Here is a 113327-nt window from a genome sequence, read left to right as displayed (position 1 = left end):
AAGTCAACTTTGTCATGCTCAATGTGGATAATCCCAAGTGGCTGCCGGAGCTGAGCCGCTACCGGGTGAACGGCATCCCTCATTTTCTGTTTTTGGATCGGCAGGGAGAAGTGCTGGGATCGGCGATTGGCGAACAGCCGCCGTCGATTCTGCGGGCCAATGTGTTGGCTCTGGCAACTGGACAGCCCCTGCAGTTGACCAACATCGGGCCGGTGTCTGAGCTGGAGCGGGGCAGGCGCGCCCTCCCCAGTCAGCCGGATCCCCGCAGTCATGGTTAGGAGTTTGGTCCAGGGTTTTGTTGTCTTGGACACAGGCGGAAAGGTCTGGCCTCGGTTTGATATTGGATAACTTCTATCCATTCTCGTAGCTCACAAGAACAGGCCATGGCTGTCGAGACAACACCGATTTTGCCGGATCCGCAACGGTTGATCCCGAGCGAGCGCCTCAGACAACTGAATGTCCGCTCCAATTCAGCCGGGCTCCGGCAGCTTTTGGGACATTTGGCGGTGATGGCGGTGAGTGGCAGCCTGTGGGTGACCCAGAAAGGTGTCAATGGCTGGATTGCCCTGCCGGCGCTGGTGGTTTACGGGGCCAGTTTGGCGACGATGTTTGCTGCTTTGCACGAATGTGTACACCGCACCGCTTTTGCCAGCCCAAAACTGAATGACGGGGTGGCCTGGGTGGCGGGCTTGCTCTCATTTTACAACAGCACTTTTTATCGCCGATACCACAAATGGCACCACCGCTATACCCAGATTCCGGGCAAGGATCCGGAGCTGGAGGATCCCAAACCCCAGAGCTGGCCGGAGTATTTGCTCGAGCTGAGCGGCTTGACTTGGTGGATCGGCAAGGTGAAGACCTACATCCGCATAGCCAGCGGCCAGTTGCAAGGCTATCCCTACATTCCTGAATCGGCCCGCCAAGAGGTCATTCGTTCGGTGCGGTTGCAGCTAGGGATCTACGGCCTTGGGAGCTTGCTCTCCCTTCTGCTGGGGGATCCCTGGATAGTGTGGCTGTGGCTGTTGCCTTTGGCGGTAGGGCAGCCGATCTTGCGCTTCATTTTGCTGGCAGAGCACACAGGCTGTAGCCAAACCGAGGATCCCTTCTCCAATACCCGTACCACCCTTACCCTTTGGCCAATCCGCTTTTTGATGTGGAATATGCCTTACCATGCTGAGCATCACCTTTACCCCTCCATTCCATTTCATGCTTTGGCCGATGCCCATCAATACCTCAAGCCCCATCTGGCTCATCTAGGGCAGGGGTATGTGCGGGTTCATCGTCAGGTGATTGAACAATTTCAGGCATGACTCACTACACCTGGAGCCTGAACGATTTTCAGCTACAGTGCGGGATCCAACTGCCCCAAATCACGCTCGCCTACGCCACCTACGGGACTCTTTCCCCCCGAAAAGACAACCTGATCCTCTACCCCACCTCCTATGGGGCTCAGCATCCCGACCTGGAGTGGCTGATCCGTCCCGACGGCATCCTCAACCCGCAGCGGTGGTTTATCCTCATTCCCAATATGCTGGGCAATGGCCTTTCCACTTCCCCCAGCAACGATCCAGCCTGTGGCTTGCGGGAAGATGGCTTCTGGTTTAGCCACTGGGACAATGTGCGCCTGCAGGAGAGCCTGATTCGCCAACACTTTGGGATCGAACGCATCCGCCTGATCTACGGCTGGTCGATGGGGGCTCAGCAAGCCTATCACTGGGGATCCCTGTTTCCTGAGCGGGTGGAACGGATCGTAGCCCTCTGTGGCACCGCCAAGACCACAGTTCACAATCGGGTTTTTCTGGAGAGTTTGCGCTCAGCCCTAACTGCCGATCCCGCCTGGAACGGTCGTCGATTTACGGGTGTCCCAGAGCGGGGTCTGCGAGCTTTTGCCCACATCTACGCCAGTTGGGCTGTTTCCCAACCTTTTTTCAACCAAAAATGCTATGAATCCTTGGGGTATGCCTCTCTCGAAGATTATCTAGAGCGAGGCTGGGAGGCCAATTACCGCCGCCGGGATCCCCAGAATCTGCTATCGATGATCGAAACTTGGATCCGCTGCGATATCAGCGACAACCCCATTCACCGGGGAGATTATCGGGCTGCTTTGAGGGCAATTCAGGCCCAAACATTGGTGATGCCCGCCCAGACGGATTTGTATTTCACCCCAGAAGATTGTCGGGCTGAGGCAGAATGGATCCCGAACGCGGTTTACAAGATCATCCCCTCCATTTGGGGGCACCGGGCCGGTAATCCTCATCAAAACCCCGAGGATGAAGCTTTTATTCGCACAGCCGTGCAGGAGTTCCTGGAGAGCTGAGGGCACCTACACAGATTGCAGGCGCAGGTGTTGCACCAGAGCCTGTAGCCCCAACAGGTAGCTTTGCGCCCCAAAACCACTGATTTGCCCAACCGCTACGGCGGCGATGTAGGAGTGCTGGCGGAAGGGCTCGCGGCGATGGATGTTGCTTAGGTGGACTTCCACAGTGGGCAATCCTACGGCTGCAATGGCATCTCGGAGAGCAATGCTGGTGTGGGTATAGGCCCCAGGGTTGATCAGAATGCCGACATGCTGCTGGCGGGCACGGTGAATGGCATCGATGAGCACCCCCTCATGGTTGGACTGGAGAATCTCCAGCTTCGCCCCTAGCATTTCTGCCTGCCGATGCAGAGCCTGATCGATCTGCTCTAGGGATACTGAGCCGTAGATGCCCACCTCTCGCACCCCCAGCAGGTTGAGGTTGGGGCCATGCAGTACCAAGAGGCTGAGAGGCTCGCCGCCGGGGGCAATGGCAGTCGGATTAACGACGACGATGGGATCCATCTTCTACCGGAATGGGAGCAGGTTGAGGCTGGGGGTTCCCCAGCAGGGTGTCGATCACACGTTCCACCCATTCCCGGATCTTTTCCAGCACCTTTTCTACCCAATCCATCCGATCTGCCTCGCGAGGTTTTACGAAGGGAGTTTATTCGACGGACTTCTATGATAGCGCTTCTTTCCGAGGGGTGTAGAGGTAAACTACCCGGCTCCGACCGCTAAGCGGTACGGAGCGGGCTTTCAGTAGCCCTGAGCCTGCTCTGCTCTACCAGAGAACAAAACAAGCCCGGACCTCCAGGCTGGTTTACGGCAGCCCCCAAGAGCGCAATTACGTTTGCACCATTCAAGTCCGCATCCCCTTCCCATCCACAGTGCCCACACTTGAACGACTTACCACTGCGGTAGGATTGCGCAGGGTCGGGATGAATGTGCAAACACCGGTGGCAGGTCTGCGACGTGTAGGCGGGCGGCACAAGAATCAGAGAAACCCCTGCAACCCTCGCCTTGTACTCCAGAAATTGACGTAGTTGGTAGAACGCCCAACTGTTGGTTCTGCGCCTTTCGGTTTTGCTGCGTGGCTGTTGATTGACCCTTTCCCGGATCCCTGTCAGGTCTTCCAGAGCGATAGCGCTGTTGGTAGCTTTTGCCCTAGAGACAATAGCTTTGGAGATGCGATGATTGACCCACACTTGAAAGCGTCTCTCCTTGCCAGACAGCCGTTGCAACAGTTCTCTGCATCTGCGCCGCGAACTGCGTGTGCCCTTACTGGCTTTGCGTTGGAGTACCGCCCTCAACCGGGAGTAGTGGTCTCGGACTCTGTTCAACTGCTGTCCATTCCAGTTCTTCCCCTCTGAGGTATGAGCGATATCTATCCTTCCCAAATCCACCCCGATCACCTTGTCGGTATCTTGTTGCTTGGGTGGTTTTTTCTCTACGCAAATCTGGATGTAGTAGGAGCCGTCCTTCCGCTGGACTAGGGTGGCCGATTTGGGGTTGGAACCAGCCAGCATCCCACGCTGGTAGTTGCCAATGGCTAGCTCAAAGCGTTCTCTCCCTTCAACCGTGGTGAGCGACACCGTCCAGTCTTTTTGACGGAACGAAAAGATGCGAGCGTCGTAGGTAACAAAGCCGCTCTTAAACTCCTTGACGGGACGCTTTTTCTGCTTAGCCACTTTGCGGGAACCCGCTACCCGTCTGCACACCTGTTGGTCGCGTAAGCGGGACGTAGTCCTTGCCAAGTTACTGGACAAGCCAAACCGGGCTCGAATCTCGTAGTAGCAAAGGGATTGGAGTTTGACTGCGTTGACTACTTTTTCTGGTGTGTTTTGGTTGACCCAGTTCAATGCCTGTACAAAGGCATCCATCGTCGCGTCCAATTTGGCGGCTTGCGACGGGGACGCCTTGAGCTTACAGGAGACGGTCAGGACTTGGCTCATAAGTTCATTGTACTTCATCAAAGCGCATTCCTCCCGGCACTGACCCTACGGGTACAGTGCGGGGCTCCTGCGATTTCTAGCTGACTGGCTGGCCGGCCTTTTTCCCCAGCAGGGATCCCTTGTTTTGCCTACCCTTTTACAAGAATCTGAAGAAAATCCAAAACCCCTCAGCCAGACCAGTTCTTCAGCATCTGGCTAATGGTTCTGCAGATGATCCGCAGGGTCATGGAGCGCAGCAGGATCCCCATCTGAAGGTCTGTCCCCGGCAATTCAAATCGCTCCGCCTGGCCCGCCACCGTCAAAGTTAGGGTGGATCCCCGCTGCAGGAAGAGGGCGCCGCCGGGGTTGAGATCCCGTTTCAGGGTTTGCAGCTCTTGATCGGAGGGATCCCGCAGCACCACCAGATCGCTGCCTTCGTAGGCCAAGCCCTCCCGCTCCAGGGTCTCTTCGTCGGCTTCCGCCAAAAGCAGATCCAGTTGGGGATGGCGCAGCAGGGTTTTCACCTGGCGAAAGAGGCTGCCCTGCAGGGGTCTAGAGCTGTGGTTCAGCAGCACGCCCTCCCGACAGACGGATCCCACACATGCGTTGGGGCGGTGGGACAAAATATGCTCCACCAAGGTGTGCGCCTCCGCCAGGGTAAGGCGGTTGAAGGTCAAAATCGGGATGCGGGCCGTCTTGGGAAACAGATGGTCGAGGATTGCCCCCGGCACATCCACTCCCGCGCCAATGGCAGGTTTTTGGTGCATGAGCACACCTGGCGCAGCATTGATCTCGATGATCCCCAGGGATCCCTCCTTCCAGGAGCGCTCCAGGCTGGGGGCAATGACATCGATGCCCAAGCACACCAGCGAGAACTGCTGGGCAATGGTTTGGGCCAAAACCACGTTGTCGGGATGGACGGTGGCCGTGACATCGCGGCTCACTCCTCCCGCCGAGAGATTGGATACCTTGCGCAGATAGACCGTCCGCCCCGGTTCCAGCACACTGTCCACTGTCAAGCCCTGCTCCGCCAGAAAGCGCTCCATTGTCTCATCCCATTGGATCGGCCCTAGGGGAGAAGTGGGGGTATCCCAACGGGCGGGATCCCGGTTGGCCTGCTCGATGAGCTGCCCGATGGTGCTTCGGCCATCTCCCGTCACCGAGGCGGGGCGTCGTTCCGTGGCCGCCACAAAGCGGCCTCCCACACACAACAGGCGAAAATCGGTGCCCTGCAGATGCTTTTCCAGGATCAGTCGGATGGGCTCCTCAGGGGGAAGGGCTGCCACGGCTACCTCGTAGGCAAAGGCCAGTTCTTCTGGGGTTTGAATGCCTGCTGTTACCCCTATCCCCTTGTGGCCGGCCACCGGCTTGAGCACCACCGGATAGCCGATTTCTTGCGCTTGCTGCAAAGCTTCTGCCAAAGAGGCGACCACCTCTCCCTGGGGCACGGGGAACCCTTGCGCCGCCAGAAAGGCTTTGCAATCGTCTTTGCGGGTGGTGAAGTCAGAGTCGAGATGGCTGTCGCAGTGAAAGGTGGTGGCCACCCCTCGCACCTGGTTGCGACCATAGCCATACTGCATCACCCCTTCATCCCATAGGTAGTAGGTAGGGATCCCGCGTTCGTGAGCAGCCCGCAAGAGGGCATAGACCGTCGGCCCGCCGTACACCGAGTCGCGAAACAATTGCTGCAGGCGGCGCATCTCCCCTTCAAAATCGAAGGGCTGTCCTTGGGTGATGGCTTCCAGCCAATCCCAAGCAAAATAGACCGCAGCACGAGTGGTACGGCCATGTAAGGTCTGCACCGCGATGCGCACATACTCTGAAAACGGATGACAGCTCCACCGCTGCAAGTGGAGATCCATCTGCAACCGGTTCACCTCCGTCACCAGCCGGGCAAACAAGTGGGCGTAGGAAGGATAAGATCCCTCCTGCAACTGGGGAAAGTAGAAGCAGACCTTGGACAGGTAGACATCGATGGGCAGTGGCTGTGGGCACTGGGTAAGGGCAAAGTCGAAGGTGAAAGCGGCTGTACTGAGATAGGGGTTAGGGCCGAGATAATGCTTCAGGTTGAAAATGTCGAAAACATCCGACTCGCGCGCGTTGATGCGGGGCACGCCCGCCGCCTCCTGCAAAACCATAGCCGGCCTCAAGAGAAGGAAGACAACGACCTCAGCTCGGAGAAAACCCAACTCCCCCGGCTTGGGCCGCTTCCATTATTCCCGATCCGGCCCCCATCCCCGGCGGCTTGCCCTCGCAGCACAAGGGATCCCAGCTAGCCTTTTGCTGGTCAATTAACAGTTGCCTGACAGGCAACTTGGTAACTTGGAAAACCCTTCCCACCCTCTGATCGGGTTGGGGTTATTTCGAGTTGCAGTGCAACTGTTTGCCAATTCTGGGATCCCCTCTCCTCATAATGGGCAAGGGGCTGGGAGTGCTTGCCTGTAGCAGTGCTAGAGGAATGCCTCAGACTTAGACTTGTTCGGAATCACCTAACGATGGGCTTGCCAAGTTGGACTAGCGAAGGGCGCTCAGAAGCACAACATCCATAACCAGCAGCGCCCCAGCAAAGGCCAGCAGGCTGCGCACGATCTGGCGCTCTTGCTTAGAACGATGGGATCCACCCACACGAAGCCATTTCAGAGATTGGGGAAGGCGGTACAGCATAGGAGATTCGGCGGAACCCTAGGGTGATCATGCCCTATTTTGTGGGGTTTGGATTCCCCACGCTGGGGGGGAGAAACGGCTAGCCCTGAGGGGCAATTCCCTCTAGAGTGAGGGTTAGTCCATTGCCCCTGTCTATGACCACTCCCTTGACCCAAGCCGAAACCGTTTTGCAAAGGTGCTGGGATCATTGGCAATCTCTGGCCAGCCGTCGGGATTTACAACCGGAGTTCAGGGCTCTATCCACTTTGCGCAAGCGCCTCACCGCGCGGCTGTTTTCCATTGCGGTGTTTGGGCTGGTCAACCGTGGCAAGTCGGCCGTCCTGAACGCCCTAACCGGCGAGGAGCGATTGAAGGTGGGCCCCCTCAATGGGGTCACTCAGCAGCCCCAATCCCTGCTGTGGCAGCCGGGGCCGGGGATCCCTTGGCGGGTGAGGCTGGTGGATACTCCGGGTTTGAACGAAGTGGAAGGAGAAGCCCGCGAACAGTTGGCCTGGGATGTGGCCCGCTCGGCGGATTTGATCGTGTTTGTCATCGCCACCGACCTGACCCAGTTGGAATACCAAGCTCTCTCGGAGCTGCGCACCCTGCACAAACCCATCCTGCTGGTGTTGAACAAATGCGATCTCTACTCCGAAGCGGAGTTGCAGGCCATTTGTGCCCAGATCAGCCGCCACCTAGGCTGGGTATCGCCGCAAGAGATTTTGACCGTGGCCGCTTGCCCAAAACCTCTGAAAGTCCGCACCCACTGGCCGGATGGCCGCATTACTTTGGAATGGGAACGGCCTGCACCCCAAATTGAAGCCTTGCGGGGGCGAATTCTGCAGATTTTGCAAACCGAGGCGGGATCCCTCCTGGCTTTGAATGTGTTGAAGCGGCTGGACCGGGTTCAGGCCCAGATTCTGGAAAAACAGTGGCAGCACCATGCCCCCTTTGTGGAGCAATGGGGCAGGATTTTCGCCCTTGGCAAGGGGATGGGGGTGGGCTTAGCTCCGCTGGGGTTGGATTTGCTGTTGGCCCCGCTGCTGGATGGTCTTTGGCTGCTGGGCTTGGAGATCCGGCTGCACCTGCCCCGGAGGGTCTTGTGGAAGGGGCTGTGGCGACCGCTGCTGCTCAATGGGGCTTTGCTGCTGCTAGCAGAAGGAGTAAGTTCCTGGCTGTGGGGAGGCTGGGGCAACGGCCTCTTGCCGGGTCTGGTGGCGGGGGTCAGCCTGTATCGCCTGGGATCCCTGGCGCCACAGGTGCTCAGCCGGTTTGCAGCCCGAGCGTTCGGCCTGGAAGCGGGCCTTCGTGCCTTGATCGGACGGGAAAGGTTGGCTATGACAGACTGCACAGCCTCTCTGCCAAGCTCCCTGGCCTAGTTCTCAACCATTTCGGCAGCGTGGTAGGAGCTGCGCACCAATGGCCCTGAGCGCACCTGGCGAAACCCCATCTGGCGGGCTATCTGGCCCAGCTCGGCAAACTCCTCCGGAGTCCAGTAGCGTTCCACAGGGCGATGGGCCAAGGAAGGCTGCAGGTATTGCCCCAGAGTCAGACGATCGCATCCCACCGCCAGCAGATCCCGGAAAGTTTCCAGCACTTCTGCGCGGGTCTCCCCATGCCCCAGCATCAGCCCAGACTTGGTGGGTAATCCAGGATTCAGCTCCTTGACCGTTCGCAAAACCCGCAAGGACAGGTCATAGCCGGAGCTGCGCCGTACTGCCTGGGAGAGGCGTCGCACCGTTTCGATGTTGTGGTTGTAGCAGACAGGCTGGGCAGCCACCACACGGGCAATGCACTCGCGATCCCCGCGAAAGTCGGGGGTGAGCACCTCGATCTGGGTGCCGGGGCAGCGCCGCCGAATTGCCTCCATGACCTCCACAAAGCGACCGGATCCCTGGTCGGGCAGATCGTCGCGGGCCACCGAGGTGAGTACCACATAGCTGAGCCCCAGCAGCTCAACCGCCTCGGCCACTTTCTCCGGCTCTGTGGGATCCAACGGTGCGGGCCGTCCACTGGCCACCTGGCAAAAAGAGCAGGCGCGGGTACAGATCCCTCCCATCAACAGAAATGTAGCGGTTTTTTGGCTGTAGCACTCGGCTCGGTTTGGGCAGCGCCCCTCTTCGCAAATGGTGTGCAGGCCCCGCTGCTTGATCACCTGCTGCACCGCTGAAGTCTCGCTGGCTTTGCCGATGGAACGCTTGACCCAACTGGGAAGAGGGCTAACCGACATAGGGAGAACCGTTGCGTTAACTGGGTATCGGCAACAAGACTGCGCCCCTCTACAGCCGAAGGATGCAGCGCCTGCTCTGCCATTCTGACATGATGAAGCTCTGGGTTCCGAAAAGGGGAGGCCGAAGTCTTTGGGTCGACGGACTTCTCGGCTCGCACCAGCGGGACAAAGTCCTCCCAAAGCTCAGCCCTGTTCAGGGTTGCATGGGTCTTTCGGGGAGATTAAGCCACCTGGGGTGTGGTCAGCATTTGGTCGACGATGCGCTGCACAATCTGAAAGCCGGTCACCGCCTGCCAACCCAAGATCGCCAGGATCACCACGTTTAATAGGACATGCACATTACGCGCCCAGACCTTTTGCCCGTCTTTCATCAGCGGTGCTAGAGCCGCAGAGCTGGCCACCAAGGCCACAATGCCCAACCCAGCCAGCAGGTGAGGCCCAACAAACAGCTTGCCATTGTTCAGGTAGGTAACCCCCATGCCGCCCAGCGCCCCGAACACCATCAACACCAAGAACAGGGATCCGGCGAGGAAATGCCGCTGACCAAACTTCCCTTTGATCAGCTCCTTGCGTTCTTCTGCCGAGGCAGTGCGCACCCGTCGCGCTTGCAGACCCAGGTAAAGGGCATACAGGGCCAGCGCAAACGCCAAAATCATCAGCACAGGATGAAAGAAAGGCAAGGCCAGTTCTAGCCAGCGAGGAAGTTGAATGCTCATAGAGATCGCAGGATGGAAGAGGAAGACGCCCCCAAATTAACATGAGTTAACCTGATGCGCGGCAGTCTCCAGTCTCAGCGCAGCGGACTGGCACCCTATGGCAGGGTAACCCCCTGCCTCACTTTGTGGCTACGCAACGCTGCCGCGGCCCAGCTTTATCCCAGTCGCCAGCAAGAAAAACTCTTGCACCACTGGGGGCGGATGTGCTGAGCCCTCTACAGCGCGGCGGTGGCAGATCGCAAAACCAGCTACCAAAAGCTGGGCAGGTCTGTCAGCTACTTCGACACCGCTGACGGGAATAAGCAACTGAGCTCGCTGAAGCGTCAGAAGCGGCTAGCCGCGGTTCAGGCTATCGCGAAAGTCCGCCGGCCAGTTGAAGGCTCGCTTCTGCAGAAAGCTGCCAGCTCCCAAAGGTTCTAAAGGTCGGCAAACCCATCCAGCTGGCTCGGAGGAGAGATGGGCGTGTCAGGACAGGGATCCCACCGGCGCGAGATATTTTCCGTCTATGAGAAAGATGCCATTGGCAAACTGCACACTGTAGGTGCCCAACAGCCGCCGCTGCAGGATCACCCCTTGTTCGTGCAAGCGGATCAAATGGGCCGGGCGCAACATCGGCATTGGGTCAGCCGTTTTTAGGTAAGGAGGCATCTCCACCACTTGAACCGTTGCCCCCACTGGCAGTAAACCCTGGGCTTCAGACATAACGGGAGTCCATGTGGCAAGTGTCTCTAGCTTAGCTGAACGTAGGACGATGTATGCCCAAAACCGAACCCGAGCAGGATGACAGCATTAGGGCAGATCCCAGAGGAGCCGAACAGATTGGATCCCCGAAGAATTGTTGTAAGATTTTTATCAAGCACGAGGACTCAACGAGATAAAAAGGTAACATCTTGCAAGGTGAGTTGGTTTTTCCCACAAAGAAAAAGCAGTCGGCCTTTCGGGGTGCTGCCAACTGATCGCCAATTTGCTACCATACCATGAACTCTTGGTACCCATTTTTTGTGTCCTTGGATACGGAAACCTCATTTGCCGAGGCAATTTAGGGGTTCTCTTGTCCTGGAGCTGTGGGCGCAGGGCTTAGCAAGCTCGCCTTCGGCCTACGCACCAGCCAGATCTTTGCCGAAATTCTGTAGAAGTGTTAAGAATAGTTACATTGGTTTGCTATCTTCTCAGTTTTCATACTCGTCCTTACTTCAGCGCTGCGAAACGACCATGCTAGATCCCATTCCCCCCCCAGCCCTTGAGGAATATCTATTGGAAACGGGCATTATCGACCGTTCTCAACTGAGCCTGGCCAAGAAGCTGCAGCATCGCCAGCAAGGGCCGTTGCTGATGATCCTTTTGGAGTTGAGTTTCATCGATCTGGAGCAGCTCAGCCGCCTTTTGGATTTGGGCCGCGCCTACCCTTTTGATCATGCTGCAAACGCTGGATAGTCTTCAGCCCAACTGGCAACAGGCTCTGGCTCGGTGGTTCGCTGCTGAGCAGGGATCCCTGCTGCTGAAAAGCTGTGGGGGCCAGGATCTGGCGAAGCTGCGCAGTGTTTTGCAACAGATCTGTTCTCCTGTCCAGTCTGTTACGTTGCTAACAGAAGACTTGGAGGTGGTGGCCGGCCCATTGACGCTGCAAAGCTGGGATCCTCAAGCGACGGGCCATTTTGCCCACCTTTATCTGGAGCGTTCCGCCTCTAGCTCACACATGAGTCGTTTGGCGGCTATTGTTGCTCGGTTGCGCGCTCCCGACGGGTGTCCTTGGGATCGGGCCCAAACTCCAGAGTCTCTTACCCCCTACATTCTTGAAGAAGCGTATGAGACGGTAGCTGCCATTCGAGCCGGGGATCCGGCAGCAATTGCCGAAGAGCTGGGGGATTTGTTGTTGCAGGTGGTGTTGCAGTCTCAGATCTTTGCCGAGCAGAACCACTTTGATCTGGAAGCTGTGGCTGCGGGAATTGCCGATAAGCTCATCCGCCGTCACCCCCATGTGTTTGGGGATGCTGTGATGGCAGATCTTCCGGAGTTGCACCGCTCTTGGGAACAGATCAAGCAAGGGGAGCGACCGGATCAAAGCCTTGGCCAAAAACTGCTACACTATGCCCAAGGTTTGCCCCCCCTGATGGCTGCCCTGAAAATTTCCTGCAAAGTGGTGGGGGCAGGGTTTGAGTGGCCAACGGTGGAGGGGATCTGGGCCAAGATCCGCGAGGAAGAAGCCGAGCTGCGTCGAGAATTGGAGAGGGATCCCCCCGATCCAACTCGGCAGGAAGCCGAACTGGGGGATCTGCTTTTTGCCCTGGTCAACTTGGGCCGTTGGTATGGTTTGGATGCTGCCCAAGCTCTAACCCAAACCAACCTGCGCTTTGCTCGCCGTTTTTTGCGCATGGAAGAGCTGGCTCAGGAACCAGCGGGATCCCTGCCCGGCGATGGCATAAGCTCCCTTCTGAAAGGACGCAGTTTCCAGGAGCTGGAAGTCCTCTGGCAACAGGCCAAGCAAGAATATCCCTAGTTTGGATATGGGGTTGAGCTGGCGCTGGCTTTGAGGGGGTATCCGCCCACACAGTCTTGGGGCAAGTTCTCTTTGTAGGGTAGGAGCTGTTCTGAGCACCTGTCTCTATGTCGGCTATGTCTCCAGTTTCTTTCCTTGAGCAGGCTGGGGCTTGGATTGAATGCCTGCCCACATGCCAGAATGCAGCAAACCCCCCTCGCTATGCTCCTGTACGGGCCGGGGAGTATATTCGCTCTAAGCTGAAGGTTTCGATGATTGGGGAGGTAGGGCAGAGCTCTCGGAGATCTCAAACTCAGATAAAGTTTCAAAGCTCCCCGGCAGAGGATACAGCTACCTCCTGGCTTTGATTCGAGAGCAGTTTGGGTTACCTGATCTCAAGGCTCGGCTGCCTGTGATAAAACTCCTTGCCCGTCATTTGGCCAACCTGTGCAAATTCAGATCCGCCATCTCATCGAATATCGCTACAGTCGTCCAGTCCAACTGGAGCCCCACACGGTGCGATTGCGACCGCGCTGCGACGGGATCCAGACTCTCCTGGCTTTTGAGTTGCAGGTGGATCCGCAGCCGGTGGGCCAATCGGCGCTGGTGGACCTGGAGGGCAACGCGGCGGTTCGGCTCTGGTTTGGGGATCCCACCGAGCATTTGCGCATTCAAACTCAGGCCACGGTGCTCACCCTGCGGCAGAATCCCTTCGACTACCTGCTCTGCGATTGGGCCACCCATCTCCCCATCGACTATCCCAGCACGCTGGCAGCCCAATTACAGCCTTATCTGACGGCTCAGGCGGATCCCGGCATCCAGGCCTTGGCCTGGGAGCTATGGGATCACGTGCAGGGGGAAACGACGGCTTTTCTGCCGGCGCTGAACCAGCGCATCTATTCAGAATGCCGCCACATCTTGCGGGAAAAGGGGGATCCCTGGCCTGCCGGCTTGACCTGGCATCGCAAAACCGGAGCCTGCCGCGATTTGGCCCTGGTGTTCATGGAGGTCTGCCGTACGGTAGGCTTGGCCGCGCGCTTTGTCAGTGGCTACCAGGTCAGCCCCTCGCAGCCTTCGGGGGAGAGCAGGGGTGGAGAACCCCCAGAGCCTGTGCGCCGTCATTTGCACGCTTGGGCGGAGGTGTACTTGCCAGGGGCCGGTTGGCGGGGCTTTGATCCCACCCAGGGGTTGGCCGTGGCCGATGGTCATGTGGCTTTGGCGGCCAGCGCTTACCCCAGAGATGCCGCTCCCATTTACGGCCATTGGCTGGGCAAGGGCGTTCACAGCAGCATGAGCTACACCATCCACATTCAGGCGGGATCTTCTGCGCAAAGCCAAGCCCAGCTTGCTGCAGACAGCCTGAGCACTCCACCAAAAGTTTGGGGCTGAAGCCGTAGAGCTTCAACTTGGCCGGATCCCAAAGCGGAAATTTGAGATAGCATAGCCTAGCCCAGATCTTGAGAATTTGCCGAGGGATCCCGTTGACCCAGTCTATTGATGTCCCCACCAGCGTTGATACGTTTTTGCAGGAGTTGGCCGCCATTCAGCAAGTTGGGCCGAAGCGAGTGGCCATCCTGGGCAGCCGTCATGTGCCCATTACCCATCAGTATTTGATCGAGACCCTCAGTTATGCCCTGGCCCTTACCGGCAATCAGATCCTCACCTCTGGGGCCATTGGCACCAACTTGGCCGTCATTCGGGGGGCGATGCGGGCGGACATGAAGTCCTTGACGGTGATCTTGCCGCAGAGTTTGGAGCGACAGCCGGCAGAGTCGCGGGCCAGCCTGGAGCAGGTGCTGCATCTGGTGGAGCATCCGGAAAACGACCATCTTCCCTTGGCGGAGGCCAGCCGCCTGTGCAACCTGGAGATCATCAGCAAGTGCCAGCAGTTGATCTGCTTTGTCTTCCACGACAGCGTCACGCTGCTGGATGCCTGCAAGCATGCTGAGGAACAACACAAGTTGGTCACTCTCTTCTATTTCGACTGATTTGCCCTTCTACTTTCTTCCTCGGTATTGAGCTTGCGGCAGGGGGAAGTGTTCTTGTAGCCAGGCTTCAGCTTCTGCCGGGGTGGTGAGTTCGCCGTTCAGGGTGAGGCAACGCAGTTGCTCCAAAATGGCTTGGAAGGGGCGACCTGGCTTGTAACCCAGACGACGCAGATCGTGGCCGTTGAGGAGCGGCTTCACCCAGTACCACTCCTGCAAGTAGCGCCAGATCAACCGCCGGGCCGGCTTGGGGGCGATCCCAGCCAACAAAATCACCGCCGGGATCCGCAGCCCCTGCAGCAGTTGCACCACCTGGGCCGGAGAGAGGGTGCCGGGGTCCAATTGGGCCAACAGGGTTTGGTAATAGGAGGAATGGCTGAGGCGTTCGATGCCTGCTTGGGTAAGGTGGAGTTGGCTGGCCACCTGGGGGGCTTGGGGCAGCGTGAGGAGGAGAGCCTCTAGGCGCAGTTGCCAGATCTCCTGGGATCCCAGCTCAGGATAGCGGCGGCGAAAGTGATAGGCCCAGCGGCCCACCCGTTGCAACCGCCGGCACAGGGAGGGATCCCACTCCAGGTCGGGGTGAATACAGCGCAAAGCCCCCCATTCTGCCAGCTGCTCAAAGGCTTGGGGCCAATCGCGGGATCCGAGAATGTAGGCCAGCTCCTGCTTGAGGCGATCCCCGCCGACGGCATCGTGCAGACCACTGGCCACAGCAGCGCGGATCCATTTTTCTGTGGTCGAGTCCAGGGCGAAGCCCAAGCGCACCGCAAAGCGCACCGCCCGATAAATGCGGGTGGGATCCTCGATGAAGCTGTTGGGGTGTAATGCCCGGATGATCCCCTGTTGCAGATCCGCTTGTCCGCCGAAAAAATCCAGCACCTGTCCTCGCTGGGGGCCGTTGAGGCGCAAGGCCAAGGCGTTGATGGAAAAATCCCGCCGATAGAGGTCTTGCTGAATGGATCCCATGGCCACTTCGGGGGGAGAGGCCGGGTAGGGATAAAACTCCGTGCGGGCGCTGGCGATATCCACACAAAAGCCGCCTGGCCAGATCAAGGCCGCCGTTTGGAATTTGCCGTGGATCTCCAGCCGCGCTTCTGGGAAGTGCTGTTTGAGCGCTTGTCCCAAAATCAAGCCCCAGCCCGGGGGATCGATCCCATCCAGGGCCGGAGAGTAGGGCCCATCCACCACCAAGTCCAGATCCAGCCGCTCCAGGTTGGGTGAGGGCTGCCGTCCCCACCGGTGCAGCAGCAGATCCCGCACCGTTCCCCCCACCAGATACAACCTCAGGCCCTTCTCATCGGCGATGTGGGCGGCCTGCTCCAGCAACTGTCGATGCCGCTCCGACAGGGCCGCGAAGGCGAGATCCAAAGGGCAGGAAAGGGTGGGCAAAGCCAACTGCGGTGAGAGGGCCGGCAACTCGTGTAGGTGCCGCAACACATCGGTGCGAGTTACAATGCCCACCAACTGTCCATCCTGGAGAACCGGCAGGCGGCCAATATCCCACTGCACCATCAACCGCTGAATCTCCGCCAAGGGGGTGTCGGGGGAGAGGGTTTTCACGTCGGTGGTCATGTAGCCCTTGACGGGGGCATGGCCAAACCCGTGATGCAGGGCGATATCGATATCCCGCCGCGAGATCACCCCCACCAGGCGACCTTGAGCGTCCACCACCACCAGGCCGGAATGGCCGTAGCGCAGCAGCACCCGCTGGGCCTCGTCGATGGTGATCTCCGGTCGGATGGTGCGCACCGGAGCCGACATCAAATCTTTGGCCGTCACCGGGGGCGGGATCCGCTCTTGGACAGCCTGCCTGAGGGCCGCCATGACTTGGGCCGGGTTGGGCAAAGGCTGCTCTGGGCTGGCTTTTAACGTGGCTGCTGCAGCACAATCGTGTCCACCGCCGCCGTAGAGGGCCATCACCCTGCCCAACTGGGCAAACTCCTGCCGCGCCCGCCCGATCAGGCTGAGCCGCTCCCCCTGCCGCGCCACCAAGAGCAGCACATCCACTCCCGTCAGATCCATCAGCCGCATCACCAGGCCGGCTAGGCCGGGCACAAACTCCGGCAGCTCCAGCAGCCACTCTCCCAGGCGATACTCTCCCACCTGCTGCACCTGCATCTGGGCCAGCCCCTGGCTGAGCAGTTCGCGCATCTCTGGGGTGAGGCCATCCCCCAAAAAGCGCCGCAACAAGACCAGGTTCACCCCCTGATCCAACAGCCAGCTCAGGGCAGCAGCATCGCGGGCGGTGGTCTCCGGGAAGGTCAGGGATCCCGTATCCATGTGAATGCCCAAAGCCAGCGCCAGCCGCTCAAAAGGGCTGAGAGGGATCCCAGCAGCCTGCAGCCGCTCCACCAGCAAGGTACAGGTGGCCCCCACGGCCTCGATATGACAGTTCACCTGCTGCTGCGGCCAAAAGCCATCCGGTGGGGTTTCCGGATCCCTGAGGTGATGGTCGAAAATCTCGATTTGGGTGCCGGGGACGCTCAACCAAGCGGCAGCTTTGCCCAAGCGATCCGGATCGTGACAGTCCACCACAATCCACCGCTGCACCTGTCCCGGATCCACAGAGCGCAGCTCGATGAGGGGAAATTCATCTCGGTACAAGGCCAAAAACTCCTGCACCCCCGGCAGGGATCCCCCGGCCAAGGCAATGCGGGCACCCGGATACAGGCGCGCCGCTCCCACCGCCGCCCCTAGGGTGTCGAAATCCGCCGATTGATGGCACAGGATCAGATCCATTGCGGCAAGAGTTGTCGTTTTCCCCCCTTCCATCCTGGCCTAAGCCAGGATCCCTCTTGTTGGAGTCGGACAAGAAGAAATGAAGGGCTGCTCAACTCCGAGGGGCAAGTGAAAACCTCGAAGCTAAGTTTCAGGACGGGTGTCCGGGTTTTTATCAAAAAATTGGGTCATAACCCCGTCCTACGGCTATGCAGAAGCAGGCCAGTAGCGTGGGGAGTTATGTCCACAAGGAGCTTTTACAGCGTCGTCAGCTCCTTTTCTTTTTCTGCCAGCAGCTCATCGATCTTTTTGATATAGCGGTCGGTCAGCTTCTGGATGTCATCCTGCAAGCTTTTGGACTCATCTTCAGACAGCTCGCCGTTTTTCTCCCGCTTGCGCACCGAGTCGATGCCATCCCGCCGGATGTTGCGGATTGAGACTCGCCCCTCTTCGGCTAGCTTGGCCACCTGTTTGCTCAGCTCTTTGCGGCGCTCTTCCGTCAGGGGGGGAATGGTGAGCCGCACCACCTTGCCGTCGTTGCTGGGGGTTAGACCTAGGTCAGAGGCAACAATGGCCCGCTCAATGGCCGCCAAGGTCGAGGGATCAAAAGGCTGGATCAAGAGAGTGCTGGAGTCTGGCGTGGTGAGGCTGGCCAGGGCCTTGAGGGGAGTGGGCACGCCGTAGTACTCCACCTGAATGCGATCCAGCAGGCTGGAATTGGCCCGCCCGGTGCGCACCGTATTAAAGGAGCGCTGTGTGGCTTGCACAGCTTTGTTCATCAACTCCTCAATCTCAGCTAGCTCCACGGGGTTTTCCTCGCTTTCAAAACAGTTTCCAGACAGTCAGGCTTGGGCAGCCAACCTGGCCCCTCTACGGTGAGCCTGACCTCAATTCTACCGCCTTGTCTTAGGATCCCGTTCCTCAAAGCTGCACCTGCAGTCGGCGAATTTCTCGCCAGATGCCCCCCAGTGGGATGGTACGAGCTCAAAGCTTCCCCTAAACTGCTCTGCAGTTTACTGCACAACACAGGCACAACAAAGTTTTATGCTCTCTCGCCAAATTGGTTCTTCAACGGCCCTAGCCTGGCTGATCGGCAGCTTGAGTCTCTTGGGTTTTGGAGCGGCTGCGGCAGCCTTAGAGCTGCAGATTGTGTCCCCCAATGCTTATAAAGTGCCCTACCTGGGAATTGATGGTGTTTTCACTCTGGATACGTCCCTGGAACAATCGGCCAACGATCCGCGCAATCCAAAGCGGGTGAAGTTTGAGAAGATGGAGTTCTTCTCCTTCTACGCCGATCTGGAGGGGAAAAAGCCCCTGGCGGAAAATTGTCGCTACGCCTATCGGGGGGCTGCGCCGGATCCCTTCTACTACCCTGAGCGCTCCTTAAGTTCCATCTGGGATTTGTTTCAGTTGCGGCCTGGAGCAGACGCCAGTTGCGAGACCTTCACCTATGTGATTCTGCGGGCACCCCACGGGGATCCGGTGCACATGCACCTGCGCTACGGAGGCCGCAACAGCAGCTTCCAGGAACTTCTGAACATCAGCACTCTGCCGGAGGATCCTGCCAACTTCAACCCCTGGTGGAGCACCTACTGCGCGGAGGGGGTAACCGGCTGCGATTGATGGGCTGAGCGGCTCACAACTCCTGCCGCGCTTCCAAGGCACGGGCCAGGGTAACCTCGTCGGCATATTCCAGCTCGGATCCCATGGGCAGGCCGAAGGCCAGGCGGGTCATGCGCAAGGTGGGGGCAACCGGCTTCAGGTAATCCTTGACCACGTGCATGGTTACTTCCCCCTCTACGCTGGGGCTGATGGCAAAGATCAGCTCCTGCGGTTTTTCCCGTGCCACCCGAGCCACCAGCTCGCGGATGTGCAGTTGATCGACCCCGATCCCGTTCATGGGGGAGATGAGGCCACCCAAAACGTGGTAAAGCCCCTTGAACTCGCGGGTGCGTTCCATCGCAATCAAATCTTTGACATCGGCCACCACGCACCACAGCGAGGGATCCCGCTGCGGCGAACGGCAAATCTCACAGGGATCCTCCGCCGACCAGTTGAAGCAGATGGAACAGTGCCGAACGGTTTGCTTGGCTTCCAGCAGGGCTTTGGCCAGGGCCTCGATCTCGCCGGCAGGCCGGTTGATCAAGTGGAGAGCTAGGCGCTGAGCGGTTTTGGAGCCAATGCCGGGCAGCCGTTGCAGCTCTTCGATGAGGCGAGCCAAGGGGCGAGTGTACATACAGAGTTAAGCAAGCGGGGTTAAGCAAGTGGGGCTCAACCCAGTCCCAACCCCGGCAGACTGATGTTTCCGGTCAGCTCTTCCATGCGTTTGCGCATCGTCTCAGCAGATTGGGTGTAGGCGTTCACCATCGCCGTCAGGAGCAAGTCTTCTACCACATCCACCGACTCCTGGAGCACTTGGGGATCCAGAGAGACCTTAAGGGGTTCTTGGTTGCCGTTTACCGTCACTTTCACCAGCCCATTGCCGGCTTCGCCGACGATCTCCATCTCTTCCAGCTCTTTTTGCAGCCTTTGAGCGCCATCGCGCACCTCTTGGGCTTTCTTGAGCGCTTCTTGGATTTTGCCGAAGGGGCCAAAGCCTCGAGTCATGGGATCCTCTCTTGGGTTATCCAGATACTGCTGTTCTACTCTACCCGTTTCCCCATCGCCGGTGAAAGCACTCGCAAGTCTGGGCAGAGGTGCTCCGCACCGCTAAGGCGACCGGCCTTCCTTAGGTTGCCCTTAACTCTGGCAGATTATCCTCACAAGAGAAGCCGAAGATCGACTCAAAAGCCCATCTGCTCATCGGTGTTCGCCGTCTGGAGGTGCCATGGCCCAACTGTTGCAGGATCCCCGATCTCAAGTAGCCCAGCCCAATTCAACTTGGGTAGAGCCTTCTCCCTGGCGTTGGCGGCGCTGGATCCCGGAGCGTTGGTATGTGCATTTGGGCCTGGTGCTGGCCTGCTTGGTTCTGGGATTTCCGGTGTTGTATGCCCTGATCGTGAGCACCCAGAACAATGCCGAGGTGTTCCGCTATCAATTGACCTTTGGCTCCTCTTTTGCCTTCAACTGGCATCAGGTGATGGTGGCGCGGCACTTGGGCCACTACATGGTCAACAGCACCATCGTGGCGGTGGCGATCACCGTGGGCAAGACGGTTTTGTCGCTGCTAGCCGGGCTGGCCTTTGTGTACTTCCGCTTTCCCGGCAAAGGGCTGGCCTTTGGCTTTGTGCTGATCACGCTGATGATGCCCACAGAAATCTTGATCATTGCCCTGCTGCGGTTGGTCACCAACTTGGGCTGGGGATCCACCTACTACGCTTTAATCGTGCCCTTTCTGGCCAGCGCCACGGCCACGTTTTTGTTTCGCCAGCATTTTTCCAACATTCCCCGCGAGCTGGCGGAGGCGGCCCAACTGGACGGGGCCAACCCGCTGCAATTTCTCACCCAGGTGCTGATCCCCTTGAGCTGGAACGCCATCGGGGCGCAGGCGGTGATTCACTTCGTTTACGCTTGGAATATGTACCTGTGGCCCCGCTTGATCGTGCAAGGCCGAGAGCGACAAGTGGTGCAGGTGGGGCTGCAATCCCTGCTTAATCTGGATAGCTCGGCCTCCTATGGCCCCATGATGCTGGGAGCGATCATCGCCAGTATCCCGCCGCTGCTGGTGTTTATTGCGCTGCAGAAGCCCTTCATGAGCGGGTTAGCCCTCAATCGCGACAAGTAAGCCCTTAGGTTCCCTTTCATGCCCAGAGATCTGCGTCGTTTTGTTGCTCTGCTGGAATCCCGTGGCCAGCTCCGCCGCATTTCCGCGGAAGTGGATCCGGATCTGGAAATTGCCGAGATCGCCGATCGCCTCTTGGCCTGCGGGGGGCCGGCGCTGCTGTTTGAGCGGGTGAAGGGATCCCGTATGCCGCTGTTGATCAATGTTTTGGGCACGGTGGAGCGCATCTGCTGGGCGATGGGGATGGAGCAGCCGCAGGAGCTGGAGACCTTGGGGAAAAAATTGGCCTTGCTCTACCAGCCACGGCCCCCCAAAACCTTTGCCCAGGCGGTGGAGTTGGGACAAGCTCTGTTTAGCGTACTCAAAGCTAAACCCAGCCGGGATCTGCTTCCTCCCTGTCAGCAGGTGGTGCTGCGGGGAGAGGAAGTGGATCTCACCCAATTGCCCCTGTTGCGGGTCTATCCCGGCGATGCCGGACGGGTGCTGACCTTGGGCCTGATGGTCACCAAAGACCCGGAAAATGGGATCCCCAACGTGGGGGTGTACCGCCTGCAGTTGCAAAGCCGCAACACCATGACGGTGCAATGGCTGTCGGTGCGGGGGGCGACTCGGCATCTGCGCAAAGCGGCGGCCCTGGGCCAAAAGTTGGAGGTGGCGGTGGCGGTGGGGGTGGATCCGGTGGTGATTCTGGCGGCGGCCACACCCCTGCCGGTGGATCTGTCGGAGTGGCTGTTTGCCGGTCTCTATGCCGGAGAAGGGTTGCACCTGGCCCAGTGCAAAACGGTGGATCTGCAGGTGCCGGCCCATGCTGAGATCGTTCTGGAAGGCAGCATCACCCCTGGGGAAGTGGCCCCCGATGGGCCTGCCGGAGATCACATCGGCTACTACGGCCCCCGCAACGAGCAGGCTCCTCTGATTCGCTTCCACTGCCTGACCCACCGCCGGGATCCCATCTATCTCACCACCTTCAGCGGCAAGCCCCCCAAAGAAAACGACATGATGGCGCTGGCCCTGAACCGCATCTACACCCCCATCCTCAGGCAGCAGGTGCCGGAGATTGTAGATTTCTTTTTGCCGATGGAGGCGCTGGGCTACAAAGCAGCCATCCTCTCCATCGACAAGGCCTACCCTGGCCAGGCGCGGCGGGCGGCTTTGGCTTTTTGGAGCGCCCTGCCCCAATTTAGCTACACCAAGTTTGTGATCGTGGTGGACAAGGATATCAATGTGCGGGATCCACGGCAGGTGCTCTGGTGTCTGTGTTCGCGGGTGGATCCGCAGCGGGATGTGTTTATTCTGGCGGACAACCCCTTTGACACCTTGGACTTTGCCACCGAAAAACGGGGTCTGGGGGGCAAGATGGGCATTGATGCCACCACCAAAATTCCCCCAGAAACCGATGCTCCCTGGCGGGAGCCCCTTGCTCCAGATCCGGAGGTGGCCCGCTTGGTGGATCGCCGCTGGGCAGAATATGGCCTGGCGGATCTCAATTGGCAGCCGGCGGATCCCCGCCTGTTTGGATACGATCTCTAGGCCCGCAGGGCCTCAATGGGATCCAGTTGCGCCGCTTTGCGGGCCGGGAAAATGCCAAAGACTAGCCCAATCCCAGTGGACAGGGAGAACGCCACTCCCACTGCCACCCCATCGACTTGGGTGGCCAAGGGGGTGAACACCTGCACCGCCACCAGCAGGCCGCTGCTGAGGAGGATCCCGAGCACCCCCCCGGTCACGGCAATGAAAATCGCTTCGGCGGCAAACTGCTGCAAAATCTGCCGGCTATCCGCCCCAATCGCCTTGCGCAGCCCGATTTCATGGGTGCGTTCCGCAACTGAGATAAGCATCACATTCATGATCCCCACCCCTCCCACCAGCAGGGAGAGGGCCGCCGTGCCCGTCAGCAGCACCCGCAACAGGCTCAAAATCCTGGCCGACCCATCCAGGAGCACTTTCTGGTTGCGGATGATGAAGTCATCTTCTCCCACCAATTGGTGCCGCTGGCGCAGCAGGTTGCGGATTTGGAACTCGGCAGCAGGCAGATCGGCTTCAGAGCGGGCCGAGACGAAAATCGCCGTCAGCTCTGTGCCGTAGGGGGAACGCCGCCCGACCAACTGATTGGCCACCACATCCACCGGCAGAAACACTCCGGCATCGCTGTTGCCAAACACCGTCGGCTTCGAGCGCAAAGTGCCGATTACCTCGAAGGGCAAGTTGTTCAGCAGGACGGTCTCCCCAATGGCAGCGGCGGGATCCAGGCCGAACAACTGGCTGGCGGCATCGCTGCCCAGCACCACCACCGGGCGCTGTTCCTCGATATCCGAGGGCAAGAGGAAGCGGCCTGCCTCGATCTCTAAGTTCAACACCGACAAATACTCCGGCCAAGTGCCGGTGGCCTCGTAGCGGCGATCCACTCCACCTCGCACCGCGCGCACATTGGTGCCCAGGCTGGGGACGGCTGCTGACACGGCAGGCACTTCCGCAGCAATGGCTCGCACATCCTCCAAAGTGAGGGGGCGGATGTTGCCGGCATCGACCAGGCCCAAGTTGGCCGAAAAGACGATCAGCAAGTTGGTGCCCAGAGAGCGAAATTGATCCACCGCCATCTCTTGGGCAGCATAGCCAAATCCGGCAATGGCCACCACCGCCGCATTGCCGATGAGGATCCCGAGCATGCTCAGCCCGGTGCGCAGGCGATGTCGTCGCACCATTTGCCAGGCCATTTTGGCCGCCGTTGCCAGGCTCATGGCTGTTGCTCCGCTCTTTTAATCAAAGTCTCTAGGTTCACCCCAGGAGGCAGGGCAGTAAAGACCCGATCCCCTGCCTGCAGACCGGAGAGGATCTGGGTAACTCCACCCTGAGTGATGCCCGTTTCCACGCGGCGATAGACAGGTCGCCGGGTTTGGGGATCCAGCAGGAGCACGCCTTCCTGGCTTTCCTCCCGGAGGATAGCCACTGAGGGCACCGTCAGAGCCTGAGGCTGGGGATCCCCAATGAAATCCACCGAAACAGTCATGCCGGTGCGCAAAAAGTCGGCCCCAGGCTCCGGTTCAACGAAGACCCGAAAGACGGTTACCTCTCGCACCACCACCGTAGCGGGTGCAATCCGCTTCACCCGCCCCTGCACCAGGCGGTCGGGGTAGGCCAGGGAGCGGATCTCCACCGGCTGACCCACCCGCACCTGGGCAATCTGGGCTTCTGGCACTTCTGCCCGCACCTCAATTCCCTGAGCCAGCGCCAAAATGGAACTGGAAGAAGCTGCGGTGGCATCGGAAGCTGCTGTTGTGGGAGCTACAAAGGATCCCACCTCGGCAAAGCGCTGCACCACCACACCGGAAAAGGGGGCGCGGACTTCGGTGTCAGCCAACCGGGATTGCCGTTGGGCCAGCTCGGCTTGTGCCTGGGCAATTTGGGCTTGAATTTGCTGTAGGGTTTCCGGGCGGCTCCCCAGTTGCAATCGCTCCAACTCCTGTTGAGCAGCTCGCAAATCCGCTTGCGCTTGTTCCAGGCGGGCCGAGCGTTGATCCAGCTCGCTGCGGGCTACCACCCCCGCCTGCACCAGGGCCTGGATGCGCTCTAACTCCCTCTGAGCCAAGTCCACCTGCGACCGGGCAGCATCCACCCTGGCCTGGGCCGCCGCGATCACCTGGGGGCGCTCTCCGGCCTGTTGCTCCGCTAGACGGGCTTGCAGCTCTTGAATGCGGGCTTGGGCTTGGCGAATGCCACTGGCGAGATCGCCGTAGTCCATCCGGGCCAATAACTGCCCTGCCACCACTTCATCTCCCTGATCCACCAACAGTTCCGCCAGGCGACCCGACTCGCGAGGGCTGACATTCACCTGGCGGAGCGGCTGCACCTGGCCGCTCACCCGCAGGCGTTGGGTCAGATCCACCACTTGAACCGGTACCGTCAATCTTTCCAGCCGTTCTGCCCTCTGCTGCTGCAGCTGACGCTGGATCAGGAGACCGCTGCCCCCTAGGCCGGCCAACAGCAAGCCCAAGAGCATCCAACCGAAGGGAAATCTCTTGGGGCGGGGTTTGCTCTGGGGCAGAGGCTGATCTGCAGGCCTGGGAGTAGACAGGGATCCCGTCTTGGGCTCATCGGTGTGCAGGATCACAAAAGTCTCCCGTTTGTAACAAAAGCTTTATCTTTGTCTAGCCTATTGGAAAAATGGGGGAAGCGTAAACACAGTCTCCCACCTCTTGAGCTCTATGTCGGCCAGCTCTGTACAAAAAACAGCGACGATTGTTACCATGGTTAACTGCCGGTAGCGCGGGAAGGCCATGAACGTTCGCATCAACGCTGAGGAGATCATCCGCTCCATTGAAGCTGCCCAGATGAAGCCGGATCTGCCGGAGATTCGGGTTGGGGATCAGGTACGGGTGGGAGTTCGCATTCAAGAGGGGGGCAAGGAGCGGGTACAAGCCTTTGAGGGCACGGTCATTGCCATGCGCCACTCCGGCATTAACCGCACCATCACGGTGCGCAAGGTTTTCCAGGGAATCGGCGTGGAGCGGGTTTTCCTCATTCACTCCCCGCGCATCGAGTCGATTCAGGTGCTGCGGCGGGGTAAAGTGCGTCGGGCCAAGCTGTTCTATTTGCGGGATCGGGTGGGCAAAGCCACTCGCATCAAGGCTAAGGCAGAGAGCCCAGATAGTTGAGGAACAGCTCCTCTGAAAATTAGGTGTACCTGCTACACTGGGTAAGCGGGTGTAACCTTTGGCCAATGCGTCCTTAGTTCAGTTGGTAGAACGTCGGTCTCCAAAACCGGATGTCGGGGGTTCGAGTCCTCCAGGGCGCGCTAACCATCAGACCCCCTGCGGCGATGGCTTCAGGTGGGGACACCCCATCCAAGGTGGTTTTTGCAGCCATGAAGTCCGTCAGTGTACCCAACCTACTCCCTGCGCTGCTGCTGGGGCTGCTGTTTTGGCTAGGGATCCCTATCTGGCCTGGATCGGGTGTGGTGGCAACGGCAGCGAGCAACAGGGTAGATCACGAGATCGATCGACTGTTTGAGGAGGCCTTTGCGGCTACTCAGAGGGGAGATTTTGCCCGGGCGGAAGCCCTGTGGACTCAACTGTTGCAGATCCAGCCTGATAATCCAGCCCTGTGGAGCAACCGGGGCAATGCCCGTGTCAGCCAGCACCAACTGCAGGCAGCTCTGGAGGATTACGCTGAGGCCATTCGTTTGGCCCCTGAGGCGCCGGATCCCTATCTAAATCGAGGAACTGCTCTGGAGGGGCTGGGGCGGTGGCAGGAGGCGATTGCAGACTACGAACGAGTGTTGCAGTTGGATCCCAACGATGCGGCGGCCTACAACAACCGCGGCAATGCGGAAGCAGGGCTGGGCCAATGGCAACAGGCTTTGGCCGACTACCGCCGCGCCACAGAATTGGCTCCCGACTACGCCTTCGCTCAGGCCAACTATGCTCTGAGCCTCTACCAGGTGGGTGAAACAGAAGCTGCCCTGCGCTTGATGCGGGCTCTGGTGCGCAAGTACCCGAAGTTTCCAGATATGCGGGCTGCTCTCAGCGCCATTCTTTGGGCGCAGGGTCGCCAGGGAGAGGCTGAAAGTCACTGGGTGGCTGTGCAAGGACTGGATCCCCGCTACGCCGACCTGGAATGGGTGAAAACCGTCCGCCGTTGGCCACCGGCAATGGTGGCAGCTCTGGAGCGTTTCCTTTCTCTCAAGTAGTGAGGCTTACGATTGCGGCGGAGGCACTCTGGGTCTTGACTCTGCGCATTGACGAAACAGTTGCTGGGGATCCCCGCAGCCAGAGTCTCAGGTTACATCCTGTCTGGGGGGATGGAGATTGCTAGATTGGGATCAAGCCGAGGGCGGATTCCAGCAGCAGGCTTAACCCAGAGCCAAGAGAGCGCAGAGGGATCCCAAAGGCTTTCAGCGAGCTGTGAAAAAAACTGTGTAAGGGATTGCTTCCTGCGACACCTTTTCGCCTTTTTCTTCGTCTGTTTTAGACCTATCGCGGCGCGTGGTATCAACGTGAGTGCAATGGCTTGTTTCTCTCGCTCTTCTTCCTTCCTCCCCGATTGGAGAGGGGGGCTGCGAAGTCACTGGAGCTGGGCAGGGCTGTTGCTCGTGGTTCTGCAGATTGGGCAACCCGCCGTGGCTCAGACGGAAACCCGAGTTTGGAGCGGAACCGGCCAAATTTTGAGCGGCCAGGGGCAGGGGGCGACGGTGCAATTGATCTTGGAAACGGGTGGCGGGCGTATCTGGAGCCAATCGGGGCCGGCTTTGGATGCACCCTTTTCCGGCGGCCATATTTCGGTAACCAGCGGTGATGGCACCTGGCAAATCCAATCGCAAGGGGATCAGTTGTTGGTTACCTTTTACCGCGGCGAGCAGATCATCCGCTGGCAACTGCGGCCCATGGGCGAGATCCCCAGCTCTTCCCCTTCTGCGCCATCCAGCTCCCTGAGCAGTGACTCCGCCCAGCCCGTAGCGCTGCCCGTCCAAGAGCTGGTGATTCCAGTACTGAAGAATTTGCCCGGTACCCCCTGAGGGATCCCTGCCCCGCCGGTTCTCGACCCATGAAACCTGGTGCGTTGGCCGCTGGGGCTATCAAACCTGTGGCCACTGGAATGGGCTGGGATGATTTTGGGGGCGGTGGGCCTGGGGATCCTATCCCATCGGCAGTTAGCCCGCCTGTTGTTTAGCTGAGCAGCGGGACACAGGGCAGGGGCAGTTGAGCTGCTGCCGCCGCATCCAGCAACCACAGCAGCCGTCCTCTGGGGTTTACGCGCTGGCAGGGTAGGTGGGCCTCGGTGGTCAGCGCCTCTTTCACGATGGGGGCTTTGTTCGCTCCGGTTACCAGGAACACCACCTGGGCTGCTTGGTTCAGAACAGGATAGGTCAAGGTTAGACGCGGCTCCTGCCCTTTTTGCCCCACCGTCACCCAGCGGTGCTGCACCTGCAGAGCGGCGGTGTCGGGAAATAGAGAAGCTGTGTGGCCGTCTTCCCCCACCCCCAGCCATACCAGGTCGAGAGAAGGGCACTCTGCACCGAAAATCTGCCGTAGGGTGGCCTCGTATTCGGCAGCATCGCGAAGGGGATCCCCCGCTTGGGTAGGCATGGGGAAAACTTGAGCTGCCGGGATCCCGATCTGCTGCAGCAGGGTTTCTCGTACCATGCGGTAGTTGCTTTCAGGGTGATCCGGGGGAACATAGCGCTCATCCCCCCAGAACAGCCAGGTTTGTTGCCAAGGGATCCCTGGGGTTTGGGCCAGGGCAGCATACAGCTTCTTGGGGGTGCTCCCTCCCGCCAAGGCCACCGTAAAGCGTCCCCGCTCGCGAATGGCAGCGGCTGACCGAGCTTGCCAAATCTCGATGGCCCGTTGGATTAAGACGGGGCCCTCCGGAAAGATCTCCAACTGGAATCCCTGCATACACCGAAGCCCTACTGCCGACCTATGCTGGGTCAGCCGACCTGCACCAACACTTTACCGAAGGGATCCCCTAAGCGGGGCAAACACTAGGAAGCCACCGCCAGCTCTTTGGCTTCTGCCCGAATTTGCTCGTAGAGGGCGCGCAGCTTCAGGCCCACGATGATCTGAATCAGACCAGAGCCATTGCGGGATCCCGGGTATTCCGGGTGCTTGCGCAACAGTTCCGTCAGCTCGCCATAGTAGCGGGTGGACAAGTTGCTCAGGTGGTTCTCGATGTAGATGACCTCTTCCAGCTTGTCGAAGGTGCCGTCGATCTCCAGAATCGAAACCGGGTGCTCGAAGTAGGTGGAAGGGCCATAGTGGAGGCGGATCCCTGGATAGGAACAAGTCAGCTTTTTGCCGCAGGGGATCCAATCAATGGTGGAGCCTTCGTCAAAGAGATAGACATGGTCGAAGTACTTCACCCCTTCCCGCTGGATCAGCCGCACCCGCAGTACTTTGTGCTCTGGATCCAGCTCCGGCAACAACTGGGTAGGCAAAACCTCAATGACGGCATCGGCGTACTGCTTCTGCACATCGACATAGGCTTCAAAGTCCGGGCGGCGAGCCTCGATTGAGCGCAACACATCTTCGTAGGTGTGGCCCCGCTCGGCCATGTCCCGCTTCACCTTCCAAGCAATCTTGATCTCCGGCGCCAGATCCAAGTACACCTTAAAGTCCAGCAGCTCGCGCACCCGCTCGTCATACATGGGATGCAGCCCCTCTAGGACGATGATGCGGTTGGGCTCCACCAGCTCCGGCGGGTCAATCATCCCCGTCTCGTGGTTGTAGATGGGCTTCATCACGCTTTGGCCGTTCTTGAGCGCCTTGGCCTGCTCGTACATCAGGTCGAAGTTGTTGGCGCGGGGATCCAGCGCCGTGATGCCCTTCTCTTTGCGCTGGTAGCGATCCAAGGAGTGATAGTCATCCAGACAGATGGTGGTAATCAGATCCCGGCCAAATAGATCCCCCAGCCGGCGTAAAAAGGTGGACTTGCCACAGCCAGAATCTCCGGCGACACCAATCATCACAACACGATCAGGACTGCTTGCCATGGGAACTCCTTGGGGACGGGCAGGGCAAAACTGAGAAAAAGGCTCTAGAAAGTTACCAACTGTTACGGCCTTGCATGATACCAAATAAAGCCGTTACATCACAAGCCGCTGGCAGGCCAGAGCTGTGGGCACCACAAGCAACAATTTAACAAAAAATCCATATTTTTGGCCGATGAGCTTGGCCGGGATTATTTTTCCGGGGTTGCCGCTCTCAGGACGGCCTGGGGGGCTGGCGAAGGTCGTCTGCTTCTCCTCTGACAAGTTCCATTTGAGCAGCCGGGCTGCTGTGGTGTTTGCTATTTTGCTATATGTAAACTCATTTCCTCCCAGTGCCAGGAGCAGATCGCAGGTATGGTTGCCAGCGCAGAAAAGCGAGAGGTTGTCGTCAATCTGTATCGTCCCAACGCACCGTTGATCGGCCACTGCGTGGAGACCTACTCCATTGTCGGTGAAGGAGCACCCGGACTGACTAAGCACATTGTGCTCAGCTTGCCGGATCCCAACTACCGCTACCTAGAAGGGCAAAGCGTTGGCATTATCCCTCCTGGCGAAGATGCCAAGGGCAAGCCCCACAAGCCCCGCCTCTACTCGATTGCTTCCACCCGCTTTGGCGATGATGGCGAGGGGCGCACCGTCTCTTTGAGCGTGAAGCGGGCCGAATATGTCGATAGAGAGACAGGCCAGCCGGGGGTGGGGGTCTGCTCCGGCTTCCTCACCGATTTGAAGGCAGGCGACGAGGTGATGATCACGGGGCCATCGGGGAAAACCTTCCTACTGCCCGAAGATGAGAATGCCAACCTGATCTTGATCGCCACCGGCACCGGCATTGCCCCTTTTCGCGCTTTCATCAAGCACCTGTTTGAGGAGGATCCCAACTATCAGGGCAAGATCTGGCTGTTCTTTGGGGTGCCCACCACCTCCACCTTGCTCTACCACGGGGATCTGGAGGCCTGGAAAGCCCAGTACGGGGATCGCTTCCGCGTCGATTACGCCATCAGCCGCGAGCAACAAACCCCCGATGGCAAGAAAATGTACGTGCAAAACCGCATGGCCGAGTACGGCGCCGAGCTGTGGGAGATGCTGCAACAGCCCAACACCTACACCTACATCTGCGGCCTCAAGGGGATGGAGGACGGGATCAACAACGTCATGGGGCCTTTGGCGGAACAAGCCGGTCAGGATTGGAGCAAGTTCCAGAAGGAACTGAAGAAAGCAGACAGGTGGCACGAAGAAACCTACTGATCCCTGCTTGTGATCCCTGCTTGTCGGTTTGTCAGCGCCAATAGGGATCCCGTTCCTTGCTTGAGAGCACTGGCGTGGGGAGTATGTCAAAATGCTTCTATCTCCCAGCGTATGCGCTTTTTTCCCAGGAGCATCGAACCGTGGACGCGCGCTACAATCCCCAGGCCATCGAGAGCAAGTGGCAAGCCCACTGGCGTGAAATCGGGCTGGATCGCACCCCAGAGCTGAAGGACGGGAGCCGCAAATTTTATGCTCTGTCCATGTTCCCCTATCCCAGCGGCAACCTGCACATGGGGCATGTGCGCAATTACACCATCACCGATGTAATTGCCCGCCACAAACGAATGCAGGGATACGCGGTGTTGCACCCGATGGGCTGGGATGCCTTTGGCCTGCCGGCGGAGAATGCCGCCATCGACCGGGGGATCCCACCGGCCAAGTGGACCTACCAAAACATTGCCCAGATGCGGGAGCAACTGCAGCGGCTGGGGCTCTCCTACGACTGGGAGCGGGAGATCACCACCTGCGCCCCCGACTACTACAAGTGGACGCAGTGGCTCTTCCTGCAATTTTTCAAGGCCGGCCTGGCCTACCAGAAGGAAGCGCCAGTGAACTGGGATCCGGTGGATCAGACGGTGTTGGCCAACGAGCAGGTGGATGCGGAGGGGCGTTCCTGGAGATCCGGCGCCCTGGTGGAAAAGCGCATGCTCAAGCAGTGGTTTTTCAAAATCACCGCCTATGCCGACCAACTGCTGGCGGATCTGGAAAAGCTCTCCGGCTGGCCGGAGCGGGTGCGCACCATGCAGGAGAATTGGATTGGCCAATCGGTGGGGGCTAAGGTGATTTTCAAAACCGAGGCGGGGGACGAGCTGGCAGTGTTCACCACCCGGCCCGATACCCTCTGGGGGGCCACCTTCATGGTGATGTCGCCGGAGCACCCCTTGGTGGACAAGCTCACCACTGCCGAGCAACTGCAGGCCGTCAGAGCCTATCAAGCCCAGGCCGCTGCCCGCAGCGAGATCGAGCGCAGCGCTGAAGACCGGGAAAAGACAGGGGTTTGGACGGGATCCTACGCCATCAACCCCGTCAACCAAGAGCGAATCCCCATCTGGATTGCCGACTATGTGCTGATGGGCTACGGTACGGGGGCCATTATGGCCGTGCCTGCCCACGACCAGCGGGATTTCGAGTTTGCCCGCAAGTTCGGCCTGCCCATCAAGCGGGTGGTGCAGCCGCCGGAGGGTTCCTTATCCTCGACGGATCGCGCCAGCGGGACGGAGTCCTCAGAACTGCAGGCTGCCTGGACGGGGGAAGGGGTGATGATCAACTCTGGCCCCCTAGACGGGATCCCGGTGGGCAAAGGCCCAGGGCAAAGCGTGGAAAGAGCCATCGCCTGGCTGGAAGCCCAGGGGCTGGGGGAAAAGCAGATCAACTACCGCCTGCGGGATTGGCTGATCTCGCGGCAGCGCTACTGGGGTTGTCCCATCCCGGTGATCCATTGTCCCCACTGTGGCATTGTGCCGGTGCCGGAGAAGGATCTGCCGGTGCTCTTGCCGGAGGATGTGGAGCTGACGGGGCGAGGGGGATCCCCGTTGGCCCAGTTGGAGGACTGGGTGAAGGTGAAGTGCCCCACCTGTGGCGCGGAGGCTCGCCGGGAAACCGATACCATGGACACCTTCATCTGCTCGTCGTGGTACTTCCTGCGCTTTAGCGATGCCCGCAACGACCGAGAGATCTTCCGCAAAGACCGGGTGAACGCCTGGCTGCCGGTGGATCAGTACGTGGGCGGCATCGAGCACGCCATCCTGCACCTGCTCTATTCCCGCTTTTTTACCAAGGTGTTGCGGGATCGGGGGCTGCTGGATTTTGACGAGCCGTTCCTGCGTCTGCTCACCCAGGGGATGGTGCAAGGGCGCACTTACTACAACCCCAACAAGTCCGGCAAGGATCGCTGGATCCCGGCAGCTCTGGTGAAGGATCCCGACAACCCCACAGATCCGGAGACCGGCGAACCCCTGGAAGTGATCTATGCCACCATGTCCAAATCCAAGGGCAACGGCGTGGATCCCGAGGAGGTGCTGGCCCACTACGGGGCGGATACGGCCCGCATGTTTATCCTCTTCAAGGCCCCGCCGGAGAAGGATCTGGAGTGGGACGATGCCGATGTGGAGGGGCAATTTCGCTTTCTCAACCGCGTCTGGCGGCAGGTGTACGAGTTTGTCGTTCGCGGTGGCGGGACGGAGTCCTGGCGGGGCAGGGTCTCAGAGCTGTTGCCGGCCAAGGTCGAGGTGGGATCCCTGACCAAGGCGGAAAAAGATCTGCGCCGGGCCATCCACACCGCCATCAAGGAAGTCAGCGAAGATCTGGAAAACGATTATCAATTCAACACCGCCATTGCCGAGCTGATGAAGCTGAGCAATGCTCTGGGGGAGGCCGGGATCCCGGATTCGCCGGTCTATGCAGAGGGGATCCGCACGCTGGTGTTGCTGATGGCGCCTTTTGCCCCCCATATTGCGGAGGAGCTGTGGCAGGCGCTGGGGGGCGCAGACTCGGTGCATCGGCAGTCTTGGCCCAGCTATGACCCGGCAGCGCTGGTGGCCGACACGGTGACCATTGTGATTCAGGTGAACGGCAAATTGCGCGGCTCGTTTGAGGCCCCTGCCGAGGTAACGCCGGAGGAGCAGGAACAGTTGGCCCTTCGGTCAGAAGCAGCGCAGAAATACCTGGAGGGGGCAACACCCAAAAAAGTGGTGGTGGTGCCGAAAAAGCTGGTTAACTTTGTCCTCTAACGGCGGGCCTGGCCAAAATGTTCCGCACTGCTGACACGAACGGGATCGGGGCTTTCACTCGGCGTGGCAGCTCATCGACTTTCCAGGATCGGGCTATGCTGGACTGAGGACTACACCCATCTCCCTGTTGCTATGCGAGACCTTCTGCGCGACATCCTTCGGGACTGCTCTGGCTTTGTGGAACTGCGCTACCACGGCAAGGTGTTTCGCAGCATCACTGCCGAGAAGGGCCGCCTTGAGCGCACCGCGGTTCGTCGCCGTTCCGGAGTGGGGGTGCGGGTGTTGGAGGCCGGCACTTGGGGCTTTGCTGCCACCGGGGATCCCTCGCCGGCTGCCATTCGGGAGGCCATCGCTGAAGCTCGCCGTGCCGCCCAAGCCAGCGCCGACTACCGCAAGCAAAAGCTGGGATCCCTGCCCAGTGTGCGGCTGGCCCAAGGGGAGTTCTGCGAGCCCGGTGTGGAGGAGGTGTTGAACAAACCGCTGGAGGCGAAGATCCAGTTGGCTTTGGAAACCGAGGCGCAGGCCCGGCAGGCCTCTCGCCAAATTAGCTCCGCCAGTTGCACCTACAACGAGATCTACGAGGAAAAAGCCATTGTCACCACCGATGGGGCGGATGTGGCCTTTCGTCTGGTGCGCCCCGAGCTGCGAGTTCAGGCGGTGGCCGAAGCTGCCGGCCAGCTCAGCAGTGGCTCCGAGGCCATTGGGGTAACGGGGGGATGGGATTGCCTGTTCCGCTCGGATCCCTTGCAGATGGCGGAAAAGGCGGCTGCTACCGCTGTTGACTTGTTGTCCGCAGGCTACGCGGAAGGGGGATGGGCCACGGTTATTCTGTCGCCTTCCATCGTGGGGCTATTGGTGCACGAGGCCATTGGCCACACTGTCGAAGCGGATTTTGTCCTGGCGGGTTCTGTGGCTGCCGGCAAGCTGGGGCAGCGGGTGGCCAGCGACTTGGTTACTCTCAAAGACTCCGGCCATTCGGAGTTTATGCCAGGGGCAGGGGGAACCCTTCCTGTGGACGACGAGGGCGTTCCTACCCAAAGCACCACCATCATCCAAAACGGCATTCTGGTCAGCTATCTCCACAACCGCGAAACTGCCGCCCACTTTGGGGTGGAGCCCACCGGCAATGCCCGCGCCTGGGAATACGCCGATGAGCCTTTGATCCGCATGCGCAACACCTTCATCGAGCCCGGATCCCAAACGCTAGAGGAAATCATCGCCAGCACTCCCGATGGCTACTTCCTGGATGGGGCCAGGAACGGGCAGGCGGACTCCACCGGCGAGTTTATGTTTGGGGTAGAGCGGGCCTACCGCATTCGCGATGGCAAGCTGGCGGAGTTGCTGCGCGGTGTCACCATCACCGGCAATGCTTTTGAGGTGCTGCAATCGGTGGATGCCGTCTCGCGGGACTTCCTGTGGGACTTGGGATCCGGCCATTGTGGCAAGGGTCAACCGGCCAAGGTGGATGCAGGCGGCCCCTACATTCGCTGTCGGGCCATTGTGGGCGGACAGCAACCTGTGTAGTTATTCCCTTGGCGCTCCACAGCTAGCCCAGAGGTGAAGCCTACAGCTCGCTCTGTAAAGGGGACTGGCAGGCCAGCTCCAGGACTACCGAAAGCTGCTGGCCAGGAGCTACACAGAAACTCTGTCCTGCCGGCCCGACTGACCGTGGGGGAGTTCACAGAACAGCCAATCCGTCCGCAAAAATTAGGGATCCCCTCACCTGCGGGGATCCCAGATGGGGTACTGGATCAAACCTTAGCGAGGGAAAACCACCTGGGCTCGCAACTCGCCCGGCGGGTTGGCCTGCGTGTGAATGTTGATGTAGTAAGCTCCGGCCAAAAAGCTGGAGACTTGCTCAGGGGTGAGGTTGGCTTCCAGTCGGAAATTCCCCGACTGATTGCCTGGATTCGGCAACATGTTCAAGACAAAGACCACCGGCCCTGTGGCCTGGGCGAAAGATTGTCCTGGCTGCGGCTGAGCAATGTGAATGTGCCCAGGGCCAAAATCAGCAATGGGTAGAAGTGGGGTTGTGAGATTTGTAAAGCTTCCTTAACCGCTGAGAAACAAGACAGCAACCAGGCAAAAGCCGCAAAAAGCCTCGAAAATTGAACGAGGCCGAAGGGCAAAACCGATCAACAACATGGAAAAAGCTCCTCGGTCAGAGAACAGGCCAAATAAGTTACGTATCAGGCCAAGCTTCGGATTCATCTCTGGGTTTAAAAGATGGCAAAATCCCCGCTACCAAGAGACAAAAGCCCCTACCCTGTGGGGGTTGGGGGATGGTGTAGACTGCACGCGGAGCAGAAATCTCTGACCGTACCCATTGGAAGGCATAGCCGGGGAGAGTGTTCACCAAGGCACTTTCCCCAACCTCCGTTCAGGATGGATCCGTTTATCCTCTGGCCGAGGCGGCCAAAGCAGAGTTCATGATCGGCCAGAACCAGTGGGGCCGCATCAGGATGACGGTGTCAATGACGTGGATGATGCCGTTATCGGCTTCGATGTCCGCTTGGATAACGGTGGCGTTATTGACCTCGAAAACGTCCCCTTCGATCAACAAGTCGATGGGGGATCCCTCTACCGAGCCCACACTTTGGTACTTGGCCAAATCTGCCTTTTTCAAGCGGCCGGGCACCACGTGGTAACACAGGATGCGAGTCAGTTGGGGGATATTTTGCACCAGGGTGGTGATGGTGCCAGGAGGCAGCTTGGCAAAAGCCCCATCGGTGGGGGCAAAAACGGTAAAGGGGCCAGGGCTTTTGAGAGTGTCTACCAGGTTTGCCGCTTTAACGGCAGTTACCAAGGTGGAAAAACCCTCAGCAGAGACCGCAATATCGACAATATCGGGCATGGCCGGGATCCTTTTGCTGTGAAGTTGTTGCTAACTGGATTGCTGCTCGAAAGGCTTTGAGATCATTAAAGTTGCCACGGGCTAGCGATAATTCTGATCCTGAATGTAGGCGAGGCGGGCTGCTTCCCGGATCCCATATTCCGGTCGGGTGAAGCGATTGAGTTGTCCCTCAAAATAACGGCGGTTCATCATCAAGTGCCGTGGATTTGGATCATCAAGGGGATACAAGAAAGCGGCCCTTCCCGCCTGAATCACGGCTGAGGTGACGTTGTACATGGAGCGCTGGAAGCTAACCCCCAATTGAATCAGCATGTCCTCTTCGCCGCGGCAATGCTTGCGATAATACTCCACCAAATACTGGGGCAAAAAGTGGTACATATCCTGGTGCAAGAGCGTGGGCGGGATCCCGGCGGTGCCCACCGGAAACTTATCGGCGTAGAGGATCCCGTAGTGAAAGTCCAACTGGTTGGTGGGAACTTCGTTGGCCTGAGCGTTGTAGGACTTGGTGCCGCGGAAAGGAGAGGTGCGATAAAACACGGCCTCTACATAGGGGAAAGCGGCCTCATATAGCCAGGTAAATCCCTTGGATTTGGGCACAATATCGTACCATTCTCCCCGAATGCGCACGCGATGGTAGATGGGTCGTCCGGCAATGGCGAAGATCCCGTTGACCAGAAAGTTCATCGCCTCCGGCACGCTGGTAATTTTGCCTTCATCGTAGAGATCGCTCATCTCAAAAAAGACCGGAGCCATCACCTCCCAAAACAGGCCCAACACCGAGTACATGGTGGCCTGGCGGCACAGCTCCAAAAACATATCGGGGAAGAGCTTGTATAGCCCCATCAACAAGGGGTTGCCCTGGCAATAGGCGCGGATGGCGCGGTCGGCATTTTGCTTGTATTCTTCGGAATCCATGTAGGGATCCAGCAAGCCCCCCATATCCCGGTGCCAGAGCATGGCCCGCATACATTCTTCGGCAAATTCCATGTTGATGCGGTCATGCCAAAGGTGATGCAAAATCCGCGGCAGCTTGCGCTTGAGCTCCCCTTTTTCCATGAACTCCAGCAGTTCCGGGTGGGCCGTAGCGGGGCCGCGCCAAATGCGCAAATCGGCATTATCCCCCGCGTAGTGGTTGGCCAGCTTCAAATATTCTTCGGGAATGATGAACTTAAAAAAGGGCAAGGGATCCACAAACACCTGCTCGGCAATGTAGAGCAGATCGCGCCAGTAAAAGTCCATCGGCACCGCATAGGCTTTGTAGAGGCCGATAATTTGCATCAGGTTTTCCGGCGTATCCGGCAGCATCGATCCCCCAGCCTCCAAGCGGTGGACTACATCCGCAAAAGGGTGGGTAGAAGGGGGAAGCTTGCGGGTTGTAAGGGTTGTCGTCATGGAAGAAGTCTCCAACTCTTCAAAAGTCCTGGCTCCATAGGGGGCATCTGCTGGGATCTCAATTCCTGGGAGTTTCCCGCTTGCCTGGATCGGCTCCAGAGAGGGTGATGGGGGCAAGGTCACCGGCTGATGCCAGGATAAGCGTTTGCGCTTGAGCCACCTGGGTGGATAGGGTAAACGCCAAGGGTTGTGGCCATTTCACCAGGCTCATGGGCTGGATCCCAAACCAAACGATCAAGGCCGTCAAAATAAGCCCCGGGATCCGCTCCCAGCCATGCACGCGCGGGTAGTAGGCGGTGCGGTTGTCCAACCTGCCAAAGCAGGTGCGGTTCAGCAAAATCACAAAGTACACCGCCGTCAAGCCGGTGCCACAGATGCTGATCAAAGTGGGCAGAGGAAAATCTTGGTAGCTGCCCTGGAAGATCAAAAACTCCGCCACAAAGCCCACCAGGCCAGGGATCCCGGCGCTGGCCATCCCCCCCAAGATGAGCAGAGCACTCACCGTGGGCAAGCCCCGCAAGGGGTTGAGCAGGCCGTTGAGCACATCCAGATCGCGGGTTCCCACTTTGCGCTCCACCAAGCCCACCAAATCGAACAGCAGCGCCAAGATGAGACCATGGGAGACCATCTGCACCATCGCCCCGGTCAGGCTAATGGGGGTGGCTGCCGCCATGCCCAGCAAGATGTAGCCCATGTGGCCAATGGAGCTGTAGGCCACCATGCGCTTGATGTCTTTTTGGGCGATGGCTGCCAAAGCCCCGGACAACACGGCAATGGCTCCCCACCAGGCTAGGATCCCGCCCAGGTCGGCCCAAGCTTGGGGAAACAACTGCAGCCCAAAGCGAAACAGACCGTACGTGCCTAACTTGGAGAGGATCCCTCCCAGGAGGATGGCCACTGGCGGCGACGACTCCCCGTATGCATCAGGCAACCAGGTGTGGAAGGGGATCAGCGGCATCTTAATGCCGAAAGCCACGATCAAGGCCAACAGCGTCAAGGTCTGGGCAACAGGGCTGAGAGAGGTGATGCGGATCTCCAGCAGCTCAAAGCTATGGGGATCCCCCAGCCAGTAGATGGCCAAAAAGGCCCCCAACAGAAAGATGGCGGAAACGGCGGTGTAAATCAAAAACTTGATGGCAGCATAATCCCGCTTGGGGCTGCCCCAAATGGAGATGAGCAGGTAGATCGGGATCAGCACCAGCTCGTAAAACAAGAAGAACAAAAGCAGGTTCTGGGCAACAAAAGCCCCGTTGACCGACCCGCTCATGAACAAAATGCAGCCGTATAAGAGGTTGGGCCGCTTCACCTCTGGCTCAGCTGTCAGCACCGCAATCAGCGTGAGCAGCCCATTCAAAGCCACCATCAGCAGGGAAAACCCGTCCAGGCCCAGGGAGTAGCTCAGCCCAATTGCCGGGATCCAATCCCACCGCTGCACCCACTGCAGCCCTTCCGCTTGCAGGTCAAAGTTGGCAAACAGCAGCAGCGAGATCCCCAGCAGGATCCCGGCCAAGGCCACCGCCAGCTTTCGCCCCCCCAAGCCTAAGAACAGGAGCAGGGATCCCAAGATCGGCAACACAATCAAGGCACTCAGCATGGTCTTTTCCCTCTTTATCTAAGGACTCCGTCCCGCTACCTTGCCCAAGCCTAGAGAATCAGCCAGCCCAGCAGGGCCACCCCCACCACAATCGTCAGCACGTAGGCTTGCAACTGGCCAGAGGTGGTGTATTTCAAAACCTGTCCACCCGCCAATACCGCCAAGCTGGTCAAATTTACCAAGCCGTCTACCACATAGCGGTCGAACAAGGCTGTAACCTCAGAGATGATGCGTACCGCAAACACCACACTGGCCCGGTAGAGCTTGGGGGTGTAGAAGTCGTTGGCCAACAAATCCTGCCAGTCGGCCAAGAAGGCCCAGTCCACCGGCTGCCGCTGCGGACGCAGATACAGCCAGGCTCCCAAGGCAATGCCTGTCAAGCTGGAGCCCGTCATTACCCCAACAGGGATCCCTTCCAGAGCGGGAATCAGACCTAGTGCCGATAGGATCATGGGCATGTGCAGCGTTACCCCCATCATGGCGGTGCTGGGCAACATCATCGGCCAATGCACCTCTGGCGAGCGCTCGCTCATCTGCTGCGGTTTGCCCCCCCAAACAAGGCCAAATACCCGCGTTAGCCCCAGCGCCGTCACCGCATTGGTAACCAGCACAACTGCCGCCCACAACCCCTGCCCCGGTTGCACCAACTGCTGCCAGAGATCCGTCAGCACCCAAAAGGAGCCGAAGGGAGGCAAAGCGATGATTCCAGCCATCCCGGTCAAGAAGCACAGCCCCGAGATAGGGCGCCGCGACCACAAGCCTCCTAGATAGCGCAGATCCTGGGTAATGCTGTTCCAGATCACCATGCCCAGCGCCATCACCAACAGGGCCATCGCGGGCGCATAGGTCAGCAGCAACCCATAGGCTTGCTGGGGATGACCGGTGCCCACCGCCACAAAGATCAAGCCCATGTAGGCGCTCACCAGATAAGACAGGGCCCGCTTGGCATCGATCTGGGCCAAGGCCACTAGGGATCCCCCCACCGCCGTCAAGCTGCCGATAGTCAGCATCACCTTCAGCACCGTTGGGGAAAGCTCGTAGAGGGGTTGCAGGCGAATCAACACCCAGGCCCCTGTGCCCACCACCACCGCATTGCGCAAGATCGTCGAGGGGATCGGCCCTTCCATCGCCTCATCCAGCCACAGGTGCAGAGGAAATTGGGCACACTTGCCTACGGGGCCGGCCAGCAACCCCAGCCCTACCAGGGCCAGCAGGGTGGGATCCACAGTGACAGATCCTGCCTGCACCGCCTCAGCCCAAGCCGCCAAATCCTCAAACTCCCAGGAGCCGGTCAGGGGATAGATGGCGATTACCCCCATCAAGAGCAACAGGTCGCCGATGCGCTTGGTTAAAAAAGCATCCCGCGCTCCCGTCACCACCAGCGATTGGTTGAACCAAAAGCCCACCAACAGGTAAGTGCCCAGGGTCAAAATCTCCAGGATCACGTAGCTGAAAAAGAGGGAGTCGCACAAAGCCAAGGCACACATCCCCCCCTCAAACAGGCCCAGCAGGGAGAAAAACCGCGCCCAGCCCCAGTCCATTTCCATGTAGCCAAAGCCGTAGATCTGGGCCACCAGGTTCAGACCCGTCACCACAGCGCAGGCCCCCAGAGTTACCGATGACACCTGCAGCGGCAGCTCTAACATTAGATCCCCCACCTGCAGCCAAGGCAACCGAATGACCTGCGCCGGCTGATCCCAAATCGCCACCAGCGCTCCCACACTGTGAAGGAAAGCCACTAAGGTCAGCAGGGCATTCAAATAACCTGCCGGACGTGGTCCCGTGCGCCGGGTGATTCCTGGGGACCAGATCAGCGCTCCCGCCCACGCCACCAAAGCGTAGAGGGGAATCAGCCATGCAGTTGTGACCAGCCCGTTCAAGCTCATAATCCTCCTTCGGCCAGGGATCTTGGCCAAACTGGAACACTTGCTGAGATCCTGTAAAAAATCTTAAGCAGCATCTTAGCTGCAAATTAGGATAGATAAAAATTGAACTTCTCGATGAGATCTATAGACAAAAGTCTATACCTTAGCAAGGGGCAACAGAGGTTACTCTCTTGTTGTCACCACCTCACTCTCTAAAGCGTAGATGGGAATAAACTCCTTGGGAACTCAGGATCCCCGGCTGCGCAGATACCGTGAATGGCTCTAGGACATCCCCGAAGTTCTGCTGCCCTACTTCCGGTCTTCGATAGGCTAACGCAAGCAGGATCCCATTCACCTCTTCATCCCAAGGCTACCATCGTAAGTCCCTGTGAAATTGCCAAGAAGATGAAGATTGAGAACAACGACCTAGAAGGGCGTTTTGACTTTAGGTTGCTTGACCTTCAGCTCGCGAATCCGTTTCAACATCTTCTGGAAATACTCCGCCAGGTAGTCCTCAAGAGAGGTCAGAGAGGCCAGTTCAATCCCCAGGGTTTCGCATACAGGCGTCATATCGGCGTGCATGGGTTCTTTGGCCGCGATCACCTCCACAAACGCCAGCCGGTCGGCAATGTTCCAGCTCCACTGAAAAAACTGCGCCACCTTGCGCGCCCCTCTCAGCAGTCCCAGCGGCATGGTGCTGACTTTGGCCTTTTTGCCGGAGAGCTGCTCGCACAAGGCAATGACTTCTCGAGCCGTCCAAGCCTTGGGCCCCACCAAGGGAAAGATTTGCTGCTTGGCAGCTTCTACAGTGAGAGCTCGCACCGCAAACCGGGCTGCATCTAGGGTGTCTAGGTAGGCCGTTGGCATGCCCTCGCCGGTTACCCAGACGATTTGTTCTTCCAAGATGGGGATGGCGTACTGGCCAATCAACCCCTGCATAAAGCCCGCTGGCCGGAAAATGGTGTAGGGCATCTGGGATCCGATCAAATACTTCTCAATGTGATGCTTGAAATTCATCAGGGGCACATTGGGATACTCGTGGTGGGCGCCCATGATGGAGAAAAAGATAAAATGCCCTACCTGGGCAGCCCGTGCCGCATTGATCAGGGCAACCTTGCCATCCCAGTCCACCTGACGGGCGCTGAGGGTGTCGGTCACCCGCACCGTAGCACAGTCGAGCACCGCCTCGATGTCTTCCATCGCGGAGTTGAGGGTGCTGGGCTGAAGCAGGTTTCCCACCTTCAGGTGAGCGCCCCATTCACTTAAGAAAGCAGCCTTTGCCGGATTTCGCACCAGACAGGTAACTTGGTGTCCCTCTTCGATGGCTCGGCGTACCACTTGACGGCCCAGCGTTCCCGTCGCCCCCACAACCAGCACGTTCATAAAATTATCATTTCTTAACCTTAGGCTTAGTCTATCAGACCAGCGCAACTCCCGACACAACCTTAGAGGCAGCAACAAACCAATGGGGATCCTCTGCCAAGCCGGCTTTGAGGGATCCCCAAAGTTGGGTACTGAAGCGTCTAGCTGGCCAGCTCGTTCATGCGTTGCGCCAGGGTAAAGTCCAGTTCTGTAATGCCCCCGGCATCGTGGGTGGTGAGATCCACCCGCACGCGGTTGTAGACATTGCTCCATTCGGGGTGGTGCCCCATGCTTTCGGCCACCAAGGCCACACTGCTCATCCAGCCAAAGGCTTCGACAAAGGAACCAAACTGAAATTGGCGATGCAGCTTTCCCTCCCGCAAAGACCAGCCCGGCAGTTTCTCCAGCTTGGCCTGGATCTCGGCTTCACTTAGCTTGACGGGTCTGGACATGGGCGTTCCCTCCGGTCGATGCCATCGTTTTCATCACGCTTTCATCAAAGGAGCAACTGAGAGCGGATCCCGGCTTATTCACAAAACTTCATGACCTTTGTATTCATGCTCTTCTACATGCGCGTCTATGGGCGCGGGGCTGAGCGGCTTGTACAACCAGTAGCCTTGTACAGCAAAGTGAGCCTGCTGATAGAAATGGAGGGCGGCTTGGTTGTGATGGTAAACCTGCAGGGTAATGGCCGCCAGCTGCTGCTGAGATCCCCAGCGTTCCACCTGTTGCATCAAAGCTCTGCCCAGGCCCTGCCGGCGATGGGCGGGATCCACCCAGAGCAGAAAAATGTAGGCTACCCGCCGATGGGTGGCTTGATCGGTGGAGATGCCGGCCCAAACACAGCCCACCGGCTCTGCAGTTTCTTCTTTCAAGATCCACCAGCAGGGGGTGCGGGGTGGGTCGAAGAGGCGATCCAGCGTCTCTTCTAGGTGATCCCAGTTGCTTTGCTCTGGAAAAGATTCCTGCAACGTGGCCTGCAATCCTCGTCGCACCCAGGGCCGATCCCAGGCTGAACCGATGCGCCAACGATAACCCACAGGCAGAGGGATCCCTTGTTCAGCCATCCTCAGGCATTTGCAGAAAGGGCCACAGGCGTCGCTTCTTCTAGAGGGGCAGGCTGGGCCATATCCTCCGGCAGAAACGAGCGAATGCTCACCACCACCAGGGTAAACAGAAACACCAGCAGGATGAGAGCGGGAAAGATATATTGCCGCAGGATGCTCATGCTTCTACATAATCATTTCAAGTTTCTACAGCATAGCGTGCAGGGAGGGATCCCTGGGTACCCTTTCGGATCATCCTCATCTCAATCCCTATCAACTGACCCTGGGGGATCCCATGCGTTAATAAGGTGAGAAAGTGTAGCCTATGATTCCAAAGTCAGGTCAGCTGTGCATTAAGGTCGAGCGTAGTTGTGGGTCATCACTCAACTGCCCAACCTGATCCCACTGCTGCGCGACGCGAGCGGAGAATCCATGAGCACCCCCAATCGCCCCTTGAAGACCCTTGGGATCCCTCCCAATGCCTGGGCTGTGAATGCCGAAATGGCCGACCTCACCCGTCCGCCCTTGGATCCCCGGCCCATCCTGCTACCCACCTCCAGCAAAACCCTGCGCTTGGATCTGGCCAAAGCGGCGTTGTTGGTGATCGACATGCAAAACGACTTTTGTCATCCCGACGGTTGGCTGGCCAGCATTGGCGTCGATGTTACACCTGCACGGGCTCCCATCGGCCCTCTAAAAGCCCTGCTGCCCCGCCTGCGACAAGCTCAAGTGCCGATTGTGTGGGTGAACTGGGGCAATCGCCCTGACTTGCTCAACATCAGCGCCGGCTTGCGACATGTGTACAACCCCACCGGAGAGGGAGTAGGGCTGGGGGATCCCTTGCCTAAGAACGGGTCTTTGGTCCTCACGCGGGGCAGTTGGGGCGCTGCTGTGGTGGAGGAACTGGAGGTCAAGCCCGAGGATATCTGGGTGGATAAGTTCCGCATGAGCGGCTTTTGGGATACCCCTCTCGATAGCATTCTCAGAAACCTGGGGCGCACCACCCTCTTTTTTGCCGGCGTGAACATCGACCAGTGCGTCATGACCACGCTGCAAGATGCCAATTTCCTCGGCTACGACTGCATTTTGCTGGAAGACTGCGCCGCCACCACCTCTCCTGAATACTGTTTGCTAGCTACCCTCTACAACGTCAAGCAGTGCTTTGGCTTTGTCGCCTCCTCCTCAGATTTGCTCGCGGCTCTCCCCTGTTAGCACTTGCCCACTATTCACCCCTCATCTCTTGAGCGGAGGATCCGGATGCAAACGCTTTCCCGCTGCGTGATTCCAATTGTTAAAACCCCTGCCGATTATCAGGCTTTTCGCATCAGCCCCCACGATACCAATCGCCTGGCCATCGTGTTCGATCCTTCTCATGCTCAGATTTCTCTAACCTTTTGTGTGGAGATCTTCGATGAGGGAGGCAAAACCCCTCCAAATCGCCATCAAATGGCTGTGGAAATGTTTTTTGTTCTCAAGGGGGAAGGCCTGGCCATTTGCGATGGAAAAGCGGCCCCCATCAAAACTGGAGATAGCATTCTGGTACCGCCGACCGGTGTACATGAAATCCACAATACCGGCCCAGGCCGCCTCTACGCCCTCTGCTTCATGGTGCCCAACGAAGATTTTGCCGAGCTCATCCGCTCCGGCACTCCTGCGGACTTGGATGAGGAGGATTTGCAGGTGCTGTCGGGGGGCTGGAGAAGGGCATTTGCTGAGGCTTAGGCCTCAATGGCTCTGGGAGCTGTAGAGGTTGGAAGTCAGGGGTACTGATACATTCACGCTGAACTCTCCTGAACATGGTTCAGGAAAGAAGCGATCGCATCCTGCCTATCTCTGAGCAGGAAGGCGGTATCCCGCAAAGCCCTGAGGAATACCCCCCGAGCGCTTTCCCCCTTCACTTCCCGGCAACCGTTGCGGTGGACTCAAGGATCAGGGGGAAACTTGGTCTACTATATCCCTCTCAATGACTTTTGCCAAACCGCCTAAAGCTCAGTAAATTCAGCAAAGTTCAGGGTTTTGGGGGTTAGAGGCATGCTCCGACAAATCTTTTCCCAGGGTCTCTGTTTCCATAAATCCATAAAAGCCATAAAAGAGGGGTCTGGAGGGGGCTGCGTTTGCGCCAGCAGGCCGGAGATCAAGGGCAATACCAGGGAAGGGGCTCAAACTCTGGTGGGAGTTTCTCCCTCTCATAAGGGCTTCTGTTTTATCTTAGGAAGAATCCACCCAGGGATCCCTTAGGTTGTCCTTGGTTGGTATCCCTTTGGCAAGATCCGCTAGCCCAACCCAGGCCATGTTGCCCGTTCGCCCCCGCGAAACTGTTTCCATGTTCACCCGCGACGGGATCCAACTGGACGCGGATGTCTATCGCCCGCAAGGGGAGGGGAGCTACCCGGTTTTGCTGATGCGGCAGCCCTATGGGCGGGCCATTGCCTCGACGGTGGTGTATGCCCATCCCAGGTGGTATGCGGCCCAGGGGTACATTGTGGTCATCCAGGATGTGCGCGGACGGGGAACTTCCAAGGGATCCTTCTACCCTTTCCGCCATGAGGTGGAAGACGGGTTTGACGCCGTCAATTGGGCGGCTGCCTTGCCGGGGAGCAACGGCGTAGTGGGCATGTACGGCTTCTCTTATCAGGGCATGACCCAGCTGTATGCGGCTTCTACCCGTCCCAGCGCCTTGAAGGCCATCTGCCCGGCGATGCTGCCTTACGATCTCTATGCCGATGCCGCTTACCCAGGGGGGGCCTTTGCCTTCTACAACAACCTCAGTTGGGCCTTGCAACTGGAGACCGAAGGGGCGCGTCTCAGGGGGGATGCCAATGCCTACCAAGCGCTTTTGAAAGCTGCCCGCAATCTCCCCCTCTACGACCCTATCCCCCTCAAGCCGGGGGTGTTGCAGCAGTATGCCCCCCAATCCTATTACTTCGACTGGCTGGAGCACAGCGAGCCGGATGAATACTGGCGCAAGCTCTCTCCCCGTCTAGAGGTGGTGGATCTGCCGATGCTACACATTGCCGGCTGGTTTGACAGCTACCTGAGTGGTAGCCTGCGCCTCTACAAGGAAATGAGCGCCCGCAGCCAGAACCCTCAATACCTGATCATCGGCCCTTGGATCCATCTCCCTTGGGGGCGCAAAGTGGGGGCGTTGGACTTTGGCCCAGAGGCTGTCAGCCCCATCGATCGGCTGCAGGTGCGCTGGTTTGACCAGTTCCTCAAAGGCAAAGATACAGGGATCCTCCAGGAGCCGCCGGTACGCCTGTTCGAGATGGGATCCAACCGCTGGCGCGGCTTTGATGCTTGGCCTACCCCTGAGCCAAAAGCTTTTTACCTACACAGCACCGGCTTGGCTGCCCTTTCAGAAGCAGAGGGATCCCTTCGCCCTGAACCCTCGCCGACGCAACAATCGGATACCTTTGTTCACGATCCCTGGCGACCGGTGCCGGCCTTGGGGGGCCACCTAGTTCAGCCTGCCGGGCCGCAAGAGCGCTCCGCCCTCGACTGCCGCACCGATGTCCTGACCTATACCACTCCGCCGCTGCAAGCCGAGCTGGTTCTGGTCGGGGACATTGCTGTGGAGGTGTACGCGGAGGCCGACAGCCCCAGTTTCGATCTTTGCGCTGTGCTCTCGGTGGTAAGGCCCGATGGGCAGGTGTATAACTTTTCCCAAGGCTATTGTCGCCTACGGGATCCCCAGCCTGGTACCCCCATTCTGATTCCCTGTCAGCCCACCTGTATTCGCATTCCTTGCGGTCATGCTCTGCGCCTCAGCCTTAGCGCGGCTTGTTTTCCGGCCTATCCTGTCAACACAGGCACGGGAATGCGGGAAGAGCGGCTGATTGAGGCCCGCATTCTCACCATCACTCTCCACAGCGGCGGCGAGACGTCTTCGCGGCTGCACCTGCCCATGGCTTGAAGCCAAGAAGAGACCAAGCTTCGGGATCCCGTTCGCAATCCCCGCTTACAAAGAGACACCAAACGTTAGGATAGAAACAGGCAGGGCAAGGGAACACCATGTTGCAAGACCCAAAGTTGATCCGGCACTATCAGGCTTTGACCGATGCTCTGGTGGATACCTGGCAGCGGGGCTACCGGCGCACCGATGAGCTACGTCTGCTGGTGGATGGCTACCTGCTGGCCTTGCGAACTGGCAAACAATTGGAGCCCTTCGAGATCTATCGCATTGAGGACGAGGTCAACCGCTTCCTCTACGATCCGTCCAACTTCATAGATCCGGAATTGGAGCCAGAGGCGGAGCCGATGCGGGGTTATTGATTTTGTGAATCCCTGTTGGCGATCCCTAGAACAGGTGGGGCAAAGTTTTGATTCCAACCTTTTCTGATCTCTCCTCGCCCCTTGGGAGAAAGACTAGGGGGGAGGGCGCTGACTGAGTTCTGGTTTTGTCGAGCATCTTGCGCCTGGTAGGCTGAGAGGGATCGATTCGTTCCTGATTCCAGTCGTATCGGTTCTATGGCGGTTTGGGATAGGGTGATGACCTCCCGGCATCTGCCCCTGCTGGGATCCGGCTTGGGCTTGGGGGTAGCCCTGATCCTCTGGTACGGGGTGTTTGGCTACCACGTGCTGCAGATTGGCCTCTGGCTGCTGAGCATCCTGCTGGTGGGGTTGTATTGGGCGCAGTTTTCCCCGGCTCAACCCCCTTGGGATCCGACGCGGCTGCGCTGGCAACAGGAGCTGTTGCACCTGGGGCTGTTGGTGTTGGTCTTTGCCCCGATCTACCTCTGCGACCTGCCCAACATCCCTTTTCAGATCAATACTGACGAGATTGTGATCACCTCCATGGCCCGTCGCGCCTCAGGGGTGCGCTATCCCGATATCTTTGGGCTGATGCCGGAGTATTTCTATTTCCCCCGCTTCATGTTCAGCCTCTTCGGCGGCCTGACGCGGCTGATGGGGGGAGTCACGCTGCTCAATGTGCGCACGGTACATGCCGCCTTCGGGGTCGTCACCATTCTGGTGGCCTACGGGTTTTTTCGGGCATTTTGGGGATCCCGGCTGGCTTTGGCGGGGGCAGCCCTCTTGGGATCCAACCACGCCTTGCTGGGCATCAGCCGCATGGCCATGCGGGAAAACCTGATTGTGCTGGTAGAGTGTGCGGCCCTGGCCTTGCTCCTCAAGGGCGTGCGGGAAAAAAATCCCCTGTTGCTCTATCTGGGGGGAGGAGCGGCGGCTTTCTCCCTCTACGGCTATTTGCCGGGGCGGGTGGTGATCCTGCTGGGGTTGCTGTTTGGAGTTCTGTACCTGCTCCTGGGCCGGGAGGATCTCCGAGGAGAAAACAAGCAAGCTAATCCCCTCTGGGTCCTGGCTAAGCTGACGGTGCCCGCGGCGCTGGGCTTTTTTCTGGTGGCTGGGCCCATTCTGGTGGCCACGGTCACAGCACCTGCGGTGAGCGCCGAGTACTCTCGCCAACAATTTCTCTTTTTCCCGGAAGGGCGGGCGTTACAACAGATGTGGGTGAATGCGGCTACGCCAGAGGAGGCGGTCTGGCGCAACATCTTCAACGGCCTCAGCATGTTCAACGACCCCGGCCAGCACGACCGCGGCTACATCTATCCCAACTACGGCCATGCTTTTGTGGATCCCTTGACGGGGGCTTTGATCTGGCTGGGGCTGGGATCCGGCCTCTACCGCCTTTTCAAGAAGCGCAGCCAACCCCACGACTGGCTGTGTATCGGCAGTTTCCTGTTTCTTTACCTGCTGTTTAGCTTGGCCATCACCAAAGCCCCCAACTACACCCGCCTGCTGGTCATTCTGCCCTTTGTAGCCTATCTAACCTTGGAAGGGATCCAAGTGCTGGCAGGTCTCCTGGAACGCTGGGGATCCCGGGCCGGGAGTTGGCTGCCGGCGGCGGCGATGGCGGGGGCAATCCTGCTGATTGGGGGGTGGAACCTGGCCATTTTTGGAGACTTTGTCCACAAAGGCTGGACGCAGGGCAACGATGTGGGGGCTACCGGGCGCTATGTGGCAGCTCGCCAAGGGGATCCCGACTACCGCTTCTATCTGGCCGCCAGCACTGCCTACCCCTATTTCGGCTGGGGGGAACCCCACTATTGGCAAAGCTGGATCCAATTTTTTGCCGGACGGGAACAAAAGGTAGCGGTGTTTTCCCCTGAGGTGTTGCCCATCCAGGCGCTGGAGCCACCGTTTACCCTGTTCATGAACGAGTGGGTATGGGATCAGCAGGGGGCAGAGCTGCAACGGCGCTTTCCCAAGGGGCAGTTGCATCGGATCCCTGCCGAGCGGGGGCTATGGGCCTTTGAGGTGGTGGATCCCTAGAGCTCCCCCCTGGTTTGGCCAACCCACTGTTCGCGGGACGGAGTCCTTTCGCGTCAGCGGGACGGAGTCCTTTCTTTTTACCAGGCTAAAAGTAGCTGAAAGCACACTATGCAGATCCAGAGCCGCCAACAGTAGAAGAAGTAGAAGAAGATGATAGCGTTCCAGGGATCCCAGACGTGCGTTTTGATGCCTACGACCCGGGCGAGGGGTTTTACGACGAGCTGTTTTTGGGGCGTAACCAGCCCCGTCCTGAGGCGATCCCGCTGATTGAGCGCATTCATTCTCTGGAAGAAGGGGAACTGCAGCAGCGGCAAGCGGCAGCACAGGCGGCCCTCTTTCAGATGGGGGTGACCTTCAACGTCTATGGCGATAGCCAGGGCACGGAGCGAATTTTCCCCTTTGACATCATTCCCCGCATCGTCTCGGCTTCCGAGTGGCAGCGGCTGGAGAAGGGTCTCAAGCAGCGCATCCACGCCCTCAACCTGTTCATCGACGATGTCTATCACGACCAGAAGATCCTTAAGGATGGGGTGATCCCTGCCGAGCTGATCGAAACGGCCAAGGGATTTCTGCGGCCCTGTGTGGGGCTCAACCCGCCGGGGAGAATTTGGTGCCACGTCACCGGCACCGACCTGGTGCGGGATCGGGACGGGACTTGGTACGTGTTGGAAGATAACCTGCGCTGTCCGTCGGGAATCTCTTATGTGCTGGAAAATCGGCGGGTGATGAAAAGCACCTTTCCCTCCCTGTTCAACACCATGGGGATCCGCCCGGTGGACGACTACCCTAGCCATTTGTTGGATACTCTGCTTAACCTGGTGCCGCACCTAGCCAACCCAACGGTGGTGGTGCTCACCCCCGGCATCTACAACTCCGCCTACTTCGAGCATTCTTTCCTCGCCCAGCAGATGGGGGTGGAGCTGGTGGAAGGGCGGGATCTGGTGGTGGCCGATGGCTATTTGCAAATGCGCACCACCAAAGGGCTGCAGCGGGTGGATGTGATCTACCGCCGCATCGACGATGACTTCATCGATCCCCTTGCTTTTCGCCCTGATTCCCTCTTGGGGGTACCCGGCCTGTTTGAGGTCTACCGGTCGGGGCGGCTGGCGATTGCCAACGCTTTGGGAACAGGGGTGGCGGACGACAAGGTGATCTACGCCTATGTGCCCCAGATGATCCGCTACTATCTGGGAGAGGAAGCCATTTTGCCCAACGTGCCCACCTACCTCTGCTGGGATCCCAAGGATCAGGCGTATGTGCTGGAGAACCTCGACAAGCTGGTGGTGAAGGCAGCCAACGAGTCAGGCGGCTATGGCATGCTGATGGGATCCCAGGCCACACCGGAAGAGCGGTCTGCTTTTGCCGAGAAAATCCGCGCCCAGCCGCGCAACTACATCGCCCAACCCACCCTGTGCCTTTCTCGCGTGCCCACCTTGGTGGATCGGGGAGAAGGCCCCTGTCTGGAGCCCTGTCATGTGGACTTGCGGCCCTACATCCTCTATGGCAAGGACATTTATGTTCACCCAGGGGGGCTGACCCGCGTCGCCCTCAAGAAGGGATCTCTGGTGGTGAACTCCTCCCAGGGGGGCGGCAGCAAAGATACCTGGGTGCTCTGCGCGGATCCCGGCTGTTGAGAGACGGCTTGCAAAATAGGTTCAGAGCCGCTCGCCCGAACCTCTGCTCCACCGGCCAAAGCGGCTGGCATGCTGAAGCGCCAAATCCACGTAGTGCTGGGCGTGAAGGCGCAGTTGCTTGACCTCTTCCTCGGTGAGGGTGCGGATAACCTTGGCCGGGATCCCCGCCGCCAAAGAGTGGGGTGGCACAGACCGGGTGACCACCGCTCCAGCTCCCACCATGCTGCCTGCCCCGATGGTGACCCCGTTCAAGATAATGGCCCCAATCCCGATCAGACATCCCCCCTCGATGTGGGCACTGTGGATGACCGCTCGATGGCCTACGGTCACTTCCTCGCCAACCAGGGTCGGCTGTCCGGGATCCCCGTGCAGGATGGCTCCATCTTGGATGTTGCTGCGGCGGCCAATCACAATGGGCGAGAGATCCCCGCGCAGGATAGCCCCGTACCAGATGCTCACCGCTTCCGAAAGATGGACATCGCCGATCAGTATGGCATTGGCGGCAATAAAGGCTGCCTCATCTACTCCCGTCGGCTGCCGATCCAGCCCAATTGGCCAGGTGTCCTGTTTTTCTCGTTGCATTCAGAGTCGAGGCCGTTCATGTCAGTTGGGCTTGACGTTGAGAGAGTAGAGAGGATTCAGACGGTTGCAAGGGGCGAGTGGCAAAGAAAGTTTCGTAGATGCAATCGCCAACGTGGTTCATTTGTAGCTGCAATTTGTCGAGAAACTCATGTAAGCCCTGCTCCATAATGTCGTCGATGGTCAGGTAGTCCAGCTCAGAACGCAGGCGGCCCAAAGCTCGCTCGCTGGGATCCCGCCAGGTATCGGCTGGGGTGCCGGTGATCTGGTGCAGGGATCGATCCGCATGAATAAGACAAAACTGAATGGAGCGGGGAAATTGCCGATCCAAAATCAGGAAAGAGGCCACCTCCCTGGGATTGATGCGGTGCTGGCGGCTGTATTTCCGGTACATTTCATAAGCACTGGCCGACTTCAGCAAGGCGATCCACTGCAGCTCATCCAAAGCCGTACCCACATACTGCAGAGAGGGCAGCAAGATAAAATACTTAACGTCCAAAATGCGCGCCGTTTTGTCTGCCCGCTCCAAAAGACGGCCAATCTGGCCAAAATGCCATCCTTCCCCATGGGTCATGGTGGCATCCATCACCCCGGCGAATAGGTGACTGGCCAGCTTCACTTCCGTGAAAAAATCGTGGAGCTGACTCAGGTGGGGGCCTTGCTGAGCCGCTTCTTTGACCATCAAATAAAAGCGGTTGACCCGCTCCCACATTTCTGAAGAAATGACCTCCCGCACAGAACGGGCATTTTCCCGCGCCAGCCGCAAACAGGAAAGGATGGAGTTGGGGTAATCCCTATCAAAAGCCAGGAACTGGATGACCGTTTCTTGGGTTGCCTGGCCATAGCGTTGGTAAAACAGCTCCTGATCCCCGGTGGTGTAGACGATGGGATCCCACTGCTGAGCGGGACCGCTGGGCAAGTCTAGGATGAGGTTGAGATTGACATCGATGAAGCGGGCGATGTTCTCGGCGCGCTCCACGTAGCGGTTGAGCCAGTAGATGGAATCGGCCACGCGACTCAGCATGCTGTTACCTCCTCTGGAGTTTCTTGTCTCCGCGCTCCGTTCAAATTCAATAAACGAAGCAGCCGCCGCAGCTTCACCAGCAGCACCCCCGTCAGGCCGGTCAAGATCCACCCCATCCACTCGGCTGCAGTACCCAGATAGCGCACCTGCACGCGATGATCCCCCGGTGGGATCCGCACCTGCAACAGCCCCACTCCGCTGTGCTCAGCAGACGTGAGGCGACCATCCACCTGTACCCACCAAGCAGGGTAGTAAAAAGTGCGCAGGACTACCCATTGATCCTGATCGGTGGGGTTAACGGCCCGAAAACGACGGTAGCCATAGCGCCACTGCTCCACTTCCAACAGTGGCTCCAGATCGCTTTGTTCTCGTCCAAAGTTCACCATGTCGCCTTGCCACCGCAGCAGCGGATCCACCTCTGGGGGCGGCATGGGCAGCGTTGCCTGGCGAGGTCGGTACTCCAGCACATCCACCAGCGCCAGCCCGTCGGGAAAGCGCCAGTGCATGTGGAGAAAAGCAATGCCCGGTCGCTCCTGGGGCTCGTTGGGAAATGGCTTGGCGGCAGACAGCTCTTGAAAAGTCTGGATGGTTTGCGGGTCAAACCAGGCTCTGGACAAGACCTGCCAGCCCTGCCAGCTTTGTATCCCCATTGCCAGACCTATCCCCACAATCAAGAGGATCCTCCAGCCCTTTTGCCCCCACCCCCAGGCGGCCAGGGATCCCAACAGCCAGGGCACCGTTACTGATGTCACCGCCATCCAGCGCCAAGAAAACTGAATGCGGCGCAGGGGCAAAACCCACTCGTAGAGCCAACCCAGCAGATCCGTCATCATCAGCAAGGCCACCAAGCTGGCCCCCAAGCTGTAGAGCAGGATGGCTTTGGCCAGGGGAGCATGGGATCCCAAGGCATCAAAGGACTCCGTCTCGCCAGCACGAACGGAATGGATCGGGGTCATCCCCCTTGTCCTGCGGGCCAGCCATTCCCAGAAAACCAGGATCCCAGCACCCAAGACAACGGCCACCATCCAGATCCAGTACCCCACCAGGCCGCTTTCAAACCAGTGCTGCGTCAGTTGCGGCTGGAGCCGGGTTAGCCCACTCAGCATCAGGCGATGTTGGGGCATGTACTCTTCGACAAAATTCACCAACTCCACCTGGATGAGGCGCTGATCCCAAAAGGCTGGCAGCAGATAAAACGCCGTCCACCCCAGCCCCAGCCCAAACCCCAAGTAGCAGCGCCCCACCCTGGGCCAGAGGGGATCCCGACGGCTCAGCACCCACAGCAGGGGCAGCCAAGTTAGCGTAAAGACCAGCAAAGTGGGCAAGTGAGATAGGGCCAACAGGCCGTAGCTAATGGCTAAGGCCACAATCGGCCAAAGGGACTGGGGCCGGCAGATCACCTGGACTGAGGCCCAGAAAATCCAGGGAGAGACAGCAATGGCCCACACTTCCCCCATTGCCCCCCGTTGGTAAATATCCACCAGCCAATAGGGGCCGGCCATACCCGCCAGAGCCAAAACCAGAGCCCAAGCCCAGGGGATGAGTTGCCGGAGAAGGGCATACAGCCCTGCGCCAAAGACTGCCATCGCCAAGCCCATGCTGGCCACCAAAGAGGTGGGCATGTCCAGCTCCAGCAGGCGAAACGGCAGAGGGGCCACCATGCACAGAGGGGGGTAAAAGGCAAAGGTGGGATTGCCGTAGCCGAAGTTGGAATACTCCAGCCAGCGGGGGTAAAACTGCCCGCCGAAAAACTGTCGTTGATACTGAAAGGCCCAACTGAGGTTGAAGTGAGTGGAGTGAGTCATGGGATAGCCCTGGCGCAGCATGGGCCAGAGCAGCACCCCAATGCCCACCAACAACCCTAGCCCAACACCCCTCTCTGGTTGTTGCAAAGCTTTCAGCATTTCTCGGCGTTATCCCGATCCTCTGCCTCGAAAGGCCCAGACTTCCCCCCATACTTGCGCAGCAGCCGGATGTGTTCGATCACCATCGTCTTCTCCAAGGCCTTGGCCATGTCGTATAGGGTGAGGGCAGCCACGGAAACAGCCGTCAGAGCCTCCATCTCCACCCCTGTTTGGGCGTTGGTTTTTACTGTAGCGGTGATCAGAAAGCCGGGCAGATGGGGATCCGGATTCAGATCCACGGTGACGCTGCTCAAGGGGAGAGGATGACACAGCGGGATCAGATCGGCGGTGCGCTTGGCAGCCATGATCCCGGCCAGCCGGGCTGTTTCCACCACATTCCCTTTGGGCCCTTGACCGGCCAGAATAGCCTGCAAAGTCGTTTCTGACATGCGTACCTGTCCTTGGGCAGTGGCCAAGCGGGCAACCATGGGCTTGTGTCCCACTTCCACCATTTGTGCTCGGCCAGAGGCGTCCAGGTGGGTGAGGGCTTGCCCAACAAAGGACTCTGTCCTGCTGGCGCGACTAGAACTCGAATCCGATGGCACCCCGGCCTCCCACAATCCTTGAGAGCTGAAGAGTTGGCTTAGGCTCCGATGAGGTCGGCAAATCGGCAACCAGACCCGCAGGGACTTGACAACTAGTAGCGAATCCAGGCATAGGCGGCATCGGAGAGCACCGGCACCTCGGCGTAGTGGCCGCGAATGTTTTGCACCCAGGCGTAGACGGTGATGGCAATCACCCCCAAGAGAGCCGTGGTGGCCAAAATGCTGACCATCGCTGCCAGGCCAAGGCTGCCAAAGAGCATGCCGAACACCTGCATCAGCACCTGCACCAAGAACAAGGCAATGTTGAGCAACAGCGCCTGGATGGTGTTGAAGCGAACAAAATGGGCTACGCGGGTGTTGCGGATCACCAGGAACAGCAGAGCCAAAAACACCCCCATTCCCAGCCAGCCCGTGGCCAGGGGCACCAGACGAAATAGGGGCGCAAAAATGGGGATCAGCCCTGGCAAAGATTGAAACAGCCCAGAGGGCAAAAAGCCCAAGGGCAGAGCCGATACCAAAGGCAGAAGGTAGGGAAGGGATCCCCACAGCCGATTGATGGGAGTGATGTCGCCGCGCCAGGTCATAATCCGTCGATCCCTATTAGGTGCAGTGGTCATTGAAGTGAAGTTTGCTTGTCGGTGCGCTTCCAGGATCCTCACCAGCTAAAGATTCAGAGAGAGAAAGCAACACCCAAGCCTTGGGCTTATTGTAGTCGATGGATTTGGGTGGCTCAACGCGCTTGGCCGCAAGCTGGCTTCTGCTTTCCAGTGAGCAGAAAAACTCGAGGCCAAAACGTTCAGAGTGAGCGCTCCGATGAATCCAGGCTGATATAATCAACGGCAAATTCTGGCTGCATCACCGGTTTTTCAGGTTCTCTACATTTTTCAGCTTCCACCATGAAGATTTCATTGTCTCCCGCTGCTGGCGTTGTCGGAGCTTTCCTCTGGCAAGTTTGGTCTGGGCTCATTGGTTTTCTCAACGACCGTCTGTTGCCGGAGCGCTATCACATTCGGCCCGAAGCTTTGCCGGAGTGGATTGCCCAGGTGTGGGCAGGCTATCTGCGCTATCGGGAAGCCTCTCGTCCGGGGGCAATCCAGTTTCGCGGCTTGACGGTGGATCCCAGCCGAGATCTGCGCTCAGCTCACCTCGGATCCCGTCCGCTCCGCTACCGCGGCTGCCCCATGGAGACGGTTGCCCGCTCTGGGGATCCCTCTCCTGCCGTCCAACCCATCCCTGAAAAGGCTTTTGTGCCCCCCTACTGGAAACTCCTCAATACGCTGCGCTTGAAGTTGAGCCTGGCCGATATTGATCGCTACCCCGTCACTCCGGCCCTGCAGCGGGTTTACCGAGGTCGAGAGTTTTAACACCGCTCTGCTGCTCTGCACGACAGTGGAGTTTTAAGGCTGGGGATCCCTGCAGTGGGCGGGGATCCCTTTTTGGACTTTGTTCGCGACAGCGGGACGGAGTCCCCAGATCGGACTTGTGGGTTTGGGTGAGATTGCGATCGGGTGGTTTCTCCTGGGGTGAGGGGAAAGCTGAGAAAGACTGCAAAAAAACTTAAGGTCACTTTCCCGCTGTGGGATAGTGGATAAAGAAGAACATGGTGCTCCGCACCGCCAACGCGATGAGCCTTGTTATGTCCAAAAGCGGCGTGCTCCTACTGAACTTGGGGGGGCCAGAGACCCAGGCCGATGTGCAGCCCTTTCTTTACAATCTGTTTGCCGATCCCGAGCTGATCCGGCTGCCGTTTCCCTTCTTGCAGCGGGCCTTCGCCTGGGCCATCTCCACACTGCGGGCCGAAAAATCCCGCCGCAACTACGCGGCCATTGGGGGGGGATCCCCCTTGCGGCGCATTACTGCTGAGCAAGCGCGAGAACTGCAGGCCCACCTGGTGGCTGAGGGCTATGACGTGCCGGTGTATGTTGCCATGCGCTACTGGCATCCGTTGATCGAGTCGGTGGTGCAGCAGATCAAGTCGGATGGGATCACCCGCTTGGTGGTGCTGCCGCTCTACCCGCAGTATTCCATCAGCACGACGGGATCCAGCTTTAAGCTGCTGGATCGGCTCTGGGCTGAAGATCCGGAGCTGGCATGCATCGAGCGCCGCCAGATCTGCTCCTGGTACGATCAGCCTCAGTACGTGCAGGCGATGGCCAGAGCAATTCGGGAACAGTTGGATGGATTTGCCGAGCCCGAAGGGGTGCATGTGCTGTTCAGCGCCCACGGCATTCCCGAAAGCTATGTCACCGAGGCCGGGGATCCCTACCAACGGGAAATGGAAGCCTGCGTGCGGCTGATCTGGAAGCAGGTGGGACGCCCCAATGACCACACCCTCTCCTATCAAAGCCGGGTGGGTTCGGTGCGGTGGCTGCAACCCTATACCGAACGGGTCATCCTGGAGTTGGGATCCCGAGGTGTGAAGCAGTTGCTGGTGGTGCCGATTAGCTTTGTGTCGGAGCACATCGAGACCCTGCAGGAGATCGACATCGAGTATCGGGAGCTGGCCCATCGAGCTGGGATTGCCGATTTTCGCCGTGTGCCCGCCTTGAATGCCGACCCTCTGTTCATTGCCGGCTTGGCGGCGCTGGTGCGGCCTCATCTGCTCACTCCGGGCTTGGCAGCTCCTGCCTTTGTCCCTGCTGCTGTGGGCAGCTCGCTGCTGGAGCGGTAGGGAAGAACGCCAGGCATTTCATTGTTGCTCTGCTCATTGTTGCTCTGCAACGCTGACGCGACCAGACGAGGACGCTGACTTCATACCCCCAGAAGCGTTCTCCTACCACCCCAGGTGTCTCATCTTCATGGAGTTTTGACTGGGAATGACCCTAAGCCCGAGCGAAGCCTTGCTGACGAAGTGGCTGCTGACCTATTTTTACCAACGGCTGCCTTTCCCCCAAGAGTGGCTGCCGCAGAAAAGCTATTGGGTAGGGGGATCCCTGCGGGATGCTTACCTGGCTTGGCTGCAGGGCCGTGCTGCTGGGGATCCCGCTCGCGACGGTGGGATGGAGTCCTCAGCGTCGGTGGATTTGGACCTGATGTGCGCTGTGGATCCCGTGGGCTGGGCAGCGGCAGTGGCACGGCGGTTGGGGGCGGGCTTTGTGGTGTTGGATCCCGAACGGCAGATTGCCCGCATTGTGTTGGCAAAGTTGACCGTGGACGTGGGGCTGCAGGCGGGATCCACCCCTGAGGAGGATCTGAGGCAGCGGGACTTCACCTGCAATGCCCTGGCCTTGGATCTGCAAAGGGAGCAACTGCTGGATCCCACAGGCGGACAAGCCGATATTCGCCAGAGCCGGATGCGCATGGTACACCCCGACAACCTCAGTGCTGATCCGGTGCGGCTGTTGCGGGGTTATCGACAGGCGGCTCAGCTGGGGTTTGGGCTGGATCCAGCTACGCAAGAGGCGATCCGGGAGCGGGCTCCCCTTTTGGCGAATGTGGCGGCAGAACGGGTGCGGGCAGAGATAGTGGCCCTGTTGGAGGCAGGGATCCCAGGGCTGGCTCACCTACAGGCGGCGGTGGCGGCGGGGTTGCTGCAGGCTTGGCTGCCCCACCTGAAGCCGGAAAGTCCGGGCTTCCCTCAAGCTCAGGCCGTGTGGGAGTGGGCCGGGCGCTGGCGACCGCTCTATCCCCGCACGCTGGCAGAGCTGGCCCAGCCCTTGACATCCTCACGCGAAGGGCGCGGCAGGCTGTTGGCAGTGGTGCTGGCGGCCTTGTTGTGGGATCCAGCGGGAACTGAGGACTCTGTCTTGCTGACGCGAACGGCAGAAAGGGTGGAAACCGAGCTGGAGCGGCTGCGCTTCAGCCGAGCGGAAATGCGGGCCATCCAAAAGCTACACCATCTTCTGCCTCAGCTTCAGCTTCTCCTGACGGACTCCCCCACCCCTGCGCAACAGTGGCGGCTTTATCAACAGGCGGGATCCCTGTTCGGTGGCCTGGCGCTGTTGGCGGTGGCTACGGGCGGCGACCCTCAAAAGCTGGAGTCTTGGCTCAAACGCTACGAAGACCCCCAGGATCCCCTGGCCCATCTGGTGCCCCTGCTGGATGGCCGCGATCTGCTGCACAGCTTGGGGGCCAAACCCGGCCCCTGGGTAGGCCAGTTGCTGCAAGACCTCCAGGAGGCGCAGGCTTGGGGGCAGATTCAAACTCGTGCCGAGGCGCTCTCTTTTGCCCGCCGGTGGCGTGGCCAGCAAAAAGACTAGCCGAAGCGATAGCCGAAGCCGCGCACCGTCACCAAATACTCTGGGTTACTGGGATCCAGCTCCAATTTTTCCCGCAGCCAGCGGATATGTACATCGACGGTCTTGCTGTCGCCCATGAAGTCGGATCCCCAGATGCGCTCCAGAAGCTGTTCCCGCGTCCAAACGCGGCGGGGATTGGACATAAACAGCTCCAACAGGCGAAATTCCTTGGGGGAAAAACTCACCTCAACGCCCCGCACCAACACGCGGCACTCCTGGGTAAACATACACAGATCCCCGTAACGGAGCACCGTGGCATCGCTGGCTTGGGCCAGTTGTTGCCGGCGCAACACCGAGCGACAGCGGGCGATCAGCTCCCGCATGCCGAAGGGCTTGGTCAGATAATCGTCGGCCCCCAGTTCCAAGCCCACCACGCGGTCGGTTTCGCTACTTTTGGCCGTCAACATCAAGATGGGAATCGTGTTGCCCTCCCTGCGCAGCAGCCTGCACAGATCCAGACCGTTCAAGCTGGGCAACATCAAATCCAAGATCATCAAATCCAGCCGCTCAACCGTATGCACCATCTCAAGGGCTTGCCGACCATCAGCGGCTTGTAAAACCTGATACCCCTGCTCTTCTAAAGCCAGGGCAACCGTTTCCCGAATGGCATCCTCGTCATCCACCACCAGCAGGGTCTCCAGATGGGGAGCAGCTTCCTTGGCTTGAGGAAGTGAACCAGTCATGGAGAGGGTTGCTTCCATACAGAACTCCGTTGCGCCTGCACGCAAGTGCTCCGCACCGCCGTCACGAACGCGGAAGCGTCACGTAGCGATAACAGCCTCACAGGGTGAGAAGGGCAAGTGCCGCCACCTTCAACAGCAGCCCCCCGATAGGATATCAAACTTCCAGGGCAGGCCAATAAAGAGAACAGGGGCGGACTGACTTGCACAGGGCCTTGAGACGGCGAATGGAACCGAAAGGATTCCAAAAACCTGCAATTCAGGATGATTGATTTAAGATCTCTAATGTGGAGCCGCCCCTACCCACGCCTCATGGTGCTCTGCACCCCTCCCGCGAACGGCAACTCACGCTTTAAGGACTCCGTCCCGCTGTCGCGATTGGCCGGAAACCGGTTATGTCTGCTTCCCCTTCTGCACTCTGGGCCACTGGCGGAGCCATTCTGCGGCTGTTGCGCTGGCATAAGCCGGCAGGGCGATTGATTTTGATGATCCCGGCGCTGTGGGGAGCTTTTTTGGCCGGACGGGGAACGCCCCCTTGGCCGTTGGTCGGGATCATCATTTTGGGCAGCCTGGCTGCCAGTGGGGCAGGCTGTGTCATCAACGATCTTTGGGATCGAGATTTGGATCCGCTGGTGGAGCGCACCCGCCATCGCCCGTTGGCCAGCCGGGAGTTGACCGTTGGCGTCGGGATCCTGATGGCGGTGGTGAGTTTGGCCTGTGCGGCAGGGCTGGCGCTGTTTCTCAACCCGGTTAGCTTTGCCCTCTGTGTGGCGGCGGTGCCGGTAATTCTGCTCTATCCAGGGGCCAAGCGGGTGTTTCCGGTGCCGCAGTTGGTGCTGGCTCTGGCGTGGGGATTTGCCGTGCTCATCAGTTGGACGGCGGTGAGCGGCCAAGATGCCAACACCCCCCTGTGGGAAGAGGGGCTGGGCTGGCTGTGGCTGGCCACGGTGTTGTGGACACTGGGATTTGATACCGTCTATGCTCTTGCGGATCGGGAGGACGATGAGCGGGCCGGGATCCATTCCAGCGCCCGTTTTTTCGGGCAGCGGACGCCGACGGCAGTAGGGCTATTTTTTTTGGGCACTGCCATCGCGCTGTTGGGGGTAGGCCTCAGCCTACGGTTGCATGGAGTTTATTTTGTCAGCTTGGCCATCGTCACTGTCCTCTGGGGCCGGCAAACCTGGCAGCTCCACCAAAGGAATGCCTCTCCCACCTTGTACCTGGCCATCTTCGGCCAAAATGTGGTGCAAGGGTTTATTCTGCTGGCGGGGATGATCGGCGGGTCCCTGCTGGCCTGAGGGATCCCCTGGCCTCTCGCATGGCCAGATGCCTCTCTGAAGAACGCCTTGCCCCTCAACCGACGCTGGGGCTGCCTCTTTGGGAAGGGATCCCGACAAATCTCCGGACTGGCAGGAATCGACCCAGGGCCATGGGCAAACGGTAGAATGAGACGATTAATTGCAGGATCCCAGCCTCCGATGGCCCCACTGAGCAGCGGTGAGCCTCCCTATGACATTCTTATTCTCTCAAACGGCCCTGGAGAGCTGACCACCTGGGTGCGTCCGGTGGTGATGGAATTGCGCCAGCAACTGCCTCAGGCACGCCTCTCCCTGGTGCTGTCCCCCTGCCCCCATGCTTCCGGGCAAGAGATGAAGATAGCGCAAGCGTTCGTCGACGTGGATCGGGTGCAGGATCCCGATTTTTTTCTGGCTTTTTTGCTTACCGGCCAAACCGAAGAAGCCTGGGATTGGGCCAAGCGAGGGGTGGTGCTGTTTCTGGGGGGGGATCAGTTTTTTGCCGTCTGGATTGCTCGCCGCTTGCGCTATCGGCTGGTGGTCTATGCTGAGCATCAACCCCGTTGGCGGCCTTGGGTACATGCTTTCGCCGTGCGAACCGAGGCAATCAAACGCCGCTACGATGGCGGACGGCTGCTGGGCCACCCTTGGGCCCACAAAATGCACGTTGTCGGGGATTTGATGGCGGATGGCGTAGCCAGCGCTGTCTATTTGCCGGGGGTGCCCCTTTCCGGCTGGCTTGGCAGCAGATCTCCTGCCGCTGCCTCCAAACCCACGGCAGGCTTTTCTTCCCCAACCCAAGCCTTTGGCCTGCTCCAAGATGCATCTCCCAGCTCCATCGGCGAGGGGGAGCCTGTAAGAACTGCGCCAGAGAGAGTGGGGAACCGCTTCACCGATCGCGTAAGCGGGCCGGAGGCCTTTGAAGAATTGCTACCGCGCGGCTGGCAGCGTCTGAGCGATGAGAACCGCACCCACTATCAGGTGGGGCTGCTCCCAGGCTCCAAGCCAGCCAAGCTCTCCTTGGGGGTGCCATTGGTGTTGGCTGTGGCCGATGAGCTGCGACAGATGCTGCCGAATGTCCGCTTTGTGATCCCGGTGGCCCCAGGACAAACCCCCCAGTCGTTGGCAGCCTATGCCCATCCCAAGCTCAATCCCGATATGGCTTTGATCTATGGCACCTCAGCCATTCTGGAGCAGACCAATCTGGGATCCCAGTTTGTTACCCCCTTTGGCAGCACGGTGCAATTGTGGACAAGCTTCCCTGCCTATTCTGTGCTGGCCAACTGTGATCTCTGTCTGACCACCATTGGCGCCAACACCGCCGAGCTGGCCTATTTGGGGGTGCCGATGGTTGTGGTGATCCCTACCAACAAGCTGGAGGCAATGCGCGCCTGGGATGGGATTCTTGGCCTGTTGACCCGCCTTCCAGGCTTGGGCACTTGGCTGGCCCGCGCCGTCAACAGAATTGCTCTGCGTTGGCTAGGTCACTTGGCTTGGCCGAACATCTGGGCAGGGCGAGAGGTGGTACCGGAGTTGCGGGGCCACTTGCGCCCGGTGGCCGTGGCCGCACAAATGCGAGTTCTGTTGGAAGATCCCCAGCGCCGTCAGCAAATGCAGACAGAACTGCAGTGGCTGGGGGGAAGGCCGGGAGCCGCGCAAGCCATTGGAGAACTGGTGGCTCAGCAGTTGAGTAAAGGCTAGGGCAGAAGGCAATTTGCTTGAGCTCGACCCAGTGGAGAGTTGCGCGAGGAGCTCCCTTGGCGCGATTGGAGATCTCTCCTTGCTGCCGGCAAAAAGTGCTAAAAGGGGAGTGGAGGTTCCTAAACGGAGACCATTCATGCTGACGGAGGCCGAGCAGTCGGCGGTGGAAAGCCCCAAAACGGGGATTCCTCCTAGCGATCCGGAGCCAAAACTGGGGTTCTGGCAGCAATTTTGGGAGGATGTTGATTGTGTCTTCGATCGGGATCCGGCAGCACGCAATCGCTGGGAGGTCATCTTCACTTATCCCGGTGTGCATGCTCTGTTTTTGCACCGCATCGCCCACTGGCTGTGGAAACGGCGCTGGTTTTTCCTAGCGCGGCTGCTCAGCTTCTTGGCTCGTTCTTTCACATTGATTGAAATCCACCCGGCAGCCAAGATTGGGCGGCGCTTTTTCATTGACCACGGCTGTGGGGTGGTGATCGGTGAGACGGCAGAAATTGGCGATGATGTTACCCTCTACCACGGGGTCACCTTGGGGGGTACTTCCTGGAGCAAGGGCAAACGTCATCCCACCCTGGAAAACGGGGTGATTGTCGGCACGGGGGCAAAGATTCTGGGGCCGGTTCGCATTGGGGAAAAAGCTCGTATCGGAGCCAACGCGGTCGTGATTCAGGATGTAGCTCCCGGCATGACGGTGGTTGGGATCCCAGGCCGTGCGGTCATCCCGCCCCATCAGCGCCGCATCCCCGCCCATGGCATTGACCTGGATCACCATCTCATGCCTGACCCAGTGGGACGGGCTATCGAACAGTTGCTGCACCGTATCCAAGATCTGGAAGCCCAGGTGGCCCGCCTTAACCGGGAGCGGGAACAGGTCCGGCAGGATCAGGTGAGAGGCGAAGCAGAATATTCCTGATCCGTCCTGCTGATGCGAACGATCTGAAGATTTGTCTGAACCAGGTGGCTGGACAAGAGGGTCCAGCTTTCGGGGTATGCTGTGAGAGCGCTGGGCTGGGTATCCCGGCCAGCTTTTTCCTCTGGGCCCTTCTCTACTGGATAACGCCTCCAATGCCCCTTGCTACTGCGCAACGCTGTCGCGAACAGGATTCTGTACCGTTGGCTTTGTTGAGTGTATCCGACAAAACCGGACTGATCCCGCTGGCCCAGTCCCTCGTGCAAGAGCATGGCTTTCAACTGCTCAGCAGTGGGGGAACCGCCAAGGCGCTCTCAGAAGCTGGGATCCCGGTCACCCCTGTCTCTGCCCACACTGGCGCGCCGGAAATCTTGGGGGGAAGGGTGAAGACGCTGCACCCCCGCATCCACGGCGGCATTTTGGCCCGCCTGGAATGCAGCGAAGACCGGGCAGACCTAGAGGCGCTGGGGATCCCTCCCATCCAACTGGTGGTGGTCAACTTCTACCCTTTTGAACAGACAGTGGCCCAGGCAGGAGTGTCTCTGGAGGAAGCTTTTGAGCAGATCGATATCGGCGGGCCCACTTTGGCGCGGGCGGCAGCCAAAAATTATCCCTACGTTACGGTGCTGACGGATCCCAGCCAATACCCTCGGTATTTGCAACTGCTCTCCGGGGCCTATGGGGAAACAGAGCGGCTGGCGTTTCGCTTCCAGTGTGCTCGTCGGGCCTTTGAGCAGGTGCTGGCCTACGACCGCGCCATCGTCACCTACCTGGCTCGCCTGGAGCTAGCAGGTCCCTCCCAGTCCTCCGCAGCTGCCGCTGAAGACAGGTTTCAACTGCAAGGGATCCTGTGGCAACGCCTGCGCTACGGGGAAAATCCCCATCAAGCTGCCACTTGGTATGTGACGGATCCGGCTGCCCCCGGCTGGCACCGGGCTAAGCAGTTGCAGGGGAAGGAGCTGAGCTACAACAACCTGCTGGATCTGGAGGCGGCCCGTGCCCTGGCGGCAGAGTTAACCTTGTTACTCCGCAATGCTGATGCGACGCGGCCCACTGACGGGAAGGGCTCTGTGTCTTCTGGCTCTGCTCGGAGGGAGTTCTTGCAACCTGAACAAGCGGTGGCGGTGGTGGTTAAGCACAACAACCCCTGCGGGGTGGCCATTCGCCCATCGCCGGCTGCCGCCCTCGAGGCTGCCCTGGCTGCTGATCCAGTTTCGGCCTTTGGGGGCATCGTCGCCCTCAACCAACCCTTGGACGCAGAGACCGCCCGACGGCTGGTGGAGCCTTTTTTGGAGTGTGTGGTGGCTCCCGATTGCACTCCAGAAGCGGCTGAGCTACTGTCAGTCAAAAAGAACTTGCGGGTCTTGATCTTGCCGGACTTGTGTGTGGGGCCTGCCCAAACAATCCGCACCCTGGCCGGGGGCTTTCTGGTGCAAGACGCCGATTCACCTGTTGCTCTGCAACGCTGTCGCGACCAGGAACCGACGCAAACCGACAGCCCCCCTTCTTGGCAAGTGGTCACCCAGCGCCAGCCCACACCGGAGGAGTGGGCGGATCTGGAATTTGCCTGGATAGTCTGCAAACATGTGAAATCCAACGCCATTGTCGTCGCCAAGCAGAGGCAGACGCTCGGCGTCGGAGCCGGACAAATGAATCGGGTGGGAGCAGCGGAGATCGCTCTCCAGCAGGCGGGATCCCAAGCAGCAGGAGCTGTTTTGGCCAGCGATGGCTTCTTCCCCTTTGCCGACAGCGTGGAGATGGCTGCCCAAGCAGGGATCCGCGCCATCATCCAGCCGGGGGGGAGCATCCGCGATGCCGATTCCATTGCTGCTGCCAACGCTGCCGGTATTGCCATGGTTTGCACCGGCATACGTCACTTTCTGCACTGAGCCCGCCTTTCTGCTCAAGAGAGAAATCTTCCCAAGAGCATGACTCTAGTCAATAATAAGCTCAACTATACTGAAAATAATGTATAGTATGTTCAGTACGGATTACTACCAGTTGATCTTTCTGTTTACTTTCGAGTCTGCCAACATGGTAGCCAAAGCAAAGCAGAAAATTGGTAGTAAGACGACACGGAAACTGCGCTTTGGGTATTCTACTCAAAGCTTTGCGGGATACCGCCATTCTGGTTGGAAACAAACAGAATGCTATCGCTGCATAGTTGAACAGTGATGTTCAGCAGTGTTCAGCGTAAATGTATCAGAGACAAAGAGTAGCAAGTATCCTCAACTTTAGGGCAACCCCCAGGCTCTGGCCCGCTCTGCCAGCCAGCCCTCAGCCCGCAAATTCTCCAGTTCTCGGCGCACCCGCAGCCGCAATTCGGCGTGCTGCAGCCCCTTGGGCATGGCAATGCCCAGCCCCACCGTTGCCAAGGGGGATCCCAGAAATTGAAACTGTTGCTCCGCAGCGCTTTCGCGACGGGGATGCTCTGCTAGCCACCCTGCCAGCACCGAGCGATCTGCTGCCCACCCCTGCACCGCCCCTTTCAGGAGCAGTTCCGCCCCTTCTCGGTAGGAATCGACAGGCACCAACTCCACCCCTGGCAGGTATCGATTCAGCAGGGGAATGGCGCTGGAACCGCGCAAGACTGCAACGCGACCGCCCCGCAAGTCCGACCAGCTTTCCCAGTTGTGGGAACGAGCCACAACCAAGCTGGGGCCATCCTGATAGTAAGCAGAAGTGAACTCCACCTGGCGCGCCCGATCCGGGGTAATGCCGATCTGAGCAATGGCCAAATCCACCTGGCCGTCAGCCAGCACCTGCAGCCGCTCTACATTCGAGACCGGCACCAACTCCACAGCCTCTGCCGAGCCCAACAGCCGGGATCCCAGCTCACAAGCCAGCTCGATCTCAAACCCCTGCAGATCCCCTTGGGGAGTGCGAAACCCCAGCGGCCTCAAGTTGTCTTTTACGGCAACGCGCAGCCGTCCAGAATCCACAATCTCCGGCCAAGGACGAGCCACAGTAGGGATCCCTCTCCCCAGGCAGGCGAGGGCCAGAATGGCTGCCAGGAAGGACTTCTGGATAGCCGTCGGAACCTCCTCAGGAGGCGCGAGACTGGCGCGCTGCCTCCACCACCTGGGTAAAGGCCTCTGGATCCAGGAAAGCCAAGCGGGCCAACATTTTGCGGTTGAGCTGGATATTGGCTTTTTTGAGACCATCGATGAACTCGTGGTAACGCAGGCCCTGGGCACGGGTGGCCGCGTTGATGCGGGTAATCCATAGGCGACGAAAATCCCGCTTCTTGCGGCGGCGATCCCGGTAGGCGCTGCGCAAAGCCTTCATCACCTGCTGGTTGGCGGTGCGGAACAGCTTTGAACCAGCTCCCCGAAAGCCTTTGGCCAGCTTGAGGATCTTTTTGCGGCGCTTGCGGGCGACATTGCCCCGTTTGACTCTCATGGCAGTAACTCAATAGGAACTTGAACAAACTCAAACTGAAGGGTAGAAGCACTCCGTCCTGCTAACGGGATCGGAACTGCTGTCGCCAATGCCAGCCCCTGAAATCTTCTTGCCGGCGCGAGCGGGATCCCGGCTAGTGGGTGTTGGGCAACATCAGGCGCACATTGACCACATCCCGCTTGTCCACCAGGGCCACACCGGCCAATTTGCGTTTGCGCTTGCTGGTTTTGTGCTCCAGCAAGTGGTTGTGCCCGGCCCTGCGACGCATAAACTTGCCGCTGCCGGTCAGGCGGAAGCGCTTGGCTGCTGCCTTGCGGGTTTTGATTTTGGGCATGATGACAACCCCAGAATATGCGGGGCCAGAGCTAAAGGTCACAGCTTTCTAGGATAAGCCATAGAAGAACAAGAGGGCAAATGCCAAGGTTCGTCCCGCTGAGGCAAGGGAAAGGGGTCGAGAAACTCTCAGGAGACTGAGTTTTGAGGCTCCAGCAGCAGCACTTGCCAGCGCAGCAAGCGTTGCAGTTGCTCAAAGCTCAGGGGGCACTCTAGGCCAGCCTGGATCTCTTGGACGGTGCGGATCCCGTCCACCTGTTGGAGAAAGGCGAAGGCTTCTTCGCTCAGGGAGATGGCTTCGTAAGCATAGTTGAAAATGCTCCGCCCCGGCCACAGGCCCAGACAGGGGCTGAGGTGGGCAATGGTTGATGCTACACTTTCCGGGCTTGTCCATTCCCAGCAGCGGATGGGGGGCTTGCCGAGAAACAGCTCGTAGTGGGCTACCACCGGATCCAGCAGCTCGATCAGGCGATAGCGTTCCGGTTCCGGCAGCTGAGCCGCCTGAGCCAGCAGGGCCTCGTCCTGGCCCAACACCCGTTCCAGCCGCCAAAACTCCGGGTTGGAAAAGCGCAGAAACTGCAGTCCGGAAGCCCGGATTAATTCAAACAGAGTCTCGATGGTGTAGTCCACTTCCTGGGGGTGCAGGTACATATCGGCGAAGCATTCGTCGTCCACGTTCTCGATGGCCCAGCGGGCCCGTTCTTGCTGCTGGATGCGGTTGGTTTCCGGCAAGATCTCGAAAAGGCGGCGGCCCACCTGGAGACCCCTCTGCAATTGCTCCGCCGAGGCAAGGGTCTGGTGTTCAGAACCCGTTACCAGCAGGCGGATGGCCTTTTGCATGAGGCGGATTTCGTGGCGGCCCAGCTCACCATACACAAACAGGTGCAAGAGCCCGCCGGGAGCCAATTTGCCGGCCAAAGCCTGCAGCCCCGCTAGCGGATCGGGCAGGTGGTGGAGCACGCCCACGCAGTTGATGAAGTCAAACTGCCCCGGCAGCTGGTCGATGTCGTAGACGTTGAGCTGGCGAAACTGCACCGGCGGTGCCTGGGAAGCCCGACAACGGGCCTCGGCGATTTCCAGGGCGCGGCTGCTCAGATCAAAGGCCCAGATTTCTGCGTTGGGGTTTTGGTGGGCAATGTATTCCGTTCCCACTCCCGAGCCACAGCCGGCATCCAGAATGCGCACCTTGCGCCGACCCGGATGGGATCCCGTACAAAAGGCATGGGCCTGGGGCCAGCTCCAGCGCCAATTCCACCCTGGCGGGGGAACAGTGCCGACGGGCTGCGGGGGGAAGGGGTAGAGCTCGTAGAGCTGCCGCACTTGGTTGAGGACTTGTTCGGCGCTGGGGGAGTTGGGCTGCATGGGCTATCTGTTGGCTGGCTCGGTTACCAGCAAGACTATAGTGACAATATCCCTCCTAAAGCTCCTGCTGGGCCCACTGTCATGAAAGTGCTCCGCACTGCCAGCGCAAAAACTTCTTCTCATCCTCTGCAAACTGGCCTCACCTTCGACTGGATCAGGCTGACGGCTGAGCTCAAAAAGATTCTGGATCCCCAGCGGGTGATCAGCAAGCCGGAGGAGCTGCTGGTTTACGAATGCGATGGGCTGGTCAGCTACCGGCAAAGGCCGGCGCTGGTGGTGCTGCCCCGCACAACAGAAGAGGTGGCGCAGGTGGTGAAGCTGTGCAGCCGCTACGGGGTGCCCTTCGTGGCGCGGGGATCCGGTACGGGCCTCTCAGGGGGAGCCCTGCCGGTGGAAAATAGCGTCGTCATCGCCACCACCCTGATGAAGCAGATCCTGGAAATCGACCTGGACAACCGCTGCATGGTGGTGCAGCCGGGGGTTATTAACACTTGGATTACCCAGGCCGTGGCCGCCCAAGGCTACTTTTATGCGCCGGATCCCTCTAGCCAGTCGGTTTGCTCCATCGGAGGTAATGTGGCGGAGAACTCCGGCGGTGTCCACTGCCTCAAGTACGGCGTAACAGCCAACCACATTCTCGGCCTGACGGTGGTGCTGCCGGATGGGGAGGTGGTGTGCTGGGGAGGCAAGATCTCGGAGATGCCCGGCTACGACTGGGTGGGGCTGTTTGTGGGATCCGAGGGCACCCTGGGCATTGCCACCGAGATTACCCTGCGCTTGCTCAAGGCCCCGGCTCAAGTGCAGGTTTTGCTGGCAGACTTTGACAGTGTGGAAGCGGCGGGATCCACCGTCTCCGACATCATTGCTGCCGGGATCATCCCCGCCGGCCTGGAGATTATGGACAACTTCAGCATCAATGCCGTGGAGGATGTGGTGCAGTTGGGCTACTATCCGCGGGATGCGGCGGCCATTTTGTTGGTGGAGGTGGATGGGCTGGAACTGGAGGTGGAAGAAGCCAGCCAACAGGTGAGGGCGCTGTGCTTCAAAAATGGGGCGCGACAGGTGCAAGTCGCATCCGACCCGGAAGAGCGGGCGCGGGTGTGGAAAGGACGTAAGGCAGCATTTGCCGCCATGGGCAAGCTCAGCCCCAACTACTATGTTCAGGATGGGGTGATCCCCCGCAGCCAGCTAGCCTTTGTCTTGAAGGAAATCGAGCGCCTCAGCCGTGAGTACGGTTATCCGGTGGCCAATGTGTTTCACGCTGGCGACGGCAATCTGCACCCCTTGATCCTCTACGACGAGTCGGTGCCGGGATCCCTGGAGCAGGTGGAGAAACTGGGGGGCGAGATCCTTAAGCTCTGCGTGCGCTTGGGGGGCAGCATCTCCGGCGAACATGGCATCGGAGCAGACAAACGCTGCTACATGCCGGAAATGTTTACGCCTGCGGATCTGGAGAGCATGCAATGGGTGCGGCAGGTGTTCGACCCCCAGCACATCGCCAACCCCGGCAAGATCTTTCCCACCCCCCGCACCTGCGGTGAGTCAGCCCACGCCCACAGCCAACCAGAATGGCAAGGGATCCCAGTCTTTTGATTTTGAAAGTTTGAAGGTGCTCCGAACCGCTGGCGTGATGGGAATAGCCCTCAGGCTGGGATCAGCCGGCTTGGCGTTGCTGCTGCAGCTCGGCAAAGGCTCGACAGAAGTCTTCCTGTTGGATGACCAGGGTTTTGGCATCCACCGTCTCGGAAGTGGCGCGGTGGCGGCGGATGGCGGCAATGGCGGCGCGGTTGCTGAGCAGGGCCAGGTCGGCACCACTCCAACCTTCGGTCTGCTCGGCCCACCCCTGTAAGTCCACATCAGGCCCCAGGGGACGCTTGCGGTTGTGAACGGCCAAAATTTCCCGTCGCCCGCTGCGATCCGGCAGCTCCACGCTCAGGTGCAGCTCCAACCTGCCGGCCCGGGTGAGGGCGGGATCCAAACTGGCCTTGCGGTTGGTGGCGGCCACCACCAATACCCCTTGGCTGGGGCGGATCCCATCCAGCTCTGCCAGCAGCTGCCCCAGAACGCGGTCGCTGACCCCACTATCCCCGGAGTAGCTTCCCCGCGCCGGGGCAAGGGTGTCGATCTCGTCGATGAAGATGACACAGGGGGCGCATTGGCGGGCGCGGGCAAAAAGTTCCCGTACCGCCTGCTCGGAGGATCCCACCCATTTGCTCAAGAGCTCCGGGCCGGAGACGGCAATGAAGTTAGCCTTGGCCTGGGAAGCGATGGCTTTGGCCAACAGGGTTTTGCCAGTGCCAGGGGGGCCGCTGAGGAGGATGCCCTTGGGCGCTTGGGCCTGAGCCTGCTCGTACAACTCAGGGTGCAGCAGGGATCCCTCGATGGCCTCTTGCAAAATCTGCTTGGCGTGCTCCAGGCCGCCAATTTGATCCCAGCTCACCTGCGGGGATTCAATCTCCACCGAGCGCAGCACCGCCGGCTTCACCTGTTGCAGAGCCTGTTGAAAATCCGCTGCGGTTACCGTCAGGGACTCGGGGATGGGGGATCCCAAATCGGGCACCTGCCGCCGCAAAGCCGCATAGGCTGCTGCCTGGCACAGGCCCCGCAGATCTGCCCCCACAAAGCCCAGCGTCTGATCCGCCAGGCTGTCCAGATCCACATCCTCCGCCAAGGGCATGCCGCGGGTGTGGATGGCCAGGATCTCCCGCCGCCCCTCCCGGTCCGGCACCTTGAAGATCACCTCCCGATCAAAGCGCCCCGGTCGCCGCAGAGCCGGATCCAGAGCCTCGGGCCGGTTGGTGGCTGCCAGCACCACGATCCCCTTTTGGGCCACAAACCCGTCCATCAGCCCCAGCATCTGGGCCACCAGGCGTTTTTCCACCTCCCCCTCGACGGTGGCGCGGTTGGGCACTAGGGCATCGATTTCGTCAATAAACACCAGACAGGGAGCCGATTTGGCTGCCTTTTCAAACAGTTGCCGCAGGCGCGCCTCCGCCTCGCCGTAGTACTTGCCGATCAGCTCCGGGCCGACAATGGCGATGTAGTTCACCCCCAGGCTCTCGGCCAGGGCGCGGGCCGTCAGGGTTTTGCCGGTGCCGGGGGGGCCTACCAACAACACGCCGCGGGGCGGATCCAACCCCAGCTTGGCCAGCAGATCGGGCCGCTTGAGGGGGATCTCCACCATCTCCCGCAGCGCTTGGAGCTGTTCCCTCAGTCCCCCCACATCCTTGAGGCGTGGCCCAGCCCAAGACTCTGGGCGGTCGGCAGAAGTTGCTGGCGGGTCGGGCACAGCGGCCTTGGACGGTTCCTGGAAGCGAACCGCAGACATCACTTGGGGCTCGCTGCTCCAGGGGGGATCCCCCGTTTGGGCAGGGCTGCGGCGGCGGGGGATGGAGCCGGAAGGGGGAATAGAACTGCCCAGAGGACGGGCCTGGATGCGGACTTCGGTTCGCAGCTCTCCACTTTGCTTTTTCTCGTCCAGCTTCTGAGCCAGCTCGATCAACTGCTCAATGCCCTGTACAAAGTCACTTAAATTGGCCATAGCCGGGATTTTCCATCCACACAAGTTATCTGCAAATTGACCCGCCAGAGGTGCTAACTCATCCCCTGCCTGGCCAGCTCAGGTGAGGAGAGTTCCACGGCTAGATGCTCAGTATGATACCCTTCACTGCGGCTGCCGTCGGTGTTGGGCAAGGAGAATCTGCTCTCGGATCCAGCCCAGCCAGGGCTCCAGCCCGTCACCCGTCTTGGCAGAAAGACAAAAAATCGGCACAGAAGGGTTGATCTCGCGGATATTGGCCTGGATCCGATCCAAATCCACCTCCAACACAGGAACCAGATCCACTTTGGTGATCAGCAGACAATCCGCCTCTCGAAACATGATTGGGTACTTGAGAGGCTTGTCTTCCCCTTCTGTGACGCTGAGTAGTGCTACCTTGGCGTGTTCCCCCACCTCAAACTCCGCCGGGCAGACCAAGTTGCCGACATTTTCCACCAGCAGCAAATCCAGTTGTTGGGGATCCAGCAGTGCTTCCAATTGCTGCAAGCCCCCGGCCACCATGGCCGCATCCAAATGACAGGCCCGCCCCGTGTTGATGGCAATCACCGGGATCCCGTAGCGACGCAACCGCTCCGCGTCCAGTTGGGTCGTCATGTCTCCCTCGATCACCGCCAGGCGCAGCGAGCCGGCAAGAGCGACCACGGTTTTCTCCAGCAAAGACGTCTTACCCGCCCCCGGCGCGCTCATGAGGTTCAGACAGGTTACTGATACATTTACGCTGAACACTGCTGAACATCACTGTTCAACTATGCAGCGATAGCATTCTGTTTGTTTCCAAACAGAATGGCGGTATCCCGCAAAGCTTTGAGTAGAATACCCAAAGCGCAGTTTCCGTGTCGTCTTACTACCAATTTTCTGCTTTGCTTTGGCTACCATGTTGGCAGACTCGAAAGTAAACAGAAAGATCAACTGGTAGTAATCCGTACTGAACATATTATACATTATTTTCAGTATAGTTGAGCTTATTATTGACTAGAGTCATGCTCCCCAGGCATCAAAATGCTCCCGGTTGTGGTCGGCCTGGTGTTGATTGGCGTGGAGCAGGTTAATCCCCAGATCCAAGACTTGGTGCATGGCACAACCCGTGTTGCGGTTGAGGAGAAAACGCTCTAGCTGCGGAAAGAGCTGGATTCGGCCACCGTAGGGGTGGGAGAAGGGCCGACGGAGAGTTTACGCACCTCGGAGCAGAAAGAAGCCATGCTGAAGCCACCGAACCGCTTGACAGTGCTGGCCCGCAGGCGCAAGTTGGGGCTGGCAAACCAAATGCGCTCTTCCGACTCAGTCATCTCATACTGGGTGTAAAGGGTAAGGGCGCCATCGGATCCCATGACATAGGTACCGGCCACCGGTACTTTCTCAGCGTAGCCCTGATCCCGCAGCAACTGCCCGCGCATGGGATCGGTCTCATCGGGGATAGGTACCAGCACCACGTCTCCCTTGTACTCTTCGTTGTCCCACTCCTGCTCGCCATCCCACCGCACCCGCGCTGCTCCCACAGCTCGTCGGGGATCCACCCTGAACAACTCGCAAACCCGGATGACTGCTGGATCGGTTGCCGCAAGGGTGGCAATTTGTAGCCGCGACCTCCCACCCTCAGAGCGGCGAAAAGCCAAGTGATGGCTGGTGCGTTGGCACATCCACTCCCCAGCACTGAGGGCGAAAAACTCCATTACGGTCATCATGGCCGACGCGGATCCTCATCGATGGAACAGGGTTTGCCGATCTTAGCTTGCAGAGCAACTCAACGATTTAGCTAACGGTGGTGCGGGGGCAATCAGTCCTGCGCTCTACCCGCAGGGTGAGCACCGGGATACAGGGATCCCCGCCATACCCCTGAGCGAAATCTGTAGCAAAACCTACTTATGCTGGTGTAACCTACAAGCACCGGATTGATCCAGATGCCTCCCAACAAGCCGCTCGCGTCAGCGGGACGGAGGCCTTGCTGTTGGCGTGGCTGGAGATTGGCCGGGACGTATACAACTACACTTTGCCGGAAATCAACGAGTGGATAGCATCTTGCTTGGCCGGTGGACAGGGGTTCCTGGGTGCAGGAGTCCATCCTGTCTGCCGATGCACCGTTCCCTGGGATTAGACTTGTTTTGCGAGCTGGCAGTAGCCAGGGAGGCTGGGGAAGGGAAACTGCCTGTTCAGTCGGTCTGTCGGGGGTTGTAGACCCAGACAAGTGGCGTGGGGCAGGAATGCCCGACCGCGAGGTAAGGACTCCGTCCTGCTGACGGGAAGGGTGGCCCGCTCTCTGTCCACAGGACGAGCGCCGGGAGGATGTCACCATACTCCCCTGCCCAAAGGCAGAGGATTCTGGCTCTTGGTTCCAAGACAGCACTTGCCGTATCGGGTTGCCCCTTTACGACAGCGGTGCCCATCTCCCCAAGCGGGGCAGTTCCCTTCTGCCTTAAGTACCGTTGAAGAGAAAGGGCAAAACCTATTTAGGTTGCTTGCGTAGTCACCGGACTACCGGGTTTTTTAAGTGGTTGACTACTCTACTACTGGTCTAGAGTGCAGCACAAAAGCTGCCGTGAACGGCAGGGCTTTAGACCCAATTTTTTGGTAAAACAATTGCCAATAAAATGCCAATAAAAGGCTACCCGCTTGCTCGCCTTGCAGGGGCCAACTCAAGCGCTAGACCAAGAGAGCCGCGGTTTTTTTCAAGTCAGCACGGGTGCCTTTGAGGAATAGGGATCCATCCGACAAGCGCCAACCGACTGCCAGTTGTTTCTAACTGACGGCCACGGGCGACTTAGCGGCAGCAGCAGCGCGATTTTCCTCTTCCTCAGGAGGGACAACGGCAAACTCGATGTGATTGAGCAGGGTGGTCACGAAGGCGAAGAGCAGGAAAGGCAGGGAGATCACCAAAATCAGAGCAATGGTGAGAAAAGCGTAGAGGGGGCTATTCATCAGGGAGAGGGCAGCGGCCAAGCTGGCAAAGATGACAATCAGCCAAACGATGATCTGGCCGTAGATATCTCCAAAGGAGAGGGTGCAGGTGAAGCGGTAGCGGGTGTGGGTGTTCATGGCAGTTCCTCTGGATAGCCTGGATGGTTCGATCCTAAGGACAGATCAAGCCCCATCCTGAGAAATATGTCGAGATTTTAGACGAGAGACGAGGAGATGCCTCTCTTTGCTAAGAAATATCTCAAGAATCGGCTGAGAAAGAGGGGATCCGCCGTCTGGAAGGAGGCAGGATGCTACCCTCAAGATTGGGAACCGTTTCTTGCAGGCAGCAGCCATGTGTATTTGTATTCACTGCTACTACGTGGATCGCTGTACCACCTACCATGCCGTGGAAGCGCAGCATCAGCAACCTCATCTCACACTGACGCCGGATTTTGAGCCGCAGGGCCCCCAGATCAATGTCAATATCCGCAATGGGGGCACCGAGATGGAATGGGATGTGGTGGGCTGCCAGAGCTTTCGCGAGGAACGGAACAAATGGGCGCGACTTCGTCCCTATGAGGCGGTTCCCACGTAAGATCCAAGAGCGGCCTGGATTTCCAGGGAGTTTCTTGCCCGGCCAGGTTAGAACTCTTCAGTTTGGCAGTTCGGCTCTCCCAGTCTGAGAGGTTTGATGGGGGCGGGAGAGGTTTTTGTCGAGTTTCGAGAGATTGGAAGACTATGATGCTGGCCTCAAGCCCTACAGCGCTGCCAGTGGATGCCCGTCAACAGGTGAGCCAATTCATGCAGCGCCTACAAGATGACATCTGTGCCCGTCTGGAGGCCCTAGACGGAAAAGCCAAGTTTCGGGAAGACCGTTGGGAACGCCCTGGAGGAGGGGGCGGGCGCTCGCGGGTCATTCAGCAGGGAGACGTGTTTGAGCAGGGGGGAGTCAATTTTTCCGAGGTGTTCGGATCCCATCTGCCCCCTTCGATTCTGAAACAGCGTCCAGAAGCGGCAGGGCATCCTTTCTACGCCACAGGCACCTCTATGGTGTTGCATCCTCGCAACCCCTATGTGCCGACGGTACACCTGAACTATCGCTATTTCGAGGCGGGGCCGGTTTGGTGGTTTGGGGGCGGGATGGATCTCACCCCCTATTACCTGTTTGAGGAGGATGCGGCCCATTTTCACCGCACCCTCAAGGCAGCCTGTGACCGCTTGGATCCCGCCTACTACCCGGTTTTCAAGATCTGGTGCGATCGCTACTTTTTCCTACCTCATCGCGGCGAGGCGCGCGGCGTTGGCGGCATTTTCTTCGACTATCAGGATGAACGCCCTGGGCTGCTCTATCGGCCTGAAGGCCAGGCGGAAGGGGATCCCGAACAACTGGCTTCTGAGCCACCATCGTTACAGGTGCGGGTGGGATCCCGCAGTTGGGAACATCTTTTCCAGTTGGTGCAAACCTGTGGCGACGCCTTCTTGCCGGCCTATGTGCCGATTGTGGAGCGGCGGCAGGGGATGGAATGGGGGGAGAGAGAACGGCAATTCCAGCTCTATCGTCGCGGGCGCTACGTGGAGTTCAACTTGGTCTACGACCGGGGCACGATCTTTGGACTCCAGACCCAGGGCCGCACCGAGTCGATCTTGATGTCTTTGCCCCCCTTGGTGCGCTGGGAATATGGCTACGAGCCCCAGCCGGACACGTGGGAAGCTAAGCTCTACCAGGTGCTCCGCCAGCCCCAGGATTGGGCGTAGGCCGGCCATACCTTGTCTCCGCCTTTGAGGATCCGCTGCGTGCCTTCTTCTTTGCCCCTCACCTACCGCTTTCAGCCGCCTCGACAGGTCGGCTTAGGACCCGCGCCTGCGTTGGTAATGCTGCACGGGATCGGCAGCCACGAGGGGGATTTGTTCCAGTTGGCCCCCTATCTGGATCCTCGGTTGGCGGTGATCAGCTTGAGAGCCCCTATTCCTTGGAGTGGAGGCGGGTTTGCCTGGTTTGAAATGGCCTGGACACCGGAAGGGCTGGTGGGGGATCCCCAGCAAGCGCGCAATAGCCTCCAGCTCCTGAGCCGCTTTCTAGAACAGACGCTGCCCAGTGGGATCCCGGGTATTGCCCTGGATCCCAGGCAGGTGTATTTGCTGGGGTTTAGCCAGGGGGCGATCATGAGCCTGTACTTGGCTCTGACCCAGCCGGAGAAGCTGGCGGGGGTGGTGGCAATGAGTGGGCGCCTATCTCCAGAGATCCTGGCCGAGGCGGTGGAGCCGGAGCGGATGAAACACCTGGCCATCCTGGTGGTTCATGGCACTGCTGATGCTGTTTTGCCGATTGCTTTTGGCCGTCAGATCCGGGATTATTTTGCCCCGCTGCCACTGAACTTTACCTATCGCGAGTACGAGATGGGCCATGAAGTTTCCCCGGAGAGCCTGCGGGATATTCAGGTGTGGTTGCAAAACCTGTTGGATAGGAGAGATTCGGAAGTGAAAACGTAAACTACCCGACTCCGACCGCTGAAGCGGTATGGAGCGGGCTTTCGGTAGCCCTGAGCCTGCTCTGCTCCACCAGAGAACAAAACAGGCCCGAACCTCTAGGCTGGTTTACGACAGCCCCCAAAAGCGCAATCACATTCGCACCATTCAAATCCGCATCCCCTTCCCATCCACAGTGCCCACACTTGAACGACTTGCCACTGCGGTAGGACTTGCCCTGCTCAGAATGGATGTGTAAGCACCGGTGACAGGTCTGCGACGTGTAAGCAGGCGGCACAAGAATCAGAGAAACCCCTGCAACCCTCGCCTTGTATTCCAGAAACTGACGTAGTTGGTAGAACGCCCAACTGTTGGCCCTGCGCCGCTCGGCTTTGCTGCGCGGCTGTTGATTGACCCTTTCCCGGATCCCTGTCAGGTCTTCCAGAGCGATAGCGCTGTTGGTAGCTTTTGCCCTAGAGACAATAGCTTTGGAGATGCGATGATTGACCCACGCCTGAAAGCGCCTCTCCTTGCCAGACAGCCGTTGCAACAGTTGACGGCATCTGCGCCGCGAACTGCGGGTGCCCTTACTGGCTTTGCGTTGGAGTGCCGCCCTCAGCTTGGAGTAGTGGTCTCGGATTCGGTTCAACTGCTGTCCATTCCAGTTATCTCCTTCCGATGTATGAGCAATATCCGTCCTGCCCAAATCCACGCCTAGCACTCTGCCCGTGCGTTGCGGTGGGCACGGTTCCGTTTCCACACAGATCTGAATAGAGTAGGAACCGTCTTTGCGCTTGACCAGAGTGGCAGATTTGGGATTGGAGCCCGCCAGCCGTTCTCTCTGGTAGCGGCCAATCGCCAGCTCAAAGCGCTCCCGACCCTCCACCGTGGTCAGCGACACCGTCCAGTCTTTCTCGCGAAACGAAAAGATACGGGCATCGTAGGTCGCAAAGCCTCTCTTGAACGCTTTGACGGGACGGTTTTTCTGTCGGGCAACTTTACGGGCGCCGGCCAGCCGTCTGCAGACCTGCTGGTCGCGTAAGCGGGACGTAGTCCTTGCCAAGTTACTGGACAAGCCGAACCGGGCACGGATTTCGCGGTAGCACAGAGACTGGAGCTTAACGGCGTTGGCGACTTTCTCGGGTGTGTTTTGGTTGACCCAGTTCAAGGCTTGGCCAAAAGCCTCCAAAGTCGCGTCCAATTTGGCGGCTTGCGACTGGGACGCCTTGAGCTTGCAGGAGACGGTCAGGACTTGGGTCATGGTTCTATTGTAACCTCGCATTCCTCCCGACACTGACCCTACGGGTACAGTGCGGGACTCCTGCGATTTCTAGCTGAAGAAGTTTGACCCAATTGGGATGACCCTAATTCAGGTGTTGAGCAAGGCTGTGCAGCACTTAGCAAGCTCCTCAATGGCACAGCTCCGGTTCTCGCCATCTTCAGGGTTTCGAGGGGCAAGTGATAGGGATCCCTGCCCCATTCAGTTTTCCGGCTCTCCTTCGGGTTCGGATGTCAGAATATAGTGATTAATTGTTAAAGCGTTAAAGCCGGGCAGAATGAGCACTTAGTACCGATGCTCCCCTACCCAGAGGCCGACCAATGCTGCCTTGCCCCAGGGATCCACTTTCACTTCTGCCCGCGTGGCTTTAGGGTAACGCCGAATATCCTCTTCCAAGGCATCTCCAATCGCTTCGGGAATAAAAAATTCTTCGATTCCCAACTTGAGCTGCTGCCCGTCAAACCAGCCTCGCAGCACTTTCTCTTCAGGCTGCAAATCTTTGGGCATCTCCCGGCTGACACCGATTGCTCGCCAAGGTTGAGTGGGATCCCCTTCGGGGGGAGCTAAGCGCAGATAAAGGATCCCTGGCGTCTCCAAATCAGGTAACCAACCCGGCAGTTGCTCTAGGGTGGAGCGTCGAGCGACGACGTAGCCCAAGGTCACGTACCGGCCCCGCAAAAGGTCATAGGGATCCACAGGGGCCGTTTGCAGGTAGATCGTGGTTCCGACAGCAAGAGTCAGCGCTTGCCGAGCCGGTATCAGCAGAACGATACCCAGCTGCAGCAGTAGGGGTAGCCAAAACCGCCATTTGGGCAGGGATCCCTTCTGAGAAAGATTCGACGGGCTAGCCATAGCAGCCAGAGAGAGTGACCTCTCTCTTATGGCACAGGTTTGCCAATCCCGGACAGAAGCGGGTAGAAGTGCCCCACTGGCCCCTGCCCTGACCCGATGGCCAAAGGATGTCGCAGCGCTTCTGTTACATAGGCTTTGGCCGCCACTGTGGCCGCCAAGGGATCCCTGCCCCAGGCCATCTGTGCTGCAATGGCCGCCGAGAGGGTACAGCCGGTGCCGTGGGTGTGGCGGGTGGGGATCCGCTCTGTTTTCAGCACTTCCAGTCGCTCGCCATCGAACCACACATCCACCCCCTGCAGTTCCCCCGGCATGCCTCCGCCTTTAACCAACACCGCTCCACAGCCTAAGGCGTGAATCTGCTGGGCCGCCGTTTGCATATCTGCCAGGGACTGCAGCTCCAGCCCCGTTAAAATTTGCGCCTCATAGCGGTTGGGGGTCAGCACCTGAGCCAAGGGGATCAGCTGCTCGCGGATGGCCTGAATGGCCTCATCTGCCAGCAACTTTGCTCCCGTGCGGGACACCATCACCGGATCCACCACCAGAGGCCGCAACGCCCAGCGCTCCACCTGACGGGCTACCTCCAGCACGATCTCGGCATTCAGCAACATGCCCGTCTTGATCCCTTGCACCCCAATGTCCTGCACCACGGCCTCGATTTGGGCGGCTACGGCTTCGGGGGGCAGCGCATCCACCCGGCTCACCCCAAGGGTATTCTGGGCGGTCACGCAGGTCAGGGCAGAGGTACCGTGTACCCGTTGGAAAGCAAAGGTGCGCAGATCCGCTTGGATCCCTGCTCCCCCACCACTGTCGGATCCAGCGATGGTGAGGGCGACAGGGGGGTGCTGCTCGGCCAGCAGTGGAGCCGGAGTTGGTTCAGATGCAGAGACAGACATTGGCCAAACGACAAAAATGGGCAAGGGTACCGATAGCCATTTCCATCAATCAATATGAACCATCTCTTTAACGTAGCAATGAAACTGTTGGTTCTCGATTGGTCTGAGACCACTGGGGTATTGGGAAAACTCTTGCAGACGTCTGTCAAGAAGCTGACTAAGAGTGAGTTGTCCTAGTCTAAATCCGAGTAGTCCTCATCAGTGGTGGCGACCACCTCAACCCAGGCTCTATCCCCCTCCACCGCCGTCAAGCTCCAGCGCAGAAGCCGAGCCGGCTGGCCCAGCTCCCGGTCAACTTGCTGACAGAGGGATTGCTCCAGTTGCGGGGCAGAGAGAGGCGAGCTCAACGGCAGAGATAGGTGCAACAAATGCAACTTCACAGGAGTCGAGAACTGATCTCGCCAAGGAAACAGACTTACTTTCGATAACTTCTAACACTAAGAATCCAACAATATAAACTAATGTAGTATTTTCAGATTAGGCTGAGACAGCCGGGCTACTGAGAAAAACCTTTTGGGCCCCTGCATTATTGCTCCGCAACGCTATTGCTCCGCAACGCTGACGCGAAGACGCGACCAAGGTTTTAGTTGTGGGTATAGTGTCCTAGTTTGAATCGAAATGACTACAACACCTAGTGACATACTCCCGACCCCGACTGCTGGCAGTACGGAGCGGGCTTCTCGCTTCATCGGGGAGCCTACGCAAGAACCCTCCACGAGCAGACACGGAATGTCCTACCGCGTAGTTGCACCAGATTCCGGCAAAAGCCATTTTGTGCAACTACTCCTATCATACACCATGTGGGGGTATCTGTATCCCGGCAATGACCCTACGGGTACAGTGCGGGGCTTAGCTACCCCCACCCCCCCATAAGCTAACAAGTAGACCTGAACAGAAATCCGGCACGGTCAGGAGCCAAACTGCAGACGGTAAACCTCTTCCTCTTGATCGGTCTCCACCTCCAAATCGGAGGTAGCATAGGCTACACACAGCAGCACAAACCCTTGGGCCTGCAGTTCTGGGCCAATCCCCATTGCCTCTGTCTGAGTCACAGATCCCGACTTCAGCCGCCCCGCACAGGTGGTGCAAACCCCTGCCTGACAAGAGGAAGGCAGCTCTATCCCGTGCTCCAGAGCAGCTTGTAAAACCGTCTGATCCGCAGAGGCAGGGAAGCGGTAGGTTTGGCCGCGGTGATGAAGGGTTACTTGATAAGCCGTAGCAGACATCAGGAACGGGCTCCCGACGGAGTACGGGTCACCGTCAGAGACTGTGGCTGGCGCATTTTCTTCACCAGAGCCTGGATCTTTTTGGCTCCTTCCTTTTGCAGGTCGGCAATGTAGTGGCCTTTGAGCCGCTCCGCCTCAGCTTCATCGGAGAAGGGGCCGTAGTAGTAGGTGCAGTCCTCGGTGGTGATCTCGATCCAGACCGACAGGCCGCGCAGCTTATCCAACAGACTGACCAAAGGGTTGCTCACGGGATCCATCCCCCATTATCAAGTCTAGCAATCATTGGATGTCCTTTTGCAATCCCCTAGATTCTACTACTTTTATTGACGATTTGTTGAGGAATGTATCAACCTCAGGGCGTTTGAGGTGGTGGGGAGAGCGCTGCCGGTGGATTTCGTAGAGGGCAATGCCGGCGGCCACAGAAGCATTCAAGCTTTCAGTGCGGCCTGCCAAGGGAATGGACAGCAGTTGGTCACAATGGCGTTGTGTGAGCAGGCTAATCCCTTCCCCCTCGGATCCTACTACCAAAGCAATGGGCCGCTGAAAATCGGCGCTATAGATGGGGTCAGCCCCTCGGCTGGTGGTGCCATAGACCCAAAACCCCTGCTCTTTGAGGTATTCCAAAGCCCGATTCAAATTCACCACCCGCGCCACCGGCAAGGTGGAGAGGGCTCCCGCCGCTACCTTCATCACCGTCGAGGTTACCCCTGCTGCCCGCCGCTGGGGGATCACCATCCCCTGCATGCCAAAAGCTTCTACACTACGGGCAATAGCTCCCAAGTTATGGGGATCCTGGATCCCGTCTAGAACCACCAGCACCGGATTGGGGCCGGCCTGCCGGCTTCTTTCCACCAAATCCTCCAGGGCCACGTACTGATAAGGCGTGGCTTGGGCAGCGATACCCTGGTGGTTGGCGCCAGCCGTGAGGGCGTTCAGCCGCTTTGGAGACACTTCGTCGATAACGGTGCCCCGCGCTTTGGCTTCTTCCAACAGAGATAAAAATTGGGGGCTGTAGCGCAACTTCGGCAAGATCCAAACCCGATTGAGGGTGGCTTGACTTTTCAAAGCAGCCAGTACTGTCTGGCGACCGTAGATAATCTCTTGCTCCAGCTCGGTCTCCGGATTCCCGTCGGCCTGAGGCTGAACTTCCCCTGGCAAGATCCCTGTCTCGCCAGTGGAGAGGCCGGGATCCAGCTCGCCTACTGGTTGAGGAGCCATCTTGCCTTGGGGCCACTGCCGTTGCGCGTCGCGACGGATGGGCTTCACTGGAGCCTCTCGGAGGGCAAGCTTGGGATCCCCGTCTCGGCGTTTGGGCCGCTGTACCCGCTTGCTAACGGATTGCCCTGCCCTTCGCGGCTGCAGTTTGCCCGAGCGAGACAGCCGTGAAGCAGGTTTGCGCTGAGAAGTCTTGGGCATGGGCGTGGAAGATGGAAAGACGGAAAGACTATCCTAACCTTCCCACTCGCCTAGGGTCTCAGCCAAAACATCAGTGAGGGCGAGGATATGGCGCAGCCGTTCGGGATTGGCCAGGTAGAGATAGCCCAGAACTGTTTCCAGGCCGCTGGCGTTTTGGTAATCGGCCAGAGGCAGATGCCGGGGTGGGCGACCGCAGCCATTGCGACCCCAGCGGACAATTTCCTGCTCTTCGGGGTTGAGATGGGGCAACAGGGCCAACAGCAGCTTAGCCTGAGCCGAGCCGCGCACCCGCCTCACCACCTGCTGATGATAGCGCTCCAGTCGATCCGGAGGAAATAGCCGTTGCCGCCGCACATGCAGTTCGTAAATGGCGTCTCCCAAGTAGGCCAAGGCTGCGGGCGATAGGCGGCGAATCTCGGCCAAGGAGGGCCTTTCGGAAGTGGGCTCGAACAGCAGATCGTTCACAGCAGCTCACGAAAGATAGGCAGAAAAATCTCTAGAACCGCTGTCATCGGCTCATTGCAGGATTCAGTCCATGCTAAGACAAGCTTCCTCTGGTCTGCTAGCCTGACTCGCGCTCTTTCCCCCCTTGCAGGTGATTTGGATCACGAGGCCCAGAGAGAAAAGGTGCTATCGAGTAGACAGGGCAAAGCCGGTTAAGGGGCTGATGTTATGAGCCTTGAAAAGCCAGTTGGAGTTACTGCCAAGAATCTGGAGAGCAAAATCCAAGAAATTGTGGGTGAGCTGGCCAGCGATCAGCGTGAAAGGCTGGAAGGTAAGGCCGAGCAAACAAAGGCAGCCACCCACCCTGGAGTCGAGGATGCTCGAGAAGCGATTAAAGACGTTGTGGATGATCCAACGGATGGCCAATAGCTCCAGTTAAGATGCGGGGACAAGGAGATCTGCATTCAGCAAAAGCAGGTAGGCGACGACCGCCCCCCCCATACCCCCTACCAAGAAGCCGGCAGCCAATTCGCTCCAAGATTGGGATCCCTTTACCGGCCCTGTGTTGCGCTGCGAGGTGACAGAGCCGTAGAGAGAAAGGGCCGCCGTCAGGATCAGGATCAGGCCACAGGCTCCCAAAAAGCCGCTCAGCAGACCGATGGGCTCGTTGCGCAGCGGCCCCAGCTTGGCAAAGGGGCCTACCAGCCAATAGCCGTGGGCCATACCGATTTCCAAGCCCCGCCAAATGGAACTCAATCCCGGTCGGTTGATGGGCAGCCAGTCGATCAACAGCCGGACAACAGGTGCGTGGTTAATCGGTGTCCAGAGATCGCCAATTTGCGGATCTCCCTCAGGGACGGTGACGTATCCCTTATCCATATTCAACGGAGCAGGATTAGCATTGGGTTCGACCATTTCAGCAACTCTGTGTCCGGTTCAAAAGGGTATGAAAAGAAGCTCAAAAAAAGCAGGGATCCCACCGGGCGTAGGTTGCGCTGGGGATCCCTGGCCTACACTCAGAACGTCAAAATGTCGGGGAAGAAGCGATTGATCTCGATGAACAGGGCAAAAACAAAGCTGGAAAACAGGATAAATGCCACCGGAGCAGTGGTGAGAAACTTGGTGAAATCAGCCATAGATGCCTCTCAAAAGTTGAACAGATCGAGTTGGAAAGCCAGGCTCAGCGGGGCGAGATGGGCACAGCCGCTTCCGGCTCTTGAATTTCGCCGCTGGCAATCTCCTTGAAAGCAGCAGCAGGCCAAGCCAAAGCCGTGAGGAAACAGCGCAGCGCCAAGGGAACGTCGATGATGCTTTCTTTCATCTCCGGTTCGTCGCTATTCCGCACGGCAATCAGATAAGAGCGCCCTGCCCAGCCCAGCCAACCGGCGATGTAGAGAAAAAGCAAGCCGGGGATGAGAAACTCGCCCGCATGGTTCAACCGACCATCCGTAACCAGGTGGGGCAGGCCCTCTTCGCCGCAGAGCAGCTTGCTGTAGCGCTCAAAGCGCTTGCTGGTTTGGGCCAGCTTTTGCTGGTAGACGGGAGCCATAGCAGGGCTGGCGTTGAGGATCTTCTCCTCTAGGCTGCTCAGGCGTTCGTTCATCAGAGCCTGAAAAGCGGGAACTTCGCTGCAAGGTTTCAGACCGATCAAGGGCTCTGCCTGCACAGATTGGGCGAGGCCAAGCGCAATGCAAAGGGCCAAAAGAAGGCTTAAAAAGGTTCGCATAGCAGGATGTGTCCTTGAGGTAGGGGTCTAAGATCTGTCCAAATGCTAAGGGATGCTAAGTGCAGAAACAGGCACTAAACGGTTAGTATCATACTCCTGAGCGCCTCGCCCCGACGGATCCCGGGTTTTAGCTCACACAATTCTTAATTCAAGTATCTCAAGTATCCCAAAGCTCTCCTATCCCTTTTGCCCAGCCTGCTCTCCCATGCCCCGCGTCCTTGCCATCGAAACCAGTTGTGACGAAACGGCTGTGGCTGTGGTGACGGCGGATGTGGCCTGGCCGGGGTTTGCCCCGCGGCAGCTCAGCTCGGTGGTGGCCAGCCAAATCGACCTCCATGCGGCCTACGGGGGCGTGGTGCCGGAGGTGGCCTCACGGCAGCATGTGGAAACTCTGCCCTTTGTGCTAGAGGCTGCTCTGCAGCAGGCCGGATTGGAGGTGGCCGAGGTAGATGCCATTGCCGTAACCTGTGCGCCGGGCCTGGTGGGATCCCTGCTGGTGGGGCTGATGGGGGCCAAGACCCTGGCTTTGCTTTACGACAAGCCCCTGATCGGGGTGCATCATCTGGAGGGCCATCTCTTCAGCGGCTTCTTGGCAGAGCCCGATTTGCGCCCCCCCTGCCTATGCCTTTTGGTATCGGGAGGCCACACCAGCCTGATTTGGATGAAGGACTACGGGGACTACCAGACGGTGGGCCGCACCCGCGACGATGCTGCCGGCGAGGCATTTGATAAGGTGGCGCGGCTGTTGGGGCTGGGCTACCCGGGAGGGCCGCAGATTGACCGTTGGGCCCAGCAGGGGGATCCGCAGCGCTTTCCCCTGCCCGAGGGCAAAGTGGAGCATCCCTACGACACAAGCTTCAGCGGCCTGAAAACGGCGGTGTTGCGCCTAGTCCAGCAGTTGCAGCAGCAAGGCCGGGAGTTGCCCATTGCCGACATTGCCGCCAGCTTCCAGGCCTGTCTGACCCATGTGCTCACCGAAAAGGCAGTGGCCTGCGCCGAGGCGCTGGGCCTCTCGACGCTGCTGCTGACGGGAGGGGTAGCTGCCAATCGGGAGCTGAGGGCCCGCCTCAGGGAAGCAGCCCGGCAAAAGGGGTTGCGGGTGGTGATCCCGCCTCTAGCCCTCTGCACCGACAATGCCGCCATGATTGGGGCAGCTGGGCTCTGCCACTGGCTGCGGGGGGAGGTCTCGCCGCTGGAGCTGGGGGTAGCCTCGCGCATGCCCCTAGAAGGGATCCCTTCCCTCTACATGGATGGGGGCGGAGCTCACAGAGAAGAACAGACGGGATCCGCCGCCCTCTGACGTTGCCTCACCTCAAGGTAGATGAGCAGCGCGTTGATGTCGGCGGGGTTGACACCGCCGATGCGGGCCGCCTGGCCCACGGTTAGCGGGCGCACCGCCGAGAGCTTATCCCGCGACTCTTTGGAGAGGGTGGGGATGGAGTGGTAGTCCAGATCGGGGGGCAGAGGGCGGTGGTACTGCTTGCTCACCTGCTCAATTTGGCTCTGCTGCCGCTGGATGTAGCCGCTGTATTTGACGGCAATCTCTGCCGCCTCCTGCTCAAAGGGATCCAGCTCCGCATCCCCCAGCCCCAGTTCCAGGAGATCGGAGTAGTGAATCTGGTTGCGGCGCAAGATCTCGGCCAGGGTGGCGGATCCCTTGATCCCCTGCCCCGTCAGTTGGCTTAGTTGGATGCCGGCCAGGTCGTGGGCCTTCACCCGCTGCGTTTCCAGGCGCTCGATTTCTGCGGCAATGCGCGCTTGCTTGGCTTGGAACAGGGCCCAGCGCCGGTCATCGATCAAGCCCCATTCTCGCCCCAGGGGGGTGAGCCGTTGGTCGGCATTGTCGGAGCGCAGGATGAGGCGGTATTCGGAGCGGCTGGTGAGCATGCGGTAGGGCTCCCGCAGTTCTTTGGTGCAGAGATCGTCGATGAGGGTGCCGATGTAGCTGGACTCCCGCGGCAGGGTGACCAGGGGCTTGCCTTGAACCAGGCGGGCGGCGTTGATCCCGGCTATGAGCCCCTGAGCTGCCGCCTCTTCGTAGCCGGTGGTGCCGTTGATCTGGCCGGCGCAAAACAACCCCTGCACCTTTTTGGTCATCAGAGTGGGGTAGAGCTGGGTGGCCGGCAGATAGTCGTATTCCACCGCATAGGCAGGCCGCAGCATGACGCACCGCTCCAGGCCAGGCAAGGAGCGCAACATCTGGATCTGGATTTTCTCCGGCATCCCCGTGGAGAACCCCTGGATGTAGAGCTCCGGCAGATCCCGCCCTTCCGGCTCAATAAAAATCTGATGGCTTTCCTTGTCGGCAAAGCGGACAATCTTGTCTTCGATGCTGGGGCAGTAGCGGGGCCCTTTGGCCTCCACCCAGCCGCCATAGACAGGGGTTTCGTGGAGATTTTCCCGGATGATGCGGTGGGTCTCTGGGGTGGTGCGGGTCAAGTAGCAATCCATCTGCTCCCTTGGCACCCACACCTCGGGGTCGAAGCTAAACCAGCGCACATCGGGATCCCCCGGTTGCCGCTCCATGACCGAAAAATCCACGCTGCGCCGATCCACGCGGGCAGGGGTGCCGGTTTTCAGCCGGCCCGTTTCAAAGCCCAGTTGGCGCAGGGTGTCGGTCAGCCCTTCCACGGCAAATTCCCCTGCTCGTCCGGCAGCTTGCCAGTGGCGACCAATCCAGATGCGCCCCCCCAAAAACGTACCGGTGGTCAGGATCACCGCCCGACAGCCGAAGATGGTGCCGAAATGGGTGACCACGCCCACCACCTCGTCGTTGCGCCCCAACACCAAATCGGTGACAGTGCCCTCGCGAATCGTCAGGTTAGGCTGGTTTTCCACCACCGAGCGCATCACCCGCGCATATTCCCGTTTGTCGGTTTGTGCCCGCAGCGCCCACACCGCCGGCCCCCGCGAGCGGTTGAGCACCCGCTTTTGCAAATAGGTGCGGTCGGTAACTTTGCCCATCTCGCCGCCGAGGGCATCGATTTCGTGTACCAGTTGCGATTTGGCCGGGCCGCCGACGGCAGGGTTACAGGGTTGCCAGGCGATCTTGTCCAGATTCAATGTCAGCATGAGGGTGTTACAGCCCAGCCGCGCTGCCGCCAATGCTGCCTCACAGCCGGAGTGCCCCCCGCCGACCACCACCACATCGTAGTGATCGAGAAAATCAATGCTGTCCCGTCCAACTCTGAGCATAGGGTGGCAATTCCAAAATGAATAGCCGGGATCCCCGGTCTTTTAATTTTCAGGTTATTTCAGCTCGCTTATCCAGCTTAGCGATGGCGGCAACGGATAGGGTTATTTGCGACCGGCCTGAGGCAGGCAGAGCAGTAGGGAAAGTTTTCTGTTGCCCTGGGAAATAAACCTGGGAAATAAAGTTGGGTAGAGGCTCAGTTCCCAGCCTAAGTCACCTGATTGAAGAGTTGAAGAGACCTCAGGGCGCTGGGATCAGCTCCCCCAAGGCTGCCGATAGCAGGGGATCCCAGAGGAAAGGGCAGAGTCGCCCAAGGGATGTTGCGGCTCATACAAACACCAGACAGCCCGCCTGAGAGAGCCAAGCACCGATTCCATTATCCTCAACCGGATCTAATCCAGACTATTTTAGTCGGGTTTAGTTGACGCGGCAGATTGCGAGTGATAAGATTCCCCCCAACGATAGGTAAGTTCAATCCAGCGCCCACCCTTTCCTTCACCTTGAGGCTGCCCATGTCCCAAACTCTTTCCGAACGCCCGCTCAGCCCTGCCGATTCCCCGTTGGCCTCTGCCTTGCACAGCTCCAAGGTGGGCTTCAGCCGTTTGCGCTGTCGGGAGTGTGGCGCCGAGTATGAGCCGGTCGCCAAGCATGTTTGTGAGCTGTGTTTCGGCCCCCTGGAAGTGGTTTATGACTACGACTGGCTGAGGCACAGCGTCAGCCGGCAGAGCATCCAAGCTGGGCCGCTGTCTATCTGGCGCTATCGGCCTTTTCTGCCAGTAACTTCTGAAAAGCCCATCGATGTGGGCACCGGCATGACCCCGCTGGTTAAGGCGGAGCGGCTGGGTCGGCGGCTGGGGTTAAAAAATCTTTACATCAAGAACGATGCCGTCAACATGCCCACCCTTAGCTTCAAGGATCGGGTGGTGTCGGTGGCGCTGACCCGCGCCAAGGAGCTGGGTTTTACCACCGTTTCCTGCGCCAGCACGGGCAATCTGGCCAACTCCACCGCTGCTATTGCCGCCCACGCCGGCTTGGACTGCACCATCTTCATCCCGGCGGACTTAGAAGCGGGCAAAGTGCTGGGATCCCTGATTTACAACCCCACCGTCATGGCGGTGGAGGGCAACTACGACCAGGTGAACCGCCTCTGCGCCGAGGTGGCGGATCGCTACGGCTGGGGCTTCGTCAATATCAACCTGCGCCCCTACTACTCGGAAGGCTCCAAAACCCTGGCCTACGAGGTGGTGGAGCAACTGGGCTGGCAACTGCCGGATCAGGTGGTGATCCCGCTGGCCTCGGGATCCCTGTACACCAAGGTTTATAAAGGCTTCCAGGAGTTTGTGAAGGTGGGGCTGGTGGCGGATAAGCCGGTCGCCTTCCACGGCGCACAGGCGCAGGGCTGCGCGCCCATTGCCCAGGCGTTTCGCGAGGGGCGGGATTTTGTCAGCCCTGTTAAGCCCAATACCATCGCCAAATCCATCGCCATCGGCAACCCTGCCGACGGGATCTACGCCCTGGACATTGCCCGCAAAACCGGCGGCCAGATCGAGACGGCTGCCGATCCGGAGATTGTTGCCGGCATCAAGCTTTTGGCCGAGACCGAAGGCATCTTCACCGAGACTGCCGGCGGCACCACCATTGCCGTGCTCAAACACCTGGCAGAATCCGGTCAAATCGATCCGGAGGCGGTTACAGTAGCCTACATTACTGGCAACGGCCTGAAGACCCAGGAGGCGGTTCAACCCCACGTAGGCCATCCTCTGGTGATCTCGCCCAAGCTGGAGAGCTTTGAACAGGCTTTGGAGCGCGCCCGCACCCTAGAGCGGCTGGACTGGCAAGAGGCATCAGTATGAACTCGGTTTGCAGGGAAGACCCTCTCCACTGCCTCTTAACAGGATCTTAATGAAGAACTGTTAAGATCCCTGGCGTAGACCTATTGGCTCAGGAGCTTTGCACAATGCCTATCTTTCCTTCTGTTCAACGCCTTGTTCGCCGTTGGATCCCGTTGGCGGCTGTAGTGGCCCCGCTTGTCTTTGCTCCTGCGGCCCAGCCTCAAGGGCTAAACACCATTGCCGTTGAGCTGGAAACTTTGCCCAGCAGCTACTCGACGCTGGCGGCAGCTTTGCGGGCGACGGGCCTGAATACGGCGTTGGCAGGGCCGGGGCCGTTCACGGTCTTTGCCCCTTCCGATGTGGCCTTTGGGCAACTGCCGCCGGGTACGGTGGAGACGCTGTTGCAGCCGGCCAGCCGGGCTCAGCTCACCCGCATTCTCACGTATCATGTGGTGCCGGGGCGGATTACCTCGTTTGACCTGCGGCCCGGCCAATCGACCACTCTGACCACCTTGGCAGGGCTGCCGCTGCAGGTGCAGGTGGGATCCGATGGCAGCATCCGGGTCAACGGGGCTAACGTGAACCTGGCGGATATTCCAGTTTCCAACGGCGTGATTCACGGCATCGATGGGGTGCTGCTACCCTAGTTTTTTGATGTTGGTTAATGGACGAGGCATTGGGCTATGGCAGTCAAGGTGCTGATTCCCAACACGCTGCGGGCGCTCACCCAGGATCAGGGGGTGGTGAATTGCGAGGGATCCACCATCCGCGAATTGTTGGATGCTTTGGAACAACGCTGTCCGGGGATTAAGGCGCGGCTGTGCGATGAGAAGGGGGAATTGCGCCGCTTCGTCAACTTTTATGTGAACAGCGAAGACATTCGCTTCCTCAAGGGATGTGACACCCCTCTGCAAGATGGGGATGAGGTGAGCATCGTCCCTGCCGTTGCTGGGGGCTGAGGGCTGCCAAGCCTGCCGTGGACGCTGTGGAGTGGTTGAGCCAGCCGGCCCCGCTGGTGGCACCTGCCTTGCTGGGCATGGTTCTGGTGCGGCAATTTGCCGATGGGCTGCAGGTGCGGGCCCAGATCGTAGAGACGGAGGCCTACACGGCTGGGGATCCGGCCTGCCATGCCTACCGCCGCAAGACCCAACGCAACCAGGTCATGTTTGGCCCGCCAGGGCATCTCTACATCTATCGCATCTACGGCCTCTACCACTGCCTAAATATCGTTACCGAGCCAGAAGGGATCCCGGCGGCGGTTCTGATCCGGGCAGCTCAGTTGGATCGCCTGCCAGACTGGATCCCGGCCAACAAACAGAATCAGCCAGCACGGGCGGCGGCGGGGCCGGGCCTGCTCTGTCAAGCCCTGCGCATCGACGGATCCCACAACGGCTGGCGGCTAGAGCGGGCGGAAGCCGGCCAGGAAGGCATTTGGCTGGAGGGATCCCCCTCTTGGCAAACGCAGTTGTCCATCGTCCAAACCACCCGCATCGGCATCACCCAAGGAGCCGAGATCCCCTGGCGCTGGTACATTGGTGGACATCCGGCGGTGTCGCGCTATTAGTGGGGGCAGGCGGACAATGCTCGCAGAAGGCAGTGGCTAAAGGACTCCGTCCCGCTTACGCGAACGGCAGGGGCTGCCTGGGCTGGTCAGCGGGGTTGTGCTGCTCTTGCTGGGGTTGCCCGCGTTGGCCCAGCCTGTTCCAACTTTTCCAGGACTGATACATTTACGCTGAACACTGCTGAACATCACTGTTCAACTATGCAGCGATAGCATTCTGTTTGTTTCCATTCGCGTTAGCGGGACGGAGTCCAAACAGAATGGCGGTATCCCGCAAAGCTTTGAGTAGAATACCCAAAGCGCAGTTTCCGTGTCGTCTTACTACCAATTTTCTGCTTTGCTTTGGCTACCATGTTGGCAGACTCGAAAGTAAACAGAAAGATCAACTGGTAGTAATCCGTACTGAACATATTATACATTATTTTCAGTATAGTTGAGCTTATTATTGACTAGAGTCATGCTCTTGACGATGCAAGCCCAGACCCACTTCACCTATCGCACCGGGTTTCAGCGCTGGCGGGCGGGAGAAGCTCAGGGGTTTCAGGACTGGTCAACCCAAGGGATCTGCCTGAACGCCCGAGGGCAATTGGTCTTGGATCCAGAGGGTTTGCGGCAAGAAGTCAGCCTTGAAGAGCCTGAGGTGGCGCTAAGGACTCCGTCCCGCTTACGCGATAATGCTCCGCACCGCTTACGCGATCGGGGGCGCCCTTTCTATCCCCTTGGCCCCTACTGGGTGGGAGAAGCCACCAGCCCAGCAGTCCCCACCAGCTTCCCTATGGTCGGGGCAATCGCTTCCTGGAATGCCACCACGCCCCCCGGCACCTGGTTGGAACTGTGGATTCGGGCCAAGCTTTCAGACCGCTGGACAAAGTGGTATCACGGCGGGGTATGGGCTGCGGATCCCTTGACTCTGGCCAGCCACTCAGTGCAAGGACAAGGGGATGAGGATGGCAACCTGTACACGGACTTGCTGGTGCTCAAGGATACCCTCAACGGAGCAGAAGCCTTCCAGGTCAGGGTGCGCCTGTTCACGCAAGAGCCAGGCCGTTCTGCCGTTGTGGATCAGGTGGCAGTTGCCATTTCCAACGAGCCGGTCAGGCCCAGCCGCCTATCCCCTGGGGATCCCAGCCGCTGGGGCAAAATCTTGGATCTGCCTTGGTGCTCCCAGATGGTGTACCCCGATGGGGGAGAGGTCTGGTGTAGCCCCACCTCTTTGGCGATGGTGATGGCCTACTGGAAGCGGGATCCCCGTCCCTGTGAGGTGTTGGTGCGCGCAGCAGTGGCCGGTGTGTATGACCGGGTTTACCAGGGCCATGGCAACTGGGCTTTCAACGTCGCCCATGCTGCAGAGCAGGGTTTGTCCGGCGTGGTGGCGCGGCTGGAGAGCTTGGCCCAAGCAGAAGCCTGGATCGCGGCAGGGGTTCCGGTGGTCCTCAGCTATGCTTGGGGTGAGGGAGAACTGGAAGGGGCGCCAATTCCCAGAAGCAACGGCCATCTGGCGGTGCTGGTGGGGTTTGCTCGCGGCAGCGGTGCGGAGCAGTTTAGCCACGGGGATCCCATCCTCCACGATCCGGCGGCCAAAACCAACGAAGAGGTTCGCCGTACCTACCGCCGCGAACAGCTAGAGTCGTTGTGGCTGGAGCACTCCGGGGGTACCGTCTACTTGATTCATCCGCGAGAGTGGCCTGTCCCCACTCTATAGCCGAACCGGGCGAACGCGGGCAGCATCGACTTACAGCGCTACCGCTATGGCCTGGATGATTTCCTGGCCGCTGAAACTGCTATCTGGTCTTTCGGTGGGGATTTGAGTAAGGATAGATGGAGTGAGGAGTGCGACTCACCTGCGGGTGAGGATGGTTGGTCATGAATAGGAATGCGGTTCAGGGGCCAAGGCATTGGTCGAGGTGGCTCCTGCGGCAGAGAGGGTGCTGGGCAATTTTCGCCGGTTTGTACGCTGATGAAGGTAAGCGTGGGGGTTTGGGTTTCCGCCATTTCCCAGTTTGTGGGAGGGGATGAGCTGCATCATGCCACGACGGGCTTCCCTGACACCGCTACCTTGGCCTGCGCTGAGTGCCTTGGTGCTGGCTCTCTCGGGCTGTGGCGAGCTTTCTTCTTCTAGTCTGTCTCCCAGCGTTCTTCCCCCTGCGGCCCTACAGCCGGTTTCAACCCCAACTCCTCTCCCTCTCTCCCCGCTTTCTCTCACTTTTGAGCAAGCGCGTCAGGCCGGCTTGTCGGTGCCCAGCAACCGCATTGTTCTGCTGCTTCAGGAACAGGGATCCGATCTGGTGGCCCAGCTACCGGCCTCAGAGGTGGATCGCTGGCTGGCCCGCACCCCCACCTGGCCGGGGGTGGAAGGGATCGACCTGAGCATTACCCTGGGCACTTATCGCCAAACCGCCACTGCCCCTCTGCGCCCGGGGCAACCGGCCACCTTCACCTTCACCAATCCTCCCGCCGGGGAAGCGGAGCTCAGCGCCATCGCCTATCGGGGATCCACCACTCTGGCGCAAGGGAAGGGATCCCTGACCCTTTCTGCCCGCTCTGGGAGTTCTGGCAGTGTCAATCGTCCTCCCCAAGACACAGAGCGCCAGCGCCGCCTTTCTATGTTGGTGCTCTCTGAGGTGGGGGTACCGCTTCTGCACAGTAGCTCGGCAACTCCCGCTCTCGGCCAGCCGTTGCTGCTCTCAGGGGAAAATTTGGAGCGGGTGGAAACAGTTCTCTTTGCTGCAGCAGCCAATCCCGAGCGCATCCTGAGGGGGGAAATTCGCTCCCGCAGCGGTGACCGTTTGGTGGTGATGCCGCCTTCTTCTCTTTCCGGCTCAGTTTGGGTTGCTGTTGCGGATGCTTCCGGGCAAGGGTTGGGCACTCTGGTCTACGATTGGCCTGCCGCTACTCCTTCCCCCAGCCCCTCTCCCACCCCCACTGCTCCGGCAGCATCGGCCTGGGTGGTGGAAACTTTGCTGGATGGCCGCACCTCGCCCGCGGCAGATCCTGTCGGCAACGCCCCTGATAACACCGGCACCGAGTCCAGGATCTACCTGCAGCAAATCAGCGGCATTGCTGTGGATCCTGAAGGAGCCTTCTATTTAGCCGATAGAGCCCAGCACCGCATCTTCCGGCTGTCTCCAGAGGGGGAATTGGAAGTTTGGGCCGGCACAGGCCAAGCAGGCCGCCGCGACGGAGCAGCCAATCAAGCTCAGTTTGACTCCCCACAGGGGCTGCTCTGGGATCCCAAGGGGGGATTGTGGGTGGCCGACAGCGGCAACCATTGCCTGCGCTATATCAACCTGCAACGACAGGTGAGCACCTTTGCCGGCACTTGTATAGCCGGATACCGAGATGGGGGGCTTGACCGAGCTCAGTTCCGGGAGCCATCTGGGCTGGCTTTGGGTTCAGATGGCAGCCTCTACGTTGCCGACCGCGCCAATCGCCGCATCCGCCGCATCACCCCTGCAGGTGAAGTGACCACGGTTGCCGGCACCGGCCAGCCGGGATCCGTCGATGGCCCAGCAGAACAGGCCCAGCTCCTGCAGCCCACGGCTCTGGCGGTGGATAAGGAGGGGAACCTCTGGATTGCCGATGGACATCGCCTGCGCCGGCTCTCTGCTGGCGGACGAGTGACCACCCTCTCCGGGGCAGAGCCAGGCTATCGGGATGGCCCCCTGGCAGAGGCCCGTTTTCAAACCCTGGGGGGGCTGGCCTTCGATGCGGCAGGCAACCTCTGGGTAGCCGACCGAGATAACCATCGCATTCGTCGTCTTCAGCCTGGGGGACAAGTTTCCACCTTGGCCGGACAGAATCAGCCCGGCTGGCAGGATGGCCCCACCTCGGTGGCCCGGTTCGATCAACCTGCCGGCTTGGCAGTCTTACCGGATGGCAGTGTGGTGGTGGTGGATGCCGGCTTGCCGGGCTTGCGTCGCATAAGCCGCGTTGCTTCTGGGCCTGTCACCCCAACCCCTGGGGGATCTCTGTAGGCTCTTGACAGGCCGCCGTCTCTCAGGTTTCACAGGGATCCCCATCTACTCAATCACCACACTCTTCGGGCCGGCGTTCACCTCTGGGCGACCCTGATTGAAGTTGGCCAGGAAGGTGTCTGGATCTTTGAGGCTGAAGACCAGCTTTTTGCAGGGCACTTGCAGCCCCACCGGCCCCAGCAACGGAATAAAAAGAGGCTTTTCCTGCACCAGTGGAATGGCAATTACCCCTTGGGTGCTGGTGACCGGGCCAACGATCCCCTGAAAATCGGTGCGCACGCCCACCCCGTAGTACCAGGGCCAGGGAAAGCGCTCCCCTCGCCCCAACTCGCTCAAGGAGAACGTCTCGTTGAACAGGCTGCCCGCCCGCACAATGAGCTTGTCTTGCAGCAGATCGACATAGGCCGCCTCGCTGCTCACTCCAAACAGAGCCAGCGGCAAACTGGCTAGGGGATTGGAGTCGATGGCCATGTAATAACGCATGAGAAGTCTCCGAGTTCACAGATGGGTGACCAGGTGAGCCGCGGCCCCTAGCCTTGCCAATTATAAAAAATCTTCCCCGTTGCTCGACTGACCAAAAGGGATCCCATCTGCCCATTAGCTAACCGAGTATGATGGGTTGCTTGGAGTGCCCTTTGAGGACTCCGTCCGAATAGCGCGAACAGCAAGCCACTGGCCAGCGAGGAAAACAGGATGGATCTGCGAGCCCTCATTCGCTTGGTGCCCGATTTTCCCAGACCCGGCATCCTCTTTCGGGATATGACCCCCCTGCTGCAGGATCCGGCAGGCTTCCGGGCGGCTATTGAACAGTTGGCCGCCGGCACCACCGGCATGGGATCCCTAGATTATGTGGTCGGCATCGAGTCGCGGGGGTTCATTTTAGGGGCTGCTTTGGCACAACACCTGGGCTTGGGCTTTGTCCCGGTTCGCAAGCCAGGCAAACTGCCGCCGCCGGTGCTCAGCCAGACTTACAGCCTGGAATACGGCCAAGACCAGCTCCAACTGCACGCCCACGCCCTGCGGCCTGGAGAGCGGGTGTTGATCGTGGATGATGTCATTGCCACCGGGGGTACAGCCGCTGCCACCGCCCAATTGGTGGCCCAGAGCGGCGCTGAGGTGGGGGGATTTGCCTTCTTAATCGAGCTGGCCTTTTTGTCCGGCTGCAAGGCTCTTCCCCCTGGGATCCCTGCCCATGTGGTGATGGTAGAGGAAGGCAACTGAGTTCCTCAAGTAAGGTGCACCGACTGTTGGACGAGGATCCCTGGTGTTTTGGGCAAAGGTTGGCTCAAGCGGCTGATCTGAGCCTGCGCCTGCAGTTGTTCGTCAATCCAGTCCGCCAGTTCCCGCATGTAAAGCGCCACATGGATCGCCTGGTCGCGCTGTGCTGGCTCCACACCTTTTTCCGCCAGGCGGGCCAGAATTACGGGATCGCTCAGCTCCTCCAGGGCGGCAAAGTCTTCCGGTTGGTCGAACCCCAGCTCTGCCATTTTCTCGAACACATACCCCAGCCGCAGGCCGGTGGCCTCGCACTGCCCCTCCAGTTGCCAGGGATCCCTCAAGGCCAGGGCAACAGTTCGGTAGGCGGTTTGGGCGATGGATCGCCAGGTGCCGCGGTGGATGCGCAGGCTGAGTTGCTGCCGATCCCAGCCCAGGGCTTCTCGCACCAACAGGCCGCAATTGCAGCGGGTGCTGTCCCGCCAGCAGTACTCCCAGTCCCAGAAGCCCCAGTGTTGGGATTGGATACGATCCGCGGTGCGGCGCAGGAGAGCTGCCAACTCAGGTGTGGGGCGCATGAGGCAACACAGAGCTAAACAAAAAACAACAAAACAAAAAACAACAAATATAGAGCGCCTCCAGTCTAGGCAGGCGAGCGATGGAGAACAAGCCCAGCTCAATCTTCTTTACATTCCTGGTCGCAACAGCATTGCGGAGCAACATATTCCTGTTCGGGCCTGTCCTCCGAGGGCAAAGCTCGTTGCCGTTGCCAAGCCCCCCAAGCCACCCCTGCCAACACCAGCGAGGCCCCGCCCAGGTAGGTGCCCCCTGCTGGCAAGCCCGCCAAGGCCAAGGCCAGGGATCCCCCCCAGAGGGTCATGGCGTAGATGAGCAGCACTGAATGCCGATGGGATAGGCCGGCTTTGAGCAAGCGGTGGTGCAAGTGGCCTTTGTCGGGATGGAAAGGCGACTTCCCCCTGGCCAGCCGCTTGAGGATTACGGTGGACATATCCAGGATCGGCACCGCCAAGATAAAGAAAGGCAGAGCCACTGCCAGCGTGGTCACCCCCTTGGCCACCCCGATCACCCCGATCCCAGCCAGGGTAAAGCCCAAAAAATAGGCCCCCCCATCCCCCATGAAGATCTGCGCTGGGTTGAAGTTGTAGCGCAAAAAGCCTAGGCAAGCTCCCGCCAAAGCCGCCGCCAGCATGGCCGCCGCCGGTCGATCCAGCAGCAGGGTTACGATCAGCATCACCACCGCCGCGATTCCCGACACCCCTGCCGCCAGCCCATCCAGCCCATCCATAAAGTTGATGGCGTTGGCCATCCCCACCAGCCAGAGCAAGGTAATCAGCAGGCTCAACCACACCGGAAAGGGCCAGATCCCTCTCCCGGGCAGGTTGACGAACTCAATGCGCACCCCTACTCCCCAAGCGGCAGCAGCCACGCCGAATTGCATCAACAAGCGGGAAAAAGGCGACAGGTGAAACAGGTCGTCCGCCAGGCCGATTGAGAAAAACAAAACCCCGCCAATTGTCACCCCCCAAATCTCGTACTCCTGCTCGGTGCGCAAGCCCCCAAAAGCTCCGGCTCCCCAGAGCAACAGCAGGGCCACCAAGTTGCCAAAAAAGATGGAAACCCCCCCCAGGCGTACCATCGGCTGCCGGTGGATCTTGCGCTCGTCGGGAAAGTCCAACTGGCCACTGCGGATCCCGACCGCCTTCACCACCGGGGTTGCCCACAGAACCACACAGGCAGCAGCCAGAAAGGCAACCAAGTAGGGCATAGCAAGCCGTGGCGAGGATTGCGGTTATCCCAAGTGGGGGTAGAGGGGGAAACGACGACAGAGCTGAGCCACCCGCTGGCGACACTCTTCCAACACAGCAGGCTCCTCAGGCTGAAACAGACAATCGGCGATGATCTCCCCAATTTCTTCAAATTCTACCGGCCCCAGGCCGCGGGTGGTCAAGGCTGGGGATCCCAGACGCAGGCCGCTAGCTACAAAGGGCGGCTGTGGGTCGAAGGGAATGGTGTTCTTATTGGCGGTGATGTGGATCTTCCCCATCAGCCGATCCGCCCGTTTGCCCGTCATTACCGGATCCGCCGCCCCAGTTTTTTCCAGCACCGCCGAAACCGAGCGCAGATCCAGCAACATCAGGTGATTGTCGGTGCCCCCCGAAACTAGCCGGATGCCTCGCCGTTGCAGGGATCCCGCCAGGGCTTGGGCATTGGCGATAACTTGGGCCGAGTACTGGGCAAAGCTGGGCTGCAGGGCTTCTCCAAAGGCCACCGCCTTGCCAGCAATAACATGCTCCAGCGGCCCCCCTTGACTGCCGGGGAACACTGCCTTATCCAGCTTTTTGCCCAGCTCTGGGTCGCGGGTGAGAATGAGCCCTCCACGCGGCCCGCGCAACGTCTTGTGGGTGGTGGTGGTCACCACATCGCAGAGGGGCACGGGGTTGGGGTGGTGTCCGGTGGCCACCAGGCCGGCAATATGGGCAATGTCGGCCAGCAGATAAGCTCCCACCTCATCGGCAATGGTGCGGAAAGCAGCAAAGTCGATTGCCCGCGGGTAGGCGGAGTAGCCGCAGATGATCAGCTTAGGCCGATGCTGCAAAGCCAGATCCCGCACTTGGTCAAAATCAATCCGCTCCGTCTGCGGATGCACCCCGTAGTGCACCACGCGGAACCACTTGCCGGAGACATTCACCGGCGAGCCGTGGGTGAGGTGGCCGCCATGAGACAAATCCATGCCCATGATCGTGTCCCCCGGCTGCAGCAGGGCCAAGAAAACAGCGAAATTGGCCTGCGCCCCGGAGTGGGGTTGCACGTTGGCGTGAGCCGCCCCAAACAGTTGCTTGGCGCGGTCAATGGCCAGTTGTTCAATCTCGTCAATAAACTCGCAGCCGCCGTAGTAGCGCTTGCCCGGCAGCCCTTCTGCATACTTGTTGGTGAGCACCGAGCCCTGGGCTGCCAAGACGGCAGGAGAGGTGAAGTTCTCGCTGGCAATCATCTCCAGGTGATCCCGCTGCCGGTTGAGCTCTTGCTGGATCAGGCGGTAAACAACGGGATCCGTTTCCGCCAGGATGGCCAAGCTATCCCGTGAGGTGGTCAGACTTTGTGGAGCAGCTACCATGATGACGCCAAGACCGAACTTCGCAGGAGGAATGGGCAAGAACTGCTTCGCCGTCGCGACGGCGTTGCGGAGCAACATCGTAGCATGACCCGCAAACCAGCAGCGCAGGCCCCGGCCTTTCTGCCTGGGGTAAAACCCCAAAACTGAGAAAGAATCCCTTGCTTTAGGGGTGGGGAGAATGTCAGTCGCGACAGCGTTGCGGAGCAACATCGATCCAAGCAGAGGATCTGGGAGCCACGGTCAAGCGGGATGGGCAAGGGCTGCTTTGTAAAGAATGTTGAGCTTTTCTTCTCGGTGTCAAGGCTACCCCTCAAGCTACGGTAGAGTGAGGGGGCTGACTTTTGTGCAATTCCACTGTTAGGGAGTTGGTTATGACGGACGCACAAGTTTTCACCATCCTGGCGATTGCCTTGGTGCCGGCAGTGATGGCTCTGCTTTTGGGATCCGCCCTGGCCCGCAGCTAAAGCTCCTGCATCTCCCAAAAAGTGCCTCTGGATCCCTTCGGCCTGCCCCGTCACGACAGTGTTGCGGAGTAATAAGGCAGGCTTTTTTCTTTATCAAGGAATGGAAAGTGTGGCTTGCGCTGCTGCACTCCTTCGGTTGTCCTGCCGTTGTTGGCTAAAGTTGGATTGATAAGGAGCACTCCCGGCAGCCAAGCAACTTGAGCCAGGTGGATCTACAGCGGCTTCAGCGCGCCCTTTCCCTAGAAGCAGAGGTGGGGTTTACCGACCTGCGGGGGCGAGAGCAGACCTTCTCCCAATTTTTGGGGAGTGTGTTCGGACAGGATCCCCCCTCTGACTGGGTGCTGAATGGAGATGACCGGCGGCGATGGAAAGAACTGGGATCCCGCTATACCCTGTATTCCGAGCTGGAGCTGCCCGAACGCCAGCACCTGGTGGCCGAAACCCGCCGCTGGCTGGAGCGAGTCCGACGTCAGCAAGAGCTGTCCCGACCGAGTTCCCACCAACCTGGCTCGTTTGCAGCCTCGTTGCCACAGCGCTCTGGTTTCCCTGCCGTAGGCGTAGCAACAACCCCCCCAGAGGCAGGGCGGAGCACGATTTCCCCATCTCTCCCTGCCGGCCTCAGCCTGGAGCAGCCGCTGCAGTTTCTCAAAGGGATTGGTCCCAAGTCGGCGGAGAAACTGGCACAACTGGGCCTACACAGCGTGCGGGATGCCCTCTACTACTTCCCCCGCGACTACCTGGACTATTCCCGGCGGGTGCTCATCCGCCAAGCCAAGGTGGGGGAGACCGTTACCCTTGTAGGGACGGTGAAAAGTTGCAGTTGCTTTACCAGCCCCAAGAATCCCTCGCTGACCATCTTCAACCTAAAGATTGCCGACAAAAGTGGTGTAATTACCCTCAGCCGCTTCTACAGCGGGCGGCAGTTTGCCCAGCGCAGTTGGCAAGCTTCCCTGGAGCGGCAATACCCCAAGGGGGCCCTGGTGGCTGCCAGCGGCCTGGTCAAAAAGGGCCGGTTGGGCCTAACGCTGGATAACCCGCAACTGGAGGTGCTGGGGGGAGAGGGCGAGGAGCTGGACAGGCTGGGCAAGATCTTGCCAGTTTACCCTCTCTCAGAAGGGATCCCCGCCGATCTGGTGCGCAAGGCGGTGCAACTGGCTTTGCCGGCGGCGGCCTTGGTGGAGGATCCCTTGCCGGCGGATCTCAAGCGGCAGTTGCAGCTTTTGGACTTGCCTGTTGCCCTGCAGCAGATCCACTTTCCTGAGACCCGAGAGCTGCTGGCCCAGGCCCGGCGGCGGCTGGTGTTCGATGAGTTTTTCTACCTACAACTAAGCCTATTGCAGCGGCGACACCGCTATCGTGCCCAAGCTCAGGCCATACCTCGTTACCAGCCGGCTAGAGGGGAGCTGTTGGATCGCTTCTACCAAATCCTGCCCTTTCAGCTTACCGCTGCCCAGCAGCGGGCCATCGACGAGATCCTAGCGGATCTGCGGGATCCCTTGCCCATGAACCGCCTCTTGCAGGGAGATGTGGGATCCGGCAAAACCGTGGTGGCGGTGGCAGCTGTGCTGGCAGCCATTCAATCCGGTTGGCAGGCGGCCCTCATGGCTCCCACCGAGGTTTTGGCCGAGCAACACTACCGCAAGTTGGTGGAATGGCTCAGCCAGCTGCAGGTGCCCGTTGAACTGTTGACTGGATCCACGCCCCCTGCTAAGCGCCGGGAGATCCTGCGGCAGTTGCAGACCGGGGAATTGCCCTTGGTGGTGGGCACCCATGCTCTCATCCAGCCGGCAGTGCAGTTTCGCAACCTGGGCTTGGTGGTCATCGACGAGCAGCACCGCTTTGGCGTGGAGCAGCGGGCCGCTCTGCAACAGAAAGGGGATCACCCCGATGTGCTCACTATGACCGCCACCCCCATCCCCCGCACCCTCACCCTGGCCCTGCATGGGGATCTGGATGTTACCCAAATTGACGAGCTGCCGCCGGGGCGCAAGCCCGTGCACACCCTGGTGGCCCGGCCAGGGGATCGCCTGCAGGTGATGCGGCTTATCGAGCGGGAAATTGCCCAAGGGCGGCAGGCCTACGTGGTGCTGCCGTTGATTGAAGAGTCGGAGAAGCTGGATCTCAAATCTGCCATCGAGGAACACCAGCGTCTGCAGGAAAAGGTCTTCCCCCAATTTCGGGTGAGCCTGCTGCACGGGCGCTTGACCAGTAGCGAGAAGGAAGCTGTCATTGCGGCCTTTCGCCGGCGGGAGCTGGATATTCTGGTCTCTACCACGGTGGTGGAGGTGGGGGTAGATGTGCCCAATGCCTCGGTGATGCTGGTGGAGCATGCGGAGCGCTTTGGGCTCTCCCAACTGCACCAACTGCGGGGGCGGGTAGGGCGGGGATCTGACCAGGCCTACTGCATCCTGATGACAGGATCCAAAAGCGAGGAGGCCCTGCGGCGGCTCAAGGTGCTGGAGCAGTCCCACGACGGGTTTTTCATTGCCGAGATGGATCTGCGCTTCCGCGGCCCAGGGGAGGTGATGGGCACCCGCCAGTCGGGGCTACCCGATTTTGCCCTGGCCAGCCTCATGGAGGATCAAGAGGTGCTGCAGCTGGCCCGCCAAGCGGCAGAGCAGCTTATTGTCCAAGACCCCGACCTGAAGCGCTGGCCCCCCTTAAGCCGCATACTGGAAGAGCGTCAGGCCCGTCTCTTGGGCCCTGGGTTGTTGACCTAAGCTAGGGGCAATTGGAGCACTATGCCCTATACTCTCGAAGACTTAAAAGCCCACGGCCTTTCCCCGGCGGAATATCAACAGATCCAGCAGCAGCTGGGCCGGGATCCCAACCCCAACGAGCTGGCCATGTTTGGGGTGATGTGGTCAGAGCACTGCTGCTACAAAAACTCCCGCCCTCTGCTGAAAAACTTTCCCACCACGGGCGAGCGGGTAGTGGTGGGGCCGGGGGAAAATGCCGGCGTAGTGGATCTGGGGGAGGGGGATTGGCTGGCGTTTAAGATCGAGTCCCACAACCATCCTTCGGCAGTGGAGCCCTTCCAGGGGGCAGCTACCGGCGTGGGAGGGATCCTGCGGGATATCTTTACCCTGGGCGCCCGTCCCATTGCCCTCCTCAACTCGCTGCGCTTTGGGCCGCTGACCGATCCCCGCAACCGCCGCCTCATGGCCAGGGTGGTGGAAGGGATCGCCCACTACGGCAACTGTGTTGGGGTGCCCACCGTAGGCGGCGAGGTGGCCGTGGATCCCTGCTACAGCGGCAATCCCTTGGTCAACGTCATGGCCCTGGGGCTGCTGGAGACGCCGGCAGTGGTGAAATCGGCAGCGCGGGGGGTGGGGAACCCGGTCTTGTACGTGGGCGCCACCACCGGGCGGGATGGCATCCGCGGGGCCAGCTTTGCCAGCGCCGAGCTCAAGGAGGATGCGCAGCAGGATCGGCCGGCAGTGCAGGTGGGGGATCCCTTCCTGGGCAAGTGCCTCATCGAGGCCTGTCTGGAGGCCTTTGCCACAGGAGCTGTGGTGGCTGCCCAGGATATGGGGGCAGCCGGGATCACCTGCTCCACCGCGGAGATGGCCGCCAAGGGAGGGGTGGGGATCCGCTTTGACCTCGACCGAGTGCCGGCGCGGGAAAGCGGCATGGCTGCCTGGGAATACCTGCTCTCGGAATCCCAGGAGCGGATGCTGCTGGTGGTGCAAAAAGGCCGCGAGGCGGAGGTGATGGAGATCTTCCACCGCTGGGGTTTGCAAGCTAGTGTGGCCGGGGAAGTCATTGCCGAGCCGCTGGTGGAGATCTGGCACCAGGGATCCTGCGTGGTGCAGGTGCCGGTGCGGGCTTTGGCCGAAGACACCCCCGTCTATGTCCGTCCGGTGTTGCCAGAGCCGCCAGCCTACGTGCAGGCAGCGTGGCAATGGGATCCCGCCACTCTACCCCCTTGTGATTGCCAGGGGATCCACCTCGCTCAGGCAACGCTGGCATGGAAAGAGGTGCTGCTGCAGCTTTTGGCCAGCCCCACCCTAGCCAGCAAAGCCTGGATCTATCGCCAATACGACCACCAGGTGCAAAACAACACCGTCCTTTGGCCGGGCCAGGGAGATGCGGCGGTTATCCGCATCCGTTCCCAAAGGTTTGGCGTGGGCGAGGTGCCGCCCCTGCGAGCTTCCCGCAAGGCCATCGCTGCCACCCTGGATGGCAATGGCCGCTGGGTGTATTTGGATCCCTACGAGGGGGCCAAGGCAGCCGTGGCGGAAGCTGCCCGCAACCTCACCTGTGTGGGGGCCGATCCCCTAGCTGTTACCGATAACCTTAACTTTGGCAATCCCGAAAACCCGGTGGTGTACTGGCAGCTGGCCCTGGCCTGTCGGGGGATTGGAGATGCCTGCCGTGCCCTCGGTACGCCGGTAACGGGGGGAAACGTTTCTCTCTACAACGAGACCCTCACCCCCCAGGGATCGCAGGCTATCTACCCTACCCCTGTCATTGGCATGGTGGGTCTTATTCCCGACTTGAAATGCATCTGTGGCCAGGGGTGGCAGCAAGAAGGGGATCTCATTTACCTCCTGGGATCCCAGGCCCTCACCAGCTTGGGGGGCAGCGAGTATTTGGCGGTCATCCACCAGCAAGTTACGGGCCGGCCCGCGCCAGTGGATCTGGAATTGGAAAAGCGGGTGCAAGCTGCCTGTCGCCATGGAATCCGCCAGGGCTGGGTGCGCTCTGCCCACGACTGCAGCGAGGGGGGATTGGCTGTGGCTTTGGCAGAAGCCTGCTTGAGCGGAGGCCGCGGCGCAACCCTCTCCCTGGCTCCTGGATCCTTGCGCTGGGATCAAGCCCTGTTTGGAGAGGGATCCAGCCGCATCCTGGTTTCTGTGGATCCGGCCCAGCGCTCTGCTTGGGAAGCCTACTTAGAAGCGCAGCTTGCCGGCCAGTGGCAGCTTTTGGGAGAGGTGGGATCCCCTGCGGATCCCCTGCTCTTAAGGACGGCAGAAGAGGATCCCTTACTGGTGGTGTCTTTGGCAGCCATGCAGGCCGCCTACCACGGTGCCTTTTCGGACTAGCTGAGCCTCGGTTGGGAAACCGTTTTCTGCGCCCAGCTCCCTTCTCCCTTGGGGAGAGGGGCCAGAGGTTGGAGAGGACAACATCCTTAGGGGGATTTTTCCTCACACAAATTGGCCTGGATCACCTCTCGATATTGGGACTTGGGCTTAACGCCCACCAACTGGGCCACCAGCGTCTTGTTTTTGAAAAATTGCACCGTCGGGGTGCCCGCCACCCCCCCTGCCTCTGCAATCTCCGGATCTTTCTCAATATCGATCTCCACCACGTGCAGCTTGTCCGAGAACTCATCGATGATCTTGTTCAAGATCGGCTTGAGGGCATGACAAGGGGCACAGGTGGGGGCGGTGTACTTGACCATGAGCAGGCGATCGCTTTCGTGGTAGAGTCGCCGCAGGGCATAGCTCCCCTCATGGCAAGTCTTGCTGAAGTCTAAGTCATCCTGTCCATTCTCCTCAAAGCTGGCCTCCTCAACAGCAGGATCCCCAGCAGACTCTGCCGCAGAAGTCGCAGCAGGGCTGGGTTCAGGATGGCTTTGGGGAAGGACGTGATACTCCTGGGCCAAGCCGTGTTCCGAGAGCCAACGCTCTGCCAACATGGCCGCCATACAGCCAGTGCCGGCAGCGGTAATCGCCTGACGAAACTCGTGATCCTGCACGTCGCCGGCGGCAAACACCCCCTCCACACTGGTGGCCACGGATCCCGGGCGGGTGACGATGTAGCCGACTTCATCCAGTTCCAGTTGTCCTTTGAACAAGTCGGTGTTGGGCTTGTGGCCAATGGCATAAAATAGGCCACCCACTGACATCTCGCGTATTTCGCCGGTTTGGTTGTTCCGCACTTTCACCCCGGTCAGGCGCAGGCCGTCGCCCATCACTTCCACCGCCTCGGTGTTCCAGTGCACAGTGATCTTGGGGTTGTTGAGAACACGATCCTGCATGGCCTTGCTGGCCCGCATTTTGTCGCTGCGCACCAGCATGTGCACGTGGGATCCAAACTTGGTCAGGTAGGTGGCCTCCTCACAGGCAGTATCGCCGCCGCCGATCACCACCAATTCCACCCCTCTGAACATGGGCATAGCCCCATCGCAGACAGCACAAGCTGACATGCCCCGGTTCCAGTAGGTCTCCTCCCCCGGCAGGTGTAGGCGCTTGGCTGTGGCCCCGGTGGCGATGATCAGGCTGTGGGTGCGCAATTCCCGCTCGTCAGAACAGACGACAAAGGGCCGCTGGCTTAAATCCACAAAGGTGACATCTTCGGTGTAAAGTTCTGCCCCCCACCGCTGCGCTTGAGCCCGCATGTTCTTCATCAGTTGGGGGCCGGTGATGCCCTCGGGAAAGCCCGGAAAGTTCTCCACCTCGGTGGTGGTCATCAGTTGCCCGCCCGGGATCCCGCCCGCCTGGAACCCCTCAAACACAACCGGCTTCAGGTTGGCACGCCCAGCGTAAATGGCTGCTGTAAACCCAGCAGGGCCGGAGCCGATAATCACCACATTCTCAACCCGACTTTGCTCTGTCATCCGATGTCTCTCCTTCTGCAATGGGAATAAAAGCCAAACTCATAACGACTACGCTTTAGCTTAACACCCCTTGGCGAACCGGTCGAGGCCGAGGCCTATTAGCCTCATTTTCGCTCGCCTCAGGCCATTGGGGCCTTTTTTGCCCATCCCATAGGGTTATCTCTGCCCAGAGGTTGGCCAAGTGGCGGCCATTGCCCAAGTTTTGGATCCCCAACACCCAATCCCGGTTGACCCAAGCCAGAAGGAAAAGAGGTGTCTGAGATGGCCAGCAATTTGGTCTTGGTCAGAAAGCGGAGCTCAAATGAATTTTGTATCAGAAACTACAAAATACCCGTGTTGGCCTTTCTAGGATGAGTGAGCGTTTTTGGCCTGTCTGGGTCGAAGCGTGGGGATCACCTGCTGGGATCCCATTTGTTTCAGCCACAGTTCCCCCAGTCTTAACCGCAACCCAATCAGGAGAGAGTAATGGCATCCACGCCCCAAGAAGTGCTTCAGATGATCCAGGACAACAACGTCCAGATAGTGGATCTCAAGTTTGTGGATATCTTTGGCACCTGGCAGCATGTTTCCTTCCACACCTCGATGATCAAGGAAGAAACCTTCACCGAGGGGCTTCCCTTTGACGGATCCAGTATCCGGGGCTGGAAAGCGATCAACGAGTCGGACATGTACATGGTGCCGGATCCCAAGACGGCTTGGATTGATCCCTTTCTGGAGGTGCCCACCCTCAGCATAACTTGCAGCATTGTTGAGCCGCGCACTGGCCAGCCCTATAGCCGCTGTCCCCGCAGCCTTGCCGCCCGTGCCGTTGCCTATCTGCAATCGACGGGCATTGCCGATACGGCTTACTTCGGGCCGGAAGCGGAGTTTTTCATTTTTGAGGATGTTCGCTTCGACCAAACCCAAAACTCGGCCTACTACTTCGTGGATTCCATCGAAGGTCGCTGGAACTCGGGCCGCGAGGAGAAAGGTGGCAACCTGGGCTACAAGCCTCGCTACAAAGAGGGCTATTTCCCGGCACCGCCCACCGATGCCCATCAAAACATCCGCACCGAGATGCTGCTGACCATGGGCAAGTTGGGGGTGCCCATCGAGAAGCATCACCACGAGGTGGCTACCGGCGGGCAAGGGGAGTTGGGCTATCGCTTTGCCGATCTGATCACGGCTGCCGACTACATGATGGTTTACAAATACGTGATCCGGAACGTGGCCCGCAAGCACGGCAAAACCGTCACCTTCATGCCCAAGCCCCTATTTAACGACAACGGCACCGGCATGCACACCCACCAGTCCCTCTGGAAGGATGGCCAGCCCCTGTTCTACAGCGAAGGCACCTATGCCAACCTGAGCGAGACAGCTCTCTACTACATCGGTGGCCTGCTCAAGCATGCCCCGGCAATCCTGGCCTTCACCAACCCCACCACCAACTCCTACAAGCGCTTGGTGCCCGGCTTCGAGGCGCCGGTGAACCTGGCTTACTCCCAGGGCAACCGTTCCGCTGCCATTCGCATTCCGGTGACCGGCAACAATCCCAAGGCCAAGCGTCTGGAGTTCCGCTGCCCGGATGCCACCTGCAACCCCTACATCGCCTTTTCGGCCATGCTGATGGCTGGCCTGGACGGGATCAAGAATAAGATCCATCCCGGCGAGCCCTTGGACAAAGATATCTACGATCTGGAGCCGGAAGAGCTGGCCAAGATCCCTTCCACGCCTGGATCCCTGCTGGATGCCCTGGAAAACCTGCAGAAGGATCATGCCTTCTTGCTAGAGGGCGGTGTCTTTACTGAGGATCTGATCCAGACCTATATCGAGTACAAGATCGACAACGAGATCAACCCCATCAATCTGCGGCCTCACCCCTACGAGTTCGCCCTTTACTTCGACGCCTAAGCGGTGTGGCCGATTCTGCAGCGGGATCCCTGATGGGATCCCGTTTTTTTCCGAGGAAATAGCACCCCTCAATTGTGGATCCCTTGGGCAACTTAGCTACTTTTGGTCAACAGCACCTCGTGCCAGCGTTGAAGCGTCCTGTGCCGTCCATCGACCTGAGGAAGCTCAACCCAGAAACCAAAAGGGGATCCCCAGCCGGGATCCCTTCTCGCTGAGCTCATGCCAGAGCATCAACAGTTACGGGCAGATCAGCTCATGCTGACACGGCTACGGTCGTAGTTGAGCCGAAAGGTGGGATGCACTTTTCCTTGGATGCGGTTCCAGAAGTTGCGCACGTTGACATGCAGGCCAATCTGCTCTGTACCGCGGAGCAGCATGGATTGCTGGCGAATCCGAATCAAGCGTTGATGGCTCATCATCAAGCGGCGAGACAGCTCATCCAAGACATGAGAACGGCCATTGGCAGCCACCGGGGCAGATGCCTCTGCCGTCTGAACGGGTTGAGCCGGCCCTTCGGCCGCCTTGAGGTGATGAGCAACACCCCGATAGAGCAGGTCAAGGTTGGTGGGCAAAACCACCGGCTTGCTCAGGTGGCGGAACCGCCAGTCCAGCCCCCGGTAACGACCCCCCACTTTGCCGGGAGAAACCGCTGCAGTTGCAGAAGAGGGGGTGTAATCGACGCCACGGTAAAAGAGTGCCATGATCTTCGCCTCCAATGAGTTGAGTTTTCATCCGTTCGCCTTCTCCCAAGAGAAGCCACACGGTTACCAGAAGAGTTGAGGCGCGTTCCTTCGGGATATCTCCCTACTTCCGTCCTCTGGCCGTGATGTCGCTCTACCTACATTAACGAGCCGCCCAGCACGCGAGAGGATGAACGATTTCTATCTACATTCTGTATTATAAGCTACGGTTTTGAGGTATTGCCAGCAAGTTTTAACAAAAATTTCCACTGAGTTTCTGGCCAGCTTCCTCTAATCGGGACTAGTCAGCCGGGATCCCTGGGGGAAGTAAGGTGCAGGGCTTGGGGCCAGGTTCTCCACTCTGTCCGAGATGCCAGAGGAAGCATTATCGTGGAAGAATCCTCAGGATTGGCTACAAAAGTTCACATTCCTTGGTGGGTGCCCTGTGCAGGAAGACTTTCGTCTGATTTTGGACATTGTGACGGTATTGGCGGCAGCGGCAGCAGGTGGATTCTTGGCTTCGCTGCTGAGGCAGCCGGTGTTGCTCGGCTACTTACTGGCCGGGATCTTGGTGGGGCCAACCGGGTTGGGGTGGATCAAAGAGTTGGTTCAGGTGGAAACCTTGGCCCAGTTTGGGGTGACCTTTTTGCTGTTCACCTTGGGGGTGGAGTTTTCCCTGAAAGAATTGCGCAAAGTGCGGGGGATCGCCGTTGGCGGAGGCATTTTGCAAATTGGCCTGACGATTTTGATCACGGCGGTGCTGGCGGTGGTCAGCGGCTGGTTGACGCCGGTGCAAGGGATCTTTTTGGGGGCCGTGCTCTCCTTGTCTTCCACGGCGGTGGTGCTGAAAAGTCTCACTGAGACCAACCAAATGGGCACTCCCCAAGCCCAGGCCATGCTGGGGATCCTGATTGTGCAAGATTTGGCGGTGGGGCTGATGTTGGCGGTGTTGCCGGCTTTGGATTGTCCCTTGCCGGAGCTGGCGGGATCCCTGGTCAAGTCGGTAGCGGAAATTGGCCTGGTGGGGCTGGGGGCAGTGGTGAGTGGCATTTGGCTCGTTCCGGCCTTCTTGCGGCTTTTGGCTCAGCAGGAGAGCAAAGAGGTGTTTTTGCTGGGGGTGATCAGCCTCTGCGTGGGGATTGCCCTGTTGACGGAGCGGCTGGGCATTTCCAGCGAGATTGGGGCCTTCATTGCCGGGCTGATGATCTCGGAGGTGGAATACGCCGACCAAACCCTGGACTATGTGGAGCCTTTGCGAGATGTGTTTGCCGCTCTCTTTTTTGCGGCCATCGGCATGCTCATCGATCCCAGCTTTATCCTCGGCCATCTGTTGCTGATCCTGGGGCTGGTGGGGCTGGTGATGGTGGGCAAGTTTTGCATCGTGGCTCCCTTGGCGCGGCTGTTTGGTTACACTCTGCCGGCAGCGGTGGTGGTGGGGCTGGGCCTATCGCAAATCGGCGAATTCTCCTTTGTGCTGGCCAGCGAGGGGCAGGCTTTGGGGTTGGTGTCGCGGCAGATCTATTTGTTGATTGTCAGCACTACAGCCGTTACCCTTCTGCTCACCCCCTTTCTGCTGAGGGGCGCTCCTCGACTGTTTTCCGGGCTACACGGGATCCCCTTCTTGGCCCGCTGGTTGGAATCGGGCGAGCGGCCCCGCGCTTTGGCCCCCGATGCTCCTCAACAGGGGCACGTGGTGGTGTGCGGCTATGGGCAGGTGGGGCAAGACATTGTGCGCATTCTCGAAGCCCGTCGTCACCCCCTCTTGGTTATCGATCAGTCAGAACGGGTGATCCAACACCTGCGTTCCCGTGGGATCCCTTACCTCTACGGAAATGCGGCCAGCCCGTTGGTGCTGGAGAAAGCTGGCCTGCCCCAGGCCCGCGCTCTGGTCATTGCCCTGCCGGATCGCATGAGCATCCGCCTCTGCCTGAAACGAGCTCTGGAGTTGGCGCCGCGATTGGATGTGGTGGTGCGAGCTACCGACAAGGAAGACATCGAACAGCTCTATCAGTTGGGGGCCAGAGAAGTCGTCCATCCCGAATTCGAGGCCAGCTTGGGTCTGTGCAGCCATGTGTTGCTGGAGTTGGGAGAACCCCCAGACATCATTCAGCAGGAGATCCTGGCCATTCGCAGCAGCCACTACCGCGATCTGCGCCCTCTCCACCCCAGTTGTCTGATCCCCGCGCCTGTCAGTTGGCTGACACCGCCGGCCCCACCTCCCTCTCCCCCCCTCCCCGCCAATGCCAACGGCAGCCACGACAGCCACCCACCTGAGTCTGTGCTGGCCTGGTGGGAACGCTGGCAGCGGCCTGTTCAACCCGAATGGGCAGGGATCCCTGGCTCTGCCGAGTAGAGATTTGCACCTCAATCTTCGTAGTATCCTGCAAACTGGAGGTGTGGCCACCGCAAGTTGAAAGCCTGGAGACAGTTCCCGCTGCCTTCGCGGATGGAGACGCTGGGAGGTTTTCCAGAGGCAACGGAAAGGGTCCCCGGCGTTGCTCGGCACCTTGGGGGAGGGGGTGCCACATCTTTTTTGGGCCTAGCTTGCCATGCCGACCGTTAACTATCTGCGCATCAGCTTGATCGATCGCTGCAATTTCCGCTGCCAGTACTGCATGCCTGACGAGGCGGAGTTGACGTGGCTGCAAGCCCCAGAGCGTTTAACGGATGAGGAAATCCTCACGTTGGTTCGAGAGGTGTTTTTGCCGTTGGGGATCGATTGCTTTCGCCTCACCGGCGGCGAACCCCTGCTCAGGCCGGGGCTGGAGCACCTCATCCGGGCTCTATGCAGCCTGCCTGGGGTGAGAGATGT

At 59.3% G+C, this 113327-nt stretch carries 105 protein-coding genes, 1 tRNA gene, 2 pseudogenes and 1 riboswitch (2 of these 109 running past the window's edge); of the genes and pseudogenes, 51 read left to right on the top strand and 57 right to left on the bottom strand.

All coding sequences use genetic code 11. The annotated features are described in order from the left end of the window. The 3 genes from CYB_RS13855 to CYB_RS13845 form a co-directional block, all read left to right on the top strand. Positions 1–278: the 3' portion of a thioredoxin family protein gene (locus tag CYB_RS13855; RefSeq protein ID WP_011434451.1), read on the top strand. The gene continues 259 nt to the left of window position 1, outside the view; the window shows 278 of its 537 coding nt (coding positions 260–537); its start codon lies off the left edge, out of view; it ends in the stop codon at positions 276–278. Between the two features lie 105 nt (positions 279–383). Continuing rightward, complete coding sequence (locus CYB_RS13850; RefSeq protein ID WP_011434450.1) at positions 384–1310, top strand: fatty acid desaturase family protein; 927 nt, start codon at positions 384–386, stop codon at positions 1308–1310. Continuing rightward, positions 1307–2317 (top strand): alpha/beta fold hydrolase, encoded by a 1011-nt coding sequence (locus CYB_RS13845; protein WP_011434449.1) that lies wholly within the window; start codon positions 1307–1309, stop codon positions 2315–2317. The genes CYB_RS13850 and CYB_RS13845 overlap by 4 nt, the downstream gene beginning before the upstream one ends. 6 nt (positions 2318–2323) lie before the next feature. On the opposite strand, the gene aroQ is transcribed toward CYB_RS13845, so the two are convergent. From aroQ to CYB_RS15270, 5 genes are all read right to left on the bottom strand, one after another. Further along, positions 2324–2821, bottom strand: a complete 498-nt coding sequence (aroQ, locus tag CYB_RS13840) for a type II 3-dehydroquinate dehydratase (RefSeq protein WP_049749607.1) — start codon at positions 2819–2821, stop codon at positions 2324–2326. Beyond that, positions 2799–2930: a hypothetical protein gene (locus tag CYB_RS15575; RefSeq protein ID WP_011434447.1), complete on the bottom strand. Its 132-nt coding sequence runs from the start codon at positions 2928–2930 to the stop codon at positions 2799–2801. Before CYB_RS15575 ends, aroQ begins: the two co-directional genes overlap by 23 nt. Positions 2931–3033: 103 nt before the next feature. Further along, complete coding sequence (locus tag CYB_RS13835; protein ID WP_011434446.1) at positions 3034–4251, bottom strand: RNA-guided endonuclease InsQ/TnpB family protein; 1218 nt, start codon at positions 4249–4251, stop codon at positions 3034–3036. Positions 4252–4418: 167 nt separating this feature from the next. Then, complete coding sequence (locus CYB_RS13830) at positions 4419–6368, bottom strand: acetate--CoA ligase family protein (protein ID WP_011434445.1); 1950 nt, start codon at positions 6366–6368, stop codon at positions 4419–4421. A 376-nt stretch (positions 6369–6744) separates the two neighbouring features. Beyond that, positions 6745–6894 (bottom strand): hypothetical protein, encoded by a 150-nt coding sequence (locus CYB_RS15270; RefSeq protein ID WP_011429585.1) that lies wholly within the window; start codon positions 6892–6894, stop codon positions 6745–6747. A gap of 134 nt (positions 6895–7028) precedes the next feature. Here CYB_RS15270 and CYB_RS13825 point away from each other — a divergent pair, with 134 nt between their 5' ends. Then, positions 7029–8252 (top strand): Era-like GTP-binding protein, encoded by a 1224-nt coding sequence (locus CYB_RS13825; RefSeq protein ID WP_011434442.1) that lies wholly within the window; start codon positions 7029–7031, stop codon positions 8250–8252. On the opposite strand, the gene lipA is transcribed toward CYB_RS13825, so the two are convergent. The 3 genes from lipA to CYB_RS13805 all read right to left on the bottom strand — a co-directional run bounded on the left by lipA (position 8249) and on the right by CYB_RS13805 (position 10521). Continuing rightward, positions 8249–9103, bottom strand: coding sequence for a lipoyl synthase (lipA, locus tag CYB_RS13820; protein ID WP_011434441.1), 855 nt, complete (start codon positions 9101–9103; stop codon positions 8249–8251). The two genes, CYB_RS13825 and lipA, sit on opposite strands and share 4 nt — an antisense overlap. Positions 9104–9324: 221 nt before the next feature. Further along, positions 9325–9819, bottom strand: a complete 495-nt coding sequence (locus CYB_RS13815) for a DUF4079 domain-containing protein (protein WP_011434440.1) — start codon at positions 9817–9819, stop codon at positions 9325–9327. 465 nt (positions 9820–10284) lie between these two features. Beyond that, on the bottom strand, positions 10285–10521 hold the full coding sequence (locus CYB_RS13805; protein WP_011429589.1) for a DUF3148 domain-containing protein: 237 nt from the start codon (positions 10519–10521) through the stop codon (positions 10285–10287). 510 nt (positions 10522–11031) lie between these two features. On the opposite strand from CYB_RS13805, the gene CYB_RS13800 reads away from it, so the two are divergent. The 4 genes from CYB_RS13800 (at position 11032) to CYB_RS13785 (ending at position 14283) form a co-directional block, all read left to right on the top strand. Then, entirely contained in the window at positions 11032–11253 is a 222-nt protein-coding gene (locus CYB_RS13800) for a DUF2949 domain-containing protein (protein WP_041436895.1), read from the top strand. After that, on the top strand, positions 11234–12316 hold the full coding sequence (mazG, locus tag CYB_RS13795) for a nucleoside triphosphate pyrophosphohydrolase (RefSeq protein WP_011434439.1): 1083 nt from the start codon (positions 11234–11236) through the stop codon (positions 12314–12316). Before CYB_RS13800 ends, mazG begins: the two co-directional genes overlap by 20 nt. A gap of 426 nt (positions 12317–12742) precedes the next feature. Beyond that, on the top strand, positions 12743–13684 hold the full coding sequence (locus CYB_RS13790) for a transglutaminase family protein (RefSeq protein ID WP_011434438.1): 942 nt from the start codon (positions 12743–12745) through the stop codon (positions 13682–13684). A gap of 92 nt (positions 13685–13776) precedes the next feature. After that, positions 13777–14283 (top strand): hypothetical protein, encoded by a 507-nt coding sequence (locus CYB_RS13785; RefSeq protein ID WP_011434437.1) that lies wholly within the window; start codon positions 13777–13779, stop codon positions 14281–14283. Positions 14284–14292: 9 nt separating this feature from the next. Here the strand turns inward: CYB_RS13785 and CYB_RS13780 are convergent, their stop codons facing one another. Both CYB_RS13780 and frr read right to left on the bottom strand, forming a co-directional pair. After that, positions 14293–17019, bottom strand: a complete 2727-nt coding sequence (locus tag CYB_RS13780) for a CBS domain-containing protein (RefSeq protein ID WP_011434436.1) — start codon at positions 17017–17019, stop codon at positions 14293–14295. 236 nt (positions 17020–17255) lie between these two features. Beyond that, entirely contained in the window at positions 17256–17804 is a 549-nt protein-coding gene (gene frr, locus CYB_RS13775; RefSeq protein ID WP_011434435.1) for a ribosome recycling factor, read from the bottom strand. Positions 17805–18042: 238 nt separating this feature from the next. On the opposite strand from frr, the gene CYB_RS13770 reads away from it, so the two are divergent. Next, a complete protein-coding gene (locus CYB_RS13770) occupies positions 18043–18621 on the top strand; it encodes a hypothetical protein (RefSeq protein ID WP_011434434.1) in 579 nt (192 codons plus the stop codon). 13 nt (positions 18622–18634) lie between these two features. Here CYB_RS13770 and recR read toward each other — a convergent pair whose 3' ends face one another. Both recR and CYB_RS13760 read right to left on the bottom strand, forming a co-directional pair. Then, positions 18635–19234 (bottom strand): recombination mediator RecR, encoded by a 600-nt coding sequence (recR, locus tag CYB_RS13765; protein ID WP_011434433.1) that lies wholly within the window; start codon positions 19232–19234, stop codon positions 18635–18637. A gap of 35 nt (positions 19235–19269) precedes the next feature. Then, positions 19270–19605, bottom strand: coding sequence for a YbaB/EbfC family nucleoid-associated protein (locus tag CYB_RS13760; RefSeq protein ID WP_011434432.1), 336 nt, complete (start codon positions 19603–19605; stop codon positions 19270–19272). A 220-nt stretch (positions 19606–19825) separates the two neighbouring features. Here CYB_RS13760 and CYB_RS13755 point away from each other — a divergent pair, with 220 nt between their 5' ends. Together CYB_RS13755 and CYB_RS13750 are read left to right on the top strand one after the other, a co-directional pair. After that, positions 19826–20722, top strand: a complete 897-nt coding sequence (locus CYB_RS13755) for a carbohydrate ABC transporter permease (protein WP_148202782.1) — start codon at positions 19826–19828, stop codon at positions 20720–20722. Positions 20723–20740: 18 nt separating this feature from the next. Then, positions 20741–22249: a UbiD family decarboxylase gene (locus CYB_RS13750; RefSeq protein ID WP_011434430.1), complete on the top strand. Its 1509-nt coding sequence runs from the start codon at positions 20741–20743 to the stop codon at positions 22247–22249. Here the strand turns inward: CYB_RS13750 and CYB_RS13745 are convergent. After that, on the bottom strand, positions 22246–23457 hold the full coding sequence (locus tag CYB_RS13745) for an ABC transporter permease (RefSeq protein WP_011434429.1): 1212 nt from the start codon (positions 23455–23457) through the stop codon (positions 22246–22248). The genes CYB_RS13750 and CYB_RS13745 overlap by 4 nt on opposite strands. Then, a complete protein-coding gene (locus tag CYB_RS13740; RefSeq protein WP_011434428.1) occupies positions 23454–24827 on the bottom strand; it encodes an efflux RND transporter periplasmic adaptor subunit in 1374 nt (457 codons plus the stop codon). Before CYB_RS13740 ends, CYB_RS13745 begins: the two co-directional genes overlap by 4 nt. A 178-nt stretch (positions 24828–25005) precedes the next feature. On the opposite strand from CYB_RS13740, the gene rplS reads away from it, so the two are divergent. The 4 genes from rplS (at position 25006) to CYB_RS13720 (ending at position 27230) form a co-directional block, all read left to right on the top strand. After that, complete coding sequence (rplS, locus tag CYB_RS13735) at positions 25006–25371, top strand: 50S ribosomal protein L19 (RefSeq protein WP_041437725.1); 366 nt, start codon at positions 25006–25008, stop codon at positions 25369–25371. Positions 25372–25438: 67 nt separating this feature from the next. Beyond that, positions 25439–25511: transfer RNA gene (locus tag CYB_RS13730), tRNA-Trp, on the top strand. Between the two features lie 69 nt (positions 25512–25580). Further along, the gene (locus tag CYB_RS13725) at positions 25581–26405 is read left to right on the top strand and encodes a tetratricopeptide repeat protein (protein WP_041437723.1); all 825 of its coding nucleotides are present in this window, start codon (positions 25581–25583) and stop codon (positions 26403–26405) included. Between the two features lie 402 nt (positions 26406–26807). Next, positions 26808–27230, top strand: a complete 423-nt coding sequence (locus CYB_RS13720) for a hypothetical protein (RefSeq protein ID WP_148202781.1) — start codon at positions 26808–26810, stop codon at positions 27228–27230. Positions 27231–27381: 151 nt separating this feature from the next. Here CYB_RS13720 and pgl read toward each other — a convergent pair whose 3' ends face one another. Continuing rightward, on the bottom strand, positions 27382–28113 hold the full coding sequence (gene pgl / locus CYB_RS13715; RefSeq protein WP_011434423.1) for a 6-phosphogluconolactonase: 732 nt from the start codon (positions 28111–28113) through the stop codon (positions 27382–27384). Positions 28114–28199: 86 nt separating this feature from the next. After that, positions 28200–29207: a phosphoribulokinase gene (locus CYB_RS13710; RefSeq protein WP_011434422.1), complete on the bottom strand. Its 1008-nt coding sequence runs from the start codon at positions 29205–29207 to the stop codon at positions 28200–28202. Between the two features lie 351 nt (positions 29208–29558). Between CYB_RS13710 and CYB_RS13705 the strand changes: the two genes are divergently transcribed. From CYB_RS13705 to CYB_RS13695, 3 genes are all read left to right on the top strand, one after another. Continuing rightward, the gene (locus CYB_RS13705; RefSeq protein WP_011434421.1) at positions 29559–30449 is read left to right on the top strand and encodes a ferredoxin--NADP(+) reductase; all 891 of its coding nucleotides are present in this window, start codon (positions 29559–29561) and stop codon (positions 30447–30449) included. An 83-nt stretch (positions 30450–30532) separates the two neighbouring features. Continuing rightward, on the top strand, positions 30533–33238 hold the full coding sequence (gene leuS, locus CYB_RS13700; RefSeq protein ID WP_049749604.1) for a leucine--tRNA ligase: 2706 nt from the start codon (positions 30533–30535) through the stop codon (positions 33236–33238). Positions 33239–33370: 132 nt separating this feature from the next. Continuing rightward, positions 33371–34762 carry a TldD/PmbA family protein gene (locus CYB_RS13695; RefSeq protein ID WP_011434419.1) on the top strand — a complete coding sequence of 464 codons (1392 nt, stop codon included), beginning with the start codon at positions 33371–33373 and terminating at the stop codon, positions 34760–34762. 234 nt (positions 34763–34996) lie between these two features. Here the strand turns inward: CYB_RS13695 and CYB_RS13690 are convergent. The 9 genes and pseudogenes from CYB_RS13690 to CYB_RS15265 all read right to left on the bottom strand — a co-directional run. Continuing rightward, a pseudogene (locus CYB_RS13690) lies at positions 34997–35269 on the bottom strand (CHRD domain-containing protein); the annotation flags it as partial. 364 nt (positions 35270–35633) lie between these two features. Further along, positions 35634–36092, bottom strand: coding sequence for a fasciclin domain-containing protein (locus tag CYB_RS13685; protein WP_011434417.1), 459 nt, complete (start codon positions 36090–36092; stop codon positions 35634–35636). A gap of 81 nt (positions 36093–36173) precedes the next feature. Beyond that, positions 36174–37484, bottom strand: coding sequence for a CO2 hydration protein (locus CYB_RS13680; RefSeq protein ID WP_011434416.1), 1311 nt, complete (start codon positions 37482–37484; stop codon positions 36174–36176). 58 nt (positions 37485–37542) lie between these two features. Next, a complete protein-coding gene (locus CYB_RS13675) occupies positions 37543–39078 on the bottom strand; it encodes an NADH-quinone oxidoreductase subunit M (protein WP_011434415.1) in 1536 nt (511 codons plus the stop codon). A gap of 50 nt (positions 39079–39128) precedes the next feature. Then, entirely contained in the window at positions 39129–40964 is a 1836-nt protein-coding gene (locus CYB_RS13670; protein ID WP_011434414.1) for an NAD(P)H-quinone oxidoreductase subunit F, read from the bottom strand. Between the two features lie 405 nt (positions 40965–41369). Continuing rightward, positions 41370–42326 carry an NAD(P)H-binding protein gene (locus CYB_RS13665; protein ID WP_011434413.1) on the bottom strand — a complete coding sequence of 319 codons (957 nt, stop codon included), beginning with the start codon at positions 42324–42326 and terminating at the stop codon, positions 41370–41372. A gap of 140 nt (positions 42327–42466) precedes the next feature. Further along, on the bottom strand, positions 42467–42757 hold the full coding sequence (locus CYB_RS13660; protein WP_011434412.1) for a 4a-hydroxytetrahydrobiopterin dehydratase: 291 nt from the start codon (positions 42755–42757) through the stop codon (positions 42467–42469). A 78-nt stretch (positions 42758–42835) separates the two neighbouring features. Next, on the bottom strand, positions 42836–43372 hold the full coding sequence (locus tag CYB_RS13655; RefSeq protein ID WP_011434411.1) for a GNAT family N-acetyltransferase: 537 nt from the start codon (positions 43370–43372) through the stop codon (positions 42836–42838). Between the two features lie 2 nt (positions 43373–43374). After that, positions 43375–43533 (bottom strand): hypothetical protein, encoded by a 159-nt coding sequence (locus tag CYB_RS15265; RefSeq protein ID WP_011434410.1) that lies wholly within the window; start codon positions 43531–43533, stop codon positions 43375–43377. Between the two features lie 187 nt (positions 43534–43720). On the opposite strand from CYB_RS15265, the gene CYB_RS13650 reads away from it, so the two are divergent. The 6 genes from CYB_RS13650 to CYB_RS13625 all read left to right on the top strand — a co-directional run bounded on the left by CYB_RS13650 (position 43721) and on the right by CYB_RS13625 (position 51276). Next, positions 43721–44563 carry a cysteine hydrolase family protein gene (locus tag CYB_RS13650; RefSeq protein ID WP_238376823.1) on the top strand — a complete coding sequence of 281 codons (843 nt, stop codon included), beginning with the start codon at positions 43721–43723 and terminating at the stop codon, positions 44561–44563. Between the two features lie 45 nt (positions 44564–44608). Then, the gene (locus tag CYB_RS13645; protein WP_011434408.1) at positions 44609–45073 is read left to right on the top strand and encodes a cupin domain-containing protein; all 465 of its coding nucleotides are present in this window, start codon (positions 44609–44611) and stop codon (positions 45071–45073) included. 517 nt (positions 45074–45590) lie between these two features. Continuing rightward, the gene (locus CYB_RS13640) at positions 45591–47264 is read left to right on the top strand and encodes a CocE/NonD family hydrolase (protein WP_238376822.1); all 1674 of its coding nucleotides are present in this window, start codon (positions 45591–45593) and stop codon (positions 47262–47264) included. A 98-nt stretch (positions 47265–47362) separates the two neighbouring features. After that, positions 47363–47623 carry a DUF6761 family protein gene (locus tag CYB_RS13635; RefSeq protein WP_011434405.1) on the top strand — a complete coding sequence of 87 codons (261 nt, stop codon included), beginning with the start codon at positions 47363–47365 and terminating at the stop codon, positions 47621–47623. A gap of 216 nt (positions 47624–47839) precedes the next feature. Then, a complete protein-coding gene (locus CYB_RS13630; RefSeq protein ID WP_238376821.1) occupies positions 47840–49642 on the top strand; it encodes a glycosyltransferase family 39 protein in 1803 nt (600 codons plus the stop codon). Positions 49643–49818: 176 nt separating this feature from the next. Then, on the top strand, positions 49819–51276 hold the full coding sequence (locus CYB_RS13625; RefSeq protein ID WP_011434403.1) for a circularly permuted type 2 ATP-grasp protein: 1458 nt from the start codon (positions 49819–49821) through the stop codon (positions 51274–51276). Between the two features lie 21 nt (positions 51277–51297). Here CYB_RS13625 and CYB_RS13620 read toward each other — a convergent pair whose 3' ends face one another. From CYB_RS13620 to CYB_RS13600, 5 genes are all read right to left on the bottom strand, one after another. Next, positions 51298–51858: a gamma carbonic anhydrase family protein gene (locus tag CYB_RS13620; RefSeq protein WP_011434402.1), complete on the bottom strand. Its 561-nt coding sequence runs from the start codon at positions 51856–51858 to the stop codon at positions 51298–51300. Positions 51859–51874: 16 nt separating this feature from the next. Continuing rightward, positions 51875–52879, bottom strand: coding sequence for an alpha-E domain-containing protein (locus tag CYB_RS13615; RefSeq protein ID WP_011434401.1), 1005 nt, complete (start codon positions 52877–52879; stop codon positions 51875–51877). Beyond that, complete coding sequence (locus tag CYB_RS13610; protein ID WP_011434400.1) at positions 52873–54783, bottom strand: hypothetical protein; 1911 nt, start codon at positions 54781–54783, stop codon at positions 52873–52875. The genes CYB_RS13615 and CYB_RS13610 overlap by 7 nt, the downstream gene beginning before the upstream one ends. Continuing rightward, entirely contained in the window at positions 54777–55328 is a 552-nt protein-coding gene (gene moaC / locus CYB_RS13605; RefSeq protein ID WP_011434399.1) for a cyclic pyranopterin monophosphate synthase MoaC, read from the bottom strand. Before moaC ends, CYB_RS13610 begins: the two co-directional genes overlap by 7 nt. A 92-nt stretch (positions 55329–55420) precedes the next feature. Continuing rightward, positions 55421–55912 carry a Tic20 family protein gene (locus CYB_RS13600; RefSeq protein ID WP_011434398.1) on the bottom strand — a complete coding sequence of 164 codons (492 nt, stop codon included), beginning with the start codon at positions 55910–55912 and terminating at the stop codon, positions 55421–55423. Positions 55913–56224: 312 nt separating this feature from the next. Here CYB_RS13600 and CYB_RS13595 point away from each other — a divergent pair, with 312 nt between their 5' ends. The 3 genes from CYB_RS13595 to CYB_RS13585 all read left to right on the top strand — a co-directional run bounded on the left by CYB_RS13595 (position 56225) and on the right by CYB_RS13585 (position 59527). Next, positions 56225–56692 carry a hypothetical protein gene (locus CYB_RS13595; protein WP_011434397.1) on the top strand — a complete coding sequence of 156 codons (468 nt, stop codon included), beginning with the start codon at positions 56225–56227 and terminating at the stop codon, positions 56690–56692. A gap of 272 nt (positions 56693–56964) precedes the next feature. After that, the gene (gene hemH / locus CYB_RS13590; RefSeq protein ID WP_011434396.1) at positions 56965–57999 is read left to right on the top strand and encodes a ferrochelatase; all 1035 of its coding nucleotides are present in this window, start codon (positions 56965–56967) and stop codon (positions 57997–57999) included. Positions 58000–58144: 145 nt separating this feature from the next. Further along, positions 58145–59527: a CCA tRNA nucleotidyltransferase gene (locus tag CYB_RS13585; RefSeq protein WP_011434395.1), complete on the top strand. Its 1383-nt coding sequence runs from the start codon at positions 58145–58147 to the stop codon at positions 59525–59527. Here the strand turns inward: CYB_RS13585 and CYB_RS13580 are convergent. Then, complete coding sequence (locus tag CYB_RS13580) at positions 59524–60267, bottom strand: response regulator (RefSeq protein WP_011434394.1); 744 nt, start codon at positions 60265–60267, stop codon at positions 59524–59526. The genes CYB_RS13585 and CYB_RS13580 overlap by 4 nt on opposite strands. 374 nt (positions 60268–60641) lie before the next feature. Between CYB_RS13580 and CYB_RS13575 the strand changes: the two genes are divergently transcribed. The 5 genes and pseudogenes from CYB_RS13575 to CYB_RS15760 all read left to right on the top strand — a co-directional run. Continuing rightward, on the top strand, positions 60642–61544 hold the full coding sequence (locus CYB_RS13575; RefSeq protein WP_011434393.1) for a 4-hydroxybenzoate solanesyltransferase: 903 nt from the start codon (positions 60642–60644) through the stop codon (positions 61542–61544). A 180-nt stretch (positions 61545–61724) separates the two neighbouring features. Next, complete coding sequence (locus tag CYB_RS13570; protein ID WP_011434392.1) at positions 61725–63242, top strand: hypothetical protein; 1518 nt, start codon at positions 61725–61727, stop codon at positions 63240–63242. A 136-nt stretch (positions 63243–63378) separates the two neighbouring features. Continuing rightward, positions 63379–64158, top strand: a complete 780-nt coding sequence (cysE, locus tag CYB_RS13565; protein ID WP_011434391.1) for a serine O-acetyltransferase — start codon at positions 63379–63381, stop codon at positions 64156–64158. Positions 64159–64310: 152 nt separating this feature from the next. Further along, positions 64311–66044 (top strand): bifunctional phosphoribosylaminoimidazolecarboxamide formyltransferase/IMP cyclohydrolase, encoded by a 1734-nt coding sequence (purH, locus tag CYB_RS13560; RefSeq protein WP_011434390.1) that lies wholly within the window; start codon positions 64311–64313, stop codon positions 66042–66044. Between the two features lie 91 nt (positions 66045–66135). Then, positions 66136–66319, top strand: a pseudogene (locus tag CYB_RS15760) (hypothetical protein); the annotation flags it as partial. 70 nt (positions 66320–66389) lie between these two features. On the opposite strand, the gene CYB_RS13555 reads toward CYB_RS15760, so the two are convergent. From CYB_RS13555 to CYB_RS13540, 4 genes are all read right to left on the bottom strand, one after another. Beyond that, the gene (locus tag CYB_RS13555; RefSeq protein WP_041436884.1) at positions 66390–67121 is read right to left on the bottom strand and encodes a transporter substrate-binding domain-containing protein; all 732 of its coding nucleotides are present in this window, start codon (positions 67119–67121) and stop codon (positions 66390–66392) included. Between the two features lie 79 nt (positions 67122–67200). Further along, a complete protein-coding gene (gene rplT, locus CYB_RS13550; RefSeq protein WP_011434388.1) occupies positions 67201–67557 on the bottom strand; it encodes a 50S ribosomal protein L20 in 357 nt (118 codons plus the stop codon). A gap of 133 nt (positions 67558–67690) precedes the next feature. Further along, positions 67691–67891, bottom strand: a complete 201-nt coding sequence (gene rpmI, locus CYB_RS13545; protein WP_011434387.1) for a 50S ribosomal protein L35 — start codon at positions 67889–67891, stop codon at positions 67691–67693. A 128-nt stretch (positions 67892–68019) separates the two neighbouring features. After that, on the bottom strand, positions 68020–69252 hold the full coding sequence (locus CYB_RS13540) for a class I SAM-dependent methyltransferase (RefSeq protein WP_011434386.1): 1233 nt from the start codon (positions 69250–69252) through the stop codon (positions 68020–68022). 81 nt (positions 69253–69333) lie between these two features. Here CYB_RS13540 and glcD point away from each other — a divergent pair, with 81 nt between their 5' ends. Next, positions 69334–70845, top strand: coding sequence for a glycolate oxidase subunit GlcD (glcD, locus tag CYB_RS13535; protein ID WP_238376820.1), 1512 nt, complete (start codon positions 69334–69336; stop codon positions 70843–70845). A 61-nt stretch (positions 70846–70906) separates the two neighbouring features. On the opposite strand, the gene CYB_RS13530 is transcribed toward glcD, so the two are convergent. The 4 genes from CYB_RS13530 to CYB_RS13515 form a co-directional block, all read right to left on the bottom strand. Then, positions 70907–72793, bottom strand: coding sequence for an AAA family ATPase (locus CYB_RS13530; RefSeq protein ID WP_011434384.1), 1887 nt, complete (start codon positions 72791–72793; stop codon positions 70907–70909). Positions 72794–72916: 123 nt separating this feature from the next. Further along, positions 72917–73537, bottom strand: coding sequence for a hydrogenase nickel incorporation protein HypB (hypB, locus tag CYB_RS13525; RefSeq protein WP_011434383.1), 621 nt, complete (start codon positions 73535–73537; stop codon positions 72917–72919). Positions 73538–73920: 383 nt separating this feature from the next. Next, the gene (locus CYB_RS13520) at positions 73921–74493 is read right to left on the bottom strand and encodes a phycobiliprotein lyase (RefSeq protein ID WP_041436880.1); all 573 of its coding nucleotides are present in this window, start codon (positions 74491–74493) and stop codon (positions 73921–73923) included. Between the two features lie 1051 nt (positions 74494–75544). Then, positions 75545–75841, bottom strand: a complete 297-nt coding sequence (locus CYB_RS13515; protein WP_011434379.1) for a hypothetical protein — start codon at positions 75839–75841, stop codon at positions 75545–75547. 214 nt (positions 75842–76055) lie between these two features. Here CYB_RS13515 and CYB_RS13510 point away from each other — a divergent pair, with 214 nt between their 5' ends. The 3 genes from CYB_RS13510 to CYB_RS13500 all read left to right on the top strand — a co-directional run bounded on the left by CYB_RS13510 (position 76056) and on the right by CYB_RS13500 (position 78193). Next, positions 76056–76298: a Ycf34 family protein gene (locus CYB_RS13510; protein WP_011434378.1), complete on the top strand. Its 243-nt coding sequence runs from the start codon at positions 76056–76058 to the stop codon at positions 76296–76298. A 146-nt stretch (positions 76299–76444) separates the two neighbouring features. Further along, a complete protein-coding gene (gene hemF / locus CYB_RS13505; protein ID WP_011434377.1) occupies positions 76445–77458 on the top strand; it encodes an oxygen-dependent coproporphyrinogen oxidase in 1014 nt (337 codons plus the stop codon). A gap of 39 nt (positions 77459–77497) precedes the next feature. Further along, positions 77498–78193 carry an alpha/beta hydrolase gene (locus CYB_RS13500; protein ID WP_041436876.1) on the top strand — a complete coding sequence of 232 codons (696 nt, stop codon included), beginning with the start codon at positions 77498–77500 and terminating at the stop codon, positions 78191–78193. 1 nt (position 78194) lies between these two features. Here CYB_RS13500 and CYB_RS13495 read toward each other — a convergent pair whose 3' ends face one another. The 8 genes from CYB_RS13495 to CYB_RS13460 all read right to left on the bottom strand — a co-directional run bounded on the left by CYB_RS13495 (position 78195) and on the right by CYB_RS13460 (position 84300). Beyond that, a complete protein-coding gene (locus tag CYB_RS13495) occupies positions 78195–79430 on the bottom strand; it encodes an RNA-guided endonuclease InsQ/TnpB family protein (protein WP_011434375.1) in 1236 nt (411 codons plus the stop codon). Positions 79431–79733: 303 nt separating this feature from the next. Then, entirely contained in the window at positions 79734–80300 is a 567-nt protein-coding gene (locus tag CYB_RS13490; RefSeq protein ID WP_011434374.1) for a GDYXXLXY domain-containing protein, read from the bottom strand. A gap of 26 nt (positions 80301–80326) precedes the next feature. Continuing rightward, positions 80327–81193 (bottom strand): bifunctional hydroxymethylpyrimidine kinase/phosphomethylpyrimidine kinase, encoded by an 867-nt coding sequence (gene thiD / locus CYB_RS13485; RefSeq protein WP_011434373.1) that lies wholly within the window; start codon positions 81191–81193, stop codon positions 80327–80329. Positions 81194–81366: 173 nt separating this feature from the next. Further along, entirely contained in the window at positions 81367–81573 is a 207-nt protein-coding gene (locus CYB_RS13480; protein WP_011434372.1) for a hypothetical protein, read from the bottom strand. Between the two features lie 528 nt (positions 81574–82101). Then, complete coding sequence (locus tag CYB_RS13475) at positions 82102–82419, bottom strand: 2Fe-2S iron-sulfur cluster-binding protein (protein WP_011434371.1); 318 nt, start codon at positions 82417–82419, stop codon at positions 82102–82104. After that, complete coding sequence (locus tag CYB_RS13470) at positions 82419–82676, bottom strand: DUF1816 domain-containing protein (RefSeq protein ID WP_011434370.1); 258 nt, start codon at positions 82674–82676, stop codon at positions 82419–82421. The genes CYB_RS13475 and CYB_RS13470 overlap by 1 nt, the downstream gene beginning before the upstream one ends. Positions 82677–82698: 22 nt before the next feature. Further along, positions 82699–83835, bottom strand: a complete 1137-nt coding sequence (gene rlmB / locus CYB_RS13465; protein ID WP_011434369.1) for a 23S rRNA (guanosine(2251)-2'-O)-methyltransferase RlmB — start codon at positions 83833–83835, stop codon at positions 82699–82701. Between the two features lie 33 nt (positions 83836–83868). Then, positions 83869–84300 (bottom strand): ribonuclease III domain-containing protein, encoded by a 432-nt coding sequence (locus CYB_RS13460; protein WP_011434368.1) that lies wholly within the window; start codon positions 84298–84300, stop codon positions 83869–83871. A 207-nt stretch (positions 84301–84507) separates the two neighbouring features. On the opposite strand from CYB_RS13460, the gene CYB_RS15260 reads away from it, so the two are divergent. Then, positions 84508–84708, top strand: a complete 201-nt coding sequence (locus tag CYB_RS15260; RefSeq protein ID WP_041436874.1) for a hypothetical protein — start codon at positions 84508–84510, stop codon at positions 84706–84708. Positions 84709–84714: 6 nt separating this feature from the next. On the opposite strand, the gene CYB_RS13450 is transcribed toward CYB_RS15260, so the two are convergent. The 3 genes from CYB_RS13450 to CYB_RS13440 form a co-directional block, all read right to left on the bottom strand. Continuing rightward, on the bottom strand, positions 84715–85194 hold the full coding sequence (locus tag CYB_RS13450) for a photosystem I reaction center protein subunit XI (RefSeq protein WP_011434366.1): 480 nt from the start codon (positions 85192–85194) through the stop codon (positions 84715–84717). 101 nt (positions 85195–85295) lie between these two features. Then, positions 85296–85415: a photosystem I reaction center subunit IX gene (locus CYB_RS13445; RefSeq protein WP_011434365.1), complete on the bottom strand. Its 120-nt coding sequence runs from the start codon at positions 85413–85415 to the stop codon at positions 85296–85298. 44 nt (positions 85416–85459) lie between these two features. Next, positions 85460–86005: a photosystem I reaction center subunit III gene (locus tag CYB_RS13440; protein WP_011434364.1), complete on the bottom strand. Its 546-nt coding sequence runs from the start codon at positions 86003–86005 to the stop codon at positions 85460–85462. Between the two features lie 205 nt (positions 86006–86210). Here CYB_RS13440 and tsaD point away from each other — a divergent pair, with 205 nt between their 5' ends. Beyond that, positions 86211–87305: a tRNA (adenosine(37)-N6)-threonylcarbamoyltransferase complex transferase subunit TsaD gene (tsaD, locus tag CYB_RS13435; protein ID WP_011434363.1), complete on the top strand. Its 1095-nt coding sequence runs from the start codon at positions 86211–86213 to the stop codon at positions 87303–87305. On the opposite strand, the gene mnmG is transcribed toward tsaD, so the two are convergent. Further along, a complete protein-coding gene (gene mnmG, locus CYB_RS13430) occupies positions 87269–89200 on the bottom strand; it encodes a tRNA uridine-5-carboxymethylaminomethyl(34) synthesis enzyme MnmG (protein WP_011434362.1) in 1932 nt (643 codons plus the stop codon). The genes tsaD and mnmG overlap by 37 nt on opposite strands. 510 nt (positions 89201–89710) lie before the next feature. Here mnmG and thrC point away from each other — a divergent pair. The 6 genes from thrC (at position 89711) to CYB_RS13400 (ending at position 96565) form a co-directional block, all read left to right on the top strand. Next, entirely contained in the window at positions 89711–91051 is a 1341-nt protein-coding gene (thrC, locus tag CYB_RS13425; protein WP_011434360.1) for a threonine synthase, read from the top strand. A 104-nt stretch (positions 91052–91155) separates the two neighbouring features. Then, positions 91156–91677, top strand: a complete 522-nt coding sequence (locus tag CYB_RS13420) for a fasciclin domain-containing protein (RefSeq protein ID WP_011434359.1) — start codon at positions 91156–91158, stop codon at positions 91675–91677. A 36-nt stretch (positions 91678–91713) separates the two neighbouring features. After that, entirely contained in the window at positions 91714–91989 is a 276-nt protein-coding gene (locus CYB_RS13415) for a ubiquitin-like small modifier protein 1 (RefSeq protein WP_011434358.1), read from the top strand. 26 nt (positions 91990–92015) lie between these two features. After that, positions 92016–92594, top strand: coding sequence for a DNA-3-methyladenine glycosylase (locus CYB_RS13410; protein WP_011434357.1), 579 nt, complete (start codon positions 92016–92018; stop codon positions 92592–92594). A 454-nt stretch (positions 92595–93048) separates the two neighbouring features. Next, a complete protein-coding gene (locus CYB_RS13405) occupies positions 93049–94293 on the top strand; it encodes a C39 family peptidase (RefSeq protein ID WP_148202778.1) in 1245 nt (414 codons plus the stop codon). Positions 94294–94615: 322 nt separating this feature from the next. Beyond that, positions 94616–96565: an NHL repeat-containing protein gene (locus tag CYB_RS13400; RefSeq protein WP_011434355.1), complete on the top strand. Its 1950-nt coding sequence runs from the start codon at positions 94616–94618 to the stop codon at positions 96563–96565. A gap of 45 nt (positions 96566–96610) precedes the next feature. On the opposite strand, the gene CYB_RS13395 is transcribed toward CYB_RS13400, so the two are convergent. Then, the gene (locus CYB_RS13395) at positions 96611–97048 is read right to left on the bottom strand and encodes a hypothetical protein (RefSeq protein WP_011434354.1); all 438 of its coding nucleotides are present in this window, start codon (positions 97046–97048) and stop codon (positions 96611–96613) included. A 210-nt stretch (positions 97049–97258) separates the two neighbouring features. Here CYB_RS13395 and CYB_RS13390 point away from each other — a divergent pair, with 210 nt between their 5' ends. Beyond that, the gene (locus CYB_RS13390; RefSeq protein ID WP_011434353.1) at positions 97259–97786 is read left to right on the top strand and encodes an adenine phosphoribosyltransferase; all 528 of its coding nucleotides are present in this window, start codon (positions 97259–97261) and stop codon (positions 97784–97786) included. Positions 97787–97791: 5 nt separating this feature from the next. On the opposite strand, the gene CYB_RS13385 is transcribed toward CYB_RS13390, so the two are convergent. The 3 genes from CYB_RS13385 to glyA all read right to left on the bottom strand — a co-directional run bounded on the left by CYB_RS13385 (position 97792) and on the right by glyA (position 100916). After that, positions 97792–98358 carry a hypothetical protein gene (locus tag CYB_RS13385; protein ID WP_148202776.1) on the bottom strand — a complete coding sequence of 189 codons (567 nt, stop codon included), beginning with the start codon at positions 98356–98358 and terminating at the stop codon, positions 97792–97794. Positions 98359–98456: 98 nt separating this feature from the next. Further along, the gene (locus tag CYB_RS13380; RefSeq protein WP_238376819.1) at positions 98457–99566 is read right to left on the bottom strand and encodes a glycosyltransferase family 4 protein; all 1110 of its coding nucleotides are present in this window, start codon (positions 99564–99566) and stop codon (positions 98457–98459) included. Between the two features lie 24 nt (positions 99567–99590). Further along, the gene (gene glyA, locus CYB_RS13375; RefSeq protein WP_049749659.1) at positions 99591–100916 is read right to left on the bottom strand and encodes a serine hydroxymethyltransferase; all 1326 of its coding nucleotides are present in this window, start codon (positions 100914–100916) and stop codon (positions 99591–99593) included. Between the two features lie 371 nt (positions 100917–101287). Here glyA and psaM point away from each other — a divergent pair, with 371 nt between their 5' ends. From psaM to purL, 3 genes are all read left to right on the top strand, one after another. After that, positions 101288–101380, top strand: coding sequence for a photosystem I reaction center subunit XII (gene psaM / locus CYB_RS13370; protein ID WP_011434349.1), 93 nt, complete (start codon positions 101288–101290; stop codon positions 101378–101380). Between the two features lie 206 nt (positions 101381–101586). After that, positions 101587–104100, top strand: coding sequence for an ATP-dependent DNA helicase RecG (gene recG, locus CYB_RS13365; RefSeq protein ID WP_011434348.1), 2514 nt, complete (start codon positions 101587–101589; stop codon positions 104098–104100). A 21-nt stretch (positions 104101–104121) separates the two neighbouring features. Then, positions 104122–106428: a phosphoribosylformylglycinamidine synthase subunit PurL gene (purL, locus tag CYB_RS13360; RefSeq protein WP_011434347.1), complete on the top strand. Its 2307-nt coding sequence runs from the start codon at positions 104122–104124 to the stop codon at positions 106426–106428. A gap of 86 nt (positions 106429–106514) precedes the next feature. On the opposite strand, the gene trxB is transcribed toward purL, so the two are convergent. Beyond that, positions 106515–107945 carry a thioredoxin-disulfide reductase gene (gene trxB / locus CYB_RS13355; protein ID WP_011434346.1) on the bottom strand — a complete coding sequence of 477 codons (1431 nt, stop codon included), beginning with the start codon at positions 107943–107945 and terminating at the stop codon, positions 106515–106517. Between the two features lie 465 nt (positions 107946–108410). On the opposite strand from trxB, the gene glnA reads away from it, so the two are divergent. Further along, complete coding sequence (gene glnA / locus CYB_RS13350) at positions 108411–109835, top strand: type I glutamate--ammonia ligase (protein ID WP_011434344.1); 1425 nt, start codon at positions 108411–108413, stop codon at positions 109833–109835. 248 nt (positions 109836–110083) lie between these two features. On the opposite strand, the gene CYB_RS13345 is transcribed toward glnA, so the two are convergent. Continuing rightward, positions 110084–110536, bottom strand: a complete 453-nt coding sequence (locus tag CYB_RS13345) for a DUF4278 domain-containing protein (RefSeq protein ID WP_011434342.1) — start codon at positions 110534–110536, stop codon at positions 110084–110086. A 79-nt stretch (positions 110537–110615) separates the two neighbouring features. Next, positions 110616–110714: riboswitch (Glutamine riboswitch) on the bottom strand. Between the two features lie 246 nt (positions 110715–110960). Here CYB_RS13345 and CYB_RS13340 point away from each other — a divergent pair. Both CYB_RS13340 and moaA read left to right on the top strand, forming a co-directional pair. Next, a complete protein-coding gene (locus CYB_RS13340; RefSeq protein WP_011434341.1) occupies positions 110961–112868 on the top strand; it encodes a cation:proton antiporter in 1908 nt (635 codons plus the stop codon). A 196-nt stretch (positions 112869–113064) separates the two neighbouring features. Then, on the top strand, positions 113065–113327 hold the start of the coding sequence (gene moaA / locus CYB_RS13335) for a GTP 3',8-cyclase MoaA (protein ID WP_011434340.1). Its footprint extends 715 nt past the window's final position; only the first 263 of its 978 coding nucleotides appear in the window; the start codon lies at positions 113065–113067; its stop codon lies beyond the right edge, outside the window.

This window comes from Synechococcus sp. JA-2-3B'a(2-13), assembly GCF_000013225.1.
Taxonomy (GTDB): domain Bacteria; phylum Cyanobacteriota; class Cyanobacteriia; order Thermostichales; family Thermostichaceae; genus Thermostichus.
The sequence above is the reverse complement of the archived record's forward strand: the minus strand, read 5'-3'. Positions and strand labels throughout refer to the sequence as shown.

Excerpts from the sequence above, each read along its gene's own strand:
- CYB_RS13850 (WP_011434450.1), top strand. The coding sequence starts at position 384 with ATGGCTGTCGAGACAACACCGATTTTGCCGGATCCGCAACGGTTGATC.
- CYB_RS13845 (WP_011434449.1), top strand. The coding sequence starts at position 1,307 with ATGACTCACTACACCTGGAGCCTGAACGATTTTCAGCTACAGTGCGGG.
- aroQ (WP_049749607.1), bottom strand. The coding sequence starts at position 2,821 with ATGGATCCCATCGTCGTCGTTAATCCGACTGCCATTGCCCCCGGCGGC.
- CYB_RS15575 (WP_011434447.1), bottom strand. The coding sequence starts at position 2,930 with ATGGATTGGGTAGAAAAGGTGCTGGAAAAGATCCGGGAATGGGTGGAA.
- CYB_RS13835 (WP_011434446.1), bottom strand. The coding sequence starts at position 4,251 with ATGAGCCAAGTCCTGACCGTCTCCTGTAAGCTCAAGGCGTCCCCGTCG.
- CYB_RS13830 (WP_011434445.1), bottom strand. The coding sequence starts at position 6,368 with ATGGTTTTGCAGGAGGCGGCGGGCGTGCCCCGCATCAACGCGCGCGAG.
- CYB_RS15270 (WP_011429585.1), bottom strand. The coding sequence starts at position 6,894 with ATGCTGTACCGCCTTCCCCAATCTCTGAAATGGCTTCGTGTGGGTGGA.
- CYB_RS13825 (WP_011434442.1), top strand. The coding sequence starts at position 7,029 with ATGACCACTCCCTTGACCCAAGCCGAAACCGTTTTGCAAAGGTGCTGG.
- lipA (WP_011434441.1), bottom strand. The coding sequence starts at position 9,103 with ATGTCGGTTAGCCCTCTTCCCAGTTGGGTCAAGCGTTCCATCGGCAAA.
- CYB_RS13815 (WP_011434440.1), bottom strand. The coding sequence starts at position 9,819 with ATGAGCATTCAACTTCCTCGCTGGCTAGAACTGGCCTTGCCTTTCTTT.
- CYB_RS13805 (WP_011429589.1), bottom strand. The coding sequence starts at position 10,521 with ATGTCTGAAGCCCAGGGTTTACTGCCAGTGGGGGCAACGGTTCAAGTG.
- CYB_RS13800 (WP_041436895.1), top strand. The coding sequence starts at position 11,032 with ATGCTAGATCCCATTCCCCCCCCAGCCCTTGAGGAATATCTATTGGAA.
- mazG (WP_011434439.1), top strand. The coding sequence starts at position 11,234 with ATGCTGCAAACGCTGGATAGTCTTCAGCCCAACTGGCAACAGGCTCTG.
- CYB_RS13780 (WP_011434436.1), bottom strand. The coding sequence starts at position 17,019 with ATGGATCTGATCCTGTGCCATCAATCGGCGGATTTCGACACCCTAGGG.
- CYB_RS13770 (WP_011434434.1), top strand. The coding sequence starts at position 18,043 with ATGCTCTCTCGCCAAATTGGTTCTTCAACGGCCCTAGCCTGGCTGATC.
- recR (WP_011434433.1), bottom strand. The coding sequence starts at position 19,234 with ATGTACACTCGCCCCTTGGCTCGCCTCATCGAAGAGCTGCAACGGCTG.
- CYB_RS13760 (WP_011434432.1), bottom strand. The coding sequence starts at position 19,605 with ATGACTCGAGGCTTTGGCCCCTTCGGCAAAATCCAAGAAGCGCTCAAG.
- CYB_RS13755 (WP_148202782.1), top strand. The coding sequence starts at position 19,826 with ATGGCCCAACTGTTGCAGGATCCCCGATCTCAAGTAGCCCAGCCCAAT.
- CYB_RS13750 (WP_011434430.1), top strand. The coding sequence starts at position 20,741 with ATGCCCAGAGATCTGCGTCGTTTTGTTGCTCTGCTGGAATCCCGTGGC.
- CYB_RS13745 (WP_011434429.1), bottom strand. The coding sequence starts at position 23,457 with ATGAGCCTGGCAACGGCGGCCAAAATGGCCTGGCAAATGGTGCGACGA.
- CYB_RS13725 (WP_041437723.1), top strand. The coding sequence starts at position 25,581 with ATGAAGTCCGTCAGTGTACCCAACCTACTCCCTGCGCTGCTGCTGGGG.
- pgl (WP_011434423.1), bottom strand. The coding sequence starts at position 28,113 with ATGCAGGGATTCCAGTTGGAGATCTTTCCGGAGGGCCCCGTCTTAATC.
- CYB_RS13710 (WP_011434422.1), bottom strand. The coding sequence starts at position 29,207 with ATGGCAAGCAGTCCTGATCGTGTTGTGATGATTGGTGTCGCCGGAGAT.
- CYB_RS13705 (WP_011434421.1), top strand. The coding sequence starts at position 29,559 with ATGGTTGCCAGCGCAGAAAAGCGAGAGGTTGTCGTCAATCTGTATCGT.
- leuS (WP_049749604.1), top strand. The coding sequence starts at position 30,533 with ATGTCAAAATGCTTCTATCTCCCAGCGTATGCGCTTTTTTCCCAGGAG.
- CYB_RS13695 (WP_011434419.1), top strand. The coding sequence starts at position 33,371 with ATGCGAGACCTTCTGCGCGACATCCTTCGGGACTGCTCTGGCTTTGTG.
- CYB_RS13685 (WP_011434417.1), bottom strand. The coding sequence starts at position 36,092 with ATGCCCGATATTGTCGATATTGCGGTCTCTGCTGAGGGTTTTTCCACC.
- CYB_RS13680 (WP_011434416.1), bottom strand. The coding sequence starts at position 37,484 with ATGACGACAACCCTTACAACCCGCAAGCTTCCCCCTTCTACCCACCCT.
- CYB_RS13675 (WP_011434415.1), bottom strand. The coding sequence starts at position 39,078 with ATGCTGAGTGCCTTGATTGTGTTGCCGATCTTGGGATCCCTGCTCCTG.
- CYB_RS13670 (WP_011434414.1), bottom strand. The coding sequence starts at position 40,964 with ATGAGCTTGAACGGGCTGGTCACAACTGCATGGCTGATTCCCCTCTAC.
- CYB_RS13665 (WP_011434413.1), bottom strand. The coding sequence starts at position 42,326 with ATGAACGTGCTGGTTGTGGGGGCGACGGGAACGCTGGGCCGTCAAGTG.
- CYB_RS13660 (WP_011434412.1), bottom strand. The coding sequence starts at position 42,757 with ATGTCCAGACCCGTCAAGCTAAGTGAAGCCGAGATCCAGGCCAAGCTG.
- CYB_RS13655 (WP_011434411.1), bottom strand. The coding sequence starts at position 43,372 with ATGGCTGAACAAGGGATCCCTCTGCCTGTGGGTTATCGTTGGCGCATC.
- CYB_RS15265 (WP_011434410.1), bottom strand. The coding sequence starts at position 43,533 with ATGAGCATCCTGCGGCAATATATCTTTCCCGCTCTCATCCTGCTGGTG.
- CYB_RS13645 (WP_011434408.1), top strand. The coding sequence starts at position 44,609 with ATGCAAACGCTTTCCCGCTGCGTGATTCCAATTGTTAAAACCCCTGCC.
- CYB_RS13635 (WP_011434405.1), top strand. The coding sequence starts at position 47,363 with ATGTTGCAAGACCCAAAGTTGATCCGGCACTATCAGGCTTTGACCGAT.
- CYB_RS13630 (WP_238376821.1), top strand. The coding sequence starts at position 47,840 with ATGACCTCCCGGCATCTGCCCCTGCTGGGATCCGGCTTGGGCTTGGGG.
- CYB_RS13620 (WP_011434402.1), bottom strand. The coding sequence starts at position 51,858 with ATGCAACGAGAAAAACAGGACACCTGGCCAATTGGGCTGGATCGGCAG.
- CYB_RS13615 (WP_011434401.1), bottom strand. The coding sequence starts at position 52,879 with ATGCTGAGTCGCGTGGCCGATTCCATCTACTGGCTCAACCGCTACGTG.
- CYB_RS13610 (WP_011434400.1), bottom strand. The coding sequence starts at position 54,783 with ATGCTGAAAGCTTTGCAACAACCAGAGAGGGGTGTTGGGCTAGGGTTG.
- CYB_RS13600 (WP_011434398.1), bottom strand. The coding sequence starts at position 55,912 with ATGACCTGGCGCGGCGACATCACTCCCATCAATCGGCTGTGGGGATCC.
- CYB_RS13595 (WP_011434397.1), top strand. The coding sequence starts at position 56,225 with ATGAAGATTTCATTGTCTCCCGCTGCTGGCGTTGTCGGAGCTTTCCTC.
- hemH (WP_011434396.1), top strand. The coding sequence starts at position 56,965 with ATGTCCAAAAGCGGCGTGCTCCTACTGAACTTGGGGGGGCCAGAGACC.
- CYB_RS13585 (WP_011434395.1), top strand. The coding sequence starts at position 58,145 with ATGACCCTAAGCCCGAGCGAAGCCTTGCTGACGAAGTGGCTGCTGACC.
- CYB_RS13580 (WP_011434394.1), bottom strand. The coding sequence starts at position 60,267 with ATGGAAGCAACCCTCTCCATGACTGGTTCACTTCCTCAAGCCAAGGAA.
- CYB_RS13575 (WP_011434393.1), top strand. The coding sequence starts at position 60,642 with ATGTCTGCTTCCCCTTCTGCACTCTGGGCCACTGGCGGAGCCATTCTG.
- CYB_RS13570 (WP_011434392.1), top strand. The coding sequence starts at position 61,725 with ATGGCCCCACTGAGCAGCGGTGAGCCTCCCTATGACATTCTTATTCTC.
- cysE (WP_011434391.1), top strand. The coding sequence starts at position 63,379 with ATGCTGACGGAGGCCGAGCAGTCGGCGGTGGAAAGCCCCAAAACGGGG.
- purH (WP_011434390.1), top strand. The coding sequence starts at position 64,311 with ATGCCCCTTGCTACTGCGCAACGCTGTCGCGAACAGGATTCTGTACCG.
- rplT (WP_011434388.1), bottom strand. The coding sequence starts at position 67,557 with ATGAGAGTCAAACGGGGCAATGTCGCCCGCAAGCGCCGCAAAAAGATC.
- rpmI (WP_011434387.1), bottom strand. The coding sequence starts at position 67,891 with ATGCCCAAAATCAAAACCCGCAAGGCAGCAGCCAAGCGCTTCCGCCTG.
- CYB_RS13540 (WP_011434386.1), bottom strand. The coding sequence starts at position 69,252 with ATGCAGCCCAACTCCCCCAGCGCCGAACAAGTCCTCAACCAAGTGCGG.
- glcD (WP_238376820.1), top strand. The coding sequence starts at position 69,334 with ATGAAAGTGCTCCGCACTGCCAGCGCAAAAACTTCTTCTCATCCTCTG.
- CYB_RS13530 (WP_011434384.1), bottom strand. The coding sequence starts at position 72,793 with ATGGCCAATTTAAGTGACTTTGTACAGGGCATTGAGCAGTTGATCGAG.
- CYB_RS13520 (WP_041436880.1), bottom strand. The coding sequence starts at position 74,493 with ATGATGACCGTAATGGAGTTTTTCGCCCTCAGTGCTGGGGAGTGGATG.
- CYB_RS13515 (WP_011434379.1), bottom strand. The coding sequence starts at position 75,841 with ATGAACACCCACACCCGCTACCGCTTCACCTGCACCCTCTCCTTTGGA.
- CYB_RS13510 (WP_011434378.1), top strand. The coding sequence starts at position 76,056 with ATGTGTATTTGTATTCACTGCTACTACGTGGATCGCTGTACCACCTAC.
- hemF (WP_011434377.1), top strand. The coding sequence starts at position 76,445 with ATGCTGGCCTCAAGCCCTACAGCGCTGCCAGTGGATGCCCGTCAACAG.
- CYB_RS13495 (WP_011434375.1), bottom strand. The coding sequence starts at position 79,430 with ATGACCCAAGTCCTGACCGTCTCCTGCAAGCTCAAGGCGTCCCAGTCG.
- CYB_RS13490 (WP_011434374.1), bottom strand. The coding sequence starts at position 80,300 with ATGGCTAGCCCGTCGAATCTTTCTCAGAAGGGATCCCTGCCCAAATGG.
- thiD (WP_011434373.1), bottom strand. The coding sequence starts at position 81,193 with ATGTCTGTCTCTGCATCTGAACCAACTCCGGCTCCACTGCTGGCCGAG.
- CYB_RS13475 (WP_011434371.1), bottom strand. The coding sequence starts at position 82,419 with ATGTCTGCTACGGCTTATCAAGTAACCCTTCATCACCGCGGCCAAACC.
- CYB_RS13470 (WP_011434370.1), bottom strand. The coding sequence starts at position 82,676 with ATGGATCCCGTGAGCAACCCTTTGGTCAGTCTGTTGGATAAGCTGCGC.
- rlmB (WP_011434369.1), bottom strand. The coding sequence starts at position 83,835 with ATGCCCAAGACTTCTCAGCGCAAACCTGCTTCACGGCTGTCTCGCTCG.
- CYB_RS15260 (WP_041436874.1), top strand. The coding sequence starts at position 84,508 with ATGAGCCTTGAAAAGCCAGTTGGAGTTACTGCCAAGAATCTGGAGAGC.
- CYB_RS13450 (WP_011434366.1), bottom strand. The coding sequence starts at position 85,194 with ATGGTCGAACCCAATGCTAATCCTGCTCCGTTGAATATGGATAAGGGA.
- CYB_RS13445 (WP_011434365.1), bottom strand. The coding sequence starts at position 85,415 with ATGGCTGATTTCACCAAGTTTCTCACCACTGCTCCGGTGGCATTTATC.
- CYB_RS13440 (WP_011434364.1), bottom strand. The coding sequence starts at position 86,005 with ATGCGAACCTTTTTAAGCCTTCTTTTGGCCCTTTGCATTGCGCTTGGC.
- tsaD (WP_011434363.1), top strand. The coding sequence starts at position 86,211 with ATGCCCCGCGTCCTTGCCATCGAAACCAGTTGTGACGAAACGGCTGTG.
- mnmG (WP_011434362.1), bottom strand. The coding sequence starts at position 89,200 with ATGCTCAGAGTTGGACGGGACAGCATTGATTTTCTCGATCACTACGAT.
- thrC (WP_011434360.1), top strand. The coding sequence starts at position 89,711 with ATGTCCCAAACTCTTTCCGAACGCCCGCTCAGCCCTGCCGATTCCCCG.
- CYB_RS13420 (WP_011434359.1), top strand. The coding sequence starts at position 91,156 with ATGCCTATCTTTCCTTCTGTTCAACGCCTTGTTCGCCGTTGGATCCCG.
- CYB_RS13415 (WP_011434358.1), top strand. The coding sequence starts at position 91,714 with ATGGCAGTCAAGGTGCTGATTCCCAACACGCTGCGGGCGCTCACCCAG.
- CYB_RS13405 (WP_148202778.1), top strand. The coding sequence starts at position 93,049 with ATGCTCTTGACGATGCAAGCCCAGACCCACTTCACCTATCGCACCGGG.
- CYB_RS13400 (WP_011434355.1), top strand. The coding sequence starts at position 94,616 with ATGCCACGACGGGCTTCCCTGACACCGCTACCTTGGCCTGCGCTGAGT.
- CYB_RS13395 (WP_011434354.1), bottom strand. The coding sequence starts at position 97,048 with ATGCGTTATTACATGGCCATCGACTCCAATCCCCTAGCCAGTTTGCCG.
- CYB_RS13390 (WP_011434353.1), top strand. The coding sequence starts at position 97,259 with ATGGATCTGCGAGCCCTCATTCGCTTGGTGCCCGATTTTCCCAGACCC.
- CYB_RS13385 (WP_148202776.1), bottom strand. The coding sequence starts at position 98,358 with ATGCGCCCCACACCTGAGTTGGCAGCTCTCCTGCGCCGCACCGCGGAT.
- CYB_RS13380 (WP_238376819.1), bottom strand. The coding sequence starts at position 99,566 with ATGCCCTACTTGGTTGCCTTTCTGGCTGCTGCCTGTGTGGTTCTGTGG.
- glyA (WP_049749659.1), bottom strand. The coding sequence starts at position 100,916 with ATGGTAGCTGCTCCACAAAGTCTGACCACCTCACGGGATAGCTTGGCC.
- psaM (WP_011434349.1), top strand. The coding sequence starts at position 101,288 with ATGACGGACGCACAAGTTTTCACCATCCTGGCGATTGCCTTGGTGCCG.
- purL (WP_011434347.1), top strand. The coding sequence starts at position 104,122 with ATGCCCTATACTCTCGAAGACTTAAAAGCCCACGGCCTTTCCCCGGCG.
- trxB (WP_011434346.1), bottom strand. The coding sequence starts at position 107,945 with ATGACAGAGCAAAGTCGGGTTGAGAATGTGGTGATTATCGGCTCCGGC.
- glnA (WP_011434344.1), top strand. The coding sequence starts at position 108,411 with ATGGCATCCACGCCCCAAGAAGTGCTTCAGATGATCCAGGACAACAAC.
- CYB_RS13345 (WP_011434342.1), bottom strand. The coding sequence starts at position 110,536 with ATGGCACTCTTTTACCGTGGCGTCGATTACACCCCCTCTTCTGCAACT.